We start from the raw sequence: 107,850 nt of genomic DNA on the forward strand, positions 1-107,850 counted from the left end.
CTGTAGAATGCCGCCACACAGACGCGGGATGGAGCAGTCTGGTAGCTCGTCGGGCTCATAACCCGAAGGTCGTCGGTTCAAATCCGGCTCCCGCAACCAAATATCAAGAAAGGCTGCTCGAAAGAGTGGCCTTTTTTGTGCCTGGCAGAAAAAGCTCTACATTACAAATATTTTGTAATTATTTTCCTTCGCGGGGATTGGTAACTTGGCTGGATACCCCCATCCTGTCGCGCATAGCTCAAGAGGTGATTGATGCGCGCCCACTCGTCTGACCCGCAAGACCCTGTTACTGCGACACAACCGATCAAAGCCGAACGATTGCGCTGGCTGGATCGGATCAGTCAATACCGTCAGCCTATTGGTCTCGCGGTCACGTTGCTACTGTTTGCGATTGCCTTGATTGCCTGTCGCCACTTGCTGAGCGAGCTCGATCTTTACGCCCTGCACGATTCAATTCTGGAAGTGCCACGACCGGCCCTGCTGGGCGCGATCGCCGCCACGGTAGCCGGCTTCATCATTCTTTTGGGCTACGAATGGTCCGCCAGCCGTTATGCCGGGGTGACACTGCCGCCACAAACCATGGTCCTGGGTGGGTTCACCGCGTTCGCCATCGGCAATGCCATTGGCCTGTCACTGCTGTCGGGCGGCTCTGTTCGCTACCGTCTGTACGCGCGTCATGGCCTGGGGGCCTCAGATGTCGCCCACATGACGCTGTTCGCCAGCCTGTCCCTGGGCTGCGCGTTGCCGCCGTTGGCAGCCCTGGCGACGCTCAGCAACCTGCCCGCCGCGTCCGCCGCGCTGCACCTGCCTGCGACTTTGCTGGGGGCCATTTCCGTGGCGGTGCTGCTGCTCACCAGCGTGTTGGCCATCGGCATTTACCGCAGACGCCTGCCGGAACAGCCTCATCGTGACAGCCTGCTGGTAAAAGCCGGGCGCCGCACACTGCGCCTGCCGGGCCGACGCCTGACCTTCCTGCAACTGGTGATCACCGCGCTGGATGTCGCCGCCGCCGCCACCGTGTTGTATCTGTTGCTGCCCGAAGCGCCGCCGTTTGGCGCCTTCCTGCTGGTGTACCTGCTGGCGTTGGCTGCCGGGGTGCTCAGCCATGTACCGGGCGGTGTCGGCGTGTTCGAAGCGATCCTGCTGGCCGCGTTCGCCGACAAACTCGGGGCCGCGCCACTGGCCGCCGCGCTGTTGCTGTATCGCTTGATCTATGTGCTGTTGCCGATGCTGGTGGCCTGCGTACTGTTGCTGATCAATGAAGCGCAACGGCTGTTCCAGACGCGCCAGAGCCTGCGGGCGGCATCGGGTTTCGCTGCGCCGATCCTGGCGGTGCTGGTGTTTCTTTCGGGCGTGGTGCTGCTGTTTTCCGGGGTGACACCGGAAATCGACACCCGCCTCGAGCACATCGGCTTCCTGATCCCTCATCGACTGGTCGACGCTTCGCACTTCGGCGCCAGCCTGGTGGGCGTGTTGTGCCTGTTGCTCGCCCAAGGCTTGCGCCGTCGCCTGTCAGCCGCCTGGATGCTGACCACGGTCTTGCTCCTGGTGGGCGCCCTGCTCTCGCTGCTCAAGGGCTTCGACTGGGAAGAAGCCACGTTACTGACCCTGACGGCCGCCCTGCTGGCGGTGTTCCGGCGTTCCTTTTATCGTCCCAGCCGCCTGACTGAACTGCCCTTTTCCCCACTGTTCCTGATCGCCAGTATCTGCGTGCTGGGCGCGTCGATCTGGCTGCTGCTGTTTGCTTACCAGGATGTGCCCTACAGCCATCAACTCTGGTGGCAGTTCACGCTTGATGCCGACGCCCCTCGCGGCCTGCGCTCCCTGCTGGGGGCCGCGGTGTTGCTGGTGGTGGTGTCCCTGACCTGGTTGCTGCGCACCGCACGACCGGTGATCCATTTGCCGACGACAGAAGAACTGGAGCGGGCCAAGACGATTCTCATGACGTCTTCGCAACCCGACGGTGGACTGGCCCTGACCGGCGACAAGACCTTGCTGTTTCACCCCAACGACGAAGCGTTCCTGATGTACGCCCGCCGTGGTCGCAGCCTGGTGGCGTTGTACGATCCGATCGGTCCTACCCAGCAACGGGCTGAAATGATCTGGCAGTTCCGCGACCTGTGTGACATCCACCACGCCCGCCCCGTGTTCTATCAGGTACGTGCCGAGAACCTGCCGTACTACATGGACATCGGCCTGACAGCCATCAAGCTGGGCGAGGAAGCACGGGTCGACCTCAAGCGTTTCGATCTCGAAGCCAAGGGCAAAGAGATGAAGGATTTGCGCTACACCTGGAACCGCGGCACCCGTGACGGCCTGTCGCTGGAGATCCACGAACCGGGCCAGGCGCCGATGGATGAGCTCAAGGTCATTTCCGATGCCTGGCTGACCGGCAAGAACGTGCGTGAGAAAGGTTTCTCCCTGGGTCGTTTCAGTGATGACTACCTCAAGCATTTCCGCATCGCCGTGATTCGTTTCGAGGGCCGGCCGGTGGCGTTCGCCAACCTGCTCGAAACCCACAGCCACGAACTGGCCAGCCTCGACCTGATGCGCGCCCACCCCGAGGCCCCGAAACTGACCATGGAATTCATGATGGTCGGTCTCATCCAGCATTATAAAAATCATGACTACGCCCGCTTCAGCCTCGGCATGGTCCCGCTGTCAGGCCTGCAACCGCGTCGCGGCGCACCATTGACCCAACGCCTGGGTTCGATGGTGTTCCGCCGTGGCGAGCAGCTCTATAACTTCCAGGGGCTGCGCCGCTTCAAAGACAAATTCCAGCCTGACTGGGAACCTCGCTACATGGCCGTGCCCGCCGGACTCGATCCGCTGGTGGCGCTGGCTGATACCGCCGCCCTGATTGCAGGCGGCCTGACTGGATTGGTGAAACGCTGATGATGCAACGCTCCTGGCGATACGTAGTGGCCGCCCTGCTGGTGCTGGCGGTGATTCTCGGTGGTGGTTACTGGTACTGGAACCGCCCGGCCCCGCAACCGACCCTGGAACACCTGGCGCCCACCGATGGCGTCGCGATGACTCGGGTCATCCCCGGCACCAAGCCGCGCGCCCAGGTGCTGGTGGCGGTCAATGAAGACCAGAAGCTCAGCGACACGCAGTTGACGACCCTCAGCCGCAGCGGCTCGGCGCAGATCGTTCAGGTGATCCTGCCCAAGGACTGCCTGTTGCAAGGTCGCGCCCTGCAGACGGGTCTGCGGCAGCTCCAAGGGCCAGCCACGCTGGTCAGCGGCATCGGCCCTGGCGCTGTGCTGGCCTGGCGCTGGCTGGCCGAGCAGAAGGATGACAAGGCCAAGGCCGTGTCGGTGGACCTGGCCCTGGAAAAACCCGGCTGCACACACTTGCTGCCCAAAAGCGCAGCCCACGGCCACTGGCTGGTGGCCTGGAACGATAACCCCGACGACACCAGCGCCGGCTTCGTACGCGATCAGTCGAATGCCGAGACCAGCATCAGCGACTACGACATCAATCTGCCACAAGTCCTGAACAACGAGCTGCGCAAGATCCTGGTCGGCACCGACAAGGCCAAGGGCGGCCTGAGCATCCCGGTGGTGGAAGTCCCAGCCAGCCAGACGCGGGATACCGTGACCCTGTTTCTCTCCGGAGACGGCGGCTGGCGTGACCTGGACCGCGACGTGGCCGATGAAATGGCCAAGATTGGCTACCCAGTGGTCGGCATCGACACCCTGCGCTACTACTGGCAGCACAAGAGCCCGGAACAAAGCGCGGCGGATCTGACCGAACTGATGCAGCACTACCGTCAGGTCTGGGGTACCAAGCGCTTCATCCTGACCGGCTACTCCTTCGGTGCCGACGTGTTGCCAGCCATCTACAATCGCCTGCCAGCCACCGAACAACAGCGGGTCGATGCGATCATCCTGCTGGCTTTCGCCCGCACCGGCAGCTTCGAGATCGAAGTCGAAGGCTGGCTCGGCAACGCCGGCACCGAAGCCGCCACCGGCCCGGAAATGGCCAAGCTGCCAGCCGAGAAAGTGGTGTGCATCTACGGCGGTGAAGAAGCCGACGAAAGCGGCTGCACCGACAAGACTGCCGTGGGTGAAGCCATCAAGCTGCCCGGCGGCCATCACTTCGACGAAAACTACCCGGCCCTGGCCAAGCGCTTGATCGATGAGATCAACGAGCGGCAGAACAAGGTCGCCGAACAGTAAGTCGACACACGCCTGACAAAAAGCCCCGGCAGCCTCAAGGTTGCCGGGGCTTTTTTGTGCTCGACTGCCCCATCTCTATGGGAGCTATTACCGTTCATTCAAGAAAAATGATGGACCCGTGGCGAGGGAGCTTGCTCCCGCTCGACTGCGAAGCAGTCGCAAACCGGCGGGTGCGGTGTGCCTGACTCCCCGCATTTGGCAGGTTTTGGCGCCGCTTCGCGGCCCAGCGGGAGCAAGCTTCCTCGCCACGGGCTTGTCGATTGCCTTAAGTGGACAGCATTACCTTGGCATCAGCTTTTGTGTCGCCTACAAAAAAGCCCCCGCCGCCGCAAGGCAACGAGGGCTTTTGTTTTCCTGATGCTACATCTCCACCTGCGTCCCCAGTTCAATCACCCGGTTCAACGGCAGATTGAAGAAGCGCAGATTGCCGTTGGCGTTCTTCAACATGAAGGCGAACAACGCCTCGCGCCAGCGGGCCATGCCTTCGAGTTTCGACGCGATGACCGTTTCGCGGCTGAGGAAGTAAGTGGTACGCATCGGGCTGAAGTCCAGGTCATCCAGATGGCAGAGCTTGAGCGCCAGCGGGACGTCCGGCTCGTCGGTAAAACCAAAGTGCAGGATCACCCGGAAGAACCCTTCGCCATAGGCATCGACCTCGAAACGCCGCTGCGGCGGCACCCGGGGAATGTCTTCGTACACCACTGTCAGCAGCACCACCTGCTCATGCAGCACCTGGTTGTGCAATAGATTGTGCAATAGGGCGTGAGGCACAGCGTCCGAACGCGCGGTCAGGAACACGGCGGTGCCCTGGACACGGTGCGGCGGCTGCACGCGGATGCTGCTGATGAAGATCGGCAGCGGCAGCGCCCCTTCATCCAGGCGCTCCACCAGCAATTGCTTGCCGCGCTTCCAGGTGGTCATCAGCACGAACAAGGCAATACCGGCGATCACCGGGAATGCGCCGCCCTGGATGATCTTCGGCACGTTGGCGGCGAAGTACAGGCCGTCCACCAAGAGAAAACCGATCAACACCGGCACCGCCAGCAACGGCGGCCATTTCCATAACAACAGCATGACCGCCGACACCAGGATCGTGGTCATCAGCATGGTACCGGTCACCGCCACGCCATAGGCCGAAGCCAACGCGCCGGAAGATTCGAACCCCAGCACCAGCAGTACCACGCCGACCATCAGCGACCAGTTCACCGCACCGATGTAGATCTGGCCCTGCTCGGCGCTGGAGGTGTGCTGGATGTACATGCGCGGGATGTAACCGAGCTGGATCGCCTGGCGCGTCAGGGAGAACGCACCGGAAATCACCGCTTGCGAGGCAATCACCGTGGCCAGGGTCGACAGGCCCACCAGCGGGAGCAGCGCCCAGCTCGGCGCCAGCAGATAAAACGGGTTGCGCGCCGCCTCCGGGTCGCCCAGCAACAACGCGCCCTGGCCGAAATAGTTGAGCACCAGCGCCGGCAACACCAGGATGAACCAGGCGCGAGCGATCGGCTTGCGGCCAAAGTGGCCCATGTCGGCGTACAACGCTTCGGCACCGGTCAGCGCCAGCACCACGGCGCCGAGGATCGCCACGCCCATGCCCGAATGGACGACGAAGAAACGCACGGCCCAGACAGGGTTCAACGCCTGCAACACTTCCGGGTGTTGGCTGATGCCGTAGACACCGAGGACGCCGAGCACCAGGAACCAGGTGACCATGATCGGGCCGAACAGGATGCCGATCCGTGCAGTACCGTGGCGCTGGATGATAAAGAGCCCTACCAGCACGACCAAGGACAGTGGCACGACCCAATGATCGATGCCCTCGAACGCCAGGCCAACACCTTCGATCGCCGAAAGCACGGAAATCGCTGGCGTGATCATGCTGTCGCCGTAGAACAACGCCGCCCCGATCAAGCCGCAGACCACCAGCAATTTGCGCAACCTCGCCCGTCCCGCCGCTGCCCGCCGCGCCAGGGCGGTAAGCGCCATGATCCCGCCTTCGCCCTGGTTGTCGGCGCGCAGCACGAACATCATGTACTTGATCGACACGACCCAGATCAGCGACCAGAAAATCAGCGAGAGAATCCCCAGTACACCATCATGATTGACAGGTACGCCGTAGGCACCGGAAAACACTTCCTTGAGGGTGTACAACGGGCTCGTGCCGATGTCGCCATAAACCACTCCGACCGCCGCGACCAGCATGCTCAGCGGTTTCGCTGCCGAATGCTCGGCACTTGCCGCCTGACTACTTGCGTGACCCATCCAACACTCCTGATTCCAGACCTGGCTTCTTGAACGAAGCACTATGCTTTGTTGAGGCAGCATGCGTTGTTTTACGTATTGTTACAGACGTTTTGTTGACTGTAGCAATCGTCAGAACGCAAAGGCGCGAAGCATAGCGCAGCACTCGTCGCATTTCCCGGTATAAAGCTGGTCAAGCAGCCCGGCCACAGATAGAATTGCGCACTTTTTGATCAGAGGCGCGCCAGGCGCCCTGTCTCGGCAAGAGACGATCCCCCTACACCGAGGTTAGACATGTCCACCACTACCGCGCCCGCCAATCCGAAGGTTGGCTTCGTATCCCTGGGTTGCCCGAAGGCTCTGGTCGACTCCGAGCGCATCCTGACCCAGTTGCGCATGGAAGGCTATGACGTTGTATCCACCTATCAGGACGCCGACGTGGTGGTGGTCAACACCTGCGGCTTCATCGACTCGGCCAAGGCCGAGTCCCTGGAAGTGATCGGCGAAGCCATCAAGGAAAACGGCAAGGTTATCGTCACCGGCTGCATGGGCGTGGAAGAAGGCAACATCCGCAACGTGCACCCGAGCGTGTTGTCCGTGACCGGTCCGCAGCAGTACGAGCAGGTGGTCAACGCCGTGCACGACGTCGTGCCGCCACGCCAGGACCATAACCCGCTGATCGACCTGGTGCCGCCGCAAGGCATCAAGCTGACCCCGCGCCACTACGCCTACCTGAAGATTTCCGAAGGCTGCAACCACAGCTGCAGCTTCTGCATCATCCCGTCGATGCGCGGCAAGCTGGTGAGCCGCCCGGTGGGCGATGTGCTTGACGAGGCCCAGCGCCTGGTCAAGGCCGGCGTCAAGGAACTGCTGGTGATCTCCCAGGACACCAGCGCCTACGGCGTCGACGTGAAATACCGCACCGGCTTCTGGAACGGCGCGCCGGTAAAAACCCGCATGACCGAACTGTGCGAAGCCCTCAGCACCCTCGGCGTCTGGGTTCGCCTGCATTACGTCTATCCATACCCGCACGTCGACGAACTGATCCCGCTGATGGCCGCCGGCAAGATCCTGCCGTACCTGGACATCCCGTTCCAGCACGCCAGCCCGAAAGTCCTCAAGGCCATGAAGCGCCCGGCGTTCGAAGACAAGACCCTGGCCCGCATCAAGAACTGGCGCGAAATCTGCCCGGACCTGATCATCCGCTCGACCTTCATCGTCGGCTTCCCCGGTGAAACCGAAGAAGACTTCCAGTACCTGCTGGATTGGCTGACCGAAGCCCAGCTCGACCGCGTCGGCTGCTTCCAATATTCCCCTGTCGAAGGCGCACCGGCCAACGACCTGGACCTGGACGTGGTGCCGGACGACGTCAAGCAGGACCGTTGGGAACGCTTCATGGCGCACCAACAGGCCATCAGCTCGGCGCGCCTGCAAATGCGCATCGGCCGTGAAATCGAAGTGCTGGTAGATGAAGTGGACGAACAAGGCGCCGTGGGCCGCTGCTTCTTCGACGCCCCGGAAATCGACGGCAACGTCTTCATCGACAATGGCAGCAACCTCAAGCCGGGCGACAAAGTCTGGTGCAAGGTGACTGATGCCGACGAGTACGATTTGTGGGCTGAGCAGATCGGTTGATCCAGGCTTCTTGGGCTCAAGCCGAGCCGGCTTTTGTGGCGAGGGAGCTTGCTCCCGCTCGATTGCGCAGCAATCGCAAAAAACCGGGGGCCGCTGCGCTGCCCAGCGGGAGCAAGCTCCCTCGCCACAGGTTCTGTGCCTCCAGCCATTGCTCGGCCACCTCGAAAAAACTGAAAAGCCCTGCCCTTGCGACAAGATGCGGGGCTTTTTTACGGCTATCGTATGGAGAAACACCGAACATCCAGCACAAGGAACAGGCGGGCATGCGTCAGCATTCGGTCATCCACACACCGAAACCGAGCGACTACCAGGAACTGACCCAGGTGTGGGAGGCATCGGTACGAGCCACCCACGACTTCCTGCCGGACAGCTACATCGAGCTGCTGAAAAACCTGGTGCTCACCCGTTACCTGGATGCGGTGATGCTCATTTGCACCCGGGACTCGCGCCAGCGGATCACCGGTTTCGCCGGCGTCGCGGCCGGCAAGATCGAGATGCTCTTCATCGACCCGCAACACCGTGGCCAGGGCCTGGGCAAGCAACTGCTGCACTACGCCATGGAACAGCTGAACGCCGATCAACTGGACGTCAACGAGCAGAACCCGCAAGCCCTGGGCTTTTACCTCAAGCAAGGCTTCGAAGTGGTCGGGCGCTCGGCGAAAGATGGCATGAACCAACCCTACCCGCTGTTGCACATGCGCTACAAGCAGCCCGACCTGAAGGCTGGACGCGGCTAAAAACGGCATGAGGCAAATGGACCCGCGATTAACCGGCGCCAGGCAGGTACAATGCCCACCCTCTTTTTGTTACGGCCCCCGTCATGACTGACCCGATTCGTCTCTCCAAACGCCTCATAGAACTCGTCGGCTGTTCCCGTCGGGAGGCTGAGTTGTTCATCGAGGGCGGCTGGGTCACCGTGGATGGCGAAGTGATCGATGAACCGCAGTTCAAGGTCACCAACCAGAAGGTCGAACTCGACCCCGAGGCCAAGGCCACCGCGCCGGAGCCGGTGACGCTCCTGCTGAACGTCCCGGCGGGCATGGATGTAGACACCGCGATGGCCTCCCTTGGACCGCAGACCCTGAGCGAAGAACATCGCTTCGGCAAACGCCCACTCAAGGGCCATTTCCTGCGCCTGAGCGCCAGCGCCGACCTGCAAGCCAACGCCAGCGGGCTGCTGGTGTTCACCCAGGATTGGAAGATCTTGCGCAAGCTCACCGCCGACGCCGCCAAGATCGAGCAGGAATACGTGGTGGAAGTCGAAGGCGAGATGGTCGCCCATGGCCTCAATCGCCTGAACCATGGCTTGACCTACAAGGGCAAGGAGCTGCCGGCGGTCAAGGCCAGTTGGCAGAACGAGAACCGCCTGCGCTTTGCCATGAAAAACCCGCAGCCCGGCGTGATCGCCCTGTTTTGCCAGGCGGTCGGGCTCAAGGTCGTCGCCATTCGCCGCATTCGCATCGGCGGCGTGTCCATCGGCAAGGTGCCGCTGGGCCAGTGGCGCTACCTGTCTGCCAAAGAGAAATTCTAATTTTCCGGCGCCGCACCGAACCGGGGCGCCCACTGCCGATCGATCAGGACTGCACACATGATTCACAACGACGTACTGCGCAGCGTGCGCTACATGCTCGACATCAGCGACAAGAAAGTCATCGAGATCATCAAGCTGGGCGGCCTGGAAGTCTCCCTGGCCGACCTGGCGGGCTACCTCAAGAAAGACGAGGAAGAAGGCTTCGTGTTCTGCCCTGACGAGGTCATGGCGCATTTTCTCGATGGCCTGGTGATCTTCAAGCGTGGCAAGGACGATAGCCGCCCGCCGCAGCCGATCGAAGTGCCGGTGACCAACAACATCATTCTCAAGAAACTGCGAGTGGCGTTCGAGCTGAAGGAGGACGACATGCACGCCATCCTCAAGGCCGCCGAGTTCCCGGTGTCCAAGCCGGAACTGAGCGCGCTGTTCCGCAAGTTCGGCCACACCAACTATCGCCCGTGTGGCGACCAGTTGCTGCGCAATTTCCTCAAGGGCCTGACGCTGCGCGTGCGCGGCTGACGTTGAAGGACAGCTGAATCCTGGGGGCTTTTGTGGCGAGGGAGCTTGCTCCCGCTGGACGCGCAGCGGCCCCTCGCGGTGCGTCAGACAGCACCAGGGGGCCGCTTCGCAGCCCAGCGGGAGCAAGCTCCCTCGCCACAGAGGACCGTGTCGATTTCAGCTCTCGCGTTATCATGCCCTCTCCATCTCGCCTCGATTTCAACCCATGACCTACAGCGTCTCCCCCATCGGCTTCGTCCGCTCCTGTTTCAAGGAGAAGTTCGCCATTCCCCGCCAACCGCAACTGGCCCCCGCCGCGCGCGGAGTGCTGGAGCTGGTGGCGCCGTTCGATCAGGGCGAGGCGGTGCAGGGGTTGGAGCAGGTCAGCCATGTCTGGCTGTTGTTCCTGTTCCACCAGGCCCTGGAAGACAAGCCGCGGTTGAAAGTAAGGCCGCCGCGCCTGGGTGGTAACAAGTCCATGGGCGTGTTCGCCACCCGCGCCACCCACCGTCCCAATGGCATCGGCCAATCGGTGGTGAAGCTGGAGCGGGTCGAAGCCGGGCGCCTGTGGATCTCGGGCATCGACTTGCTGGACGGCACGCCGGTGCTGGACATCAAGCCCTACGTGCCTTACGCCGATATCATAGGCGCGGCGTCCAACAACATCGCCAGTGCAGCACCTGAGCTCATCCCCGTGCAATGGGCGGACACAGCCCTGCTACAAGCCCAGGATCACGCCACGCGCCTGGCAGAGCCCTTGGTGGCGCTGATCGAACAATGTCTGGCCCAAGACCCACGCCCGGCATACCAGGTTCCTACAGCGGAACGGGAATATGGTGCGCAGTTCTGGGATGTGGACGTTCGCTGGCATTACCCGCAGCCAGGGTTGATCCGGGTGTTGGAAGTGATTCCAGCTAAGCAGTGATCGCCAGGAACGAAAAAGCCCGCGCGGCCTTATTCAGGCGGCGCGGGCTTTTTTTGTGGACAACTGTTGGACCGGGTCGCGGTCATCAGCCACTCCACAGACTGCAGCTTACTTCTCTACAAACGCCCGCTCGATCAGGTAATCACCCGGCTCGCGCATACGCGGCGAAACGGTCAGGCCGAAGCTGTTGAGCACTTCGCTGGTCTCGTCGAGCATGCTCGGGCTGCCGCACAACATGGCGCGGTCGTCCTGCGGGTTGATCGGTGGCAGGCCGATGTCGCGGAACAGCTTGCCGCTGCGCATCAGGTCGGTCAGGCGGCCTTCGTTCTCGAACGGCTCGCGCGTCACGGTCGGGTAGTAGATCAGCTTTTCACGCAGCGCTTCGCCGAAGAACTCGTTCTGCGGCAAGTGTTCGGTGATGAACTCGCGGTAAGCGACTTCATTGACGTAACGCACGCCGTGGCACAGGATCACTTTTTCGAAACGCTCATAGGTTTCCGGATCCTGGATGACGCTCATGAACGGCGCCAGCCCAGTACCGGTGCTGAGCAGGTACAAATGCTTGCCAGGCTTGAGATCGTCCAGCACGAGGGTGCCGGTGGGTTTCTTGCTGATGATGATCTCGTCGCCTTCCTTCAGGTGCTGCAACTGGGAGGTCAGCGGACCATCAGGCACCTTGATGCTGAAGAATTCGAGATGCTCTTCCCAGTTCGGGCTGGCAATCGAGTAAGCGCGCATAAGCGGGCGGCCATTGGGCTGTTGCAGGCCGATCATCACGAACTGACCGTTCTCGAAGCGCAGGCCCGGATCGCGGGTGCACTTGAAGCTGAACAGAGTGTCGTTCCAGTGATGAACACTGAGGACACGCTCGTGGTTCATGTTGCTCATGTACGGGGACTCCTGGGAATAATGCCTGCGCCGATAATCTGCGCAATTGCATCGCATTCTAATGGCGGCGACAATATCTGTTAAATGGATTATTAAGATAAGGGTTATCGGTTATATCGATATGCGATTTACTCTCCGTCAACTTCAAGTCTTCGTCGCCGTGGCCCAGCAGGAAAGCGTGTCTCGCGCTGCGGGCCAACTCAATCTGTCGCAGTCGGCGGCCAGCACCTCCATCACCGAACTGGAGCGGCAATCGAGCTGCCAATTGTTCGACCGTGCCGGCAAGCGCCTGAGCCTCAATGCCCTGGGCAAACAACTGCTGCCCCAGGCAGTGGCGCTGCTGGACCAGGCCAAGGAAATCGAAGACCTGCTCAACGGCAAGTCCGGTTTCGGCTCACTGGCGGTCGGCGCAACGCTGACCATCGGCAATTACCTGGCGACCTTGTTGATCGGCGGTTTCATGCAGCGCCATCCAGAAAGCCAGGTGAAGCTGCACGTGCAGAACACTGCCAATATCGTGCACCAGGTTGCTCACTATGAAATTGATCTGGGTCTAATCGAAGGTGACTGCAGCCATCCGGACATTGAGGTGCAGAGCTGGGTCGAGGACGAACTGGTGGTGTTCTGCGCCCCTCAACACCCGCTGGCCAAGCGCGGCCAGGCGACGATGGAGGAACTGACCCATGAGGCGTGGATTCTACGGGAACAGGGTTCCGGCACACGCCTGACCTTCGACCAGGCCATGCGTCATCACCGTAGCGCGCTGAATATCCGCCTGGAGCTGGAACACACCGAAGCCATCAAGCGCGCCGTGGAATCCGGCCTGGGCATTGGCTGCATCTCACGCCTGGCCCTGCGCGACGCCTTCCGCCGGGGCAGCCTTGTCGCAGTGGAAACCCCGGACATGGACCTGGCGCGGCAGTTTTATTTCATCTGGCATAAACAGAAGTACCAGACCTCGGCCATGCGCGAATTCCTCGAGCTGTGCCGGGCCTTCACCGCCGGGGCCCAGCGCAGCGACGAAATCGTGCTGCCGACCATTGCCTGAACCGTTACAACAGCACCACGCCCCACACCAACGCGATCATCGTCAGGGCGACTAACTGGGCCGCGCTGCCCATGTCCTTGGCATTTTTTGACAATGGGTGCAGTTCCAGGGAGATGCGGTCGATGGCCGCCTCCACCGCCGAGTTGAGCAATTCCACGATCAATGCCAACAGGCACACGGCAATCAGCAGCGCCTGCTCGACACGACTGACGTTCAGGAAGAATGACAACGGAATCAACACGACATTGAGCAACACCAACTGGCGGAAAGCCGCTTCGCCGACAAAAGCTGCACGCAGCCCGTCCAAGGAATAGCCGGAGGCGTTGAGGATGCGTTTCAGGCCGGTCTGGCCTTTAAAAGGTGACATAGAGTGGGCAACTGATCGAAAAGGAGTGGAGAAGCTAATTCAAACCCGGTCAAAAAAGCGTGAACCGGAACACTAGGCCGGCGGTGAAATTGACTCAAGTTGTTGCAGCAGCAAGGCCGCCTGGGTCCGGGTGCGCACGTTCAGTTTACGAAAGATCGCCGTGACGTGAGCCTTGATGGTGGCCTCCGAAACGTTCAGTTCGTAGGCAATCTGTTTGTTCAGTAAGCCTTCGCAGACCATGGTCAACACCCGGAACTGCTGCGGCGTGAGACTGGCCAGCCCCTCGCTGGCGGCCTTGGCTTCCTCGGACACGCTCACCGCCTCGAACGCCTGGGGCGGCCAACAGACATCGCCGTCCAGGACCGCCTTCACGGCCTTCTGAATCATCTCAAGGGAACTGGACTTGGGTATGAATCCGCTGGCGCCGAACTCCCGGGCCTTGACCATCACCGAGGCTTCTTCCTGGGCCGAGACCATGACCACGGGGATCTGCGGGTATTGGCCCCGCAACAGCACCAGCCCTGAAAAACCATAGGCACCGGGCATGTTCAGGTCTAGCAGCACCAGGTCCCAATCGGCCTTCGCCGTCAACTGGACCTCCAGTTCCGCGATACTGGCCACCTCCGTCAACCGGACAGCCGGGCCGAGGCCCAGGGTCACAGCCTGATGCAACGCGCTGCGAAAGAGCGGATGGTCATCGGCAATCAGGATTTCGTATGTGGCCATTTTTCAAATGATCCTGTTTTAATGGCAGGCCCGATGCATTCGCGCCTCGCCAAGACAACTCAAGACACCGCCATGCAGCGGCATCCACAGGGGCACATTCAACGCCAAACACGGCGTTTCAAACATTGGCGGCGCCCCGGTCGGCGCCAAGCATGCCCAGCGAAGCCGGGGTGGTCAAGCAGCACAGCCATCACAGTGTCGAGTATGCGCCACTATTGGTCCAATACTGCTTGCGGCGTACGGATAAAGGGTTGCAACTCGGCGTGGGCCGGGGTCGAGACGTTCACCTCCTGCTGGCCCTTGGCGCCCAGGTAATGCTGGCTGAACACATCGAAATAGGCGTCCAGGGCCGAAGCAGCATCGCTGTCCCCCGCCAGTTCCAGACACAATGCCGCCACTTCGGCGGTGCACAGGTGCTCGCTGCGGGTCGAACGGCGCAGGCGGTAACGCGACAGTCTGTCAGGCAGCAGGCTCAGGATCGGCAGTCGGTCGAAATACGGGCTTTTACGAAAAATCTTCCGCGCCTCGGTCCAGGTCGCATCCAGCAGAATGAACAGCGGGCGCTTGGAATGATCAAGATCAACCGCATGGGTCACCCGTGATGGCTCGACGTATTCGCCCGGAAACACCAGGTACGGTTGCCATTGCGGATCGTTCAGCAGCGCCAGCAGTTGCTCGTCGACGTCGGTGCGCGACCAGATGAACGCGTGATTGTCGCGCACGACGTCGGCAATCAGCCAACCAGTGTTGCTCGGTTTGAACACTTCCTTGTTGGTCATGATCAGGCAGACCCCGGAGCGGGTCTCGACACTCGGACGCCAAGCGCACAGGCAATGGCTCTCGATCACTCGGCAGGCGCTGCAACGGGGCGCGCGCCAGCCACGGGCCTGGATCGGCCTGATCCCTTCATCGATGCGTTGGTCGCGCAGGCGGGCTACGGCGTTAGGGGCGTGATTCATCATGGGCAACGCCGGCAGAAAGGAGAACTCGACACGAACAACACTCGGCAGGGCAATAAAGGCCGGCAGTCTACCAGAGCGCACGAGCCTGTACCGTCCACCCTGGCTCCCCTATAATTCCCGGCCACTGAACGCACAGTCATGTGATCGGTCGAACCACCAGTCACTGAACCAGGAGAGTTTCATGCTGCGCCTTATCGTCCCTACCGTTGCCGTTCTGCTGGCGACGTCCTTCAGCGCTCAGGCTGCTTCGCTGAAAGAACTCGAACTGAACAAGATGCTGCAGAACGTCGCCAAGGAAAGTAGCGTCGGTACGCCGCGGGCGATCAACGAAGACATTCTCGACCAGGGTTATACCGTCGAAGGCACCGAGCTGATCAACCATCTCAGTGTGCAAAGCAGCCACGCCCAGAAAATGCGCGCAGACCCCAAGGCTGTGTATTTCCAGTTGGGCTCTACGGTGTGCACCAATCCAGGTTTCCGCAAGTTGATGGCCAAGGGCGCAACCATGCGCTACGAGTTCACCGAGGTTAAGACCAACCGCCCGGTCGCGACCGAGCGCTTCCAGGAATCGGATTGCCCGAAACCGGCCAAGACGAAGAAGTAGTCAACCTGAACTTGCGCGCCGCTGCTCATCGTCGGCGCGCAACTCCGCCACCAGCGCCTGCAAGTAACGCGAGCGCCATGCTCGCCCTCCCAGCCGACGACAGCATTCGTCCTCAAGACTCACCCGATTGGCCTGTGCCGACTCCAACAACATCAAGTACAACTGCCTGTCGAGCTCCAGAGTGACCCTGGTCATTTCTCCCGCCTCCCTGCCCCGATTCGCTTCAATCCATCACGTGGCACCCAACCCTGGGCGTCAAATTGCATTGGCACGCTTGTTATCAGTAAATCAGAGCGACACGCACCCGGCCGGCGATCTGACGAGCGGTGCAATCGTTCACGGCATGTATCAGCGGTTGCCAACGGTCACTTTTGCGCGCCATGATCAGGGCAGCAAAGATCGGCATGACGGTCTAGATTCAAAGTATCCATAGTATTTTCATCGGGCAGAAAGAGGCTGCCTGGCCAACACCTTGGTGTGTGATTGTTTTTTATCAAAGGGAAAAGCAGAACCCGCTGGATGGCTTGGTCGCCTTGCTGCAGACCGCGTCAAGCCAGGTCACCCTCCAGGCCGATGCTTGGGCTGACAACGACACATGGAGTGTCGTGGCCTCGATGAATCTCTCGTCCGGGCCGGGGTCCTGTTAAGAAGGAGAAGCTGAATGCCTTACAAACCGAATGACCTGCTCAGTCGTCATTTTGAGAACCATGGCCACGACCTCACCCGCAAGGTCGAAGAGCAACTCAACCTGGTCTCCCCCAACAGCCCCAACCTCCCCATTTACCGAGACATGATCCTGACCGTGCTGCGCATGGCCCAGGAAGATCACAACCGCTGGAATGCCAAGATCACACTACAAGCCCTGAGGGAACTGGAACACGCCTTCCGTACCCTCGAGCAGTTCAAGGGCCGACGCAAGGTCACGGTCTTCGGCTCGGCCCGAACACCCATCGAACATCCGCTGTATGGCCTGGCCCGAGAGCTGGGGGCGGCGCTGGCCCGCTCGGACATGATGGTCATCACCGGCGCCGGCGGTGGCATCATGGCCGCCGCCCATGAAGGCGCAGGGCGCGACCACAGCCTGGGATTCAACATCACCCTGCCTTTCGAGCAACACGCAAACCCGACCGTCGAGGGCACGCCGAACCTGCTGCCGTTCCACTTCTTCTTCACCCGTAAACTGTTTTTCGTCAAAGAGGCCGACGCACTGGTGCTCTGCCCCGGCGGTTTCGGCACGCTTGATGAAGCGCTGGAAGTCCTGACTGCTGGTACAGACAGGCAAGAGCCCTTTGGTACCGGTGGTCCTGCTGGATGTGCCAGGGGGCAAGTTCTGGCAAGGAGCCCTGAACTTTATCCGCGAGCAATTGGAGGAAAACCGCTACATCCTGCCCACCGACATGAAGCTGATGCGCCTGGTGTACAACGCCGAAGAGGCCGTGGAAGAAATCAACCAGTTCTACCGCAACTTTCACTCCAGTCGCTGGCTCAAGCATCAGTTCGTGATCCGCATGAATCACAAGCTAAACGAACAGGCGTTGCAGCAGATGCAGGGAGAATTCGCCGATTTGTGCCTAAACGACTGTTTTCATCAACATGACTACAGCGGTGAAGAGCACGACGAAGCCCAGTTCAGTCATCTGACCCGACTGGCGTTTGCCTTCAACGCCCGGGATCACGGTCGCTTGAGGGAACTGGTGGATTACATCAACCTGCCGCAAAACTGGGCCCAGCCCGCCTCAAAACCCCACCCCCTCACATGGGAGCCGATCAAGGTAACCTGAGCCCATAAAAAAACGGCCTGCTATCGAAATAGCAGGCCGTTTTTGTTTAGTCATCCATACCGCGACCGCTGAACAAGCGGTTGATCATTTCCATGGAGTAACCTCGATACGCCAGGAAACGCCCTTGTTTGGCTCGTTCCCGCGCATCGATGGGTAAATGTCCTGAGAACTTGCGGCGCCAGGTGTCCGTCAGTTGCTCCTGCCAATCGATACCGCTTTCGCGCAAGGCAAGTTCGATATCCGGGCGTTGCAAACCACGCTGGCCCAGTTCCTCACGAATTCGCAAAGGACCATAACCGGAGCGAGCGCGATAAGAGACAAAGCTTTCCAGGTAACGGGACTCCGACAGCAAGCCCTCTTCGGTCAAACGGTCGAGGGCTGTGTCGATCAACTCATCGGGAGCGCCGCGCTGACGCAGCTTACGCGTCAGCTCGACTCGACCATGCTCGCGCCTGGCGAGCAGGTCCATCGCGGTTCGTCGCACCGCGACGAGGGTATCGAGGACGACGGTCATCGATTCGATCAGATGTCAGCGTCAGCCAGGTCGTCAGCGGTCTCGCGATTAGCCACGGACTTGACGTCTGCCACCGGGCTCAACAGCTTGTCACGCAATTGCTTCTCGAGAGCAGCGGCGACTTCCGGGTTATCCGCCAGGAACTTGGCCGAGTTGGCCTTGCCCTGACCGATCTTGGTGCCGTTGTAGGCATACCAGGCGCCCGACTTCTCGACGAAACCGTGCAGCACACCCAGGTCGATCATCTCGCCATTGAGGTAGATGCCCTTGCCGTAAAGAATCTGGAACTCGGCCTGACGGAACGGCGAAGCCACCTTGTTCTTCACGACCTTGACGCGGGTTTCGCTGCCGACCACCTCGTCACCTTCCTTCACCGCGCCAGTACGGCGGATATCGAGGCGAACCGAGGCGTAGAACTTCAGCGCGTTACCACCGGTGGTGGTTTCCGGACTGCCGAACATCACGCCGATCTTCATACGGATCTGGTTGATGAAGATCACCAGGCAGTTGGCGTTCTTGATGTTACCGGTGATCTTGCGCAGGGCCTGGGACATCAGGCGAGCCTGGAGGCCCACGTGCATGTCGCCCATTTCACCTTCGATTTCAGCTTTGGGTACCAGTGCCGCCACGGAGTCGACGATGATCACGTCAACCGCGTTGGAACGTACCAGCATGTCGGTGATTTCCAGGGCCTGTTCGCCGGTATCCGGCTGGGAAACCAGCAGGTCGTCGACGTTGACACCCAGTTTGCCGGCGTATTCCGGGTCCAGGGCGTGTTCGGCGTCGACGAAGGCGCAGGTTGCACCGGCTTTTTGGGCCTGGGCGATCACCGACAGCGTCAGGGTGGTTTTACCGGACGACTCAGGACCGTAGATTTCAACGATTCGGCCTTTTGGCAGGCCGCCGATGCCAAGCGCGATGTCCAGGCCCAGGGAGCCGGTGGAGATGGAAGGAATAGCCTGACGGTCCTGATCGCCCATACGCATTACGGCACCCTTGCCGAATTGACGTTCGATCTGACCCAAGGCCGCAGCCAAGGCTTTCTTCTTGTTGTCGTCCATTAAAGTCCTCACGTAATCAATAAGGCCTGACGGCCAACACCTGTATAAGTAGCCAGTATTATTCCACAGCGATTGAGGATCGCCTACCCCTGATTTGAGATTTCTACAGCGGCATGTTGCAGCAGCCCCTCTAGCGCGGCCTTCACCGTTTGTCGGCGGACCTCGTCGCGGTTGCCCGGAAAGAATCGCTGCTCGCTGATCACCGCTTCGCCAACGCCCCAGGCCAGCCACACCGTGCCCACCGGCTTGTTCGGCGAACCACCATCCGGCCCTGCTACACCGCTGACCGCCACGGCAAAACGCGCCAGGCTTTTATGCTGGGCGCCTCGCACCATGGCCTCGACCACCTCGCGGCTGACCGCCCCTACCGTGCCGAACAACTCGGCCGGTACGTCCAACTGCTGGGTCTTCTGGCGATTGGAATAGGTGACGTAACCCGCCTCGAACCAGGCCGAACTCCCGGGAATCCGGGTAATCGCCTCGGCAATCCCGCCGCCCGTGCAGGACTCAGCCGTGGTGACGTGGGCATTGAGCAACTGCAGGCGCCTGCCCAGCTCAGCGGCCAGTTCGGTGATGTCGTCCATGGTGCTCTCCTGATTCCACACAATTGAGGCCTACCGTACACGAGCAATGGAAGCTTGCAAGGCTTGGCGGATTACCGATCCAGCGCTCTGATATAGGCCTGACAGGCCTGCAAGGCAATCAATCCGCGATCACCGGCGTCGGTGATGGCGATAATTCGTTGAGCATGCGCCGGGTCAAGTCGGGCGCGTGGGGCGCCATGATCCAGGCCGCCGGCGCCGGTGGCGGCAGGCACTGCACAACCGGCGGCAACATCGTTGGCGTCGAGGAGGACTGACAGCCGGACATCGGCAGTAGCAAGGCGATCGCGCAGGCGATCCTGGTCACGTTGGGCATCGCTCAAGGCTCGGTAATGGGTTTGTTCGCTGGCGGACAGCTGCTGCTCAAGGGCCAGACGTTTGTCTTGCTCGGTCTTTTGCTGCGTCGCGGCCGCTTGGGTTATCTGATTCAACGTCTCGCTCTGGGCTTGGGCCAACTGCGCCAACTGCTGGCCATAACGCCAATCCTGGATTCGCCACGCCAGCATCGCCGGGCCACCCGCCAACAATGCCAGTAAAACGATGATACCCAGGGTACGAGTAGAGAAAGGCATCAGGCCAAAGGCTGGCATAACACCGCCCTCGCCCGCGCCCAGAGTTGCAGGCGATCCTCCAAGCCGTTCAAACCGCCATTGATGCGTCGGGTGATGCTGTTGAACTGATCACGATCGGCCAGCTCGTTCAAGCCGCTCTGCTCCCAGAACCAAGCGGAGGATTCGGATGCCCATTGCGGCTGCTCAAGAAGCTCAGGCAGCGCCAGCAGCCGTTCATCACCGAACAAGCCAAGACTACAGCGACGATAATTGTCATGGCCGGTAATCTGGATCAGTCCTCGGCCGCGATACTTCTGGCCGTCGCCGTCAGCCTGGGGCGAGTTGCCCAGGCGAACGGCCAACGCGCCGGTGTCGTATTTGCTTAGATAGGCTTCGCTGCCCAGCTCGCGCACATACCGTAGCTGCCCCGACTCGTGGCCGATTTGCGCCAGGAACGCAGCGATGCGTTTAGGCGTGACGATACGGTGGCGGGACATGGCGATGTTAAGGGCTGAAACAAAAACGCCCGCTTGGGAGCGGGCGTTGGGCATGATGCTGATAAGTTGTGCTTGGGTGACGTCCATAGACCGTCCCTCGAAAAAACATTACTGAAGTTGCGTTGCCAGCCAGGGCGGCGCGACGATGCCCGGCCGCGGGGAACCACTCATCCTACGGCCACGCTCCCAGGGCTTGTCGAGAGAAAAGTGCAGTCACCAGCCCCACAGGAATGGCGTCAGGCCTTGGCATCCAGGCAAGTCGCATTGATCAAGCAGCGATAGCTTTTTTCCCGGTCGCCACTGGCGGTGACCTTGTCGATCGACCAGCGACCGCGCATGAAATCCGGCCAGGTGGCGTCCAGCAGTACGATGCCCTCGGCGGACAGCCCCGGGTTGCCAGGGCACTCGATCGCCACCTTGAGGGCTTCGCGCATCATCCTGCGCACCTCGCCTTCACCGGCAGCGCGGGCGTCATCTGCGCTCTGGAAGCGCTGGCGCAGGGTCTTGAACGGCGCGAGGCCGCTCTCCTCGACCTGCAACTTGCCGGCCGTCGCGTCCCACCAACGGGTCTTGCAGCCTTGGTATTTCGCCCGGGCGGTTTCATCCAGCTTGGCGGAAATAAAAGCCTGGTCGCCAGGACGATTGTTGGTCGTCACCGACAGTATTATCTCGGGCAGGACCTTGCCCGACAGCGACTTCGCCTGGCCGCGCCGAGCCAGCACATACAGCTCGTTGATCGGCTTGGCGACGGCGTCATAACGATGGGCCAGGCGCGTCAGGAACCCCATGTCGGTTTCGTTGGACTGGTCGATGTGCTCGATCTTGATCAGCGCCAGGTCTGGCGCCACCCGGGGAGAAAAACCGTGCCTGGACGTCAGTTGACGAAACAGCGCCCCCAGGGTCGTCGGTCCATGGCTGACGGATCGGCGCTGCTTGAACCCGGTCTGGTCCGCCGCACTGAACGGCGCGGCCATGGCCACCAAGGTCAGGCGCAACGGGAACAGCGTCGGCGTGCGCCGGGTAATGACGAACTCGCCCTTGTCCACCAGCCCCGACTCCAGGTAGCCGACCCGCAAACCGATTTTCCCACCCAGGCTGGGCAACCCTTCCAGCCCGTCCAGGCTGATGGTGAGGGTCAATTGATCCGACTCGATTCCTGCCGCGTCGACGTGTGTCCAACTGAGCAATCGTGCGTTGAGCAGCGCGGCGTTCGCGCCGTACACTTCCACCGCAGGCGTGAAACCCAATGACATGTAGCCTCCTTAATCCCAGGCCGAAACCGGTGGGGTTGCCACGGGCTTGAGGTCCACTTCCGGCAAGACCACCCATACGCCCGCCGGCAATACAGGCCCCCATTCAGCCAACCCCGGATTGAGCCGCCAGAGCGCCTCTTCGACGATGTCGTCACAGCGCTCAAGCTCGCGGTACAGCAACAGATTCACCGAATCACCGGCGATACTTCGAACCCTACGCATTGGCGAACTCCGTCAATTCAACCACCCAACCGACCACCATCGCCGTGCCGTCATCAATGATCTCGGTCTGGGTTTCCGTCACCTTGTTGATCTGCCACAGGCCCCAATTGCGACCGATGCCATCGACCAACGGCACGGGGACTCGCTGCGCCTGCAAGGCGCGCAACTCATCGAGGCGATCCATGGCGGTGGCGTACATCGACTTGCCGGTGATCGTCAGCCCTTGCAGGCCTTGGCCGACCTGGCTGGACTTGGGTTTGCTGGTGAGGATGTCGATGCTCTTCCAGCCACCGTCCGAGGTGCGTACCAGGCTGTGGTACGCAAAGTTTCTCGACAAACCGAAAATGAAACTGCCGAGTGCCATTTGCTGACGCATCACGTACCTCCGTCGGTCAGGGCCGCGTCACTGCGCATGGCGAGTGAGTTGGGCATGGTCATCAAGCCGAATTGGCCCGAGAGCTGCTGCACGACCAGGTTGGCCAACTGACTCGCGCTGGCCTGGTCCTGGCCGTTGATGTAGATGTTTGCGGTCATGGTGTTTTGTTGCGTGGTTGTCTGGGTGCTAGCCAGGTCTTTGCTGACCTGGTCTGGAGCGGCGAGTCTGTCGGCGGGGGCGACGAGCTTCTCCCCCAAGGACGCGCCCGCATCGCTCCCCAACCAGCCGCCCAGCAGTCCGCCAACCAGACCACCAATGGCAGTGCCGATCACCGGAACGACGCTCCCCAAAGCGGCACCGGCCGCAGACCCCGCAGCAGCGCCTGCCCAGCCGCCACCTGCCGCTCCCAGGCCTGCACTCATCATTCGTTTGTCGCCGGTCAGTACACCCTCGGCCACATCAGCGACGGCACCGACTACTTTTAATGGGCCGGGCGCCCTGCGGGTCATCGAGCGTAATGAGGCCGTTGGCCCGGGTGAAAAACGCCCTGCGCCTCCCAGTGAGCCTCGTGTACTGACGCGTATTTTCGTCCTGCTCGTGGATTCGGGACGCTGGTTGGCATTGCGTGTATCCAGCTTGTCCCCACGAGGATTTCTGAAATCTTCGGAGATCACTTCCCCCAATCGGCCGGGAAGGTGCGGAGCGACCTTGCCCAACACCCGCTTGGCCACCTGATTGGACATCTCATCCCCTACAGCCTTGAGCAGCGCGCCCACCAGCGGTTTGATCGCCGCGCCAATCAACACAATGGCCGCAGCGGCTTTAGGTGAGGACTCCGCCAACTCACTCATGCCATCGGCCAGCGACCCCAACCACTGGAACGAGGTATCCGTCGAGGGCATCAGGGCATTGCCCGTGGCCAGCGACAAACGCTCGCTGCGGGCGTTGAGGACGTTCAGTTGGCCCTGCCGGGTGTTCGACAGCGCCAACGCGTCCTGCCGCACCGAACCGTTGTTGTCCAATTGTGAAGTGGCATATTGGCCTGGGTCTTTGACCTGCCAGAACGCGGCGTTCACATCGTCGAGTTTCTGCGACATGCGCAACACCGCGGCATCCCCAGAGCCAAACAACGAAGAGGCCAGGGACGAGCGTTTTTCGGCCGGCTGCGCGTTCAAGGCCGCCAGCACCGACATCACTGTCCCCGGCGCGGCGTCCTTGTCACGCAAGCCGCTCGCCACCTCTTTGGGATCAAGTCCCAGTTGCTTCCAAGCCGCTTGCTCGGTCGCGGAGGCCTGATCGCCCTTGCCTAGAGCAGTCGTGAAGTGATCGAGCGCCACACCCGCTTCAGCTTGTTGCGCGCCGGTATTGAGAAGTGCCGCCGTCAGCGCCGCAGCTTGGGCAGGCTGCAGGCCCGCCGAGGTCGCGGCCGCACCGTCACGCTGCAACACTGTGCCGATCTCATTCGCTTTCGCACCACCGGGAATCTTGCTCAGATGGTTGGTAGCGTCCGCCAGATCAAACGCTTTCTCTGCGCTGAGCTTCATGGAAGTGCGCCAGCCGAGCAGCATCTCGGCGGCTTCCATGGCTGGCATTTTGAACGTCGATGCTGTGACACCCGCATCACTGGCGAAGCGCAACAGCGCCAATTGCCGGTCCGAGGCATTGGGCAGATCGCTGCCGACTCCTGCCCTGGCCGCCAGGCTTTGCATCCTCACCACCTCAACCGCCGTGGTCCCGCCGGCCGCCACCAACGGCGCACTGGCGATACGCTGGGTTGGCTCCGCCATTTCTGCAATCTGGCGAGGCGTGAAGTGGCCGGCCTGCTTCAGATCGGCCATGGCCGCATCCATCGCTATCGCCGGTTTGAGCAGCGCCGGTGGTTCGATACCGCCACCCGACTTACCCTTTGGCTCATTGGCCGACTCACCCTTGGTGCCGGCCCCCATCGTTTGGGAAAACAATCGTTGCGCCGATAGCTTCACGGTCAACGACTCGATCGCCGTGGTCAGCAACCCGAGCTTGAGCCCAAGTTTCTCCAGCGCCAGGTCGAGGCCCGACAGCTGATCCCTGGCGAACGTGCCTTGTGCTGACACACCGTTCGTAGGGCTGGTATTACCGAACGCCAACCCACTCTCATTGAAGGCTGCGTATTTGAGCGAATATCTATCGTCCGCCATCCCGCTCTACTCCTGTTTCACGCCAAGGCGAGTGATCGCAATGTCGTAGCGGCGCAAGGCCTTGCCGGCGTCCCACTCCAGGATTTCCGCCTCACTTACCGAGTAAATGAGCGGCACCACATCGAGGATCACTTCGATGTCGCGCTCCGAAAGAAGTCCGCCGGTTTGTTTAAAAAATCGTCGATGCGCACCTGCAGTTGCGTCCAGTCGGGCACGGTCAGCCGGTCCAGGTCGGGAATCATCAGGCCGGTGCAGTGGGCGGTGATGAACTCGGCGCGCTCCTTGGCCGTCTTCAGTTTTTTCATCGCCTTGGTCGCACGCAGCACCGGCATTTCCAGGGTCAGCGACGTCAGGCTGCGACCCGCGACGTCGAGCGGTTGCAGCAGTTGCACCTGGTCGGGATCGCCCTGTGGCTCATCCAGAAAGTGCGACGCCGGGCGCGTCGACATGTCGTGCACGTACTGGGCAATGCTCACGTAGTCCGGGCGCTTGAGCTGGTCGAGTTCCTTGACCGACAACCCGGTGGCCAGTTTGGCCAGTTCGAAGAACTGATCGTCTTCATCATCGCCGACGCGGGCCAGGGCGTCTTTTTGCGCGGCGTAGTACAGCGGTTTGAGGGGGAGCTGCTCGATCCGCGCATCGTCGTCACCGATGATCGGCGACAGCAAGACGTGAACGGGAGGTGTCCAGGGCATGGAATCAGTTCCTTGGTAAATCAGAGGACAACCTGTGGGAGCGAGCTCGCTCGCGATGACGTCGGATCAGTCAGCATCGATGTTGGCTGACACACCGCTATCGCGAGCAAGCTCGCTCTCACAAGGATTGGGTTCAACTGACGGGCATTCGTTTACGGCAACAACACCGCACGGCGAGCATCGCCGAGGATGTCGACGCCGTTGAGCACGAACTTCTGGGTGCGCACGTCAATGTCGATCACCGGGACGCCGTTTTCCAGGCGGTTGTAGGTGCGGCAGGACAGCTCCAGGTTGGTCTTGGGTTTCTCGCCCATTTTCAGCAGGGTTTCCTCGAGGGACTTCAACTTGCCACCCACCGTGTGGTAGGTAAACCAGGTGTTGCCGTCCTGATCCTGGCCGGCTTCACGCACGTTCAGCAGAATGTCGTCGCCCACGCTCACGCCCAGCGCCAGCATGACTTCCGGACCAAGGCCTTGCAGCGTCAGCTTGGCTGTCAGCACTTTGCCGCTCTTGGCCATTTCCTCGCCAATGAAACGGCCGCCACGCATCTCTTCCATGTCGAATTCGATCTTCGGCGGGGTGAACTCTTCCACGGTCGCCGACAACGGCAAGCCTTGCAGGGTGGCCGCGATGGCCTGTCTTACGCGGTTGGTAAACATTAGAGAACGTCCTCCAGGAACTGCTCGATGATTTCATCGCGGGCATTGAGTTGATAAATCATGTGTTCGTTCGGCGCGTAGCGGCCGTAGTCGATGACCACGTACCAAGTGCCGTTCTTGTACTTCTCGACGCTGTTCAATTCAGGGTGCAGGTACACGCTGCCGCCGGGAATGGTTTCGTCGGCAACCAGGGTTTGCAGCCAGTCGTTGATGCGCTTCACTTCCTGGTCCATGAACGACTTGGTCAGATTCTTCGCCATGGCCTTCTGCCCGGCCTTGACCAGCTTGCGGCTGATGGCGTCTTCCAGGCCGACGTAGCTGATGAACTTGCCGGTGATGGAGCGGTTGCCCAGCAAGGAGAAGCCGCCAAGGATGGTCCGGGCGTAGTAACTGACGCCGTAGCGGTTGAGCAGATCGCCTTCGGTGGAGGTGTCGAGGATGTTGTATTCCACGGTGCGGGAAACGTCTTCGGCGTAGGTGACCTGGTTGCCCGGGCTCTCCCATTGCTTGACCTTGGCGAGGGCGGCGATGGCCAGGCTCGACGGCGCCAGGAAGACGTTTTTCTTCGCGGCCTTGGAGTACACCGCCGGCATGTTGTGCACCACCAGGCAACGGTCGAAACCGAGGTCCGCGCCGCCCAGCTCCTGGCTGTAAGTCACCTGGTCGGCGACCGAGGCATCCTTGCCATCGAGCACCACACGGGCCTTGATGCGCTTGCCGAACGAGGCGAACTCACTGGCGACGGCCTTGGTGCCGGTAAAGCCTGGCGCGCCGATGATGGTCAGGTCTTCAGCGACCCCACTCAACGCCGCCAAGCCCAACTTGCGACCGGTCTGCGCTTCGATGCCGCCGATCACATTGTTCTGCGTGTCGGCCAGCGTGGCGCCCTCTTCGACGATCACCACGTACACCGGCACCTTGACCACCTTGAGGATCTGGTAGACGGCGTGGAACAACGTCCCCGCTTCGGCACCGGTCGGGTCCAGCTGGGCCTGGGTGGTGAAGCTGTTGATGCGGAACGGGGTGTTTTTCGGAATCAGCGGGTTGGCATTCGGCGCGGTGCCGACCAGCCCGATGACGTTGTCACCCAGGCCACCCATGGCCTCGGGAGATTCAGTGGCATTGACGGTAATGCCGTTGTGCTCGAAGTTCAAAACCTCAGCCATGGTTATTCAGCCTTTTTGGTGGCGGCCTTTTTGGCCGGGGTGGATACAGAGGCCGATTCGCCGGCCTCGGTTTTTTTCAGCTCCAGGCGACCGGCGCTGCGCAAGGCATTGGCCTCGACGTCGAGCAGGTCGAGTTCCTGGCCGGTGGTCGACCAGTGACCACCGCCGGTGGGGAATGGGAGGAGCACGGTGTAGGTTTGGCGTGGTGCCATTTTTGGTTCTCCAGATATGGAAAAGCCCCTTGGGAAGGGGCTTTTATGAGTTTTTTGTGATGTGCTGCGGAAAGAAAAACGCCCCGCTGGTGCGGGGAATGCGCTTCACTTAAGGCTTGTCGAGTCATTGTGGCGAGGAGATTTACCCCCCTTGGGCTGCGCAGCGGCCACTTTTGTGAGCGCACTCAAGCGGGATCAAGCTCCCTCGCGACGGATTGGTGAATGGCATTGCCGGTGCGGGTCGCTTATTGGGATTGCTCGGCGATCCAGCGTGGTGCAATCGGCCGCAACTCCGCGTTTGGAAAAGTACTTGTTTGCGGCCAATCCCGAAGCCTCTGACGGTAGCCAAGCAATTCAGAATATTGAGCAGCCGTAAGCGTAGTGCCTTGCCCAATGTCTTGTTCATCGCGGTGTCGTGTCGCAAGCCATTCAGTGCTTTGCAATTCAATGTTGCGCCATACCCGCTCAGTATCGTCCTGCTCGGAAGGGGAAACTGCCAATGGTTGAGAAAACTCGCTATCCATTAATATCCAGTCTGGCCGCACATCCTTGGAGCAAGCCCTCCACATTAGATCCGGGTGGAAGCGTTCCGTTGGATCAACGTCGGTAATTTCAACTACCGTCCCGTTTTCGATTCTTGCCCACATGCTAATCACCACTGAATAATTACGTTGCCAGCAGCCCCTGCGCCACCGTTGTAACCGAAGTACGCGCCCGAGCCACCACCTCCTGGGCCTACGCCGGTGTTACCTGGATACAACCCTTGGGTGCATCGAGCTCCCGGCCCACCACCTGAGCCGCCAACAGGCCCGTAGCTGACATGCCCAACTCCAAGAGAAGTATTGAAGTCCCCTCCTGTACCGAGACCACCACTACCAGGCCCATTTGCATGGCCGGACGGCGCGCTGCCCATGCCCCCGAATCCTCCGGTTGCGGATAGATAGCTACCAAAGGACGATGTCGCACCGGTATCGCCCGATGCTCCTTCCAAGGTAGCGCCAGCACCTCCAGCGCCTATAGTCACCGTAACGCTGGTTACGCTCGAGAGATCAACAAGCTTTTGCGCCCAACCACCGCCACCACCGCCACCTGATCCTGCCCCGGAGACGCCTGCACGACCGCCGCCGCCCCCACCGCCAATGACCGTAACCCAGACCTTCTTAACCCCGGCGGGTACCGTCCAGGTAAACACCCCGGCCGACTTGTAAGTCTGAGTCGCCTTGAAAGGACCATGTCGACTGGTTGTGACCTCTTCCCAGTCTGTCCACGTTCCATTTTCTTGGCAGACCCGGATCGCCATCCCTACCGCATCGCCCGACATGCCGGACATCAAGGTTTGGGTCAGCCGACTGCCCACACCGGCAAGCCCCACCGTCAAGTTGTACCGGCGGGTGGCGGACCAACCGGGTGGGATGTTGACCAAGCCAGACTCAGGGACCAGATAGATGCCCGATACGGTGTAGTTGTTCAGATTGGTTTCGGTACCGACGATGGACTTACCAATGCCGAATGAACCGGGGGCGAGCATTGCGCCCGCAGTCAAATCAAGCGGGTTAGCCTGTTTGGGCGTGTTGAGTTCGTCCCACAACTGCGCCCACGCAGTCCATACGCCGTTGCTCAAGCGAGAGCGTTTAAACGTCAGAGCAACACCGGCATTGACCGACTCCCAAATCTGTAGCGCCGAGAGCGTGTTATCTCGCTCCATGTGAAAAAACACACCCCTCGGGATATCAGCCCCGGTTGTAGGATTCTTCGGTCGCATTCCAGATGAACCGTCGCTGAAGGTGTAAACCCCCGTTTCGTTAATCAGGTCGATGTTGCCGTTCCACACATACCCATAACTGGCTATGCCGTAGCGGGCCAGAACGTTTCGAACAAATGCAGTCGTCGCAATGGATGTATCGTTATCCGTAGCGACCGGCGTCGGGGCCGTAGGGTTTCCCTGAAAGGCCGGGGAGCTGAGCGGCGCAAACCCTTGAGTGATGTTCTGAAACACCAACCCCGTAGCGCCCAACACAATCGCCCCATCGGTTACCAACTGCCAGATCGTGTTGGTAAGCGTCGCGCCCTCCTCCACCGAGACAATCAACCCCGAAGTCACTTCGGCGCTCGCATCGGCATCCTTTGCCCGAACCCAAGCGTCGTTCGCGGCCACGTAAATGCCGTTGTCTTTCGCCAAAGTCTGAGACTTGACCAACACCCGATTCCCGGCGACCACCGCAACACCATCGATCGCCTGCGCGCCACTCAAGACAATATTGCCCGTCGTCGCTACCCGCACCGACTGTTTCCGGTCGAGCTTGGCAAGTTCATCAGCGACATAACTCGCCACCCAAGCCCGCGTCGCCTTGACCACCGTATCGTCGATCAGCAACGTCACCAACTCAGCATTGCTGGTCTCGAAAATCGACCGAATGTAGAACTCTTTGCCCGAGCCGGACGTCGCCAACACCGGTTTAAACGACTCCGGATATTTGACAATCGCATACAGGATCCCGGTATCGGTCCAGATCCCGGCCTCTCGCACATACCAGCCGCCCACTTCCGGCGGGATGGTCACTTCGGCCAGCAACCAACTCGGGTTTTTCTCATCCTGGAACAGCGCATTGAGCGGCCCGCGCCACACTTCGCGTTTGAGCGCCGTGGCGGTGGCGGCCGGGTTGTAAACCTCGCCGCCGCCATCACCGACGGAAATCTGCGACAGCTTGATGGGTGTGCCCGCCGCCTTGCAGGCGGTTTCGTAGGCGATCCCCGCATCGGTGAGCAGGGTGTAGTAGTCGGCCATTTAGGACCCCTGTGGATAAATAGTGGAGGTTTCGACGGTGTAGAGTCCGGCGGCCATGAAGGCCTGGCCCGAGGCTTCCAGTCCTTCGATGACGATCGGATAAACCGTGGTCAGTTCGCCGCACAGCGTCGCGGCGCCGATGACGTGACGGCCGAATGCACTCAAGCCGACAGACACCTTCAAGGTGTCGCGTTCGCTTTTGGCATCCGCCAGGCGACGGTCGAGACGGGCGTCGATTTCTTCGCTGTAGGGCTGCTCGGTAAATGCCCTGACGGAAAAACTGTAGGGCGGGCCAGCGGGTGTTTGCTCATACCAGGCGCGCACTTCAGGCATCAGCTGCAAACCCTTGGCAGCATTTTCCAGCGCTTTTCGCGTCCCGGCCTGCCGGGCGGTTGGCCAGGCGAGTTCAACGGTCAGGCGCTTTTCAGCTTCGGGCGCCGTGGAGCTCCACTCGTTGACCCCACGATCCGCCGCGAGATACGGCAGGAACGCCAAGGGCGTGGTGGCCGGGTTCATCAGCTCGGGAAACGGCGGATCGATGCGTTCGAGCAGCCGAGCGAACCCCAGATCCAGTGCCCTTTCCAACGGTGAACTGTTGGCCGGCAGCAGACTCGGGCGAGGTGTGTCGTCACTCATAACGTGTCCACCTCAACCTCGACGCCCGTGCAGTACGGGGCTTGGAAAGCCGTGGTCACAATCGGCACCAGCGGTTCGAGAATCTCAAGCTGGACCGCGCCAGCGCTGTGCAGCGTGTAGTCGATCCAGCTCGGGTCCACCCGCCCTTCCAAGCGATGGCAGGCCTGGGCATACGCCTGCAACTGCTGCTCGGCGGCAACCTGGGTCAAGCCTGAATCCGGGCCGGCATTGATCTTCGCCACGACGCGGATTTTGTAAGGTTTGATTTGTGCGGCCTGCACGATGACCAGGTCGGTTTCCGGTCGCACATCAGGCCGGGCGAAGTGCTGGCGAACACCGTTGAGCAGCGCTTCGGACGGTGTGCCGTCGCCCTCGCGGGAAAGCACTGTGACCGTGACCTCCCCCGGCGCCGTCCGGCGTCCGTTGCCGTCCTTGACCTGCGCGGCGAGACCGTCCGGATCGAATGTGTAGGTCACGTTCACGACACCGCCAGCGGCACTGTCCACCTTCACCACAGGCCTTTCGCCCAAGGTGAAGATCTCTCGCCGGTACTGCATGCGCGAGCCCGCCGCCGGAGCATGGGGCGCCAGGTAGTAGCGCAAGCGGGCATCATCGTCACTCTCGTAGACCGGAGCGATGGGCGGGAAAGCCGCCGGGTCGCCCGGGTCGAGCAACTGACGCTCAAGGCCCATGTCCGCGAGACGAGCGTCGAGGTTGGTCCCGGTGGCCCACCACGCCAACATCTGCTTGATGCGGGCGTTGTATTTGCGTTCGTGGGTTTGCAGCCGTACGCAGAAGGCTTCAAGCGCCAGGGTCAGCAGTTCACTTTCGTTTTCAAGACTGTCCACCAGCTTCGCCGCACTTGCTGGCGAGCGCGCGCCGACGTACTCGACCACGAAGGTCTTGAACTCTGCGAGCAAGTCCTCGAACGCTTCGACAGTGACGATGGCCGGTTCGGCCAGTTGGTTCTGGCCGGGTATCAGCATGCTCATGTCACCACCTCGAACGTCTGTTTGCGGTTTTTCCAGGTGCCGGCGAAACGCAACAGCAAGCCGGCGCCGTGTCGACTGGCGACAATGACCTGCGGCTCGAAATCACCGATGCCGTTTTGTGGGTTGTAGAACGCTTGGGCCGCGTGGTTCTGGGCGAGGATCAGCAAGTCGTCACCAAGGTTCTGCCCCAGCAACTGCGTGAGTGCGCAGCCATACAACGGGCGCTTCTGGCGAGTGCCCAACGGCGTCGTCAACGCCCGGGTGGCGCGCTGTACGAACTGCAGCCAGTCGTCGACCGTGGCGCCGGTATTTCGATCGATTCCAATCATGAGGAAATCTCTTATGCGGTACTGATGACGCGTCCCTGGTGATCCACCACCGGGCCGCTCAGGTGCACGCCGGAGGCGTCGAGCCGAATGCCGACGGCGCCCAGCTGCCATTCGATGGCGTCGGCGGTCATCGCCAACCGCGACGGGCCGATGCTCAGTTGGAGCGCTTCACGGGAACCGCTGAACGTCGCCGGGCCGTTCTGCCAGTGCAGGACATGGCTGGCATGGTCGTAGCCGTTTTCCGTACCGTCCTGATAGAGGCGCCGCGTCAGCGAGGCCCGGGTCGAGACGGGCGGAAACTGACCGCCGTTGAGGCCGAACAACGCCACTGCCTGCCCGCCGCTCTCGCCGCCGCCATGGTTGAGCAACAGGCACTGCTCGCCCACGGACGGAATCCGCGACTCGCTCTGGGCGCCGGCGCTCGGGTTGAAAAAGCGGATCGCCGGGGTCAGCAGGCCACCATGGCTGACCTTGCAGGTGTTGCTGGCCGCATCGACTTCCTGGCAAACGCCAATGCGGCAGAAACTCTCCGCACGCCGATGCAAATCTTCCAGCTCGGTTTCCATCTGAGCCAGACGCTCGACGATCGGCCCCAGGTGCATCCGTAACAGCCCATCGAACATGGCTCAGCCCTCGAGTGCGGTGTATTGATCCGGGTCGTCGATGTTCGACACTTCCCAGGTACGGGCAAATTTCGGGATGCCCAACGGGTCCTCCAGCAGCGTCGGGCCGAGGTACAGGGTTTGGTTGAAGGAAAGAGTCCAGGCGCTGTACGCCCGTGCTTCGTGGATGAACGTGGATGCGATGCCATCGATTTCCGTGGGCAGGTCGCATTGATCACCCGACAGGCCCCAGCGGTTATCCATGACCAGGTGTTTCAATTCACCGGCCAGATCACAGGCCTCCCATCCTGGAACGGCCATGACCACTTGCAAGGACACCGTCAGGACATGGGCGATACGCCCGTCATTGGCGCGGTTACCGGGCGCATCGCGCTCAAGCGCAATCAGCACCCAGGGTTGGTCGTCGGCGCCATCGAACGCCTGGGGGCTGCCGACTTTCAAGGCGGGATAAATGGCGCGCAGCGTCTGGGCAATGGCCGAGAACAACTGCGACGGTTTTTCGATAAGGGCAGGCATTGATCGCCTCCTTGTGTATGGATCAGCGCTGTCGATTCACTGCTGGTCGGGCGGTAGGTCCCGCGGAGGGACTTCGCAAACGCCGAGCCGCTTGGCGACCCAGCGCTCGTAAAGACCGATCGCCACATCGGCACCGGCCATGGCGGTCAGGCAACCCAGTGCGCAAGCACTCCAGATCGACATGCCCAGGGCATACAACAGCATGGTTGCCGACACGCCGCAGACCACGCAGGCACCGGAGCGCAGCACCACGCGGCGCAGCAACGGCCAACCACGGGCGCCCTCCTTGTCAGCGCGCCACATCTCGCCGGACACCCCGCCCACCAGGGCGAGCACGATGACCAGCCAGATCGGCATGTCCAGCAACGCTTGTTGCTCGTTTGTCATGTCTCGTTTCCTGGGGGTGATTAAGATTGGGCGGGGAAGTTGTTTGAAGTTGAAAGAGATGTGGGTCGATGAAACCCATTAAGTCGCTAGAAACGGCGTTCAAACGTTTGTCAGGCAATTGGGGGCTGACATCACTTTGGCGCAGCGCAGGTCGCGCCTTTGTAAGTCATGGTGTAGGTGTAGTGCCTGTCCCAAGACAGCGGTAGCGCACTGGGTGCGGCCCATTCCGCGTAGTTACCCGACATCGAACCAGCGACAGCTAACTTACCCATGGCAATGGTCGCGAGATTGTTGGCACTCCCTGCACCCGGCATGGGCACACTCCCGTTCCATTGGAGATCGTCCCCGTTCTGGAACCATGCGCCCTTCCAGCCGGCCTGGGAACTCGAGTACCAGGTGTTGTCTTCTTTGAAACAGATAGTTTGGTTGGCATAAAAACCGCCGCCCGGAACGTGGTAATAAGCGAATTGCCAGGAACCGACAGGTGAGGTTTCGGCAAACGCGTGGAGGGCCTGGGTCGCCAGGACGGCTGCGATCAATACGCTGAGCAATTTTTTCATTAATTGATTTCCTTTGGATAAATTAAGCTTGACGGGATCGTGCGTAAGGCCGGCGACGTTTACAGTCGCTCGACAATGACGTTGTCAATAAAGGCGAAGTGAGCATTCGGATCCTGCTCATTCCAGAAGCTCAACGTAGTTTGATCGCTCACGGCGGTGAAATCGTAGGTTCTGGTTTCCCATACGGTCGCATCACTAGTGGCGACAGGGGTGTCGAAACGGGTGGTCTGGCCTGCCACCTTGACGTTGATGATGCCGGTCCCCGTGCGGTTCACGTACCTGGAACTGCCGGCACTGAACGTCAGGCGATAACGTGCGCCTACTACCGTGTTGATGTTCTGCTGGATGCCACCACCGTTTTGATAGGTGTAGTTGGCGAGGTCGACGCTCATTACACCTTCGGCGGCGACCGAACTGCCAATGGCAGCTCTGACATTGATGTACTCCACGCCTGACAGAAACGTGGTCCAACCGGTCACGAAGTCGGCTTGGGCCGGGGTATTCAGTACGCAGTCATTGCCACAACCGGGGGTTTCAAAGCTGCCGTTCACAACCAGGTTGGCTGCGAAGGCAGCACCGCTGGCCGCCAACAGCGCCATGGACAGAACGAACGAGCCGATAAGACGTTTGATTTTTTTCATGCGTTCACCTTAAGAGTCGATGTTTTTGCGCGGAGCATTCCGCATCCATGTCGCTCAAAGGCGATAACTCGAGGCTCAGGGCCTTCACATGATTCAACGCCCCACACCGGGAACATTTGATCTGGAGTTCGATGTTCTCGCCCACGCGGGCCAGAAGTCGTTTGCAGTGACCGCATCTGAAATCCTTCAGCATCGGAAGCCCTCCATTGGCGGCGGTGATGTGGTTGAACGCACCTCACGGTGCAGGCATTCCAAAAAGCCCGGTTGCCCAGGCTTTTCAGTAATGCGCTTGATCTTTCGGCGCGACTGGCGCGGTACGGATCCATTCAAATTGTTCCTCCGGCCGCGGTCCCTGCCCGCCGGATAACTGCTTCTGGTGCTTTACGCTGCACACCCGGGTCAGTTGCCAACCCTCTGAACCGTTAAGGCCGGTTCATCGCTGCCTGTTGGTGGAACTAAAGAGCTGTGTTGCCAGCCGCTTTGTCGAGCGGCTTGGACACAGAATATGCATAGATGCATATACAGTCAATGCGTAAATGCATTTATTTATGCAGATCGAATGCGCAAATGCATGGAGCCCTTGCAAATACGGGGTTGCGGGTTTTCGAGAGGCGAAAAAAAACCCGCACGGCGGCGGGTTTTATCTGACAGCGGAGGGGTTAACGGGCGTACATGCCCCACCAGAAGACGTGACCGAGGATGACGATTTGCTCGTCCTGCATTTCCTGGAAGGTGTAGTCCTCGTCCGGATGCTCATCGCGGTTGAAGCTGCGCAGGCGGATGCCGGTGGGCAGGCGATAAAGCTGCTTCACCCGCAGTTGGCCGTTGTGATTGATGGCGTAGAGGTCACCGTCGACGATGTCGCCAATCCCGCATTTGCCTGCGTTCACCCCGACCGTGGCACCGTCGCGCAGCACCGGCAACATACTATTGCCGCGCACCGTCACGCACTTGGCCTGGTCGAACTGCACGCCGTTATGGCGCAGGCTGCGCTTGCCAAAGCGCAGGCTGGAGCGCTCGCTTTCCTCGATGACGAATCTTCCTGATCCAGCAGCCAATTCAACCTCGCGCAGAAAAGGGACCGACACTTCGTCTTCTTCGACGGGTGTTTCGTCGTCCCACAGGCTTATGTCCTTGAGTTCGGAATGCGGCTCATCGCGGCGGCTATTGCCAGCGGGCGCAACATCCGCGCGCCCGCGCAACTGGTCGGTGCTCACGGCGAAGTACTCGGCGATCTTCGAGATGTGTTTATCCGAAGGATCGACAATCTTGCCGCTGAGGATCCGCGAGAGGGTGGACTGAGGCACGCCGGTACGCCGGTGAAGCTCCGTGGGGGAGATCCCGTGCTGATCGAGCAATGCTCTTAATACGGTAGAAACGTTGCGTTTTTGCATAACGCGCATAGTGCTTGTTCTTTTCGCAGAAGACAAATGCTGTTTTGCATAAACATGCATATCGATGAAGAAACCATTCACTCAAGGTCGGCCCGATCCACCGTGGCGAGGGAGCTTGCTCCCGCTGGGCTGCGCAGCAGCCCCAAAAAACCTCCAATCACTGAGCATTCGGCGAATTGAGCTCAGTCCTTTTGGGCGCGCTACGCACGCCAGCGGGAGCAAGCTCCCTCGCCACGGGTTCAGTCCAATCCTTATATTGGGGAATTTCCCCTACAACTTCTTGGGAAATCCCTCAATCCGCGTCCTTCAAATATGCGACACCAGGCTACATCGCCTTGCGCCTATGCCTACCACTGCGCCAGAATCCGCCGGCTTGTCCACCTTGGATCCCATCGGTACTTTGGTTCTCGTCACTGCCCATCAGTGATCGGGTTTAGTCGCTCGGTATTCCAAGGTGTTCATTGCTCCATTCAGTCAGGTATTCCTTATTCCTGCACTTGATGGTAGCTGTGCGCAGGGCGCCCTCGGGCGCGCCGGTTCCTTGGATCCCCGGTCGACTAACCTGCGTACAGCCGCCGCCCTCGTTTAGTCGCGAGTGAGCGCTTCGCGCTGGAGCGCCAATGAACCGCCATCGGGAGCGCACTATGATTTCGATCAAGCAAGGCTTGTCCAAAGGAGCCAAACGCCCCTTTGCTGATTTCATTCGTAACGCAAAATCGAAGGAAAAGAAACGTGTTTACCGCAAGGTATTGGCCGAGGCTACCAAGCAGCAGAATCTGGTGATGATGCAAGCCGAGGTAAAACGAGCCTGATCTCCAGATTCAAGAGAGCTCGATCAAGTGTCGTAATGCCGTCCAACATTTTCATCGACTGTGGTGCCGCCTTCACGAGTTCAAGCCCGCTCCCACAGGGGGAAACGCGGTCCCGCCAAGAATCAGGTCGGCTATCAGGCCGCCTCGCGGTGGACGTTGATCTCCGCGCCCCATTAACCACGCTGGATTTTCGAAAGTGAGCCCGCCGTCGGGGCGGAACCCTAAGCAGCCGTTACCGCAGCAACGGATATGCACACAATCCCAAACGCTGGGTAGCACCAGACCGCCCATGTTAACCTTGCGCCCATCGCGGAAAAGCCGGGCCAATGCCCCTCCTTTTGCCCCACACCTTTCAACGAGCTTGCCTGACACCCATGAATACCGCCGTGAACGACCTCTCCAGCCACACGCCGATGATGCAACAATACTGGCGCCTGAAGAACCAACACCCCGATCAGCTGATGTTCTACCGCATGGGCGACTTCTACGAGATCTTCTACGAGGATGCGAAGAAAGCCGCCAAGTTGCTAGACATCACCCTGACGGCACGTGGGCAATCGGCAGGCATGGCGATTCCGATGTGTGGGATTCCTTACCACGCGGCGGAAGGTTACCTGGCGAAGCTGGTCAAGCTCGGCGAATCCGTGGTGATTTGCGAGCAAGTCGGCGACCCTGCCACCAGCAAGGGCCCCGTGGAACGCCAAGTCGTGCGGATCATCACCCCGGGTACAGTCAGTGACGAGGCCTTGCTGGACGAACGCCGGGACAACCTGATCGCCGCAGTGCTTGGGGATGAACGCCTGTTCGGCCTGGCGGTGCTGGACATCACCAGTGGCAATTTCTCGGTACTGGAAATCAAGGGCTGGGAAAACCTGCTGGCCGAACTGGAGCGGGTCAACCCGGTGGAACTGCTGATCCCGGACGACTGGCCCAAAGACCTGCCGGCAGAAAAACGCCGTGGCGTGCGGCGTCGGGCGCCGTGGGATTTCGAGCGTGATTCGGCGCTGAAAAGTCTCTGCCAACAGTTTTCCACCCAGGACCTCAAGGGCTTCGGCTGCGAAAACCTGACCCTGGCCATCGGCGCGGCCGGTTGCCTGCTGGCCTACGCCAAGGAAACCCAGCGCACCGCCCTGCCCCATTTGCGCAGCCTGCGTCATGAGCGCCTGGATGACACCGTGGTGCTGGACGGCGCGAGCCGACGCAACCTGGAGCTGGACACCAACCTGGCCGGCGGGCGCGACAACACCTTGCAATCGGTGGTCGATCGCTGCCAGACCGCCATGGGCAGCCGCCTGCTGACTCGCTGGTTGAATCGGCCGCTGCGGGACCTGACCGTGCTGTTGGCGCGCCAGTCCTCCATTACCTGCCTGCTGGATCGCTATCGCTTCGAGCAGTTGCAACCGCAACTCAAGGAAATCGGTGACATCGAGCGAATCCTCGCCCGAATCGGCCTGCGCAACGCCCGTCCCCGTGACCTGGCGCGCTTGCGCGATGCCCTCGGTGCGTTGCCTGAACTGCAGGTGGCGATGACCGACCTCGAAGCGCCGCACCTGCAACAACTGGCACGCACCACCAGCACCTACCCGGAACTGGCCGCGCTGCTGGAAAAAGCCATCATCGATAACCCACCGGCGGTGATCCGTGACGGTGGTGTGTTGAAAACCGGCTACGACGCCGAACTCGACGAGCTGCAAGCGCTGAGCGAGAACGCCGGCCAGTTCCTGATCGACCTCGAGGCCCGGGAAAAAGCCCGCACCGGCCTGGCCAACCTCAAGGTCGGCTACAACCGCATCCACGGTTATTTCATCGAGTTGCCGAGCAAGCAGGCCGAACAGGCCCCGGCCGATTATGTTCGCCGCCAGACCCTCAAGGGCGCCGAGCGGTTCATTACCCCGGAACTCAAGGCGTTCGAAGACAAGGCGCTGTCCGCCAAGAGCCGCGCCCTGGCCCGGGAAAAGATGCTCTATGAAGCATTGCTCGAGGACCTGATCAGCCAACTGCCGCCGTTGCAGGACACCGCCGGCGCCTTGGCGGAACTGGACGTGCTGAGCAACCTGGCCGAGCGCGCGCTGAACCTGGACCTCAACTGCCCACGCTTCGTCAGCGAGCCGTGCATGCGCATCAGCCAAGGTCGCCACCCAGTGGTCGAGCAAGTACTGACCACGCCGTTCGTGGCCAACGACCTGAGCCTGGACGACAACACCCGCATGCTGGTGATCACCGGTCCGAACATGGGTGGTAAATCCACCTACATGCGCCAAACCGCGTTGATCGTGCTGCTGGCCCACATCGGCAGTTTCGTCCCGGCGGCCAGTTGCGAATTATCCCTGGTGGACCGGATCTTCACCCGGATCGGTTCCAGTGACGATCTGGCCGGTGGACGCTCGACGTTCATGGTGGAAATGAGCGAAACCGCAAACATCCTGCACAACGCCACCGAACGCAGCCTGGTGCTGATGGACGAAGTCGGACGCGGCACCAGCACCTTCGACGGCTTGTCCCTGGCCTGGGCCGCGGCCGAGCGCCTCGCGCACCTGCGGGCCTACACGCTGTTCGCCACCCATTACTTCGAACTCACCGTGTTGCCGGAAAGCCAGCCGCTGGTGGCCAACGTTCACCTCAATGCCACCGAGCACAACGAGCGTATCGTCTTCCTGCACCACGTGCTGCCCGGCCCGGCCAGCCAGAGCTACGGCTTGGCGGTGGCGCAACTGGCCGGCGTGCCAAGTGAAGTCATTACCCGTGCCCGCGAGCATCTGAGCCGCCTGGAAACCACCAGCCTGCCCCACGAAGCGCCGCGCCCGACCAAAGGCAAACCGGCCGCACCGCAGCAAAGCGACCTGTTCGCCAGCCTGCCGCATCCGGTACTCGATGAACTGGCCAAGCTCGACCTGGACGACCTGACACCTCGTCGGGCACTGGATTTACTCTATACATTGAAGACACGGATCTAACATACAGGCTTTCAAGCTGTTAGAATCGCGCGCGGTTTGGGATGCTGCGGGCTATTAGCCTGGTTCGCAGACTATCGCTCCCAAACCTGGCGACCCTACCGTGAAGGGGCTTCGCTGCCGCCGCCTGAGGAGAGAATTAGAAATGACCTTCGTCGTCACCGACAACTGCATCAAGTGCAAGTACACCGATTGTGTAGAAGTCTGTCCGGTGGACTGCTTCTACGAAGGCCCGAACTTCCTGGTCATTCACCCGGATGAGTGCATCGACTGCGCCCTGTGTGAGCCGGAATGCCCTGCCGTGGCCATCTTCTCCGAAGATGAAGTGCCCGCTGGCATGGAGAATTTCATCGAGCTGAACGCCGAACTGGCGGAAATCTGGCCGAACATCACCGAGAAGAAAGATCCTCTGCCGGACGCCGCTGAGTGGGATGGCAAGGACGATAAGCTCAAGGAGCTCGAACGCTGATCATCCCTGCGTTCGTCGAAAAGGCCCCTTGCGGGCCTTTTTGCTTTTCCGGATTCAAGAAATCGCAGGCAAAAAAAGGGGCGGTTTGACCCGCCCACATTTTTTCCCTAATCCCTTTAATCCTTTTCATCATCCTGATGAATCGCGTCCTGCGATGTCCTTCCTTCCCATCATCCTTGACGGGTGTGTCTGTCCGTCGACACAGGACTGATATTAGTATTTTCCCAGGCGAGTGCAACGCGGCTGATACAGGTGGCTTGCTTTGTAACGTTTCGTTCACCAACAACTTTTCCTTATAAATCATATAAATAAGAAAATATCACGGCGTTTATAGCGGTCTGTCCCGCCAATGAGAAACCGATCACTTACGCAACACTAGGCAAAGGCTTACACGCTGAATCTATAAATAGAGAAGGCGTAGAAACGCACTCTGGTGGCGAGGGGATTTAGCGAAACGTCGCACCGCCCCGTGGGACTGCGTAGAGTCTCAAATTATTGAATTGAACGCCGCGGTTTCTGTTTCAGGGCCGCTTCGCGCCCCAACGGGGATAAATCCCCTCGCCACAAGAGTGCATCGCATAGCGTAGTGCTCAATACATCTGCCCAAACACGGAAAAGCCCCGAACCAGTCGGGGCTTTTCTTGCTGCGCTGCACTCGGGTTATTGGAACAGCGACTCACTCGACAGGCCATTCTTCTCCAGGATCTCCCGGAGGCGCTTGAGGCCCTCCACCTGGATCTGCCTGACCCGCTCACGGGTCAAACCAATCTCCAGGCCTACATCTTCAAGCGTGCTGCTTTCGTGACCGCGCAAGCCGAAGCGGCGAATCACCACCTCCCGTTGCTTGTCCGTAAGTTCCGAAAGCCACTGGTCAATGCTCTGGGACAAGTCATCGTCCTGGAGCAACTCGCACGGATCGGTCGGACGATCGTCGGTCAGGGTATCCAGCAGGGTCTTATCCGAGTCCGGCCCCAGCGAGACATCTACCGAAGAGACACGCTCGTTGAGCCCAAGCATGCGCTTGACCTCACCTACCGGTTTTTCCAGCAAGTTGGCGATTTCTTCGGGTGAAGGCTCATGGTCGAGTTTCTGGGTCAACTCGCGGGCGGCCCGCAGATAGACGTTCAGTTCCTTGACCACATGAATCGGCAACCGGATCGTCCGGGTCTGGTTCATGATCGCCCGTTCGATGGTCTGGCGGATCCACCAGGTGGCGTAGGTCGAGAAGCGGAAGCCGCGCTCGGGGTCGAATTTCTCGACGGCGCGAATCAGGCCCAGGTTGCCCTCTTCGATCAGGTCCAGCAGCGAAAGCCCACGATTGACGTAGCGTCGGGCGATTTTCACCACCAGGCGCAGGTTGCTTTCAATCATGCGTTTTCGACCGGCCGGGTCGCCACTTTGCGACAGCCGCGCAAAATGAACTTCTTCCTCGGGGGAGAGCAGTGGCGAAAAACCGATTTCGTTGAGGTACAGCTGAGTGGCGTCCAGCGCCCGGGTGTAATCGATGTACTTATGTTGTTTAAGCGAAGCGGAGTGTTTGGATTTGGCACGAACGGAAGGTGGAGTCGCCCCTTCATCATTCGACATCGAATCCATAGCGATGCCGGTCTCCATAAGGAGAACCTCATCGTCGATGTCAAACTCCGGCACTTCTTTACTGAGAGCCATTGTTATAGTCCTTTGGTGAGTTCGACCTCAAGCCCAAGCGACGCCTTTATCCTTGGCAACGCTGGAGCCTGTTCCCTCTACGTGACGGAACAGGCTGACAATCAAATCAACGCCGAGGCAGGAATTGCAGCGGATCGACTGGTTTACCTTGCCGGCGAATCTCAAAATGCAGTTTCACCCGGTCTGTTCCCGTTGATCCCATTTCGGCAATTGTCTGTCCGACTTTGACCTGCTGCCCCTCCCGAACCAACAGCCTGCGGTTGTGACCGTAGGCACTGACGTAGGTATCGCTGTGTTTGATGATCACGAGTTCGCCGTAGCCCCTTAAACCACTCCCGGCGTACACAACCGTGCCATCAGACGCGGCTAAAACAGGCTGTCCCAAATCCCCGGCGATATCAATTCCTTTATTCAAACTACCGTTTGAAGAGAATTTTCCAATGAGAACGCCATTAGAAGGCCATCCCCAGCCGGTCGGGGCGGGGCCTGCGGGAGGCATCGGAGCAGGGGCCGGTTTGCTCGCGACGGACGGTACTGCCGCCGTCCCAGCCCCCGTCGGCCGGCGAATGACCGTGGTCTTACTCGACGAAGAAGGCGTCGAACCCGACTGCGTAACCACCGCGGTAGGCGTTGAACCGCTACGGCCATCGAAGCGAATCGTCTGACCGGGGTGAATCGTATAAGGCGCAGGAATGTTGTTGCGCGCCGCGAGGGCTTTGTAGTCCCAGCCGTAGCGGAAAGCGATGGAAAACAGCGTATCGCCGCGACGGACTACATATTGACCGGTCGTTACTGTAGGACGTTGCGGTGTTGCACTGTTGCGATCGACAACCCGGACATTGCTCGACGGCGTACTGGAACATCCGACCAGCAAAGTGCTCAAGACGAGGCCAGTCACCAGGCGCTGAAAGCTCGTGATACCCATACGCTGCGCAATGACTGTGAGACTCACCCGCCGCTCCCTTTGTGGTGGCAGAAAAATTGGAAACTGCCTGTCCAGGCAGAACTCATACAAATATAGCTGGCAACGACTACGCCTCTATTAATGAAGCGCAACGTGTGGCCGCACACGTTTGCTCGACGCCGTTGGACTCTGTTCAGCAAATCGGTGCCGCTGTAAGACACAGGCCAGGCCACGGAATTCAGCGTGTGTTTATAAATGCTCAGGCCAACGGCCCATTGAGTAACGGCACGAACCGCACCGCCCCCAGGACGTGTCGTGAAAAACCATGTTCTTCACGTACGATCAGCATCAACTGCTGGACTTCACCTGCGCCCACCGGAATGACCAGTCGCCCGCCGGGAGCAAGCTGATCCAGCAGGGCCTGGGGTACATCGGTGGCCACCGCGGTCACGATGATGCCGTTGTACGGCGCCAGGGCCGGCCACCCCTCCCAGCCATCTCCCCAGCGAAACACCACGTTGCGCAGGTTCAACTCCACCAGGCGTTCCTTGGCGCGATCCTGCAGTACCTTGATCCGCTCTACGGAAAACACCCGCTCGACCAGTTGCGACAACACCGCCGTCTGGTAACCCGAGCCGGTACCGATCTCCATCACCTTGTCCAGCGGCCCGGCCTCGAGCAGCAACTCGCTCATGCGGGCCACCATGTATGGCTGGGAAATGGTCTGGTTATGGCCGATCGGCAACGCCGTGTCTTCATAGGCGCGATGGGCCAGGGCTTCATCGACGAATAGATGGCGCGGCGTACGGCGAATCACCTCCAACACCTGGGCGTTGGAGAGACCTTCTTCGTAGAGACGCTGGATCAGTCGTTCACGGGTGCGCTGGGAGGTCATGCCGATTCCGCGGCGCAGCATATCGTCTTGCTCACGAGCCATCAGCGCAGCCCCTCCAGCCAGCCATCGAGATTTCGAAAGGCGTCGTTGAAGGTACGGTCCAACTGCAACGGCGTGATCGAGATATAACCTTGCATCACCGCATGGAAATCAGTGCCCGGCCCGCCGTCTTCGGCATCACCGGCGGCGGCGATCCAGTAACCGGCCTTGCCGCGCGGGTCGACGACATGCATAGGTTTGGCGGCCCGGGCACGGTGGCCCAGGCGAGTGAGCTGGATGCCACGGATATGATCGAGCGGCAGGTTGGGGATATTCACGTTCAGCACCGTGCGTGGCGGCAGCTCCAACTCGCCGTGGGCTTCGACCAGTTTACGAGCGAAATAGGCAGCGGTCGGCAAGTTATCGACCTGCCGCGAAACAAACGAAAAGGCAAACGATGGCTTGTCCAGGAAACGACCTTCCAGGGCGGCGGCAACCGTGCCGGAATAAAGCACGTCGTCCCCCAGGTTGGCGCCCAGGTTGATACCTGACACCACCATGTCCGGCTCACGCTCCAGCAAGCCGTTGAGGCCCAGGTGCACGCAATCGGTCGGAGTACCGTTGAGGCTGATGAAACCGTTATCCAGATAGCAGGGGTGCAACGGACGGTCGAGCGTCAGCGAGCTGCTGGCGCCGCTTTTGTCCTGGTCCGGGGCGATGACCACGCACTCGGCAAAATCCGCCAGCGCAGCATAAAGCGCGGCAAGACCGGGTGCTGTCACCCCGTCGTCGTTAGAAATCAGAATACGCATGGGCTGTCCGTCTGCCCCACCGGCACCAAATCGACGAGTTCGCGCACCAAGACAGTGGCGAAACATCCGGCCGGCAGGACGAATTCCAGTTGCAGAATGTCAGGCTGGGGATAATGCCACGACAGGCCGCCAATGGGCAGTCGCAGGATGCGACGTTCGTGACTCATTCCCGCGTTTATCAACCAGTCCCGCAGGTCGGCTTCGCCCGCGGCGATGGCTTGTTCCAACTCGAACGTCGCGCCAGCGGCAGGCGAAGGTCCCTCGCCCCACTGCGGCCCGGTCGGGTGCAAGTCGAGAATGGCCAGGCGCGGGTCGCTGCACTCAGCCTCGCCGGCGGGGAAAAAACTGCGGCTGTCGGTGAAGGCGAGCAAATCGCCCACCTGCGCTTGCTGCCAGGTACCGTCGGCGACCCGCGCCGCCAACACCCGGTTGAACAGAAAGCTGCGGGCGGTGGACAACAACCGCGAGCGTACATTGCGCTGTTCCGGCAACGCCTTGCGCGCCGCCCAGGCCCGGGCATCGACGACATTGCCGCCGTCATGGCCGAAGCGCTGGGCGCCAAAATAGTTGGGGATGCCCTGGCGGACGATCTGTTGCAGCCGCGTATCGATCGCCGTCGTGTCGCCGTTGAATTGAGTCAGGCGCAAGGTAAAGCCATTGGCCGAGTGCGCGCCGCGTTGCAGCTTGCGCCTGTGGCGTGCGGTCTTGAGGATTTTCAGCGTGTCGTTCTCTGCCGCCGACAGGTCCGGATCGGCCTTGCCCGGCAATTGGATGCTGAACCACTGGCGGGTCAGGGCCTGGCGGTCCTTGAGCCCGGCGTAGCTGACAGTGCGCAACGGCACGCCGGCAGCCTTGGCGATTCGCCGGGCGGCTTCTTCGGTGTTCAAACCACGTTTTTCAACCCAGATCCACAAGTGCTCGCCATCACCGGTCAACGGGATGTCGAGCACTTCATCGACCTGGAAATCTTCAGCGGTGGCCTTGAGTACCGCACTGCCCAGCGGTTCGCCGTAGGCACGCGGGCCCAACAGTTCCAGTTCAGTCATGGGCGCAGCAACAAGGCGACGGAGTGGACGGCAATGCCTTCTTCGCGACCGACGAAACCAAGCTTCTCGGTGGTGGTGGCTTTCACGTTCACTTGGTCCAACTCAACTTGAAGATCCTCGGCAATCAGCTGGCGCATCGCTTCGATGTGCGGCGCCATCTTGGGGGCCTGGGCAACGATGGTGTTATCGACATTGCCGACTTTCCAGCCCTTGGCGTGGATCAGCGAAACCACATGACGCAGCAGCACGCGGCTGTCGGCGCCCTTGAATTGCGGGTCGGTGTCGGGGAAGTGCTGGCCGATGTCACCCAGGGCCGCGGCGCCGAGCAGTGCATCGCTCAAGGCATGCAGCAGGACATCACCGTCAGAATGCGCGAGCAGCCCGAAGCCGTGTGCGATCCGCACGCCGCCCAGAGTAATGAAGTCGCCTTCAGCGAAACGGTGAACATCGTAGCCGTGGCCAATACGCATAAAAAAACGCCCCGATTTTTGTCAGGGCGTGATTCTACCTGCATTAGAGGTTTAGAGCGCGCGCATGATGCTGCAAGTGGTCGTCGATGAAGCTGGCGATGAAGAAGTAGCTGTGGTCGTAGCCCGGTTGCAGGCGCAATTCCAACGGATGATCGGCCGCCTTGGCCGCCTGTTGCAGGGCTTCGGGCTTGAGCTGGTTGGCCAGGAAATCATCACGATCGCCCTGGTCCACCAGCAATGGCAGCTTCTCCTGCGCCTCGGCAATCAACGCACAGGCATCCCATTCACGCCATTTCGAGCGGTCTTCCCCCAGGTAACGAGAGAAAGCCTTCTGGCCCCATGGGCAATCCATCGGATTGTTGATCGGCGAAAAGGCCGACACCGAACGGTAACGCCCCGGGTTGCGCAAGGCGCAGACCAGCGCGCCATGGCCGCCCATGGAATGACCACTGATGCCACGTTTGTCCGAGGCCGGGAAATGCGCTTCGACGAGTGTCGGCAACTCCTGCACCACGTAGTCATGCATCCGATAGTGCCGCGCCCACGGATCCTGCGTGGCGTTCAGATAAAAACCCGCCCCCAGGCCGAAGTCCCAGGCGCCGTCCGGATCGCCCGGCACGTCGGCGCCACGGGGGCTGGTGTCCGGCGCAACGATGATCAGGCCCAACTCGGCGGCCATGCGCTGGGCACCGGCCTTTTGCATGAAGTTCTCGTCGGTGCAGGTCAACCCGGACAACCAGTACAGAACAGGCAACTTGCCGCCCTGCTCCGCTTGCGGCGGCAGGTACACGGCAAACACCATGTCACAACCGAGCACGTCGGAACGGTGCCGGTAACGTTTGTGCCAGCCGTCGAAGCTTTTCTGGCAAGAAATGTTTTCCAGGCTCATGACCGACCTCAGAAATGAATAACGGTGCGGATGCTCTTGCCTTCATGCATCAGGTCGAATGCCTTGTTGATATCTTCCAGGCCCATGGTGTGGGTAATGAAAGTATCCAGCGGGATTTCGCCCTTCTCGGCCATGTCCACGTAGCTTGGCAATTCGCTGCGACCGCGCACGCCACCAAAGGCCGAACCGCGCCAGACGCGCCCGGTCACCAACTGGAAGGGACGGGTGGCGATTTCCTGGCCGGCGCCGGCCACGCCGATGATCACCGACTCGCCCCACCCTTTGTGGCAGCACTCCAGCGCGGCACGCATCAACTGGACATTGCCGATGCACTCGAAGGAAAAGTCCACGCCGCCGTCGGTCATATCCACGATGACCTCCTGGATCGGACGATCGAAGTCTTTCGGGTTGACGCAATCGGTAGCGCCCAGTTGCTTGGCGATTTCGAACTTGGCCGGGTTGATGTCAATGGCAATGATGCGCGAGGCCTTGGCCTTCACGGCACCAATCACGGCCGAAAGGCCGATGCCGCCCAGGCCGAAGATCGCCACGGTATCACCTGGCTTGACCTTGGCAGTGTTGAGGACCGCGCCGATGCCAGTGGTGACACCACAACCCAGCAGGCAGACTTTTTCCAGCGGCGCTTCTTTTGGAATCTTCGCGACGGAGATTTCCGGCAGCACGGTGTACTCGGAGAACGTCGAGGTGCCCATGTAGTGGAAAATCGTCTCGCCCTTGTAGGAAAAGCGCGAAGTGCCGTCCGGCATCAGGCCTTTGCCCTGGGTGGCGCGAATCGCTTGGCAGAGGTTGGTCTTGCCCGACTTACAGAATTTGCACTGGCCGCACTCCGGGGTGTACAGCGGGATCACATGGTCCCCCACCGCGACCGAGGTCACGCCTTCGCCGACGGCTTCGACAATAGCGCCGCCTTCGTGGCCGAGGATCGACGGGAAGATCCCTTCCGGGTCGGCGCCCGACAAGGTGTAGGCATCGGTGTGGCAGACACCGGAAGCCACCACGCGCAACAGCACTTCGCCCGCCTTGGGCATGGCGACGTCGACTTCAACGATTTCCAGGGGTTTCTTGGCCTCGAAGGCAACGGCAGCGCGCGACTTGATCATCCGGTCTCTCCAGCAAATAAAAACAAGACCGGGAGTGTAATCCTCCGCCGGACGATGAATAATCCAACCAAAAGCAAAACATTATTGCCGTACAGGGATAATCCTTCATGTCCGAAAACCGCTGGGAGGGGATCGACGAATTTGTGGCCGTGGCCGAATGCAGTCAATTCACCGCCGCCGCCGAACGCCTCGGGGTGTCGTCTTCCCATATCAGTCGACAAATCGTACGGCTCGAAGAACGTCTACAAACACGTTTGCTGTACCGCAGTACCCGCCGGGTGACACTGACCGAAGCGGGACAAACCTTTTTGCAGCATTGCCAGCGCCTGCAGGACGGACGCGAGGAAGCACTGCGGGCCGTCGGCGACCTGGCCAGCGAACCCAAGGGCATGCTGCGCATGACCTGCGCCGTGGCCTACGGCGAGCGATTTATCGTGCCGCTGGTGACGCGCTTCATGGGGCTCTACCCGCAGTTGCGGGTCGACATCGAGCTGAGCAATCGCCCATTGGACCTGGTACATGAGAGCCTGGACCTGGCGATTCGCCTGGGTCGCTTGCAGGACTCCCGCCTGGTCGCTACGCGCCTGGCACCGCGACGCATGTACCTGTGCGCTTCCCCCTCATACCTGGAACGCTACGGGCGACCCCACAGTCTGTCGGAACTGAGCCGCCACAACTGCCTGATCGGCAGCTCCGACATCTGGCAACTGGAGCAGAATGGGCGGGAATTTTCCCAGCGGGTACAGGGAAACTGGCGCTGCAACAGCGGGCAAGCGGTGCTCGATGCGGCGTTGCAAGGTGTGGGGTTGTGCCAACTGCCGGATTATTACGTGCTGGAGCATTTGCACAGCGGTGCATTGATCTCGCTGTTGGAAGCCCATCAGCCGCCGAATACGGCAGTGTGGGCGTTGTATCCACAGCAGCGGCATCTGTCGCCGAAGGTGCGCAAGTTGGTGGAATATTTGAAGGAAGGGTTGGCTGGGCGGCCGGAGTATCGGGGGTGACCGGGGGTCTTTGTTGCCTGGGCTGACGATCTAACGAGGGAACAGATCCCGTTTAATGCCGATTCGCCCAGCGCTGGCGCAACCACTCCAAATCTTCCGGCCGGGTGACCTTGATATTATCGGCCCGCCCTTCGATCAGCCGTGGCGCCTGCCCCGCCCACTCCATGGCGGACGCTTCATCGGTAATCACCGCATCCGCCACCAGGCTGTCAGCCAGGGCCCGATGCAAGGCGCCGAGGCGGAACATCTGTGGCGTGTAGGCTTGCCAGATCACGCTGCGATCAACGGTCTCCAGCACGCGGCCGTGTTTGTCGACGCGCTTGAGGGTGTCGCGCGCCGGAACGGCCAGTAGGCCGCCGACCGGGTCGTTCGCCAACTCGCTGAGCAGTGTGTCCAGGTCGGCCCGGGCCAGGTTGGGCCGGGCAGCGTCGTGCACCAGCACCCAGTCGTGATCGTCGGCGCCCTGCTCGTGCAGGTGCAGCAAGGCATTGAGCACTGAATCCGAACGTTGCTCGCCACCGTCGACACGCTGGATGCGTGTGTCGTTGGCACAGGCCAGGGTCGGCCAGTAGGGATCATCGTGTGCAAGGCTGACCACCACACCCTTGACGGTGGGATGGTCGAGAAAACAGCCGAGGCTGTGTTCAAGAATTGTGCGTCCGCCCAATTGCAGGTATTGCTTGGGACGGTCCGCAGCCATACGAGCGCCAACGCCCGCGGCAGGAATTACGGCCCAGAAGGCCGGCAAACGAATACTCATTGGGCCAACTGGTAGAGGGTTTCGCCCTCCTTGACCATGCCCAGTTCATGTCGAGCCCGCTCTTCAACGGTCTCCATGCCTTTTTTCAGCTCTGTCACTTCGGCGTCCATCACCCGATTACGCTCCAGCAGCGCCTCGTTTTCGGCGTGTTGGTCGGCAATTTGCTGAGTCAGGTCGGCCACTTGCGCCAAGCTGCCATTGCCCACCCACAGGCGGTACTGCAGGCCGGCCAGCAACAGGAGCAAGACAAGAAACAACCAATTGGGACTGCGCATCGAATATCAGGTATCCAGTGAAAAAAGACCGCCATGCCAAACTTTGAAGCGTCTGATAGCACGAAGCCTGGAAGAACCAGGCTTGTGCTTGATAAGGCATCAGATTAGAGACAAAACCGCCGCCATGGCGACTTTTGCGACCTAAACCGCTGTCTTTTTACCATTTACCGCTTAACCGCGAAACTCGGCGCGACCGTTGTACTTGGCCTTGCCATTCAATTGCTCTTCGATACGCAGCAGTTGGTTGTACTTGGAAACGCGGTCGGAACGGCACAGCGAACCGGTCTTGATCTGGCCTGCCGCAGTGCCCACGGCCAGGTCGGCAATGGTCGAGTCTTCGGTTTCACCGGAACGGTGGGAGATCACGGCGGTGTAGCCGGCAGCCTTGGCCATCTGGATGGCTTCCAGGGTTTCGGTCAGGGTGCCGATCTGGTTGAACTTGATCAGGATCGAGTTGGCGATCTTCTTGTCGATGCCTTCTTTCAGGATCTTGGTGTTGGTCACGAACAGGTCGTCACCCACCAGCTGGGTTTTCTCGCCGATCTTGTCGGTGAGGATTTTCCAGCCAGCCCAGTCGGACTCGTCCAGGCCGTCCTCGATGGAGATGATCGGATAACGCTCGGTCAGGCCCTTGAGGTAGTCGGCGAAACCTTCGGCAGTGAACACCTGGCCTTCGCCGGACAGGTTGTACTTGCCGTCTTCGAAGAACTCGCTGGCGGCGCAGTCCAAGGCCAGGGTCACGTCGGTGCCCAGCTTGTAGCCAGCGTTGGCCACGGCTTCGGAGATCACTTTCAGCGCGTCTTCGTTGGACGCCAGGTTCGGTGCGAAACCGCCTTCGTCGCCAACCGCGGTGCTCAGGCCACGGGCTTTGAGCACAGCCTTGAGGTGATGGAAAATCTCGGTGCCCATGCGCAGGCCTTCGGAGAAGGTCTTGGCGCCAACCGGCTGCACCATGAATTCCTGGATGTCGACGTTGTTATCGGCGTGCTCGCCGCCGTTGATGATGTTCATCATCGGCACCGGCATCGAGTAGACACCCGGGGTACCGTTGAGGTTGGCGATGTGGGCGTACAGCGGCAGGTCCTGGTCCTGGGCAGCGGCCTTGGCAGCGGCCAGGGACACGGCGAGGATCGCGTTGGCGCCCAGGGTGGCTTTGTTTTCGGTACCGTCGAGCTTGATCATCGCGTGATCGAGGGCTTTCTGGTCGGCAGGATCCTTGCCCAGCAACAGGTCACGGATCGGACCGTTGATGTTGGCGACAGCTTTGAGCACGCCCTTGCCCAGGTAACGGCTCTTGTCGCCATCACGCAGCTCCAGCGCTTCGCGCGAGCCAGTGGAAGCACCGGACGGCGCGCAGGCGCTGCCGATGATACCGTTGTCGAGAAGCACGTCCGCTTCAACAGTGGGGTTGCCACGGGAGTCGAGAACTTCACGACCTTTGATGTCGACGATTTTTGCCATTGTTGTAAACACTCCAAAGTTGACTAGAACGTTGCAGGAAGCTTGCTCCCACTCGGCTGCGACACGACTTGAACTCAACGGGAGCGCTTCGCACTCCAGCGGGAGCAAGCTCCCTCGCCACAGGGTACAAGGCGTGCCCTCAAGAACGGTGCGGCCCGCAGGCCAGAGCGATTATCGGGCGGTACTTTACCGGAGAAAACCGCGTTACGCGGTTTCTATCGTCGGAAAACTCTTGACCAACTCGTCCAACGCCTTGAGCTGAGACAGGAAGGGTTCCAGCTTGTTCAAACGCAAGGCACAAGGACCATCGCACTTGGCGTTGTCTGGATCGGGGTGGGCTTCGAGGAACAGACCGGCCAGGGACTGGCTCATGCCCGCCTTGGCCAGATCAGTGACCTGGGCGCGCCGACCGCCAGCGGAGTCGGAACGACCGCCAGGCATCTGCAAGGCATGCGTCACGTCGAAGAGCACCGGGTACTCAAACTGCTTCATGATGCCGAAGCCGAGCATGTCCACCACCAGGTTGTTGTAGCCGAAGCTCGAACCACGCTCGCAGAGGATCAACTGGTCATTGCCGGCCTCTTCGCACTTGCTCAGGATGTGTTTCATTTCCTGGGGCGCGAGGAACTGGGCTTTCTTGATATTGATCACCGCGCCGGTCTTGGCCATCGCGACCACCAGGTCGGTCTGGCGCGACAGGAAGGCCGGCAACTGGATGACGTCGCAGACCTCGGCGGCGACGGCGGCCTGGACCGGCTCGTGGACGTCGGTGATGATCGGCACGCCAAAGGCTTGCTTGATGTCCTGGAAGATCCGCATGCCTTCTTCCAGGCCTGGGCCACGGTAGGACGTCACGGACGAACGGTTGGCCTTGTCGAAACTGGCCTTGAAGACATAAGGAATCCCCAGTTTCTGGGTGACCTTCACGTACTCTTCGCAGACCTGCATCGCCATGTCGCGGCTTTCCAGCACGTTCATGCCGCCAAACAGCACCATGGGCTTGTCGTTGGCAACCTCGATGTCGCCGACGCGGATTATCTTCTGAGCCATCGTCTTATGCCTTTTTCTGGTGTTGAGCCAAAGCGGCTTTCACGAAACCGCTGAACAACGGATGACCGTCCCGTGGTGTCGAGGTGAACTCGGGGTGGAACTGGCAGGCGACGAACCATGGGTGATCCGGAGCCTCGACCACTTCGACCAGCGCGCCGTCACCGGAACGACCGGAGATTTTCAGGCCGGCTTCGATCAACTGTGGCAACAGGTTGTTGTTCACTTCGTAGCGATGACGGTGACGCTCGACGATCACATCCTTGGCGTAGCAATCGTGCACCTTGGAGCCGGCTTCCAGCAGGCATTCCTGGGCACCGAGACGCATGGTGCCGCCCAGGTCCGAACTTTCGGTACGCACTTCCACGGCACCGGTAGCATCTTCCCACTCGGTGATCAGGCCCACGACCGGATGGCCGCTGGCACGATCGAACTCGGTGGAGTTGGCATCTTTCCAGCCCAACACGTTACGGGCGAACTCGATGACCGCCACTTGCATGCCCAGGCAGATACCCAGGTAGGGCACCTTGTTTTCGCGAGCGTATTGCACGGCAGTGATCTTGCCTTCCACGCCCCGCAGGCCGAAGCCGCCCGGCACGAGGATCGCATCGGCGCCTTCGAGCAGGCCGGTGCCCTGGTTCTCGATGTCTTCGGAATCGATGTAGCGCAGGTTGACCTTGGTACGGTTGCTGATGCCGGCGTGACTCATCGCCTCGATCAGCGACTTGTAGGCGTCCAGCAGTTCCATGTACTTGCCGACCATGGCGATGGTGACTTCGTGCTCCGGGTTGAGCTTGGCATCGACCACGGCTTCCCACTCGGACAGATCGGCACTGGCGCATTGCAGGCCGAAGCGCTCGACGACGAAGTCGTCCAGGCCCTGGGAGTGCAGGATGCCCGGAATCTTGTAGATGGTGTCGGCGTCTTCCAGACCGATGACCGCACGCTCTTCAACGTTGGTGAACTGGGCGATCTTGCGACGCGAAGAGATGTCGATCGGGTGATCGGAGCGGCAGATCAGCACGTCCGGCTGCAGGCCGATGGAACGCAGTTCCTTGACCGAGTGCTGGGTCGGCTTGGTCTTGGTTTCGCCAGCGGTGGCGATGTACGGGACCAGGGTCAGGTGCATCAGCATCGCGCGCTTGGCGCCGATTTCAAAACGCAACTGGCGGATGGCTTCGAGGAACGGCTGGGACTCGATGTCGCCCACGGTACCACCGATCTCGACCATCGCCACGTCGGCATCGCCGGCACCCTTGATGATGCGGCGCTTGATTTCGTCGGTGATGTGCGGGATGACCTGGATGGTCGCGCCCAGGTAGTCACCACGACGCTCCTTGCGCAGCACGTGCTCGTAGACACGGCCGGTGGTGAAGTTGTTGTTCTGGGTCATGGTGGTGCGGATGAACCGCTCGTAGTGGCCCAGGTCCAGGTCGGTCTCGGCGCCGTCGTGGGTGACGAACACTTCACCGTGCTGGAACGGGCTCATGGTGCCCGGGTCGACGTTGATGTACGGGTCCAGCTTGAGCATGGTGACCTTAAGTCCCCGCGCCTCCAGGATGGCCGCCAATGAAGCCGAGGCAATGCCTTTCCCCAATGAAGAAACAACACCGCCCGTGACGAATATGTAGCGCGTCATGAAAAACCCTAGAAGTCTGCGTTAAAGCGGTCCGAGCCGCCGGGGAAAGCGAAGGAAGGCCGAAGCCCCCGATCACCTGCATTAATCACAGTGCACCTTTCAAAAAAACCGCCGCGTTGGGACAGACCGGAAGTGAAATCACCGGTACGTTGCTCGCTACACATTTTTTGGAATCGCCCAGCAAAGACTGCTTGGTAATCGGCAACTCCTGCAATTCAGGCGAATCCACAGAAGTTGTATCAAGAAGGGAGCGTAGTCTACCGGAAAGCCCCTTTCAGCTCAAACCCAGATCTTGGCTTCCTGGCGTCCAGATCAATTGCCAACTGCCATCAGCCTGTGCATCGAGCCCGGTCAGGTTGGCCACCGCCAGCAATTGCTCGCCCTGATAGAGCAGCGGCAATCGGCCGCGAACGAACACCGGCACGGCCTTTTCATTGAGCAAACGCTTGAGGTCACGATGACCACGACCCGCTAACACCATCACCTCGCCGCCTTGACGATAGCGCACGCTAAGCGGTCCCGCAGGCGGCGTGCCGTCGAGCACTACCCGACCATTGCCCGGCAAGCGCAGCGCAACCGCCGGATCGGCCCAGTCGACGGTGCCTGGCAGCGAACATAGCCAGTGGTCGGATAACCACCAGACCCGCCCGGCGGCGCGATGCAGCTCGCCACCGGCCAGGCGCCAGATCGGCCGGGCATCGTCGGCAGCATCGCGCAACGAGTCCCAGCCCGACCAGTGATCGGTGTCGGGCAGCAGGGTCATCGGTGCCAGCCAGTGGCTCAAGGCGTTGCGCTGACGGGCCGGCGACAACGCCCGCAAAGGCGCCAGCGCCAGGGATTGCAGCCCGAGCCAGTCGAACGCGCCCGGGGTCGCGGCCTGGGCCAGGTCGATTTGCGCCAGATCGTCCAGCAACCCCTGGGCTTCGCCCATGTGCGCAGCGCTACGAGCCAGGGTCGTCGAAGCTTGGGGCCATTGCTTGGCCAACACTGGAAAAACTCGCTGGCGCAGGTAATTGCGCGCGTACCGATGGTCGTCGTTGGATGGGTCTTCGATCCAGCTCAAGCCATGCTGCCTCGCATAGGCTTCCAGCTCCGCCCGGGGCACATCGAGCAAGGGCCGCAGCAAATGCCCTTGACCCAAAGGACGCTGCGCCGGCATCGCCGCCAGGCCCTTCACCCCCGCTCCCCTGAGCAGGCGAAACAGCAGGGTTTCGGCCTGGTCATCGCGATGCTGGGCGGTAAGCAGCACTTCGTTGCTGTGGATCGCCGCGACAAAGGCCGCGTAACGCGCTTCCCGCGCGGCGCGCTCGACACTGGGGCCTGGACGCACTTGCACAGCCACCACATCCAGCGGCACGCCCAGGGCCGCACAGACCGAACGGCAATGCTCCGGCCACGCCTCGGCCACCGCCTGGAGGCCGTGATGCACATGGATAGCGCTCAGCGGGGGCAAGGGTTGGCGTTGAGAAAGGGTTACAAGCAGGTGCAGCAGGACGGTGGAGTCGAGGCCGCCGGAGAAGGCGATGCGCCAGGTGGCGGCGTTGCGCCAGGAGGATAGCTGTGTGAGGAGCCGGGTTGGCAGGTCCGTGCTGTGGTTCATAAGGGTTTGCCTTGGCACAAACAAATGTGGGAGCGGGCTTGCTCGCGAAAGCGGTGTACCAGTCAACGCATCTGTTGAATGTTAAACCGCTTTCGCGAGCAAGCCCGCTCCCACATGGGTGTTGCAGTCAGATCAGAGGCCGTAGCTCATCAACCGCTCGTAGCGACGAGCCAGCAGCGCTTCGTTGTCGAACTTCTTGAGCATCGACAGTTGCGAGCTCAGCTCGGCGCGGATCAGTGCCGCCGCTGCAGCCGGATCGCGGTGAGCGCCGCCGACTGGCTCGCTGATCACTTTATCGACGATACCCAGGCCTTTGAGACGCTCGGCGGTAATGCCCATGGCCTCGGCGGCATCCGGCGCCTTCTCGGCGGTTTTCCACAGGATCGAGGCGCAACCTTCCGGCGAGATCACCGCATAAGTGGAATATTGCAGCATGTTCAACTGGTCGCAGACGCCGATGGCCAACGCACCGCCGGAACCGCCTTCGCCAATCACGGTGGCGATGATCGGGGTTTTCAGGCGCGCCATGACGCGCAGGTTCCAGGCAATTGCTTCGCTCTGGTTGCGCTCTTCGGCGTCGATGCCCGGGTAGGCACCCGGTGTGTCGATGAAGGTCAGGATCGGCATCTTGAAGCGCTCGGCCATTTCCATCAGGCGGCAAGCCTTGCGGTAGCCTTCCGGACGCGGCATGCCAAAGTTGCGACGTACTTTCTCGCGCACTTCGCGGCCTTTCTGATGGCCGATCACCATCACTGGCTGGTCTTCCAGACGGGCGACACCGCCGACGATCGCGGCGTCGTCGGAGAAGTGACGGTCGCCATGCAGCTCATCGAACTCGGTGAAGATGTGCTCGATGTAGTCCAGGGTATAGGGACGACGCGGGTGACGCGCCAGGCGAGCGATCTGCCAGCTGGTCAGCTTGCCGAAGATGTCTTCGGTCAGCGTGCGGCTTTTGTCCTGCAGACGAGAGATTTCATCGCCGATATTCAGCGAATTGTCATTACCGACCAAGCGCAACTCTTCGATCTTGGCTTGCAGGTCGGCGATCGGCTGTTCGAAATCTAGAAAATTCGGGTTCATAGGCGTCCGTCTTGGGTCGACGTCCAAGAGAGCTTGGGCCGGCCGGTTGTCTATTCGCGCCTACCTTAAGGGAGAGGCGCGTTCAGGTCGAGATTAAAAATTCGGGTCGAGATCAGGGGTATTCCGGTTTCAAGAATGGCCCCTGGCCGTCAACGGTATTGGAGGAAGACGTTGTCTTTGCCGAACTGGTCACGCAAGGCTTGAATCAACGCATCCGCCGGATCGATCCGCCAGCCTTCGCCGAACTGCAACACAGCCTTGGCATCGGGGCGTACGTACTCCATGGTGATCGGACAAGCACCGCGATGGCGCTTGAACAATTCGCCCAACCAGCGTAGCTGATCGCCCTTGAGATCCTGGGTCTGCAACTTCAGGCGCAGGCTTTCAGCCAGGTTGGTACGGGCATCTTCCATGCTCATCACCCGCTTGACCCGCAGCCGCAGGCCACCGGAAAAGTCATCGTTGCTGACCTCGCCTTCCACCACCACCATCGCGTCGGTCTGCAACAGCGACTGCGCCGAATGGAACGCATCGGCGAAAAGTGACGCCTCGATGCGCCCGGAGCGGTCGTCGAGGGTGATGAAACCCATCTTGTCGCCCTTTTTGTTCTTCATCACCCGCAGGGCGATGATCATGCCGGCGACGGTTTGCGTATCGCGCGCCGGCTTGAGGTCGATGATGCGCTGACGGGCGAAGCGGCGGATCTCGCCTTCGTATTCGTCGATCGGGTGCCCGGTGAGGTACAGGCCCAGGGTGTCTTTCTCACCCTTGAGGCGTTCCTTGAGGGTCAGCTCCTTGGCCTTGCGATGATTGCCGTAGACATCGGCGTCTTCTTCGACGAACAGCCCGCCAAACAGGTCGGCATGGCCGCTGTCATGGGTGCGGGCAGTCTGTTCGGCGGCCTTGATCGCCTCCTCCATTGCCGCCAGCAACACCGCGCGGTTGCGGTCGATGTTGGCCTGGTAGGCCTTGGGCTCATCCTGGAAATAAGGCCCCAGGCGGTCCAGGGCGCCACTGCGGATCAAGCCGTCGAGGGTGCGCTTGTTGATGCGCTTGAGGTCAACCCGAGCGCAGAAATCGAACAGATCCTTGAACGGCCCGTCCTGGCGCGCTTCGGTGATGGCTTCCACCGGCCCCTCGCCCACGCCCTTGATCGCGCCCAGGCCGTAAATGATGCGGCCTTCGTCGTTCACCGTGAACTTGAACTCCGAAGCGTTCACGTCCGGTGCGTCGAGGCGCAGTTTCATGGTCCGCACTTCTTCGATCAAGGTCACGACCTTGTCGGTGTTGTGCATATCCGCCGACAGCACCGCGGCCATGAATGGCGCCGGGTAGTGCGCCTTCAGCCACGCGGTCTGGTACGACACCAGGCCATAGGCGGCGGAGTGGGATTTGTTGAAGCCGTAGCCGGCGAACTTTTCCACCAGGTCGAAAATGTTACCGGCCAGGTCAGGGTCGATGCCGTTGGTGGCGCACCCCTCAATGAAACCGCCGCGTTGCTTGGCCATTTCCTCGGGCTTTTTCTTACCCATCGCCCGACGCAGCATGTCCGCGCCGCCAAGGGTATAACCGGCCATGACCTGGGCAATCTGCATCACCTGTTCCTGGTACAGGATGATGCCGTAGGTCGGCGCCAGCACCGGTTTCAAGCCTTCGTACTGATAGTCCGAGTGTGGGTACGCCAGCTCGGCGCGACCGTGCTTACGGTTGATGAAGTCATCCACCATGCCCGATTGCAGCGGGCCCGGACGGAACAGGGCCACCAGTGCGATCAGGTCTTCCAGGCAGTCGGGCTTGAGCTTTTTGATCAGCTCCTTCATGCCCCGGGATTCAAGTTGGAACACCGCTGTGGTTTCGGCTTTTTGCAGCAGGTTGTAGGTCGGCTTGTCATCGAGCGGGATGAAGGCAATGTCCAGCGGTTCTTCGCCGACCTTGGCCCGGTCACGGTTGATGGTTTTCAGCGCCCAGTCGATGATGGTCAGGGTGCGCAGGCCGAGGAAGTCGAACTTCACCAGGCCAGCCGCCTCGACGTCGTCCTTGTCGAACTGGGTCACCAGGCCGTCGCCTTCTTCATCGCAATAAATCGGCGAGAAGTCGGTCAGTTTGGTCGGCGCGATGACCACGCCACCGGCGTGCTTGCCAACGTTACGCACCACGCCTTCGAGCTTGCGGGCCATCTCCCAGATTTCCGCGGCTTCTTCATCGACCTTGATGAAGTCCCGCAGGATTTCTTCCTGCTCGTAGGCTTTTTCCAGCGTCATGCCGACTTCGAACGGAATCATCTTCGACAGACGGTCCGCCAGGCCGTAGGACTTGCCCTGCACCCGCGCCACGTCGCGCACCACCGCCTTGGCGGCCATGGAACCGAAAGTGATGATCTGGCTCACCGCGTTGCGACCGTACTTCTCGGCCACGTAGTCGATCACCCGGTCGCGACCGTCCATGCAGAAGTCGACGTCGAAGTCGGGCATGGAGACCCGTTCCGGGTTGAGGAAACGTTCGAACAGCAGGTCATACTCCAGCGGATCGAGGTCGGTGATCTTCTGCACATAGGCCACCAGCGACCCGGCACCCGATCCACGGCCAGGCCCCACCGGCACGCCGTTGTTCTTGGCCCACTGGATAAAGTCCATCACGATCAGGAAGTAACCGGGAAAGCCCATCTGGATGATGATATCCAGCTCGAAATTCAACCGATCGACATAGACCTGGCGCTTGGCTTCGTAATCTTCGGTGGTGTCCTTGGGCAGCAGGACGCTGAGGCGCTCCTCAAGACCATCGAAGGACACCTTGCGGAAATACTCGTCGATGGTCATGCCATCGGGGATCGGGAAGTTGGGCAGGAAGTGCTTGCCCAGCTTCACTTCGATGTTGCAGCGCTTGGCGATCTCGACGGTGTTTTCCAGCGCCTCCGGCAGGTCGCTGAACAACTCGGCCATTTCCTCGGCGCTTTTGAGGTATTGCTGGTCGCTGTAGTTCTTCGGACGGCGCGGATCATCAAGGGCGCGGCCCTCACCAATGCAGACACGGGTTTCGTGGGCCTCGAAATCTTCCTGCTTGATGAAGCGCACGTCGTTGGTCGCCACCAGTGGCGCGCCTATCTTGTCGGCCAGGGCCACGGCGGCGTGCAGGTGTTCTTCGTCGTTGGGGCGATTGGTGCGCTGCACTTCGATGTAGAAGCGATCGGGAAACACCGCCATCCAGTCGCGCGCCAGGACTTCAGCCTCTTCGGCGTTGCCACTGAGCAGGGCCAGGCCGATTTCACCCTCCTTGGCCGCCGACAGCATGATCAGCCCTTCGCTGGCTTCAGCCACCCACTCGCGCTCGATGATGATCGAGCCATTGCGCTGGCCGTCGATAAAGCCGCGAGAAATCAGCTCGGTCAGGTTGCGGTAACCCACGGCATTCATCACCAGCAGGCTGATGCGACTCAACGGCGCGTCCGGGTCCTTGTTCGACAGCCACAGGTCGGCACCGCAGATCGGCTTGATCCCAGCGCCCATGGCGGCCTTGTAGAACTTGACCAGCGAACACATGTTGTTCTGGTCGGTGACCGCCACGGCAGGCATGTTCATGCCCACCAGGGTCTTGACCAATGGCTTGATCCGCACCAGGCCGTCGACCAGGGAGTATTCAGTGTGCAGGCGTAGATGAACGAATGAAGCCGGCATAGTGATCCTGCGTTAAGTCATGAAAACAACAAGGCCCGGATTGTACCGGGCCTTGGGTAAAACATCAGCCTGCAACCCATACCGCTCATTGAAGTGATTGAATCCGTGGCGAGGGAGCTTGCTCCCGCTGGGCTGCGCAGCAGCCCCCTTCTTATGGGCGCTTCGCACCCAAGCGGGAGCAAGCTCCCTCGCCACAATGATCAGGCGAATCTCTCGATTTCGATCATCCCTTCACGGGCTTCATAAGCCAGCCGCACCGGGGCGAACGAACGCCGATGGATGGGCGTCGGCCCAAGGCGCGCCAGGGCTTCCAGATGAACGGGGGTCGGGTAACCCTTGTGACCGCCGATGCCATAGCCCGGGTAAATCAATTCGAAAGCGGCCATTTCCCGGTCGCGACTGACCTTCGCCAGGATCGAGGCCGCCGCGATGGCCGGCACCTTGGCGTCGCCCTGGATCACCGCTTCGGCGCGCATCGACAGTTTCGGGCAGCGATTACCATCGATCATCGCCAGTTTCGGCGTGATGTGCAGGCCCTGCACGGCACGCTGCATGGCAAGCATGGTGGCGTGCAGGATATTGAGTTCATCGATTTCTTCCACTTCGGCCCGGGCGATGCACCAGCTCAGGGCTTTCTCGCAGATCTCGTCATAGAGCTTTTCGCGACGGGCTTCAGTGAGTTTCTTCGAATCGTTGAGGCCCAGGATCGGCCGCTTCGGGTCGAGAATCACCGCCGCCGTCACCACCGCGCCGCACAACGGGCCACGCCCCACTTCATCGACACCAGCCACAAGTTCTTCCACTTCGGCGACCAGGTTGAAGTCCAGGCCCATCTGTAGCTTTGAGTTGCTCATGGTTTTGCGCCAATCAGGGTCAGTACCGCGTCAGCCGCCTGGTTGGAAGCATCACGACGCAAGGTACGGTGGATTTCGTCAAAGCCTCGGGTCTGCTCCTCGCCGCCGTCGATCAAGGGCGACAGCGTGGTGGCCAGCGCCTCGGCGGTCGCCTCGTCCTGCAACAGCTCCGGCACCAACAAGCGCTGGGCCAACAGGTTCGGCAAGGACACGTAAGGGCTCTTGACCATGCGCTTGAGAATCCAGAACGTCAGCGGCGCCAGGCGATAGGCGACCACCATCGGGCGTTTATACAGCAGCGCTTCAAGGGTAGCAGTGCCGGAGGCAATCAACACGGCATCGCAGGCCGCCAACGCTTCGTGGGAACGACCGTCGAGCAGCGTCACCGGCAAATCGCGACCAACCAGCAACGCCTCCAACTGCGCGCGACGCTGCGCGCTGGCACACGGCAGGACAAAACGTACACCGGGACGCAGCGCCCGAAGGCGCTCGGCGGCGTCGAAAAACAGCCCACCCAGGCGACTCACTTCGCCGCCCCGGCTGCCGGGCATCAAGGCCACCAGGGGGCCCTCGGGCAGGCCCAACGCCTGGCGGGCCGCATCGCGGTCGGCTTGCAGGGGAATGGTATCGGCCAGGGTGTGCCCGACAAATCGAACCGGCACGCCCTTCTCTTCATAGAACCGGGCTTCGAACGGCAGCAGCGTCAGCATCAGGTCGCAACCTTCGCGAATCTTCAGCACCCGCTTCTGCCGCCAGGCCCAGACCGATGGACTGACGTAATGCACGGTCTTGATACCGGCCTGACGTAGCTTGAGTTCGATATTGAGGGTGAAATCCGGCGCATCGATGCCGATGAACACATCCGGTTTTTCATCGATCAGGGTCTGGATCAGCTTCTTGCGCCGGGCCAGCAGCTCACGCAGGCGACCGAGTACTTCCACCAGGCCCATCACCGACAGGCGTTCCATCGGGAAATAGGACGTCAGCCCCTCGGCCTCCATCAACGGCCCACCAACACCAATGAATTCGACAGCGGGGTGCTGCGTCTTGAGCGCGCGCATCAGACCGGCGCCCAGAATGTCACCGGAAGCCTCTCCCGCCACCAGTGCAATACGCAAATTAGCCATGGTCAGCGAGTGATGCCGCGGGTCGAAGACTGTATGGAATCGCGGAAGATCGCCACTTCCGGGTGTTGCGCTGAAGCCTCGGCCAGTTCGGCGAGTGCCTGTTCGACCGTCAGGCCCTGGCGATACACGACCTTGTAGGCGCGACGCAGTGCCGTGATCGCATCTTCGCTGAAACCACGCCGACGCATGCCTTCGAAGTTCATGCTGCGGGCTTCGGCCGGGTTGCCGAACACCGTGACATAGGCCGGGACGTCCTTGCCGATGGCAGTGCCCATGCCAGAGAAACTGTGGGCGCCGATATGGCAATACTGGTGCACCAGGGTGAACCCGGACAGGATCGCCCAATCGTCCACGTGCACATGGCCGGCCAGGGCGGTGTTGTTGACCAGGATGCAATGGTTGCCAATCACGCTGTCATGGCCGATGTGCGCATAGGCCATGATCAGGTTATGGTCGCCCAGGGTCGTTTCGGAACGATCCTGAACGGTGCCACGGTGAATCGTCACACCTTCGCGGATCACGTTGTGATCGCCGATGACCAGACGGGTTTCTTCACCTTTGTACTTGAGATCGGGCGTGTCCTCGCCTACCGAAGAAAACTGGTAGATGCGATTGTGCCGACCAATCCGGGTCGGTCCCTTGAGAATTACGTGGGGACCGATCACCGTACCCTCGCCAATTTCCACACCTGCGCCGACAATCGACCACGGGCCGACCTCGACATCGGCGGCCAAAACGGCCGTCGGATCGATGATTGCGCGAGGGTCAATCAAACTCATAGCTTGCGTTCCGCACAGATGATTTCAGCGGAGCAGACTGGCTTGCCGTCGACCGAAGCCTGGCATTCGAATTTCCAGATCTGGCGCTTGCAACTGATGAACTTGGCTTCGAGGATCAACTGATCGCCCGGGGTGACCGGCTGGCGGAAGCGCAGCTTGTCGGAGCCGACGAAGTAATAGAGCGTGCCGTCGGCAGGCTTTACGTCGAGCATTTTGAAACCAAGGATCCCGGCAGCCTGGGCCATCGCCTCGATGATCAATACGCCCGGCATGATTGGATGCGCGGGGAAGTGACCATTGAAGAACGGCTCGTTGATGCTGACATTCTTATAGGCGCGAATGCGCTTGCCTTCAACGTCCAGGTCCACCACCCGATCCACCAGCAGGAACGGGTAACGGTGAGGCAGGTATTCGCGAATCTCGTTGATGTCCATCATTTCGGGGGGAAGCCTATGTAAAGATTGGGAGCGCACGAGTGACGCGCACTCCGCTAGCAAATCAAGATGCCCTAACGGCTGTGCACACTTGATATGGAAATGGTATCAGCCATCTGATGAAGCATTACCGCCAGGGGTCACGTCCCCTACACGCTTTTCCACCTGCTTGAGGCGCCGCGCGATGTCGTCGAGCTGGCGGATACGCGCCGCGCTCTTGCGCCATTCGGCTGCCGGCTGCATGGCCGTACCGGAAGAATAGGCACCCGGTTCGGTAATCGAGTGGGTCACCATGGTCATCCCGGTCAGGAACACGTTGTCACAGATATCGATATGGCCCACCAGCCCCACGCCACCGGCGAGCATGCAATGCTTGCCGATCTTGGTGCTGCCGGAGATGCCCACGCAGGCGGCCATGGCGGTGTGATCACCGACCTGGACGTTGTGGGCGATCTGGATCTGGTTGTCGAGCTTGACGCCATTGCCGATGACCGTGTCGGCCAGGGCGCCGCGGTCGATCGCGGTGTTGACGCCGATCTCCACGTCATCGCCAATGGTGACGCCACCGATCTGGGCGATCTTCTGCCAGATGCCTTTCTCGTTGGCGAAACCGAAGCCTTCGCCGCCCAACACCGCGCCGGATTGAATCACCACGCGCTTGCCGATGCGGACATCGTGGTACAGGGTGACCCGTGGGGCCAGCCAGCCACCTTCACCGATCTCGCTGCGTGCGCCAATGACACAATGGGCACCCAGCGTGACACCCGCACCAATGCGGGCCGCGCTTTCGATGACCACGAACGGACCGACGCTGGCCGTGGGATCGACCACGGCATCCGCCGCGATCACCGCGCTGGGATGAATACCAGCAGCCGACTTGGGCTTGGGATCGAACAGATGGGAAATTCGCGCATACGCCAGGTACGGATCGGGCACGATCAGGGCATCGCCGGCAAACCCTTCGGCATCAGCGGCCTTGAGCAACAGCGCGGCGGCCCGGCTATCGGCCAGATACTTGCGATACTGAGGATTTGCCAGAAAGCTCAACTGAGCTGGGCCAGCCTCTTGCAAAGTGGCTAGCCCAGTAATTGCCTTCTCCGGGTCGCCACGCAGGGTGGCGCCGAGGAACTCGGCCAACTGGCCGAGCTTGATAGTCGCTGTCATGGATTACTTCAGCTGATTCATGCGCTCGATTACCTGGCGCGTGATGTCGTATTGAGGCTTGACATCGATCACTGCGCCACGCTCGAACACCAGGTCAAAACCACCTTTCTTGATGACTTCTTCCACGGCGCTGTCGAGTTTCGGCTTGAGTTGCTTGAGCATTTCGCGGTCGGCAACAGCTTTCGCTTCGTTCAGCTCCTTGGACTGGAACTGGAAGTCACGGGCCTTTTGCTTGAATTCAAGCTCCAGACGCTCACGCTCGCCCTGGGCCATCTTGTCGCCACCGGCTACCAGACGATCCTGAATGCCCTTGGCGCTGCTTTCCAGGCCCTTGAGCTTGGTCAGTTGCGGACCGAATTTCTTCTCCGCATCCACGGCGTATTTCTTCGCTGCGTCGGATTCCAGCAGGGCCATCTGATAATTCAGCACGGCAATCTTCATGTCGGCAAAAGCCGGACCGGCGACCAGCACGGTGGCCAGGAGAACCAATTGAGTCAACTTACGCACGATGTACTCCTACAAAATCCATTGTCGTTATCTTGGGTCAGGCGCTTAGAACGTCTGGCCGAGGGAGAATTGGAACACTTGGGTTTCAGCGTCATCCGGTTTCTTGATCGGCATCGCCAATGCGAAGCTCAAGGGGCCCAGCGCGGTGACCCAGGTCACGCCCACGCCGACGGAACTGGCCAGGTTGCTCAGGCTGATGTCGTTGCACTCCGTATTGGAGTTGCCCCCGTTAGAAGTAGTGGTGTCTTCGCATGTGGAGTCGAATACGTTACCGACGTCCCAGAATACCGAAGTGCGCAGCGAGCGCTGATCCTTGACGAACGGCATTGGGAAAAGCAACTCCACGCCACCCTGGAGGAGGACGTTACCGCCGAATGGCAGCGGATCCTGGTCCGGATCACGGATTGTACCAGTGTTACCCGTGACACTCGCTCCCCGGCTCGGCGTACTGCGCGGCCCGAGCGTACTGTCCTTGAAGCCACGCACCGAGTTGAAACCACCGGCGTAGTAGTTCTCGTAGAACGGCAGGCCATCGGTCGAACCGTAGCCGTCGCCATAACCCAGTTCGGTGTGCAGGCGCATGGTGTAGTTGTCGGTCAACGGCTGGAACAGTTGGCCACGATAGTCGAGCTTGAAGAATGACAGGTCACTACCCGGCACAGTCGTTTCCAGGACCAGGCTCTGGGAATGACCACGGGTCGCCAGCACGCCCTTGTTCAGGGTCGACTCGGACCAACCGGCAGACGCCTTGAAGTTCAGGTACTTGTCGCCTTCTTTCTCGACGAAATCGAAGATCTCGTCAACGGTATAGCGGCCAGTGCTGATCTCGTCCTGCTGGGCGGTGAGACCGAATGTAAGCCGCGAAGTCTCGCTGATTGGATAACCCACGTTGACGCCGGCACCCAAGCTGTCTACTGCATAGCTGGAGACATCGGAATCGAGCTCGTCATAGTCGGTGGTACGGTAGAAGGCGTTATAGCCCAGGCTCACGCCGTCAGCGGTCCAGTAGGGGTCCACGTAACCGAAGTTGTAGCGGGTCTGGTACTCACTGCGAGTCAAACCGATGCTGACCTTGTTACCGGTACCCAGGAAGTTGTTCTGGGTGATCGAGCCACCGAGGATCAGACCGGCACTCTGGGCAAAACCGACGCTGGCAGTGATCGAGCCGGAAGCCTGCTCTTCGACGCTGTAGTTCACATCCACCTGGTCATCGACACCGGGCACTGCCGGGGTCTCGACGTTGACTTCCTTGAAGAAACCCAGGCGCTCCAGGCGGGTCTTGGACTGGTCGATCAGGTAGGTCGAGGCCCAACCGCCTTCCATCTGACGCATTTCACGGCGCAGCACTTCGTCCTCGGACTTGGTGTTGCCACGGAAGTTGATACGGTTGACGTAGGCACGCTTGCCCGGGTCCACGGCGAAGGTGATGTCGACGGTGTGGTCTTCATCATGCGGCTGTGGCACGCCGTTGACGTTGGCGAAGGTGTAACCCTCGTTACCCAGGCGGCGGGTGATCAGCTCGGAGGTGGTGGTCATCAGCTTGCGCGAGAACACCTGGCCCTTCTGCACCAACAGCAGCGACTTGACCTGGTCTTCAGGCACTTTCAGGTCGCCGCTGAGCTTGACGTCACGAACGGTGTATTTCTCGCCTTCGTTGACGTTGACGGTAATGTAGACGTGCTTCTTGTCCGGGGTGGTGGACACCTGGGTCGAGGCGATGTCCATGTTGATGTAGCCGCGGTCCAGGTAGTAGGAACGCAGGCGCTCCAGGTCACCGGAGAGTTTTTCACGGGCGTACTTGTCGTCGTTCTTGAAGAACGACAGCCAGTTGGTGGTCTTGAGTTCGAACAGGTCGATCAGGTCTTCGTCAGGGAAAACCGTGTTGCCCACCACGTTGATGTGCTGGATGGCTGCCACGGTGCCTTCGTTGATATTGACCTTCAGGCCGACGCGGTTGCGCGGTTGCGGCACCACTTCGGTGTCGACGGTGGCCGAGTAGCGACCCTGGGCAACGTACTGGCGTTGCAGTTCGTTGCGTACACCTTCGAGGGTGGCACGCTGGAAGATCTCGCCTTCGGCCAGGCCGGATTGCTTGAGGCCTTTCATCAGGTCTTCAGTGGAGATCGCCTTGTTGCCTTCGATCTCGATACTGGCGACCGACGGGCGCTCGACAACGGTGATGACCAGGACATTGCCGTCACGGCCCAGTTGGATATCTTGAAAGAAGCCGGTCTTGAACAGCGCACGCGTGGATTCCACCAGGCGCCGATCATCCGCCTGCTCGCCGACGTTCAACGGCAAGGCACCAAAGACGCTACCCGCGGAGACCCGCTGGAGGCCATTGACGCGAATATCAGAGATAGTGAAGGACTCGGCGTGAACTTCGGCGATCATCAATACGGTGAGAACCGCAGTTAGCAGCAGACGTTTCATGAAGTCCTTTCTTATTCCAACTGGCAATAAACAAACTGCCGCAAAATGCGGCAGATTCGCAATTCAGCGAAGCGTTACAGACGACCCAGATCGTTGACGAGGGCAAGCAACATGACCCCGACCACCAAGCTGATACCGATCTGTATCCCCCAACCTTGCACCCGATCCGACAAGGGACGACCACGCGCCCACTCGATCAGATAAAACAGCAGATGCCCCCCATCCAGTACCGGGATGGGCAGCAAATTCAGAACCCCCAGGCTAATGCTCAGATAAGCAAGGAAATTCAGGAAATCAGCGACGCCCGACTGGGCAGAAGCGCCCGCCACTTTAGCAATGGTTATCGGTCCACTCAAGTTTTTTACCGAGAGCTCGCCGAACAACATTTTCTTGAGCGAGTCCAGCGTCAGGACGCTCATGGTCCAGGTACGACGCGCACCCTCGCCAATCGCCGCCACCGGGCCGAAACTGACCTCGCGAATCATTTCCGGTGGCCAGTCGACCGCCTTGACGCCCGCCCCCAGGTAACCGCTCGGTGCCTTGCTCTCGCCACGGGCGGCCAGGGTCACCGGGACATCGATTGGAGCACCGTCGCGCTCGATGCGCAGCACAATTTTGGTATCAGGACGTACACGAACCGAATCGACCACCTGCTGCCAATCGCTGACCGGCTGGCCGTCGAGGGCCAGCAACCGATCGCCGGTCTTCAGGCCTGCAGCCTGGGCCGGGCCTTTCGGATCGAGTTCGGCGAGTATCGGTGGCATCGCCGGACGCCATGGCCGGATCCCCAGGGACCGGATCGGATCGGGCTCGTCGGCGCCCTTGAGCCAGTTGTCCAAGGTCAGTTCGCGAGGCGAATCCACCGTGGAGCCCTGCTCACGCACCATCAATTGCAACGAACCGCTCTCACCCAGGCGACGCACCAGTTGCAGATTGACCGCCGCCCAGCCCGAGGTCGGCTCGCCGTCGATAGCGACGATTTCCTGCCCGACGCCCAACCCGGCACGGGCGGCAACGCTACCCGACTCCACCGCACCGATGACCGGACGCACCTGCTCGCTGCCCAGCATGGCCAGGCCCCAGAAAAACACCATGGCCAGCAGAAAGTTGGCGATCGGCCCCGCGGCGACGATGGCAATACGCTGACGGACGGTCTTGCGATTGAAGGATTGATCGAGCTGGTCTGCCGGGACTTCACCTTCTCGCTCATCGAGCATCTTGACGTAGCCGCCCAGCGGGATGGCCGCCACGACGAACTCGGTGCCTTTCTTGTCGTGCCAGCGCAGCAAGGGCATGCCAAAGCCCACGGAAAAACGCAGGACCTTGACGCCACAGCGCCGCGCGACCCAGAAATGACCGAATTCGTGAAATGTGACCAACACCCCCAAGGCAACCAGGGTGCCGACAATCATATAGAGCGCGCTCATCTGTTTTCTCCGCAATCCTGTCCAGGGCAACCCTGGCTAACGTATCGCAGCTTCAACGCCCGTGGCGCTGCAGCCATTGGCCCGCCAATTCACGAGCCCTGGCATCCGCCGTAAATACCGTGTCGAGGTCATCGACCGAAACCACGGCCTCGAGATTCAAGACTTCCTCGATGATACTCGCGATCTCGAGGTAACGGACACGTCCATCGAGAAACGCTGCAACCGCCACTTCATTGGCGGCATTAAGCATGGCCGGCGCACTGTCGCCCGCCTCGGCCGCCTGTCGCGCCAGGCGCAGGCAGGGGAAACGCTGCTCATCGGGCGCCTGGAAATCCAGGCGAGCGATGGCGAACAGGTCCAGCGGCGCAACACCCGAATCGATGCGCTCCGGCCAGGCCAGGGCATTGGCGATCGGGGTGCGCATGTCCGGATTGCCCAACTGGGCCAGCACCGAACCGTCGACATAGTCCACCAGGGAATGAATCACGCTCTGGGGATGAATCACCACCTCGACCTGGGACGGCTTGGCATCGAACAGCCAGCAGGCCTCGATCAGCTCCAACCCCTTGTTCATCATGCTGGCCGAATCCACGGAAATCTTGCGCCCCATGGACCAGTTCGGGTGGGCACAGGCCTGCTCGGGTGAAACATGCACCAATTCTTCCAGCGGCGTCTGCCGGAACGGACCACCGGAGGCTGTCAGCAAAATCCGCCGGACACCCACCGCGCCGAGGCCACGGGAAAAATCCTGCGGCATGCATTGAAAAATCGCATTGTGCTCGCTGTCGATAGGCAGCAACACCGAACCGCTTTTGCGCACAGCCTGCATGAACAGCGCGCCGGACATCACCAGCGCTTCTTTATTGGCCAGCAGGATCTTCTTGCCTGCTTCCACCGCCGCCAGCGTCGGACGCAAGCCCGCCGCACCGACGATTGCCGCCATCACGGCGTCGACTTCCGGGTCGGAAGCCACTTGGCAGAGCCCTTCCTCCCCCACCAGCACGCGAGTTTGCAGGCCGGCTGCGCGCAGATCGTCCTGCAGCGCCCGCGCCACAGCGGCCTCAGGCACCACGGCAAACCGCGGCGTGTGGCGTATGCACAAGGCCAGCAACTCACTCATGCGCGTGAAACCACTGAGGGCGAACACCTGGTAACGCTGCGGGTGCCGGCCGATGACGTCAAGCGTACTCAGGCCGATCGAACCGGTCGCACCAAGGACAGTGATCTGCTGGGGGCGACTCACGACGCCGCCATCCACAACAGCACGGCAAAGATCGGAATCGCGGCGGTAAGACTGTCGATGCGATCCAGCACGCCACCGTGACCGGGCAGCAGGTTACTGCTGTCCTTGATTCCCGACTGACGCTTGAACATGCTTTCGGTCAGGTCGCCAACCACTGACACAAATACGATCAACGCGGCCCCCATAAGGCCCATCAGCAGCTGCGCGACCGTCCAGTCCCGCACGAAGCCGACCACAGTGGTGATCACCAGGCTCAAGGCCAGGCCACCATAGACCCCTTCCCAGCTCTTGCCAGGACTGACCTTCGGCGCCAGCTTGCGCTTGCCGAAGGCCTTGCCGGAAAAATAGGCGCCGACGTCGGCACCCCAGACCAACACCATCACGGCCATGATCTGCCAGTTGCCCAGCGGGTCTTGCTTGATCCAGATCAGCCCTTGCCAGGCCGGCAGCAGGATCAACAGGCCGATCACCAGTTTGGTCGCCGCATTGGCCCAATGATGGGTAGTCTGCGGGTAGGTCAGGACCAGGAAGGTCGCTGTCGCCCACCACAGCACCGCGGCACCCAACACCCAAGGCGCGAGCCCGGGCATCACGTACATGATGAACAGCATGGCCGCCACGGCCGCTGCGTAGGCCACGCGCGCCGACTGCGCAGGAAAACCCGCCAGCCGCGCCCATTCCCACGCCCCCAGGGTCACGACCAGTCCGATGAACAGCGCAAAACTGGCGCCTTCGAGCAGGAAGAAACCGCCCAGGGCGATGGGCAACAGGATCAAGGCAGTGATGATTCGTTGTTTGAGCATTAAACCCGGGCTCCAGCTTCGATCTGCTCGCTCGTTTTACCGAAGCGACGCTGACGGGAAGCGAAATCGGCCAGTGCGGTGCGCATGGCATCGTGTTTGAAGTCCGGCCAGAACAGGTCGGAGAAGTACAACTCGGCATACGCCAACTGCCAGAGCAGGAAGTTGCTGATGCGATGCTCGCCACCGGTACGGATGCACAGGTCCGGCAACGGCAGGTCGCCGGTCGCCAGGCAGGCCTGCAGCAGTTCCGGCGTGATGTCTTCCGGGCGCAGGTGCCCGGCCTGGACTTCCCGCGCCAGCCGCTGGGCAGCCTGGGCAATGTCCCACTGTCCACCATAGTTGGCGGCGATCTGCAGGACAAACCGATCGGCGCCCGCAGTCGCTGCCTCGGCTTCGCGCATCGCAGCCTGCAATTCAGGATGGAAGCGCGAGCGATCACCGATGATCCGCAGGCTGATCTTGTTATCGTTGAGGCGCTTGGCCTCACGACGCAAGGCCTTGAGGAACAGGTCCATCAAGGCACTGACTTCATCGGCCGGACGCTGCCAGTTCTCACTGGAGAAGGCGAACAGGGTCAGCACCTCGACCCCTGCCTCGGCGCACACCTCGATGACCGCACGCACCGCATCGACACCCGCCTTGTGCCCGGCGACGCCAGGCATAAAGCGTTTCTTGGCCCAGCGGTTATTGCCGTCCATGATGATCGCCACGTGGCGCGGCACCGCGAACGGCACGGCCTGCTTGGTCTTTTCCATGAAAACGAGACCCTTATACGGCCATCAGGTCTTTTTCTTTCTGCGCCAAATCCGCGTCGATCTTAGCCACGTACTTCTTGGTCAGGTCGTCGATCTCGCCAGTGGCACGACGCTCTTCGTCTTCGCTGATTTCCTTTTCCTTGACCAGGTCCTTGAGCTGGCTGTTGGCATCACGACGGATGTTGCGTACGGCAACACGGGCGTCTTCAGCCACGTCACGAGCCTGTTTGGTGAAGCCCTTGCGGGTCTCTTCGGTCAGGGCCGGCATGGAGATCAGCAGCAGCTCACCCAGGTTGGTCGGGTTCAGGTTCAGACCGGCACTGCCGATGGCCTTGTCGACCGCGGCCAGCATATTGCGCTCAAAGGCCACGACCTGCAGGGTACGCGCGTCCTTGACGGTGATGTTGGCCACTTGCTTGATCGGGGTATCGGAGCCGTAGTACGGCACCATCACGCCCTCAAGGATGCTCGGGTGCGCCTGGCCGGTGCGGATGCGACCGAAGTTGTGCGCCAGGGACTCCAGGGATTTCTGCATGCGCTGTTCAGCGTCTTTCTTGATTTCGTTGATCATTGTTGAACTTCCTCGATCAGTGTTCCTTCGGCGCCGCCATGGACGATATTCAGCAGGGCACCGGGCTTGTTCATGTTAAAGACACGCAGCGGCATCTTGTGGTCGCGGCAGAGACAGATAGCCGTCAGATCCATTACCCCCAGCTTGCGATCCAGCACTTCATCGTAGGTCAGATGATCGAACTTCTCGGCATGCGGGTCCTTGAACGGGTCAGCGGTATAGACGCCATCGACCTTGGTTGCCTTGAGCACGACATCGGCATCGATCTCGATCGCTCGCAGGCAGGCGGCCGAATCCGTGGTGAAGAACGGATTACCGGTACCGGCGGCAAAAATCACCACTTCCTTGGAGTTGAGGTGGCGCATGGCTTTGCGGCGGTCGTAGTGATCGGTTACGCCAACCATGGAAATGGCCGACATCACGATGGCCGAGATATTGGCACGCTCCAGCGCGTCACGCATAGCCAGGGCGTTCATCACAGTAGCCAGCATGCCCATGTGGTCGCCCGTGACCCGGTCCATGCCGGCCGCGCTCAGCGCCGCGCCGCGAAACAGGTTGCCGCCGCCGATGACCAGACCGACCTGAACGCCGATCCCGACCAGCTGGCCGACTTCCAGGGCCATGCGATCCAGCACTTTCGGATCGATCCCGAACTCTTCCGAGCCCATCAGGGCCTCGCCGCTAAGCTTGAGTAGAATGCGTTTATAGCGAGCCTGATAACCACTGCCCTGCTGAGCCATTGCGAATCTCTCCTGCGGCGTATTTTCGAAAATTCTTTGCAGGCTGTTTGCAGCCTGCGTCTACTCTAGTCTGACGCTGACACAGCGCCATCGGAACACGGCTTTGTAAGCCAGTTCCGACAGGAAACCAATAAAAATCGGCATCCCCATCCAAAAAGAGGCTGCGCGCGTTAAGCGGGCAGCCTCTTCAGGGCGACAGTTGTAAAAACCGTCTTATTGCTTGCTGGCAGCAGCTACTTGGGCAGCAACTTCTTCAGCGAAGTTGTCGACCGGCTTCTCGATGCCGTCGCCCACTTTGAAGTAGGTGAACGAAACGATTTCAGCACCGGCTTTCTTCGCCAGGTCGCCAACCTTGACTTCCGGGTTCTTGACGAAAGCCTGCTCAACCAGGCTGGCTTCGGCCAGGAACTTGGAGATACGGCCGCTGACCATTTTTTCTGCGATTTCAGCAGGCTTGCCTTTCAGCTTTTCTTCGTTCAGCTGCAGGAAAACGCCCTTCTCGCGCTCGATCGCTTCAGCCGAAACGTCCGAAGGCAGCAGGAACTCAGGGTTGGTTGCAGCAACGTGCATGGCGATGTCTTTCGCCAGCTCGGTATCGCCGCCCTTCAGGACAACCGCAACACCGATCTTGTTGCCGTGCAGGTAGGTACCGACCACGTCACCTTCAACACGAACCAGACGGCGGATGTTGACGTTTTCGCCGGTCTTGCCAACCAGGACCAGGCGCGCTTCTTCCTGAGCTTCGATCAGCGGAGCTGCGTCGGTCAGTTTGTCAGCGAAGGCTTTTTCGACGCTGGCAGCGACGAATGCCTTGAAGTCATCCTGCAGGGCCAGGAAGTCGGTCTGGGAGTTAACTTCCAGCAGAACGGCAGCCTTGCCGTCGTCCTTGATGGCGATGGCGCCTTCAGCGGCAACGTTGCCCGCTTTCTTGGCAGCCTTGATGGCGCCCGAAGCACGCATGTCATCAATGGCTTTTTCGATGTCGCCGCCAGCCTTGGTCAAGGCTTTCTTGCAGTCCATCATGCCTTCGCCGGTACGCTCGCGCAGTTCTTTGACCAACGCTGCAGTAATCTCTGCCATTTCAAAATCCTCTTGGATAGGTTTTCAACCATTCCACCCGATCGAACGGGCGATCAATTCTTCCTGGAAAACCACTGCTTATAGGCCGCGGCAGGTTACAAACAAGTCCCTGCGCTGGCGGCAAATGGTTTTCGAGGTGGCAAAAAGGGGGCCAAGCCCCCTTTTTGCTTACTGAGTCAACGCCAGGGCGTCAATTACTCAGCGGCTGCTGCCGGAGCTTCTTCAGCGAAGACTTCGGTGCCGCCATTCACGTTGTTGCGACCACGGATAACAGCGTCAGCCATCGAACCCATGTACAGTTGGATGGCGCGGATGGCGTCATCGTTGCCTGGGATGATGTAGTCAACGCCTTCCGGGCTGCTGTTGGTATCGACAACACCGATGACCGGGATACCCAGCTTGTTGGCTTCGGTGATCGCGATGCGCTCGTGGTCAACGTCGATCACGAACAGCGCGTCAGGCAGACCGCCCATGTCCTTGATACCGCCCAGGGAGCGGTCCAGCTTCTCAAGATCGCGAGTGCGCATCAGCGCTTCTTTCTTGGTCAGCTTGGCGAAAGTACCGTCTTCGGACTGGACTTCAAGGTCACGCAGACGCTTGATGGAAGCGCGAATGGTCTTGAAGTTGGTCAGCATGCCGCCCAACCAGCGGTGATCGACGTACGGCGAACCGCAACGTGCTGCTTCTTCAGCAACGATCTTGCCAGCGGAACGCTTGGTGCCGACGAACAGAATCTTGTTTTTGCCCTGGGCCAGGCGCTCTACGAAGGTCAGTGCTTCGTTGAACATCGGCAGGGTTTTTTCAAGGTTGATGATGTGGATCTTGTTACGCGCGCCGAAAATGTACTTGCCCATTTTCGGGTTCCAGTAACGGGTCTGGTGACCGAAGTGCACACCGGCCTTCAGCATATCGCGCATGTTGACTTGGGACATGATAGTTCCTTGATAAGTCGGGTTTGGCCTCCACGTATCCCAATGACCAACCAGCGGCTATATAAGCCAAAGGCACCCAGGTCATCGTGTCGACACGTGTGTGGATTTAAGCTTACGGGGTCATCCCCGGAAAGCGGCGCATTTTATACCACAGCAAGGGCGAAAACGGAACACGGAATCTGAAAACCTCTTGTGGCGAGGGGATTTATCCCCGCTGGGACGCGTAGCGGCCCCATACCAGGCGATTCAATCGACCTGATACACCATGCTGCCTGATTTGGGGCTGCTGCGCAGCCCAACGGGGATAAATCCCCTCACCACAGAGTTCCAGCCTGGAGAGCTCATTGTACTGATCGTCTGTTAGAATCGCGTTTTCAGGGCCGCCCGGATCCCCATCCGCCGCCCATTTCGTTTTGAACAGCGCCGTCGGGCGCAGAGAGAGCCTGTATGACCGTTACCCTCAAGACTCCCGAGGACATCGCCAAAATGCGTGTCGCCGGCAAACTCGCCGCCGATGTGCTGGAGATGATCGCCGACTACGTCAAGCCTGGCGTGACCACCGAAGAGCTGGACCGCATCTGCCATGACTACATCGTCAACGAGCAGAAAGCCATCCCGGCCCCGCTCAACTACAAAGGCTTCCCGAAGTCGATCTGCACCTCGATCAACCACGTGGTCTGCCACGGCATCCCCAACGAAAAACCGTTGAAGGATGGCGACACCCTGAACATCGACGTCACCGTCATCAAGGACGGCTTTCACGGCGACACCAGCCGCATGTTCCATGTCGGCAACGTGCCGGAGTGGGCCGAGCGCCTGTCCAAGGTCACCCAGGAATGCATGTACATGGCCATCGAACTGGTGAAGCCGGGCTGCCGCCTGGGGGACATCGGCGAAGTGATCCAGAAGCACGCGCAGAAAAACGGCTTCTCGGTGGTACGCGAATTCTGCGGCCATGGCATCGGCAAGGTGTTCCACGAAGAACCGCAGATCCTGCACTACGGCCGTGCCGGCACCGGCATGGAACTGCAGGCGGGCATGACCTTCACCATCGAGCCGATGATCAACCAGGGACGCGCCGATACCAAGGTGCTGGGCGACGGCTGGACTGCCATCACCAAGGATCGCAAGCTGTCGGCCCAGTGGGAACACACCTTGCTGGTCACCGAGACCGGATACGAGATCTTTACCCTGCGCAGCGATGACACCATCCCTCGCGTTTCCGCCTGATCCGAACCCAGCCTATAGATAGAAAGGAAAGTCATTCAATGCCGCAGGTGGATCCCGAACTCTTCGACCGCGGCCAGTTCCAGGCTGAACTGGCCCTGAAGGCAAGCCCCATCGCGGCGTTCAAGAAGGCGATCCGCCAGGCCCACGAAGTGCTCGACCAGCGCTTTCGCAACGGCCGGGACATTCGGCGGCTGATCGAGGACCGTGCCTGGTTCGTCGATAACATCCTGCAAAAAGCCTGGGAACAGTTCAACTGGAGCGAGGATGCCGACATCGCCCTGGTGGCGGTCGGCGGCTACGGGCGCGGCGAACTGCACCCCTACTCCGACATCGATCTGCTGATCCTGCTCGACAGCGCCGATCATGAAGTTTTCCGTGACTCCATCGAGCGGTTCCTGACGCTGCTGTGGGACATCGGCCTGGAAGTCGGCCAGAGCGTGCGCTCGGTGCAGGAATGCGCCGACGAGGCCCGCGCCGACCTGACGGTGATCACCAACCTGATGGAAAGTCGCACCATCGCCGGCCCCGAGCACCTGCGCCAGCGCATGCTCGATGTCACCAGCACGGCGCACATGTGGCCCAGCAAGGACTTTTTCCTGGCCAAGCGCGCCGAGCAGAAGGCCCGCCACCACAAGTACAACGACACCGAATACAACCTGGAGCCCAACGTCAAGGGCTCGCCCGGCGGGCTGCGGGACATCCAGACGATCCTATGGGTCGCCCGGCGCCAGTACGGCACGCTGAACCTGCGCGCCCTGGCCGGTGAAGGTTTCCTGGTGGAAAGCGAAAACGCCTTGCTGGCCTCGTCCCAGGAATTCCTGTGGAAGGTCCGCTACGCCCTGCACATGCTGGCCGGGCGCGCCGAAGATCGCCTGCTGTTCGACCATCAGCGCTCCATCGCCAGCCTGTTGGGTTTCGAAGGGCAGGATGCCAAGCAATCCATCGAAAACTTCATGCAGCAGTACTACCGCGTGGTGATGAGCATCGCCCAACTCAGCGAACTGATCATCCAGCACTTCGAGGAAGTCATCCTCGCCCCCGAAGACGAAGAACCGCCGCAGCCGATCAATTCACGTTTCCAACTGCACGACGGCTACATCGAGGCGCGCAACGCCAATGTATTCCGTCGCACGCCGTTCGCCATGCTGGAAATCTTCGTGCTCATGGCCCAGCAACCGGAAATCAAGGGTGTACGCGCCGACACCATTCGCTTGCTGCGGGAAAACCGTCACCTGATCGATGAAGATTTCCGTCACGACATCCGCAACACCAGCCTGTTCATCGAGTTGTTCAAGTGCAAGATCGGCGTGCATCGCAACCTGCGGCGCATGAACCGCTACGGGATTCTCGGGCGTTATCTGCCGGAGTTCGGTTTCATCGTTGGGCAAATGCAGCACGACCTGTTCCACATCTATACGGTCGATGCCCACACCCTGAACCTGATCAAGCACCTGCGTAAGCTCCAGTACACCCAGGTGTCGGAGAAATTCCCGCTGGCCAGCAAGCTCATGGCCAAGTTGCCCAAGCCCGAACTGATCTACATGGCAGGGCTGTATCACGATATCGGCAAGGGTCGTCAAGGCGATCACTCCGAGATTGGCGCGGTGGATGCCGAGGCTTTCTGCCAGCGCCATCAACTGCCGCTGTGGGACAGCCGACTGATCGTCTGGCTGGTGCAGAACCACCTGATGATGTCCACCACCGCCCAGCGCAAGGATTTGTCCGACCCGCAGGTGATCCACGACTTCGCCCAGATCGTCGGCGATGAAACGCGCCTGGACTATCTCTACGTGCTGACTGTGGCCGACATCAACGCCACCAACCCAAGCCTGTGGAACTCCTGGCGCGCCAGCCTGTTGCGCCAGCTCTACACCGAGACCAAGCGCGCCTTGCGCCGCGGCCTGGAAAACCCCGTGGATCGCGAAGAGCAGATCCGTCGCACCCAAAGCGCAGCCCTGGACATCCTGGTGCGCGGTGGCACCGACCCGGACGACGTCGAGCAGCTCTGGTCGCAATTGGGCGATGACTACTTCCTGCGCCATACCGCCGGCGACGTGGCCTGGCACAGCGATGCGATCCTGCAGCAACCGGCCGATGGCGGGCCGCTGGTGCTGATCAAGGAAACCACCCAGCGCGAGTTCGAGGGCGGCACGCAGATCTTCATCTACGCCCCGGACCAGCACGACTTCTTCGCCGTGACCGTGGCAGCGATGGACCAGCTCAACCTCAACATCCATGACGCCCGGGTCATTACCTCGAGCAGCCAGTTCACCCTCGACACCTACATCGTGCTCGACACCGACGGCGACTCGATTGGCGACAACCCGGCGCGGGTCAAGCAGATTCGCGACGGCCTGACCGAAGCCCTGCGCAACCCGGCGGACTATCCGACCATCATCCAGCGCCGGGTGCCGCGCCAGCTCAAGCATTTTGCGTTTGCCCCACAGGTGACGATCCACAACGACGCCCAGCGCCAGGTCACCGTCCTGGAACTCAGCGCCCCGGACCGCCCGGGCCTGCTGGCGCGAATCGGCCATATTTTCCTGGAGTTCGACCTGTCGCTGCAAAACGCCAAGATCGCCACCCTCGGCGAACGAGTGGAAGACGTCTTCTTCATCACCGACGCACATAACCAGCCGCTGTCCGATCCGCAGCTGTGCAGCCGCTTGCAGGAAGCGATCGTGCAGCATTTGAGCGTCAACCAGGAACCCGATGCTCACATGACACGTATCAGCATCTGAACGAACAAATTCCCCCTGTGGGAGCGGGCTTGCTCGCTCCCACATTGAACGAGGCCCTTGATGAACAACGCTTTGAACCAGTTGCAGCCCTACCCGTTCGAAAAGCTCCGCGCCTTGCTTGGCAGCGTCACGCCCAACCCGGACAAGCGCCCGATCGCCCTGTCCATCGGCGAACCCAAGCATCGCTCGCCCAGCTTCGTGGCTGAAGCCCTGGCCAGCAATCTGGAAAAAATGGCCGTGTACCCGACCACCCTCGGCATCCCGGAATTGCGTGAGGCCATCACTGGTTGGTGCGAGCGTCGCTTCAACGTGCCGAACGGCTGGCTGGACCCGGCGCGCCACGTGCTGCCGGTCAATGGCACCCGTGAAGCCTTGTTCGCCTTCACCCAGACCGTGGTCAACCGTGGCGACGATGCCCTGGTGGTCAGCCCGAACCCGTTCTACCAGATCTACGAAGGCGCGGCGTTCCTGGCCGGGGCCAAGCCGCACTACCTGCCGTGCCTGGACGAAAACGGCTTCAATCCGGATTTCGATGCCGTCTCACCCGACATCTGGAAGCGCTGCCAGATCCTGTTCCTGTGCTCCCCTGGCAACCCGACCGGCGCGCTGATCCCGGTGGACGTGCTGAAAAAACTCATCGCCCTGGCTGACGAACATGACTTTGTCATCGCGGCGGACGAGTGCTACAGCGAACTGTACTTCGACGAACAGACCCCGCCGCCGGGGCTGCTCAGCGCCTGCGTCGAACTCGGTCGCAAGGATTTCAAGCGCTGCGTGGTGTTCCACAGCCTGTCCAAACGCTCCAACCTGCCAGGCTTGCGCTCCGGTTTCGTCGCTGGCGACGCGGACATCCTCAAGGGTTTCCTGCTGTACCGCACATACCACGGCTGCGCCATGCCGGTTCAGACCCAACTGGCGAGCATCGCGGCGTGGAACGATGAAGTCCATGTACGGGCCAACCGTGCGCTGTACCGGGAAAAATTCGACGCCGTGCTGGAAATCCTCAGCCCGGTGCTGGACGTGCAACGTCCCGATGGCAGTTTCTACCTGTGGCCAAACGTGGCCGGCGATGATGCAGCGTTCTGCCGCGACCTGTTCGAACAGGAACACGTGACCGTGGTGCCGGGTTCCTACCTGTCCCGCGAAGTGGATGGCGTCAACCCGGGTGCCGGGCGCGTGCGCATGGCCCTGGTCGCGCCGCTAGCTGAATGCGTGGAAGCGGCGGAGCGGATTCGCGCGTTTATCCAGCGTCGGGGTTGATGGCTGTATCGGACTGAAGTGGACCGCTGTTGTGGCGAGGGAGCTTGCTCCCGCTGGGCTGCGCAGCGGCCCCAACAGCAACATCCGTACCGACCACCACCTCCCCCTGTACAAATCCTCAGTGATGCCTGGGTTGCGCAATGCACCTATTTCGGTACACTTCATTCATGGTTGATATTGCCCCAATACTGAACGTACGTTTTTTCCGCACAGACGCTGGGAATGAACCCGTTCGCGAATGGTTGACTGACCTGCCTCGCGAGCACAGACGGATGATCGGGACCGACATCAAGACTGTTCAGATTGGTTGGCCAATAGGTATGCCGGTGGTTCGCAAACTGGACACCGGGCTGTGGGAGGTCAGGATTGACCTTGGAGATACCATTGCCCGTGTTCTCTTCACCGTGGTGGGCTCCGATATGGTTCTACTCCACGGTTTCATCAAGAAAAGTCAAAAAACGCCAGCCACCGACATGGCAACCGCCAAGCAGCGCAAAGCAAGATTATGAGGTACCGCAAATGAACAAGCATATTGGATCGGATTTTGACGATTTCCTCGCCGAGCAAGGCATCGCCGAAGAAGTTTCCGCCGCTGCGCTCAAACGCGTTATTGCCTGGCAGATTGCCGAAGCCATGAAGCTTCAGAAAGTGACCAAAAAGGCCTTGGCACAACGGATGCACACCAGTCGCACCGCTGTTGATCGTGCGCTGGATCAGAACGATGCAGGAATGACGCTGGCAACGCTTGCCAGCGCGGCGCGTGCGCTGGGTCAGAGGGTGGAAGTACGGTTGGTGCCTGAGCAGGAAGAGGCTCACGCATAAATGCTGTTGTGGCGAGGGGATTTATCCCCGCTGGGCTGCGAAGCGGCCCCAAAGCAGTCCACTCAATTTACCTGACACACAGGGTTGTCAGGTTTTGGGGGCGCTTCGCGCCCCAGCGGGAGCAAGCTCCCTCGCCACAGGGGCTTGGTGTCGATTGGCATATTTGTGAACGACACAAATCCCCTGTGGGAGCGAGCTTGCTCGCGATGAGGCCGGCGCTTATTGCATCAAGTCCGCAGCTCTACCCGATCCAAAGCCTTGTTCGCCAACAACGTCCCCAACTCGATCATCTGCGCCACTCCCAATGCTACATGCCGCCGCGAGCCGTCCAGGTCAAACGCCAGGTCGCTGAGCATCGCATTGGCCGAAGCCAGGGTTTCGCTGAGGTTGGCCAATAAGGCTTCGGTATCGACACTGTCCACCACCGTGAACATCTGCGCCGAGGGCTTGGGGGCTGACTCGCTATCGTCAGGCTTGAGGTAATGATCCAGCGCACGATCAGCGGCTTCTTGCAGCTTTTCGGGGGCGTAGTCGCCGTAGGGGAACGTGGAGGCTGGCTTTGGAGGATTCGGTGTCTCTTTGATCATGTCATTGCTCCTAGGGGAATTAGAAGCCGCCACCGAGTCTTCTCACGGACTGGAGGGTGGCAGCCGTACGCGGGGTGAGAATCCGAGTCCCTAGAAGCCCGGCCATGCCGAAGCATGCCCGCGCACGGCCGCCATAACACAATGCCCAGACGAAAAGCGCCTGCACTTTATATGGTCGGCGCCTGCGCGCCTACTAGGGGAAATCGGATTCTCACGTCCGATCGCTGATTTGGCAGCGACACCCAAAGGCTAGAGCCCTCGCTTCCGACGGACAACCTTAAAAACTTGTCGGAAACTTCGGTGCGTCTGACAGACCACCATCCCTGTGGCGAGGGAGCTTGCTCCCGCTGGGCTGCGCAGCGGCCCCAAAGCGGTCAACTCAATTTACCTGACATACCGGGCTGTCAGTTTTTGGGTGCGCTTCGCGCCCCAGCGGGAGCAAGCTCCCTCGCCACAATTAGCTTTGCGCAATGGCCTCTATTTCCCCAACCCCAAATTCGCCTCCGCCAGATCCAACTCCCCCAGCACCTCACGCAGCACATCATCGCCAATTTGGTGATGACGACTCAGACGATATAACTCCAGCCGCTGCGCCCGAAAAGCCTTCAGGCGCAGCCGGCGCTCCAGCAGGTCCATCTCGAGTGCCAGCGCCTGGGCTTCGGCGGAGTCGTTGAACACGTCCAACTGATGACGATACTCGGACATCAACCGCGCCTTGACCTCGGCCGCCAGCGCCGCCTGGGCGGCATCCGGCGTACTGGCAGGCTCGGTCGGTTCCTCCACTTCCAGCGCATGGATCGCCGCTTCAGCGGTCTTGCGCCAAGCATCGCGGACCTCGGTGCGACGTTTGTCATCGGGGCTCCTCTCGATGCCCCGTAGCAACAATGGCAAGGCGATGCACGCCGCGATCAACGACAACAGAATCACGCCGGCAGCAATGAAGATCAGCAAGTCCCGCTCGGGAAATGCCTCGCCGGCGCCCAACAGCAACGGCACCGACAGTACGCCCGCCAGCGTCACCGCACCGCGCACCCCGCCGAAGGTCAACAGCCAGCAGGAACGTGCGTTCGGCACCAGGATCAGCTCACCCTTGCCACGCCAACGGCGCAACAGCCCCGACAGACGCCAGATGCTTTGCACCCAGACAAACCGCAGTACCAACAACACCAGGAAAATCGCCACCACATCCACGCAGCGGTAGAACAGCGTTGGCCACAGCGTCGTCTCGTGGCTGGTCACCGCCTTGATGATGTCCGGCAGTTGCAAGCCCAGCAGCAGGAAGATCAAGCCATTGAAGGCAAACTCCAACAGCGACCAGACACTGCGATTGAGCAGCCGCGTGCCGGTCTGGCGCGGCAGCAGGTCGAGCCAGCTCTGCATCATCCCCGCCGCCACCGCCGAGAGAATCCCCGAGGCGCCCAAGCGCTCAGCCAGCACATAGGCCGCGAACGGCAGCAGCAACATGAACACCACATGGGTAGCCGGGTCGTCCCAGCCCCGGGCAATCATCCAGGCCCGCAGCCGCCCCAACAACCAGCTCAAGGCCACGCCGACCAACAGGCCGCCAACCGCCACCAGCACGAATGTCAGGCTCGCGCCCGCCAGGGAAAATACCCCGGTGATAGCCGCCGCCAAGGCGAACTTGAAGGTCACCAGGCCCGACGCATCGTTCATCAGCGCCTCGCCCTGGAGCATGTGCATCAGCGGCCCGGGCAAACGGTCCCGGGCAATCGCCGAGACCGCCACGGCGTCGGTCGGTGACAGGACAGCCGCCAGGGCGAAGGCCACCGGCAGCGGGATACTCGGCAGCAGCCAATGAATGAAATAGCCGGCGCCCACCACCGTGAACAACACCAGGCCCACCGCCAACGTCAGGATCGGCCCTCGCAGGCGCCACAACTCACGCTTGGGCATGCGCCAGCCATCGGAGAACAGCAACGGTGGCAGGAAGAGAAACAGGAACAGTTCGGGATCGAGGGCCACGTGCAAGCCCAGGGACGGCCAGGCCAGCAGCGCACCCGCGCCGATCTGCACCAGGGGCAACGGTAATGGGACCAACCGTCCGAGCAGGCGCGAAACGCCCACCAGCATCAACAGGATCAGGACGGTATAGGCGCTTTGCATAACGGACTTCCAATGACAGCCATATACATCTGCGGCAACCGCTGGCCGGTGAAGTGCCATATTAACTGCCAAGGTGAACCGTTGCCGTTGCACATTGGTCGCACCTCAGCGGCATCAATGCGCAGTCGTCCCTTGGCCGCTCCTGACCTCCACGCGGCAGGAGCGACCGCGGATTATCGGAAGCTAAACAGCTCGCTCAGCGGCACTGAGCGTTGAGCGGGCCGAGACAAAATCGACGTCGTCACCCTCATTGTCGCTATCTTCCCCGATCTGTTCGGCCGTCGACATTTCGACCAAGGGCAACATTCCCTGCAGCTCATCTGGATGAGCGGGACCGGCGGATAGCCTGTCCAATGCGGCAGAGGCCTTGTCCGCCAACGGCTGGGTCATCACTCCCGTTGTCACCCAGGCGGCGAGCACCGGGGCCATCGTGGCCGTAACCGTCGCCTTACCAGCCGCCGCAACACCCGCAGGCGAAATCCCGGCGCTCCTGGCTGCGTTGACAGCGGCGGTCTGCGCCATACCGATCGCAGTAATACCACCGGCCAACGCTCCGAGACCACTGACCAAACCTGTCGGCGTAACCAAGGCTTGCAACGATTTGCTGCCATCACGCATCGCGTCCAGCGGCAGGCTGCCGACTCGCTTCGCAATGCCCATCGCAGCACTCCCTACGCCATAATTCTTGAGGTCTTTGTAACGCTGATGCCAGTCTTGACGCCCCAACAGGTATTCCGGGCCAATCCGGTGTTTCGATTTATCGATGGAATGTTGCAGGTCATAGGCAGCCATGCCTGAAAGCGGAGAACCGACGGCAGCTATCACAGAGTCCACCTTGCTGCCCGTTTGCGCATCAACGGTCTTCGTCACGACGGGTTGGATGACCGTGCGCAACACGTTTCGCGCGGAGAAGGTCTGGAAAGTCAGGCTGCCTTCAATAGCCTGAGTCGTCAGGCTCGGCTTCACCGCCTGGGCGGCTTCCTGCATGACCGGCTCCAGATCGGCATTTTCGGCCACCAGCCACTGGGTGTCGCTGGTGGCGCGCTTGATCAGGCCATTGCCGACCGTGTCGGCGGCGCTGCTGACCAGGCCGGCAATCGCCGACAGCGCCAACGGCGCGGTAATCGAGCCATTGCCGGTCACCGCCGGGGCGAAGTCCAGCGCGATGGACGCCGCGCCGAAGGGAACCGAACGAAGGAATCCAACGGTGTCATGGGCCGCGCGATCCAGCCGCGAGCCTTTGGTCAGCACGGCATCGACGCTTTCCGCGGTTTCCCCGTCATTGGCCAAGGTACGTGAACGATCGTCGATCAGTGCTTCGAAGGCCTCGCGATTGGCACCGTTTATATGCGGCTCGAATACCCGGGTGAGCTGGGCCTTGATTGCACCAGTCCGATTTGCCAGGTCCTGTGCAGCCGTGACAGGGCCGATCGGGATGGATGCAGCGGTCCCGGTAGTCGATGTCGTTGAATGGGACGGGAGCGTCTCTTCAGTCTGAAGCGTCAGTGGATGGGGCGGTGTCAGGGAGATGGAATCCATGGGCGGGTCTCATGTGCGAAAAAAAGTGCCGGGTTTACCTGTGCTGTGTGGTCACCTCTTTCCTATCGGTTCCGCCTCGTCCGATCCGTCGCGACAGTCAAGGCACTGAAAGGAACGACGTGGCATAATCGTCCGCTGATTTTCAGGACGATACCGGGAACGTTTTGGGGGAGCATTCATGCCCAAGGAAAACAAGCACTTACAGCTTTTCGGCATCAAAGCCTGCGATACGATGAAAAAAGCGCGTACCTGGCTCGATGAGCACGCTGTACGCTACGACTTTCACGATTACAAGACCGCCGGCATCGACCGTGAGCACCTGACCCAATGGTGCAACGAGCATGGCTGGCAAGTGGTGTTGAACCGTGCCGGTACGACCTTTCGCAAACTCGACGACGAACGCAAAGCCGATCTCGACCAGACGAAAGCCATCGAACTGATGCTCGCCCAACCCTCGATGATCAAGCGCCCGGTGCTCGATCTCGGTGACCGAACCCTGATTGGCTTCAAGCCAGATATCTATGCGGCAGAAATCAAGTAAACCTGCCCAGTCCATTTTGTAGAGGTAATTTCATGTCCACTACCCTGTTCAGCCTGGCCTTCGGTGTCGGCACTCAAAACCGTCAAGGCGCCTGGCTGGAAGTGTTCTACGCACAGCCATTGCTCAACCCGTCGGCTGACATCATCAAGGCCATCGCGCCGATCCTCGGCTACAGCGAAGGCAACCAGGCCATCACCTTCACCACCACCCAGGCCTCGCAACTGGCTGAAGCCCTCAAGGGCGTCGATGCCGCACAGGCTGCCCTGCTGACCCGCCTGGCTGAAAGCCACAAGCCGCTGGTCGCCACCCTGCTGGCCGAAGATGCCCAACTGAGCTCCACGCCTGAGGCCTACCTCAAGCTGCACCTGCTGTCCCATCGCCTGGTCAAGCCCCACGGCCTGAACCTGGCTGGCATCTTCCCGCTGCTGCCGAACGTGGCCTGGACCAGCCAAGGCGCGATCGACCTGGCCGAACTGGCCGAGCACCAGCTCGAAGCCCGCCTGCGTGGCGAACTGCTGGAAGTGTTCTCGGTGGACAAGTTCCCGAAAATGACCGACTACGTGGTCCCGGCCGGCGTGCGTATCGCCGATGCCGCGCGGATCCGCCTGGGCGCCTACGTGGGCGAAGGCACCACCGTGATGCACGAAGGTTTCGTTAACTTCAACGCCGGCACCGAAGGCCCGGGCATGATCGAAGGCCGCGTATCGGCGGGTGTGTTCGTCGGCAAGGGCTCGGACCTGGGCGGCGGTTGCTCCACCATGGGCACCCTGTCGGGCGGCGGCAACATCGTGATCAAGGTCGGCGAAGGCTGCCTGATCGGCGCCAACGCCGGCATCGGTATCCCGCTGGGCGACCGCAACACCGTGGAGTCGGGCCTGTATGTGACCGCCGGCACCAAAGTGAAGCTGCTGGACGAAAACAACCAACTGGTCAAAGTGGTCAAGGCCCGCGACTTGGCTGGCCAGCCCGACCTGTTGTTCCGCCGCAATTCCGAGACCGGCGCGGTGGAATGCAAGACGCACAAGTCGGCCATCGAGCTGAACGAAGCACTGCACGCTCACAACTAAGCGTCACACCACCACCTGTGGGAGCGAGCCTTTGTGGGAGCTGAGCTTGCTCGCGATGAACGATGACGCGGTCTTGCAGTTGAACCGTGTCGCTGCCATCGCGAGCAAGCTTGGCTCCCACAAAAAAAGCCCGCTCCCACAGGGTCCGGCGTCATTCCAGCAGGGCCCGAAAGTATGTTGATTCCCTCCCCCTGGCGCACCGACTTCCCGGCCATCGCCGCCCTGCAACGGCAAGGCCAGACCTACCTGGACAGCGCCGCCACCACGCAAAAACCTCAAGCACTGCTGGACGCCCTGACGCATTACTACGCCAACGGCGCGGCCAACGTGCACCGTGCGCAACATTTGCCGGGGGCCCATGCCACCCAGGCGTTCGAGGACAGCCGCCTCAAGGCTTCGCAATGGCTCAATGCCGGAAACTGCGGGCAAGTCGTCTTCACCCACGGGGCGACGTCTGCGCTGAATCTGCTGGCCTATGGCCTGGAACATTTGTTCAACCCGGGCGACGAGATCGTCATCAGCGCCCTGGAACACCACGCCAACCTGCTGCCGTGGCAGCAATTGGCCGAACGTCGTTCGTTGACCCTGGTGGTGTTGCCACTGGACGCCGACGGGGTGATCGACCCTGGCGCCGCCGCCGAACTGATCGGCCCGCGTACGCGCTTGCTGGCGGTGAGCCAGTTATCCAATGTGCTGGGGGCCTGGCAACCGGTGCCGGCGCTGCTGGCGCTGGCCAAGGCCCAAGGCGCGTTGACGGTGATCGACGGCGCCCAAGGCGTGGTCCATGGTCGCCATGACGTGGAGGCACTGGGCTGCGACTTTTATGTGTTTTCCAGCCACAAACTTTACGGCCCCGACGGGCTGGGCGTGCTGTTTGGCCGCACCGAAGCCCTTGGCAACCTGCGTCATTGGCAATTCGGCGGCGAAATGGTGCAACAGGCCGATTACCACAGCGCCACCTTCCGCCCGGCGCCGCTGGGCTTCGAAGCCGGCACGCCGCCAATTGCCAGCGTGATCGGGCTGGGGGCAACCCTGGATTACCTGTCCGACCTCGATCCGCAGGCGGTCATCGACCACGAGGCGGCGCTGCACGACTACCTGCTCCATGGCCTGCGGGCCCGCAACGGCGTGCGCCTGGTGGGCAACCCGCGCCTGGCCTTGGTCAGCTTCGTGGTCGAAGGCATCCACAACGCCGACTTGGCCCACCTGCTGACCGAGCAAGGCATCGCCGTGCGCGCCGGGCATCACTGCGCCATGCCGCTGTTCAAGCACCTGAAGCTGTCCGGGGCGATCCGCGTGTCGCTGGCGCTGTACAACGACTCCGCCGACATCGAACGCTTCTTCGACGCCCTCGACCAGGCCTTGGAGATGTTGCGATGAACCTGCCCGCCGAGGCTGCCACAGCGCTGCAGATTTTCCAGGACGCGTCAGGTTGGGAACAACGGGCCCGGCTGCTGATGCAATGGGGCGAGCGTTTGCCGCCCCTGAGCGACGAGGACAAGTGCGAAGCCAACCTTGTTCACGGCTGTGAAAGCCAGGTGTGGTTGGTGGGTCGCTTGCACGACGGGCACTGGCAGTTTTGCGCCAGCAGCGATGCGCGGTTGATCCGTGGGCTGGTGGCGTTGCTGCTGGCGCGGGTCAACGGGTTGTCCGCCGAGGCGTTGCAGCAGGTGGATCTGCCAGATTGGTTCAACCGGCTGGGATTGTCGCGGCAGCTGTCGCCGTCCCGTAGCAATGGCTTGAATGCGGTGTTGAAGCGGATGTTTGAGTTGACCCGCCAATGATTGTGGCGAGGGAGCTTGCTCCCGCTCGGCTGCGAAGCAGCCGCCTTGGATTCAGCATGATTGACGCCGCCAATGGGGGGCCGCTTCGCGGCCCAGCGGGAGCAAGCTCCCTCGCCACAAAAGCGCTCACTGCCCAGGCTTGACCCTGTCAGCCGGTCGCCGCACTCCGGCCACAATCTTATCCACAGCCTTGGTCGCCGCGACCATGCCAAACGTCGCCGTGACCATCATCACCGCGCCAAACCCACCGGCGCAGTCGAGCTTGACGCCGTCGCCGACAAAACTTTTCTGCAGGCAAATGCTGCCGTCCGGTTTCGGGTAGCGCAGTTGTTCGGTGGAGAACACGCAAGGCACGCTGTAGTGGCGGGTCACGGTGCGGGAAAAGCCGTAGTCGCGGCGCAAGGTGGAACGTACCTTGGAGGCCAGTGGATCGTTGAACGTGCGGTTCAAGTCGCAGACCTGGATCAGCGTCGGGTCGATCTGCCCGCCCGCGCCACCGGTGGTGATGATCTGGATCTTGCGGCGCTTGCACCAGGCGATCAGCGCAGCCTTGGCGTTGACGCTGTCGATGCAGTCGATCACGCAGTCAATGTTCGGTGTGATGTATTCGGCCATGGTGTCGCGGGTGACAAAGTCGGCCACCGCATGCACCGTGCAATCGGGGTTGATCCCGCGCAGCCGCTCGGCCATGACCTCGACCTTGGGCTTGCCGACGGTGCTGTCCAGTGCGTGCAACTGACGGTTGGCGTTGCTGACGCAAACATCGTCCAGGTCGAATAGCGAGATCTCGCCCACGCCGCAACGGGCGATGGCTTCCGCCGCCCAGGAGCCGACACCGCCCACCCCGACAATTGCCACATGGGCCGCCCGCAGGCGCGCCAGGCCTTCGATGCCATATAAACGGGCGATGCCGGCAAACCGTGGATCTTCTGTACTCATGACCATTACCCCAAAAACCGGCGCGCATTATAGGGCTTTGCTGGAGCAAATTAAGCAAAACCTCTGTGGGAGCGAGCTTGCTCGCGATGGCGGTGTACCAGTCGACATCGATGCTGGCTGATCTGACGCCATCGCGAGCAAGCTCGCTCCCACAGGTTTTGTGTTCCACCTGTCCCGCACCAGGGGCCCATGGTGGTCGTTTTGCTATAAGATAACTGCCATTTTGCGCGAGCCTGCCCACGCCTGTACAAGCCTTGCGTCCATTCTATATTTCCGGAGCTTCCATGACGGCCCACGCCGACCTCTCGCCGACCCTGCAACTCGCCTGCGATCTGATCCGCCGTCCGTCCGTGACGCCGGTGGATGCCGATTGCCAGAAACTGATGATGCAGCGCCTGGGCAACGCAGGCTTTACGCTCGAACCGATGCGCATCGAGGATGTGGATAACTTCTGGGCCAGCCACGGCAAGCATGACGGCCCGGTGCTGTGCTTCGCCGGGCACACCGACGTGGTGCCGACCGGTCCGGTGCAGGCCTGGCAGCTCGACCCGTTCGATGCGGTCATCGACGAGCATGGCATGCTCTGCGGTCGTGGCGCGGCGGACATGAAAGGCAGCCTGGCGGCGATGGTCGTGGCAGCCGAACGGTTCGTCGCCGACTACCCGGACCACAAGGGCTCGCTGACCTTCCTGATCACCAGCGATGAAGAAGGCCCGGCCCACCACGGCACCAAGGCCGTGATCGAGCGCCTCAAGGCCCGTCAGGAACGACTGGACTGGTGCATCGTCGGCGAACCGTCGAGCACCACGCTGGTGGGCGACGTGGTCAAGAATGGCCGGCGCGGTTCCCTCGGCGCGAAGTTGACCGTGCGCGGCAAACAAGGCCACGTGGCTTATCCACACCTGGCGAAAAACCCGATCCACCTGGCCGCTCCAGCGTTGGCAGAATTGGCCGCCGAGCATTGGGACCACGGCAACGACTTCTTCCCGCCCACCAGTTTCCAGATCTCCAACCTCAACGCCGGCACCGGCGCGACCAACGTGATCCCCGGTGACCTGGTGGCGGTGTTCAACTTCCGTTTCTCCACCGAGTCCACCGTCGAAGGCCTGCAACAGCGCGTCGCCGACATCCTCGACAAGCACCAGTTGGACTGGCACATCGACTGGGCGCTGTCTGGCCTGCCGTTCCTCACCGAACCCGGTGCGCTGCTCGACGCCGTATCGTCGAGCATCAAGGACGTTACCGGCCGGGAGACCCAGGCGTCCACCAGCGGCGGCACGTCCGACGGTCGCTTCATCGCCACCATGGGTACGCAAGTGGTGGAACTGGGGCCGGTCAACGCGACCATCCACCAGGTCAACGAACGCGTACTGGCCGCCGATCTCGACGTACTGACCGAGATCTACTACAAGACGCTGATCAAGTTGCTCGCCTGATGCTCGCCTGCCCTATTTGCAGTGAACCGCTGAACGCGCTGGACAACGGCGTGGTGTGCCCGGCCGGCCACCGCTTCGACCGCGCGCGGCAGGGTTACCTGAACCTGCTGCCGGTGCAGCACAAGAACAGCCGCGACCCCGGCGACAACCAGGCGATGGTCGAAGCCCGGCGCAACTTCCTCAACGCCGGGCATTACGCCCCGGTCGCCCGGCGCCTGGCGGAACTGGCCGCTGAACGCGCACCTGGACGCTGGCTGGATATTGGTTGTGGCGAGGGCTACTACACCGCGCAGATCGCTGAAGCGTTGCCCTACGCCGATGGCTATGCCCTGGACATTTCCCGAGAAGCGGTCAAGCGCGCCTGCAAACGCAATCCGCATCTGACCTGGTTGATCGCCAGCATGGCCCGGGTGCCGCTGGCGGACGGCTGCTGCCAGTTCCTGGCCAGCGTGTTCAGTCCGCTGGACTGGCAGGAGGCCAAGCGCTTGCTCAGCCCCGGCGGCGGCCTGATGAAAGTCGGCCCCACCGCCGGCCACCTGATGGAATTGCGCGAGCGCCTGTACGACGAAGTGCGCGAGTACACCGACGACAAGCACCTGGCCCTGGTGCCGCCAGGCATGGTCCTGGATCACAGCGAAACCCTCGAATTCAAGCTGACGCTCGCCAGTGGCCAGGACCGCGCCAACCTGCTGGCCATGACGCCCCACGGCTGGCGCGCCAGTGCCGAACGCCGTGCCAGCGTGATCGAGCAGGCCGAGCCGTTCCAGGTCACGGTGTCGATGCGCTACGATTATTTCGTTCTTCAATAACCTTTTGATTCCGGGCCCGGGCAACCGCTCGGGCCCCGTTAAATCCGCGAATGGATTTTTCAAGACCGCAGCGAGGATATCCATGCGCCAACCCGATATCGAGATTTACCTCAAAGACGCCGACGTCGACCACAAGGCCATCGCCGCCTGGCTCGGCCAGGCCCTGGGCCCGTGCAGCGACTGGGTCCAGAAAGGCCAGACCTACAAGTGCAAGGCCGGCAACATCCCGGTGACCTGGCTGCCCAAGGCCGTGGGCAAATGGAACAGCCTGTACCTGGAAAGTGACCAGACCCCGTGGGAAGACGACATCGCCTGCGCCCGCGCCGCCTTCGCCGCACTGAACGTCGAAGTGCGCTGCGCGCCTGGGTCATGGGTCGAGGAAGAAGGCGAGGAATCGGCGGATCGCTGGATTCGCATCAGTGCCGACGGGGAAGAAGAGATTACCTGGAAGACGGCGTGACGCTGACTTCCAGCCCACCGAAGAGCCAATGTGGGAGCGAGCTTGCTCACGATAGCGGCAGATCAGCCAGACTAGAAGTGACTGACACACCGCTATCGCGAGCAAGCTCGCTCCCGCAATGGGTTTTGTGTAGCCAGTGAATGCGGTTTACAACCCCACCACATCCTCAGCCTGCAGGCCTTTCTGGCCTTCCACGACGGCGTATTCGACCTGCTGGCCTTCGGTCAGGGAACGGTGGCCTTCACCGCGGATGGCGCGGTAATGCACGAACACATCCGCCCCACCTTCGCGTTGGATGAAGCCGTAACCCTTGGCGTCGTTGAACCACTTCACACTGCCGGTTTCCCGTGCTGCCATGATGCTCACTCCCATTTTTATCTTATAAGTCGGCTTTTCGATGGAAAGCCGTACGAACTTTCACCACCGTCAGGCCGTCCATGGGGAGGCCGGGTAGCAACCTGGCGAGTATATGACACCCGGAAAAACTCTCAACTGACTTTACTTCGGCGCTTTTTTGCCGATTTTCGATGAATCCGGCACACTAGCGAGCCCGAGCAGCCGCTCGGTTTTATTCACTCATGCAGAAGCCGTATGACCCGCTCCCCGTTCCGCCGTCTTGTGTTTGGCACCCTGCGCCGACTGTTGTACCTCTGGGTTCGCTCAGAGACGATCAACCAGTCGTCCTTCACCCTCAACCTCGACCGCAGTCGCCCGGTGTTCTACGTCCTGCAAGATCCTTCGCTCACTGACCTGGCGGTGCTCGACACCGAATGCACCAAGGCCGGCCTGCCCCGTCCGGTGCTGCCGGTCTCGGTGGGTAACCTGCTGGAGCCGGCGGCGTTTTTCTACCTGACGCCGGCGCCGGACTGGATCGGGCGCCAGGACAAGCGCGGTGCGCCGCCCACCCTGACGCGGCTGGTCAACGCCCTGACCCACAATGCCGCCGAAGACGCGCAGATCATCCCGGTCAGCGTGTTCTGGGGCCAGTCGCCCGACAGCGAGTCCAGCCCCTGGAAGCTGTTGTTCGCCGACAGTTGGGCCGTCACCGGGCGCCTGCGTCGCCTGTTGAGCATCATGATCCTGGGGCGCAAGACCCGCGTGCAGTTCTCCGCGCCGATCCATCTGCGCGAGCTGATCGAGCATGACAAGGGCCACGAACGCACCGTGCGCATGGCCCAACGGATCCTGCGGGTGCACTTTCGCAACCTGAAGGCCGCGGTCATCGGCCCCGACATTTCCCATCGGCGCAACCTGGTCAAGGGCCTGCTGAACCAGCCGCTGGTCAAGCAGGCGATTATCGACGAGGCCGAGCGGGAAAAGATCACCCCGGAAAAAGCCAAGGCCCAGGCCCTGCGCTATGGCAACGAAATCGCCTCGGACTACACCTACACCGCGATCCGCTTTCTGGAAGTGGTGCTCAGCTGGTTCTGGAACAAGATCTACGACGGCATCAAGGTCAACCACATCGAAGGTGTGCAAAACGTTGCCCAGGGCCACGAAGTCATCTACGTGCCGTGCCACCGCAGCCACATCGACTACTTGCTGCTGTCGTACCTGTTGTTTCGCAACGGCCTGACGCCGCCGCACATCGCCGCCGGCATCAACCTCAACATGCCGGTGATCGGTGGCCTGCTGCGCCGTGGCGGGGCGTTCTTCATGCGTCGCACCTTCAAGGGCAACCCGCTCTACACCGCCGTGTTCAACGAATACCTGCACACGCTGTTCACCAAAGGTTTCCCGGTGGAGTACTTCGTCGAGGGTGGGCGTTCGCGCACCGGGCGCATGCTGCAACCCAAGACCGGCATGCTCGCCATCACCCTGCGCAGTTTCCTGCGTTCATCGCGCATGCCCATCGTGTTCGTGCCGGTCTACATCGGTTATGAGCGCGTACTGGAAGGCCGCACCTACCTGGGCGAACTACGTGGGGCCAGCAAGAAAAAAGAATCGATCTTCGACATCTTCAAGGTCATCGGCGCCCTCAAGCAACGCTTCGGCCAGGTGGCGGTGAACTTCGGTGAACCGATCAAGCTGGCGGAATTCCTCGACGGCGAACAACCGGGTTGGCGCCAACAGGAGCTGGGCCCGCAGTTCAAGCCGGCCTGGCTCAACGCGACCACCCACCGCCTCGGCGAGCGCGTGGCCCGGCACCTGAACGAAGCCGCTGCGATCAACCCGGTCAACCTGGTCGCCCTGGCGCTGCTGTCCACCAGCCGCCTGGCCCTGGACGACCGCGCCATGGCCCGGGTGCTGGACCTGTACCTGGCGTTGCTGCGCAAGGTCCCGTACTCGCCCCACACCACCCTGCCCGAAGGCGATGGCCGGGTGCTGATCGAACATGTAAAAGGCATGGACCTGCTGTCGGAACAGAGCGATGCCCTGGGCAAGATTCTGTACCTGGATGAGCAGAACGCGGTACTGATGACCTACTACCGCAACAACGTCCTGCACATCTTCGCCCTGCCGGCGTTGCTGGCGAGCTTCTTCCAGAGCAGCTCGCGCATGAGTCGCGAGCAGATCCTGCGCTACACCCATGCGTTGTACCCGTACCTGCAATCGGAATTGTTCATTCGCTGGTCGCTGGAAGAACTGGACGGCGTGGTCGACCAGTGGCTTGAAGCATTCGTCGAACAAGGGCTGCTGCGTTTCGAAAAAGACCTGTACCTGCGTCCGGCGCCAAGTTCGCGGCATTTCGTGCTGCTGACCCTGCTGTCAAAAAGCATCGCCCAGACCTTGCAGCGCTTCTACATGACCGTCTCGCTGCTGCTCAACAGCGGCCAGAACACCATCAGCGCCGAAGAACTGGAAGACCTCTGCACCGTCATGGCCCAGCGCCTGTCGATCCTGCATGGCCTGAATGCGCCGGAGTTCTTCGACAAGAGCCTGTTCCGCCACTTCATCCAGACGATGCTCGACCTCGATGTACTGCGCCGCGACGAAGCCGGCAAACTCAGCTACCACGAGCTGCTGGGCGAACTGGCCGAAGGCGCAGCCAAGCGGGTGCTGCCAGCGGAAATTCGCCTGTCGATCCGTCAGGTGGCGCTGCATCGCAGTGACGATGCAGCGGACGTCGCCATCAGCCCCGACAGTTGAAGGTTGCCGATCACTCACCGAGAAACATGGAAGGTTCCGGTGAGTTGATGGGGCAGTCAACGAGTTTACTCCGACACCGCGCAGCGGCTAAGGTGACGTCAGACGAAGAAAAGGCCTACAGAGAACTTTGGAGCAGGCCTCTAGGATGGGTTCACGTCAATGTCGACGTACTGAAAAGGAATTCAGCATGAACATCATCACGTTAACCCTGCAACTGCCCGAAGGCTTTCAACTCCCGGAAGACGCTCGCACCGAAGTCAGTGTGCGAAATGCAGCCGGTGCACAGATCAGCGCCAGCGGCGGCCAGGGCTCCAATGTGGCGCCTAAGGAGCCAGCGGCCCAGCAGCCTTGGCAATATCGCTTTCTTGTCGAGCCCAAGATGACACCCGTAGGGGAGAAACTCTCGGTCAAGGCACAAGCGTACCGAGGCGACACCGCTCTTTTTCTTGAAACCGAACAGGCCTTCACCTGGGATGGCGGCAATCAACACGTTGACATCCCGCTGAGCCTGGCGCCAGCATCGCTGGCTGAAACTGTTCAAGCACCCGCGTTCGGTTCCTGAACCGCGACGTTACGAATGGATGCTTGGACGCAAATCCGCTAAATGCTCATTGACGCCCGTGTGGCTGGCGTCAATGAGCCAGGTGCATCCAATGAAAAAACTTGCTCTGCTTGCATCCATGGCATTACTGGCCGCTTGCCAATCGGCAACGCCCCCCTCCACGACCGTTGCGGCCCTCGATGGCGAAGTGTTCTATCTGCAACGCATTGCCCTGCCACCCAACGCTACCTTGAGCGTGAGCCTGCAGGACGTTTCCCTCGCCGACGCCCCTGCGGTGGTCCTCGATGAGCAGAGCGGCCCGATCAAAGGCCAGGTCCCGCTGCCGTTCCACCTCAGTTATGATCCAACCCAGGTCAAGCCCGGCCACCGTTATGCCGTGAGCGCCCGCATCGAAGTGGACGGCCAGTTGATGTTCATCACCACCGAACAACACACCGTGCAACTCGATGGCAAGGATCCGCAGCCGTTGAAGATTCGCGTCAACGCCGCACGCTGAGTCCTTTTCAAATTCTCTTCAAGGAAGCCCTCATGCTCCGTCCTACTCTCCGTTTCACCGGCCTGTGCGCGGGCCTGCTGATCTGCGCCAATGCCATGGCCCTGTCCTTGGGCGACCTGTCGCAAAAAGACGCCACGGGCGGTCTCAAGGACGCCTTGACCCAAGGCGCGCAGGTGGCGGTCAAGCAACTGGGCACACCCGGCGGCTTCAGCAACAACCCGGATGTGAAAATCGAACTGCCAGGCAAGCTGGGCAAAGTCGCCAGCAAGATGAAGGCCTTCGGCATGGGTGAACAGGTCGATCAACTGGAAACCAGCATGAACCAGGCCGCTGAGGCTGCCGTGGTCCAGGCTCAGCCGATCCTGGTCAATGCCGTGAAGAACATGAGCGTGGACGATGCCAAGGGCATTCTCAGCGGCGGCCAAGACTCTGCCACGCAATACCTGAACAAGAGCAGCCGCGAGCAGATCCGCGCCAAGTTCCTGCCCATCGTCAAGCAAGCCACCGACAAGGTCGGCCTGGCGCAGAAATACAATGCCTTCGCCGGCCAGGCCGCGACCTTCGGTGTGCTCGACACCAAGAGCGCCAACATCGAGAACTACGTGACCGAGCAGGCGCTGGACGGCTTGTTCGAGATGATCGGCAAGCAGGAAGCCACCATTCGCCAGAACCCGGCGGCGGCGGCGACCAGCTTGGCGAAGAAGGTTTTCGGCACCCTCTGAGCCCCAACCCGAACCAACTGAAGGAGCTTGCTCGCGATGAACACACTGCCTAGCTGACAAACCACGATCCCGTGGCGAGGGAGCTTGCTCCCGCTCGGTTGCGCAGCAGCCGCAAAAGCTTGGGGCCGCTACGCAGCCCAGCGGGAGCAAGCTCCCTCGCCACAGGTTCGGTGTGCAGCTGTTGATCAGGTTTTCTTGACCCTGAACCAAGCCGCATACAACGCGGGCAAAAACAGCAACGTCAACGCCGTCGCCACGATCAACCCGCCCATGATCGCCACGGCCATCGGGCCGAAGAACAGGCTGCGCGACAGCGGGATCATCGCCAGCACCGCCGCCAGTGCCGTGAGCACAATCGGGCGGAAGCGGCGCACTGTCGCTTCGATGATCGCCTGCCAGGGCGACAGCCCCGCCTTGATGTCCTGTTCGATCTGGTCCACCAGGATCACCGAGTTGCGCATGATCATCCCCGACAGCGCGATCGTACCGAGCATGGCGACAAAACCAAACGGCTGGCGAAACATCAACAGGAACAGCGTGACACCGATCAACCCCAGTGGCGCGGTCAGAAACACCATGGCCGTGCGCGAAAAACTGCGCAGTTGCAGCATCAGCAGGGTCAACACCACCACGATGAACAACGGCACCCCGGCGTTCACCGATTTCTGGCCGCGGGCCGAATCCTCTACCGTACCGCCCACCTCCAGCAGGTAACCGTCCGGCAGTTGCGCACGAATCGGCTCCAGGGTCGGGAAGATCTGCTGCACCAGCGTCGCCGGTTGTTCCTTGCCGTAGATATCGGCCCGTACGGTCACGCTCGGCAAGCGGTTGCGGTGCCAGATCACACCTTCTTCGAAACCGTATTCCAAGGTCGCGATCTGCGACAGGGCAACGCTCTTGCCGTTGTCGGTCGGCACCGCCAGGCTCGGCAGCAACGACAGCTCGGTGCGCTCATGCACCGTGCCACGCAGCAGGATCTCGATCAGTTCGTTATCTTCCCGGTACTGGCTGACGCTGGAGCCGGTAAGGGAGCTGCGCAGGAAGCTTGCCAGGGTGGCCGTGCTCACGCCGAGGGCTCGGGCACGGTCCTGATCGACGTTCAGGTACACCACCTTGCTCGGTTCTTCCCAGTCCAGGTGCACATTGGTCACGTAAGGGTTTTCGCGAACTTTTTCCGCCACTTTGCGCGCCAGGGCGCGAACCTTTTCGATGTGTTCGCCCGTGACGCGGAACTGCACCGGGTAGCCGACCGGCGGGCCGTTTTCCAGGCGAGTGACCCGCGAGCGCAGGGTCGGGAACTGTTCGTTCAGGGTCGCGATCAACCAACTGCGCAAAGGCTCGCGGTCTTCGATGGTCTTGGCCAGCACCACGAACTGGGCAAAGCTGGACGCCGGCAGTTGTTGATCCAGCGGCAGGTAGAAGCGCGGTGAACCGGTGCCGACGTAGGCCACGTAATTGTCGATGCCCGCGTGGTCCTTGAGCAGCGCTTCAAGGCGCTTGACCTGCTCGGCGGTATTGCTCAGGGAGGCGCCTTCCTGCAGCTTCAGGTCGACCATCAGCTCCAGCCGCCCCGATGCCGGGAAGAACTGCTGCGGCACGAAACGGAACAACACCACCGAGCCGACGAACAACAGCACGGTCAGGATGATGACGGTTTTGCGGCGACGTACGCACCACTCCACCATCCGCCGGACACGCTGATAGAACGGCGTGCCGTACGGGTCGGTCTGGCCGTCAGCCGTGCCATGTTTGGCCGCGTGAATTTTCGCCAGGTCCGGCAGGAGCTTTTCCCCCAGGTACGGCACAAACACCACGGCAGCCACCCAGGATGCCAGCAATGCCAGGGTCACGACCTGGAAAATCGAACGGGTGTATTCGCCGGTGCCCGATTGCGCGGTGGCGATTGGCAGGAAGCCGGCCGCGGTGATCAACGTACCGGTGAGCATCGGGAATGCCGTGCTGGTCCAGGCAAAACTGGCGGCCTTGATCCGGTCGAAGCCCTGCTCCATCTTGATCGCCATCATCTCCACCGCGATGATCGCGTCGTCCACCAGCAGCCCCAGCGCCAATACCAGCGCGCCGAGGGAAATCTTGTGCAGGCCGATGCCCAGGTAGTACATCGCGGCAAACGTCATTGCCAGCACCAGCGGGATCGCCAGGGCCACCACCATCCCGGTGCGCAGCCCAAGGGAGAAGAAGCTCACCAGCAACACAATCGTCAGCGCTTCCACCAACACCTGGACGAACTCACCGACCCCGGTCTTCACCGCCGCCGGCTGGTCCGACACCTTGCGCAATTGCATGCCGGCCGGGAGCGTGTTCTGGATCCTGGCAAAATCGACCTCGAGGGCCTTGCCCAGCACCAGGATGTCGCCACCGTCCTTCATGGCCACGGCCAGGCCGATGGCATCTTCACCCATGAAACGCATGCGTGGCGCCGGTGGGTCATTGAACCCCCGGCGCACATCCGCCAGATCACTGATACGGAACGTACGATCGGCGACCCGGATCGGAAAGTTGCGGATCTCTTCCACGGTCTGGAAATTCCCGGAAACCCGTAGCTGCAGTCGCTCGCTGCCGGTCTCGAAGAAGCCAGCGGTCGACACGGCGTTCTGCTCTTCCAAGGCCTGCTGGACAGCCGCCAAGGGCAGGCCGAGGGTCGCCAGCTTCACGTTCGACAACTCGATCCAGATCTTCTCGTCCTGCAAACCGAGCAGTTCGACCTTGCCCACGTCCTTGACCCGTTGCAGCTGGATCTGGATGCGGTCGGCGTAGTCCTTGAGCACGGCGTAGTCGAAGCCGTCACCGGTCAGCGCATAGATGTTGCCGAAGGTGGTGCCGAATTCATCGTTGAAAAATGGCCCTTGGATACCCGGCGGCAAGGTGTGGCGGATGTCACTGATTTTCTTGCGGATCTGGTACCACAGCTCGGGGATCTGTACCGAATGCAGGGAGTCACGGGCCATGAAGGTCACCTGGGACTCGCCCGGACGGGAGAACGAGACGATCCTTTCGTAATCGCCGGTTTCCATCAGTTTCTTTTCGATGCGCTCAGTGACCTGTCGCGAGACTTCCTCGGCCGTGGCGCCCGGCCAGTTGGTGCGGATGACCATGGCCTTGAAGGTGAACGGCGGGTCTTCGCTCTGGCCGAGCTTGGTGTAGGAAAGCGCACCAACGATGGCCAGCAACAGCATCAGGAACAGTACGATCTGGCGGTTGCGCAGCGCCCATTCGGAAAGATTGAAACCCATCGGGGATTACTCCTTGGCCGTCAGATTGACCACGCGGTTGGAGCGATCCACCGGCCGCACCTGCTGGCCGTCGAGGAGCACATGCACGCCGGCCGCCACCACCCAGTCATCGGGGCTGAGGCCTTCCAGCACCGGAACAGTCTTTTCGCCGAAGGCGCCGACCCGCACCGGGACTTTCTTCAGGGTATTGTTGGCGTTAACGACCCAGACATAGGTCGCGCCATTTTCAGCCGTCAAAGCCGACAAGGGCACCGACAGCGGCACCTTGTCGGCAGTCTGGATAAACACCCGCGCACTCTGGCCCAGCTCGGCCGGAACACTGCCGGCGGTGAAGGCCACACGGGCGGCGAAGGTGCGAGACTTGGGATCGGCGGCCGGCGACAGCTCGCGAATGCGTCCGCTGAAGCGCTGGTCGGGCTGGCTCCACAGTTCGACCGAAACCGGCTGGCCGATCTTGAACCGGCCAAAACTCTGTTCCGGCAGGTCGATCAGCACTTCCCGCTCGCCATCGGTGGCAAGGGTGAACACCGTTTGACCCGCCGATACCACCTGCCCGACCTCCACCGAACGCCGGGCGACCACGCCATCCTGGGGGGCACGCAATACCGAATAACTGGCCTGGTTATTGGCGACATCGAACTCGGCCTTGATCTGCTTGAGCCGCGCAGCGCCGGAGCGATAGAGGTTCTCCGCGTTGTCGTACTGGGAGCGGCTGACCATTTGCCGCTCCATCAAGGTTTTGTAGCGGTCACGCTCGGCGCGTACCAGGTTCAGGTTGGCCTCGGCGGCGGCGACCTGGGCACGGGCGGCTTCCAGTTGCAGGCGCACATCTTCGGGGTCGAGCTCGGCCAATGGTTGATTGGCCTTGACCCGCTGACCCTCTTCGACCAGGCGTCGACTCACTTTGCCACCAATGCGAAAAGCCAGGTCGGGCTCGAAACGGGCGCGCACTTCGCCGGGGTAACTGTCCATCGCCTGGGCCGAAGGCTGTGGTTTCACCACCATGGCGGGGCGCACGGCGACCGGGACCGGCTCGTCATGACCGCACGCAGACAATAAAAAAGCCAGGGTGACTGGCACGGCGAGGGGCAAGGCATAGCGGAACATGGCGAGTGACCTTTCGCTAATGGTGCTTGGAATAATTATACTGGCGAGTATGTTATTAATAGCAAACTCACCAGTCCAGTATTAAAGCGAAGAATGTCGAACAATCCTCCAATCCCCTCCGGTCCCGGCCGTCCCAAGGACCTGGCCAAGCGCCAGGCCATTCTCGACGCGGCGAAGCGCTTGTTCGTGAGCATGGGTTACGCCAGTACCAGCATGGACGCCGTCGCTACCGAGGCCGGGGTCTCGAAGCTGACGGTCTACAGTCACTTCAACGACAAGGAGACGCTGTTTTCCGCTGCCGTGATAGCCAAATGTGAAGAGCAGGTGCCGCCGCTGTTTTTCGAATGGCCGGACGGCGTTCCGATCGAACACGTGCTGCTGAACATCGCCCGTGGCTTCCACCAGCTCGTCAGCAGCGAGGAATCGTTGAACCTGCATCGGCTGATCATGGCCCTGGGCAGCCAAGACCCGAAGCTCTCGACGATCTTCTACGAAGCAGGCCCACAGCGGATGCTCTCAGGCATGGAGCGGCTGCTGATCAAGGTCAACCAGAGCGGCGCCCTGAGCATCGACAAACCGCGCAATGCCGCCGAGCATTTCTTCTGCCTGATCAAGGGCGCGGCGAACTTCCGTCTGTTATACGGCTGCGGGCCTCAGTTGGAAGGCGAAGCCGCCGAGGCCCATGTACAGGAAGTGGTGGGGTTGTTTGTGCGGGCTTATCGGCCTTAGCTCGCCCCGGTAGCCTTTCGCTGACTGGAAGGGCCACATCGCGAGCAAGCTCGCTCCCACAGGGTTTATGAACGCCACAGATCCAATGTGGGAGCTTGCTCGCGATACAGGCGACACGGTCTCAGGGCTTGAGCGCTTTCTTGGGGTAGATGTCGTAGCGACTGGATTTGCCATCGAGCCCATGACTTGGCTTCGGCCCTTCGATACATGGGGCCTTGCGTGGACGCTTGACCACCACCCGGTGAGTCGCCAGGGCCAGGGCCGCGGCCAGCAGCGCCGGGGCGTCCGGGTCATCGCCCACCAGGGGGCGGAACAAGCGCATTTCCTTCTTCACCAGGGCGGTTTTCTCCCGATGGGGAAACATCGGGTCCAGGTAGATGACCTGGGGCGGCTCGCCCTCCCAGTTGCGCATCACCTCGATGGAATTGCCCTTGAGCAAGCGCATGCGCGCCACGATGGGCGCCACGTCGAAATCCTCCGCCCCACGGACCAGGCCATCCTCCAACAGCGCTCCAATCAGCGGTTGACGCTCGATCAGGCTCATCTCGCAGCCCAGGCTGGCCAGCACAAACGCATCCTTGCCCAACCCGGCGGTGGCATCCAGCACTCGTGGCCGCACACCTTGGGCAATGCCGACCGCCTTGGCGATCATCTGGCCACTGCCGCCGCCGTACAACCGACGGTGGGCCGCACCGCCCTCAACGAAGTCCACCCGCACCGGCCCTGGCGCGTCCGGGCCCAGTTGCTGCAACTGCAACCCCTGCTCGCCGACCTGCAAGGCAAACTCGCCATCGTCCACCTGCAAAGGCAGGCCAAGCCGCTCGGCCCAGTGCTCGGCCTGCGGTTGAAAGGCCGGGGCCAGGGCCTCGACATGGATGCGGCAGGCCGCGGGTTGCTCACTCATGGAAACATGCTCAAAAAATTAAGGATCGGCAAAAACGGCCGATAACAACGGTGAACGGCATTTTGCCAGAGCTGAGCGTCGACCGAGAAAAATGTCAGACATTCAATCCACATCGATAGGCGTTATCTCCCCTTACGGTGATTACAGCCTGCGTAACACCCAAGCGCTGAGCGGCGTCAGTCACCTGTGGCAGGATTTTTTCGCCCGGGCCCTGGCCGATCAACTGGGTGATAACGCACCGGCACCTGGCAGCTACGAGCCAGTGCCTCTCGATGAAGCGGTTGAACCGACCCTCGGCGCCGAACTGCTGGAACACATCATCAGCCAGCGCACCTGCGAAGTGACCGAAACCCCGGTCAAGCCACCTGAGCCGCTGTTTCTGCCCATCGCCGAATTCGAACTGGACCTGCTGGACAAACCGTTCCCACCTTTCCCAGCGGAAGAAATCGCCGCCCAGCAAAAACAACAGACCTTCGAAAGCAACTGGGTTCGCCCACTCGTTCTCACCGCCGGCCAACCGCTGCCTGAACCTGGCCCGGCGCCGCAGCCGCGTCCATTGCACCTGCCAATCGCCGAGTTCGAACTCGACTTGCTGGACAAGCCGTTTCCGCCTTTCCCGGAAGAGGAATTGGTGGCACAACAGAAACAACTGGACTTCGACACCCGCTGGGCACGTCCGATCGTGCTGCAGAACCTGCGTATCGCCGCCTGATCCACTCAGGACACTAGCGACAGATCCACCAAGGCCCGACATCCAGATGAAAATGGTTGCGGTGCGCCGCGTTGTAATCCGGACTCAAGACCACACTGAACATATCGCAGGCACCCTCGCGAACCTGGCGCAGGAACCGCGCGTCGGCGTTGTCCTTCGGCCAGTCCCTGAGCACGCTGATCGTGCGGCCATCGGCCAGGCGAAACCCGGCGATGTCCAGCGCACTGGCAGTGGCGTGCTGGCTGCGCGCCCCGCTTTCCCGACCGTACATGTTGCGGCAGGCAAAACTGCCGAGATGATCAACCCGTGCCACTCTCTGGCCATAGGTCGCGACTGCCGCCGGCTGCAACGCATGGCGCTCGAATAGCGCGAACGCCACCGCCAACGGGCAACTGGCAAGGAAACTGCTGCTCAGTGCCACCTCACCGCCCTGTACCCTCAGCACGTTGGTCAGCGGGCAATCTGTATGGGCACCGCTGTCAGCCTGGCGAGCGGTGCGCAGCCCCGAGGTGGCGAGGGCCTGGTCGCAGAGCTGCGGGTCGTTGCGCAGGGCCATGAGTTTGAAACGGGTCAGCAGGTTCGGCGCAAGGTTGACGTCCAGCGGCGCCCAGGGATTCCATTGGGGCGGCAGCGACACCCAGCCGCGCCATACCCCCAGCACTGCGACGCCAACGAGCAGTGCCACGACAGCAAGAACTTTCAAAAACCGCACGACGTTGCCTCGGGCCTCAACCCTTGAATAATTGGTTGGCCTGCTTGAATGGCATCGAGCGGCGCGTGAAAGTGAATGTGCCCTGCTGCTGGATTTCTTCGGCGGCGCGGAAGAACTCGCCATAGGCAGCCAGAGCCAGGGCCGATCCGACGCTGATGCGCTTGACCCCCAGTTCACTCAATTGTGTCACCGTCAGGTCCAGCGCCCCGGACATCAGCACGTTCACCGGTTTCGGCGCCACGGCCCGCACCACTGCAAGCACTTGCTCGGCACTGCTCAGCCCCGGGGCGTACAACACGTCGGCCCCCGCGTCTGCGAAGGCCTTCAAGCGGCGAATGGTGTCGTCCAGGTCCGGATTGCCGTGCAGGAAGTTCTCCGCCCGGGCGGTCAGCAGGAAGGGGTACGGCAAGCTGCGCACTGCGTCGGCGGCGGCCTTGACCCGTGCCACCGCATGCTCGAAGCAATAGATCGGGCTGTCTTCGCGCCCCGTGGCATCCTCGATCGAACCACCCACCGCACCGGCCTCTGCCGCACGGAGCAGGTTACGCGCGCAATCGTCGGGGGCATCGGCAAAACCATTTTCCAGGTCCACGGCTACGGGCAGGTCGGTGGCCGCCACAATCGCCCGCACATTGGCCAGCGTGTCCTCCAGGCCCAGCGCGCCATCGGGCCGGCCCAAGGAAAAAGCATGGCCGGCACTGGTGGTCGCCAGGGCTTCAAAGCCGAGGCTGGCCAACATCTTGGCCGAACCGACATCCCACGGGTTGGGAATGACAAAAGCCCCTTCACGTTCGTGCAAGGCCTTGAACGCCTGGGCTCGACGAGTTTGCGCATCCATGTAGTTCGCTCCTGGGCAGAGAGTGTTGGCCTCAGAGCAAACCCAGTTGCTCGGCGGCGGGCTCTCTATATAGCTCAGGCAGGGCCGGCAAGCCAGGCAAACGACTCATCAGGCGAGTGTGGAAGCGTTGCGCGAGTTTCGCCGCCAGCAGGTTGTCGGCGGTGTGCAGGAAGATATAAGGCGTGCGCCCTTCTTCGATCCATCCGGCGATTTTCTCTACCCACGGCGTCAGGAACGGTTCATTGGCTTCCAGCACCGGATGGCCGATGAAGCGCACCTGCGGGCATTGGGTGAAGGCCGTCGGTCGCGGTGGCACCCGCGGTTTTTTCGATTGGGCATGGAGCACGCCAGGGTCGGAGGAGGTGCAACTGAACAGCGCCCGGGGATCGAGGCAGATACGTTCGATACCGCGATCGAGCAACAAGCGGTTGAGTCGCCGTTCGGCATCGCCCTTGGCAAAGAACTCATCGTGGCGCACTTCCACGGCCAACGGCCGCTCGAAAGCGTCGATGAAACCCGCCAGCTCGGGCAATCGATTGGGGGTAAAGGCCTTGGATAATTGCAGCCAGAACGGCGAAACCCGCTCACCCAGGGGGCTGAGCAATTGCACGAAGGTTTCGGTGGCTGTCAGCCGCTCACGCAAGTCGCCGTTGTGGCTGATGTCACCGGGCAGTTTGGCGGTGAAGCGAAAATGTCCGGGCATGGTTTCGGCCCAACGCTGGACGATGGCCGCAGAGGGGCTGGCGTAGAAAGTCGTATTGCCTTCCACGGCATTGAATACTTGGGAATAGAGATTCAGGAAGTCGGAGGTTTTGGCGTCCTGGGGATAAAGATAATCGCGCCAGGCGTTTTCGCTCCAGGACGGGCAGCCCAGGTAGTAAGGCAAGACCATCAGATGTAGAGATCGAGACCCAGCACTTCCATATCCCAATCGACGAAACCGGCGGTACTCAGGTAGCTCGCCAGGGCCGTGGCGACACTGCGGCTCATCGCACGGTGGTAAAGCATGTCCTGCTGGCGGGCGGGAAGATTGCTCAGGCGTTGCGCGGAGGCTTTGGCGGCGCGGGCAGCCAGTTGCTCTTCAGACGGAAACTCCAGTTCGCCATCGATATCTTCATCGAAGGACTCTTGCTCAGCGATTTTGCCTGCACGAGGCTTGCGCTTGATGGGATAGGACTGGGATGAAAAGCCGTCTATACGCATAACAGAATGCTCGGTATCAATGATGGCAATTTAGCGGCACTTTCGCAGCCGCGCAAATGCGCAAGTGATAACTAGAACACATAAAGTCCAAAAGGTTTAAAAACGGGCTGAAAAAGTGACGACTGGCAATATTAGGTGTGACTTTTGGCAGGGGAAATGACTTGCGCAAGAGCACCGCTTTGGGGAAGAGCAATGCCTTTGTGGCGAGGGAGCTTGCTCCCGCTCGGCTGCGCAGCAGACGCCACTGTCGCCGGGCTGGAACATCTTCAGTGGTTTGGGAAAAACGGGGGCGGCTGCGCCACCCAGCGGGAGCAAGCTCCCTCGCCACAAGCGCTCAATGGTCTTCCAGAGTGGGTCGTCGCCTGCCTTGTGCAGGCATCCAATGCATGGGCGTTCGCCAATGTCATGGGCTAGCGAGCTTCTGTGGCGAGGGAGCTTGCTCCCGCTCGGCTGCGCAGCAGACGCCACTGTCGCCGGGCTGGAACATCTTCAGTGGTTGGGAAAAACGGGGGCGGCTACGCCACCCAGCGGGAGCAAGCTCCCTC

Annotated in this window: 105 protein-coding genes, 1 tRNA gene and 1 pseudogene; 33 read left to right on the plus strand and 74 right to left on the minus strand. The window is 60.9% G+C overall.

The features are described 5' to 3' along the window. Window positions 1-22 precede the first annotated feature (22 nt). From BM300_RS20780 to BM300_RS20790, 3 genes are all read left to right on the plus strand, one after another. Window positions 23-99, plus strand: a tRNA-Met gene (locus BM300_RS20780). A gap of 153 nt (window positions 100-252) precedes the next feature. Continuing rightward, the gene (gene mprF / locus BM300_RS20785; RefSeq protein ID WP_092463869.1) at window positions 253-2,895 is read left to right on the plus strand and encodes a bifunctional lysylphosphatidylglycerol flippase/synthetase MprF; all 2,643 of its coding nucleotides are present in this window, start codon (window positions 253-255) and stop codon (window positions 2,893-2,895) included. Next, window positions 2,895-4,184, plus strand: a complete 1,290-nt coding sequence (locus BM300_RS20790; protein ID WP_092346732.1) for a virulence factor family protein — start codon at window positions 2,895-2,897, stop codon at window positions 4,182-4,184. Before mprF ends, BM300_RS20790 begins: the two co-directional genes overlap by 1 nt. Window positions 4,185-4,544: 360 nt before the next feature. Here BM300_RS20790 and BM300_RS20795 read toward each other — a convergent pair whose 3' ends face one another. Then, window positions 4,545-6,386, minus strand: coding sequence for a potassium transporter Kup (locus BM300_RS20795; RefSeq protein WP_371914668.1), 1,842 nt, complete (start codon window positions 6,384-6,386; stop codon window positions 4,545-4,547). Between the two features lie 333 nt (window positions 6,387-6,719). Between BM300_RS20795 and rimO the strand changes: the two genes are divergently transcribed. The 5 genes from rimO (at window position 6,720) to tsaA (ending at window position 11,014) form a co-directional block, all read left to right on the plus strand. Then, a complete protein-coding gene (gene rimO / locus BM300_RS20800; protein WP_003198379.1) occupies window positions 6,720-8,060 on the plus strand; it encodes a 30S ribosomal protein S12 methylthiotransferase RimO in 1,341 nt (446 codons plus the stop codon). A 263-nt stretch (window positions 8,061-8,323) separates the two neighbouring features. Beyond that, complete coding sequence (locus BM300_RS20810; protein ID WP_063322705.1) at window positions 8,324-8,797, plus strand: GNAT family N-acetyltransferase; 474 nt, start codon at window positions 8,324-8,326, stop codon at window positions 8,795-8,797. A gap of 83 nt (window positions 8,798-8,880) precedes the next feature. After that, the gene (locus tag BM300_RS20815) at window positions 8,881-9,591 is read left to right on the plus strand and encodes an rRNA pseudouridine synthase (protein ID WP_092346729.1); all 711 of its coding nucleotides are present in this window, start codon (window positions 8,881-8,883) and stop codon (window positions 9,589-9,591) included. Between the two features lie 57 nt (window positions 9,592-9,648). Further along, window positions 9,649-10,110, plus strand: coding sequence for a YehS family protein (locus BM300_RS20820; protein WP_092223214.1), 462 nt, complete (start codon window positions 9,649-9,651; stop codon window positions 10,108-10,110). Between the two features lie 205 nt (window positions 10,111-10,315). Continuing rightward, entirely contained in the window at window positions 10,316-11,014 is a 699-nt protein-coding gene (tsaA, locus tag BM300_RS20825; RefSeq protein WP_092144137.1) for a tRNA (N6-threonylcarbamoyladenosine(37)-N6)-methyltransferase TrmO, read from the plus strand. A gap of 108 nt (window positions 11,015-11,122) precedes the next feature. Here the strand turns inward: tsaA and fpr are convergent, their stop codons facing one another. Beyond that, window positions 11,123-11,902, minus strand: a complete 780-nt coding sequence (gene fpr / locus BM300_RS20830; RefSeq protein ID WP_003198368.1) for a ferredoxin-NADP reductase — start codon at window positions 11,900-11,902, stop codon at window positions 11,123-11,125. A 121-nt stretch (window positions 11,903-12,023) separates the two neighbouring features. Between fpr and BM300_RS20835 the strand changes: the two genes are divergently transcribed. Beyond that, complete coding sequence (locus BM300_RS20835; protein ID WP_063322709.1) at window positions 12,024-12,950, plus strand: LysR family transcriptional regulator; 927 nt, start codon at window positions 12,024-12,026, stop codon at window positions 12,948-12,950. Window positions 12,951-12,954: 4 nt separating this feature from the next. On the opposite strand, the gene BM300_RS20840 is transcribed toward BM300_RS20835, so the two are convergent. From BM300_RS20840 to BM300_RS20850, 3 genes are all read right to left on the minus strand, one after another. Next, entirely contained in the window at window positions 12,955-13,317 is a 363-nt protein-coding gene (locus BM300_RS20840; protein ID WP_063322710.1) for a diacylglycerol kinase, read from the minus strand. 72 nt (window positions 13,318-13,389) lie between these two features. After that, window positions 13,390-14,043, minus strand: a complete 654-nt coding sequence (gene erdR, locus BM300_RS20845) for a response regulator transcription factor ErdR (protein WP_092223216.1) — start codon at window positions 14,041-14,043, stop codon at window positions 13,390-13,392. A gap of 212 nt (window positions 14,044-14,255) precedes the next feature. Beyond that, window positions 14,256-15,002, minus strand: a complete 747-nt coding sequence (locus BM300_RS20850; RefSeq protein WP_092144306.1) for a tRNA-uridine aminocarboxypropyltransferase — start codon at window positions 15,000-15,002, stop codon at window positions 14,256-14,258. Window positions 15,003-15,186: 184 nt separating this feature from the next. Between BM300_RS20850 and BM300_RS20855 the strand changes: the two genes are divergently transcribed. Continuing rightward, on the plus strand, window positions 15,187-15,609 hold the full coding sequence (locus tag BM300_RS20855) for a quorum-sensing-regulated virulence factor family protein (RefSeq protein WP_003198359.1): 423 nt from the start codon (window positions 15,187-15,189) through the stop codon (window positions 15,607-15,609). On the opposite strand, the gene BM300_RS20860 is transcribed toward BM300_RS20855, so the two are convergent. Beyond that, window positions 15,610-15,804 carry a hypothetical protein gene (locus BM300_RS20860; RefSeq protein ID WP_063322711.1) on the minus strand — a complete coding sequence of 65 codons (195 nt, stop codon included), beginning with the start codon at window positions 15,802-15,804 and terminating at the stop codon, window positions 15,610-15,612. Window positions 15,805-16,270: 466 nt separating this feature from the next. On the opposite strand from BM300_RS20860, the pseudogene BM300_RS20865 reads away from it, so the two are divergent. Then, window positions 16,271-17,390, plus strand: a pseudogene (locus BM300_RS20865) (TIGR00730 family Rossman fold protein). Between the two features lie 46 nt (window positions 17,391-17,436). Here the strand turns inward: BM300_RS20865 and recX are convergent. The 25 genes from recX to BM300_RS20990 all read right to left on the minus strand — a co-directional run bounded on the left by recX (window position 17,437) and on the right by BM300_RS20990 (window position 36,238). Next, entirely contained in the window at window positions 17,437-17,904 is a 468-nt protein-coding gene (recX, locus tag BM300_RS20870; RefSeq protein WP_003198353.1) for a recombination regulator RecX, read from the minus strand. An 8-nt stretch (window positions 17,905-17,912) separates the two neighbouring features. Then, a complete protein-coding gene (recA, locus tag BM300_RS20875; protein ID WP_003198351.1) occupies window positions 17,913-18,965 on the minus strand; it encodes a recombinase RecA in 1,053 nt (350 codons plus the stop codon). 83 nt (window positions 18,966-19,048) lie between these two features. Next, window positions 19,049-19,549 carry a CinA family protein gene (locus BM300_RS20880; RefSeq protein ID WP_092144135.1) on the minus strand — a complete coding sequence of 167 codons (501 nt, stop codon included), beginning with the start codon at window positions 19,547-19,549 and terminating at the stop codon, window positions 19,049-19,051. A gap of 71 nt (window positions 19,550-19,620) precedes the next feature. Beyond that, on the minus strand, window positions 19,621-20,157 hold the full coding sequence (locus tag BM300_RS20885; RefSeq protein WP_092144133.1) for a lysis system i-spanin subunit Rz: 537 nt from the start codon (window positions 20,155-20,157) through the stop codon (window positions 19,621-19,623). Then, a complete protein-coding gene (locus tag BM300_RS20890) occupies window positions 20,139-20,702 on the minus strand; it encodes a glycoside hydrolase family 19 protein (RefSeq protein ID WP_092223218.1) in 564 nt (187 codons plus the stop codon). Before BM300_RS20890 ends, BM300_RS20885 begins: the two co-directional genes overlap by 19 nt. A 149-nt stretch (window positions 20,703-20,851) precedes the next feature. After that, complete coding sequence (locus BM300_RS20895) at window positions 20,852-21,868, minus strand: contractile injection system protein, VgrG/Pvc8 family (protein WP_092223220.1); 1,017 nt, start codon at window positions 21,866-21,868, stop codon at window positions 20,852-20,854. Between the two features lie 9 nt (window positions 21,869-21,877). Beyond that, window positions 21,878-22,090 carry a tail protein X gene (locus BM300_RS20900; RefSeq protein ID WP_063322730.1) on the minus strand — a complete coding sequence of 71 codons (213 nt, stop codon included), beginning with the start codon at window positions 22,088-22,090 and terminating at the stop codon, window positions 21,878-21,880. Then, entirely contained in the window at window positions 22,083-22,466 is a 384-nt protein-coding gene (locus BM300_RS20905; protein WP_038857206.1) for a phage tail protein, read from the minus strand. The genes BM300_RS20900 and BM300_RS20905 overlap by 8 nt, the downstream gene beginning before the upstream one ends. Then, a complete protein-coding gene (locus BM300_RS20910) occupies window positions 22,466-24,643 on the minus strand; it encodes a phage tail tape measure protein (protein ID WP_092346726.1) in 2,178 nt (725 codons plus the stop codon). The genes BM300_RS20905 and BM300_RS20910 overlap by 1 nt, the downstream gene beginning before the upstream one ends. 128 nt (window positions 24,644-24,771) lie before the next feature. Further along, on the minus strand, window positions 24,772-25,338 hold the full coding sequence (locus BM300_RS20915; RefSeq protein WP_092346723.1) for a phage tail assembly protein: 567 nt from the start codon (window positions 25,336-25,338) through the stop codon (window positions 24,772-24,774). Window positions 25,339-25,490: 152 nt separating this feature from the next. Then, the gene (locus BM300_RS20920) at window positions 25,491-25,997 is read right to left on the minus strand and encodes a phage major tail tube protein (RefSeq protein ID WP_092223226.1); all 507 of its coding nucleotides are present in this window, start codon (window positions 25,995-25,997) and stop codon (window positions 25,491-25,493) included. Continuing rightward, window positions 25,997-27,163 carry a phage tail sheath protein gene (locus tag BM300_RS20925; protein ID WP_063322735.1) on the minus strand — a complete coding sequence of 389 codons (1,167 nt, stop codon included), beginning with the start codon at window positions 27,161-27,163 and terminating at the stop codon, window positions 25,997-25,999. The genes BM300_RS20920 and BM300_RS20925 overlap by 1 nt, the downstream gene beginning before the upstream one ends. 2 nt (window positions 27,164-27,165) lie before the next feature. After that, a complete protein-coding gene (locus BM300_RS20930; protein WP_092346720.1) occupies window positions 27,166-27,375 on the minus strand; it encodes a hypothetical protein in 210 nt (69 codons plus the stop codon). Window positions 27,376-27,620: 245 nt separating this feature from the next. Then, entirely contained in the window at window positions 27,621-28,022 is a 402-nt protein-coding gene (locus BM300_RS20935; protein WP_092346717.1) for a phage tail assembly chaperone, read from the minus strand. Between the two features lie 5 nt (window positions 28,023-28,027). Further along, window positions 28,028-30,160, minus strand: a complete 2,133-nt coding sequence (locus BM300_RS31460) for a phage tail protein (protein WP_256571955.1) — start codon at window positions 30,158-30,160, stop codon at window positions 28,028-28,030. Continuing rightward, entirely contained in the window at window positions 30,161-30,796 is a 636-nt protein-coding gene (locus BM300_RS20945) for a phage tail protein I (protein WP_092346714.1), read from the minus strand. Further along, window positions 30,793-31,788 carry a baseplate J/gp47 family protein gene (locus tag BM300_RS20950; RefSeq protein WP_092346711.1) on the minus strand — a complete coding sequence of 332 codons (996 nt, stop codon included), beginning with the start codon at window positions 31,786-31,788 and terminating at the stop codon, window positions 30,793-30,795. The genes BM300_RS20945 and BM300_RS20950 overlap by 4 nt, the downstream gene beginning before the upstream one ends. Beyond that, window positions 31,785-32,117: a phage baseplate protein gene (locus tag BM300_RS20955; protein ID WP_092346708.1), complete on the minus strand. Its 333-nt coding sequence runs from the start codon at window positions 32,115-32,117 to the stop codon at window positions 31,785-31,787. The genes BM300_RS20950 and BM300_RS20955 overlap by 4 nt, the downstream gene beginning before the upstream one ends. 11 nt (window positions 32,118-32,128) lie before the next feature. Next, complete coding sequence (locus BM300_RS20960) at window positions 32,129-32,740, minus strand: phage baseplate assembly protein V (protein ID WP_092144107.1); 612 nt, start codon at window positions 32,738-32,740, stop codon at window positions 32,129-32,131. 3 nt (window positions 32,741-32,743) lie between these two features. Next, window positions 32,744-33,256: a hypothetical protein gene (locus BM300_RS20965; protein WP_092144105.1), complete on the minus strand. Its 513-nt coding sequence runs from the start codon at window positions 33,254-33,256 to the stop codon at window positions 32,744-32,746. Window positions 33,257-33,292: 36 nt separating this feature from the next. Further along, the gene (locus BM300_RS20970; RefSeq protein ID WP_092144103.1) at window positions 33,293-33,643 is read right to left on the minus strand and encodes a phage holin family protein; all 351 of its coding nucleotides are present in this window, start codon (window positions 33,641-33,643) and stop codon (window positions 33,293-33,295) included. Window positions 33,644-33,774: 131 nt separating this feature from the next. After that, window positions 33,775-34,203: a hypothetical protein gene (locus BM300_RS20975; RefSeq protein ID WP_092144101.1), complete on the minus strand. Its 429-nt coding sequence runs from the start codon at window positions 34,201-34,203 to the stop codon at window positions 33,775-33,777. A 59-nt stretch (window positions 34,204-34,262) separates the two neighbouring features. Next, window positions 34,263-34,844: a DUF642 domain-containing protein gene (locus BM300_RS20980; protein ID WP_092144098.1), complete on the minus strand. Its 582-nt coding sequence runs from the start codon at window positions 34,842-34,844 to the stop codon at window positions 34,263-34,265. A gap of 4 nt (window positions 34,845-34,848) precedes the next feature. Beyond that, complete coding sequence (locus BM300_RS20985; protein WP_092144095.1) at window positions 34,849-35,037, minus strand: Com family DNA-binding transcriptional regulator; 189 nt, start codon at window positions 35,035-35,037, stop codon at window positions 34,849-34,851. A gap of 466 nt (window positions 35,038-35,503) precedes the next feature. After that, entirely contained in the window at window positions 35,504-36,238 is a 735-nt protein-coding gene (locus BM300_RS20990; protein WP_092223366.1) for a LexA family transcriptional regulator, read from the minus strand. Between the two features lie 644 nt (window positions 36,239-36,882). Here BM300_RS20990 and BM300_RS31085 point away from each other — a divergent pair. The 3 genes from BM300_RS31085 (at window position 36,883) to fdxA (ending at window position 40,470) form a co-directional block, all read left to right on the plus strand. Next, window positions 36,883-37,050: a hypothetical protein gene (locus BM300_RS31085; protein WP_170862083.1), complete on the plus strand. Its 168-nt coding sequence runs from the start codon at window positions 36,883-36,885 to the stop codon at window positions 37,048-37,050. A gap of 386 nt (window positions 37,051-37,436) precedes the next feature. After that, window positions 37,437-40,004: a DNA mismatch repair protein MutS gene (gene mutS / locus BM300_RS21000; RefSeq protein WP_167331288.1), complete on the plus strand. Its 2,568-nt coding sequence runs from the start codon at window positions 37,437-37,439 to the stop codon at window positions 40,002-40,004. Between the two features lie 142 nt (window positions 40,005-40,146). Next, window positions 40,147-40,470, plus strand: coding sequence for a ferredoxin FdxA (gene fdxA, locus BM300_RS21005; RefSeq protein WP_092223237.1), 324 nt, complete (start codon window positions 40,147-40,149; stop codon window positions 40,468-40,470). Window positions 40,471-41,130: 660 nt separating this feature from the next. Here the strand turns inward: fdxA and rpoS are convergent. The 8 genes from rpoS to BM300_RS21045 form a co-directional block, all read right to left on the minus strand. Next, window positions 41,131-42,138 carry an RNA polymerase sigma factor RpoS gene (rpoS, locus tag BM300_RS21010; protein ID WP_003198289.1) on the minus strand — a complete coding sequence of 336 codons (1,008 nt, stop codon included), beginning with the start codon at window positions 42,136-42,138 and terminating at the stop codon, window positions 41,131-41,133. Window positions 42,139-42,244: 106 nt separating this feature from the next. Beyond that, entirely contained in the window at window positions 42,245-43,090 is an 846-nt protein-coding gene (locus tag BM300_RS21015; protein WP_092346705.1) for a peptidoglycan DD-metalloendopeptidase family protein, read from the minus strand. A gap of 211 nt (window positions 43,091-43,301) precedes the next feature. Then, window positions 43,302-43,937 carry a protein-L-isoaspartate(D-aspartate) O-methyltransferase gene (locus tag BM300_RS21020; protein WP_170862085.1) on the minus strand — a complete coding sequence of 212 codons (636 nt, stop codon included), beginning with the start codon at window positions 43,935-43,937 and terminating at the stop codon, window positions 43,302-43,304. A gap of 41 nt (window positions 43,938-43,978) precedes the next feature. Next, entirely contained in the window at window positions 43,979-44,728 is a 750-nt protein-coding gene (surE, locus tag BM300_RS21025) for a 5'/3'-nucleotidase SurE (protein WP_092346702.1), read from the minus strand. Then, the gene (gene truD / locus BM300_RS21030) at window positions 44,716-45,774 is read right to left on the minus strand and encodes a tRNA pseudouridine(13) synthase TruD (protein ID WP_092223241.1); all 1,059 of its coding nucleotides are present in this window, start codon (window positions 45,772-45,774) and stop codon (window positions 44,716-44,718) included. The genes surE and truD overlap by 13 nt, the downstream gene beginning before the upstream one ends. Beyond that, entirely contained in the window at window positions 45,771-46,244 is a 474-nt protein-coding gene (gene ispF, locus BM300_RS21035) for a 2-C-methyl-D-erythritol 2,4-cyclodiphosphate synthase (protein WP_072343388.1), read from the minus strand. The genes truD and ispF overlap by 4 nt, the downstream gene beginning before the upstream one ends. A gap of 43 nt (window positions 46,245-46,287) precedes the next feature. After that, complete coding sequence (gene fghA, locus BM300_RS21040) at window positions 46,288-47,133, minus strand: S-formylglutathione hydrolase (RefSeq protein ID WP_092346699.1); 846 nt, start codon at window positions 47,131-47,133, stop codon at window positions 46,288-46,290. 8 nt (window positions 47,134-47,141) lie between these two features. Next, window positions 47,142-48,254, minus strand: a complete 1,113-nt coding sequence (locus tag BM300_RS21045) for an S-(hydroxymethyl)glutathione dehydrogenase/class III alcohol dehydrogenase (protein WP_063322750.1) — start codon at window positions 48,252-48,254, stop codon at window positions 47,142-47,144. A 107-nt stretch (window positions 48,255-48,361) separates the two neighbouring features. Here BM300_RS21045 and BM300_RS21050 point away from each other — a divergent pair, with 107 nt between their 5' ends. Then, window positions 48,362-49,258 carry a LysR family transcriptional regulator gene (locus tag BM300_RS21050; protein ID WP_072343395.1) on the plus strand — a complete coding sequence of 299 codons (897 nt, stop codon included), beginning with the start codon at window positions 48,362-48,364 and terminating at the stop codon, window positions 49,256-49,258. Window positions 49,259-49,310: 52 nt separating this feature from the next. On the opposite strand, the gene ispD is transcribed toward BM300_RS21050, so the two are convergent. From ispD to rpsB, 23 genes are all read right to left on the minus strand, one after another. After that, complete coding sequence (gene ispD / locus BM300_RS21055) at window positions 49,311-50,018, minus strand: 2-C-methyl-D-erythritol 4-phosphate cytidylyltransferase (RefSeq protein ID WP_092144074.1); 708 nt, start codon at window positions 50,016-50,018, stop codon at window positions 49,311-49,313. Then, window positions 50,015-50,293, minus strand: a complete 279-nt coding sequence (gene ftsB / locus BM300_RS21060; protein ID WP_003184873.1) for a cell division protein FtsB — start codon at window positions 50,291-50,293, stop codon at window positions 50,015-50,017. Before ftsB ends, ispD begins: the two co-directional genes overlap by 4 nt. A 171-nt stretch (window positions 50,294-50,464) precedes the next feature. Then, window positions 50,465-51,754 (minus strand): phosphopyruvate hydratase, encoded by a 1,290-nt coding sequence (gene eno, locus BM300_RS21065; protein WP_030139475.1) that lies wholly within the window; start codon window positions 51,752-51,754, stop codon window positions 50,465-50,467. A 204-nt stretch (window positions 51,755-51,958) separates the two neighbouring features. Next, window positions 51,959-52,804, minus strand: coding sequence for a 3-deoxy-8-phosphooctulonate synthase (gene kdsA, locus BM300_RS21070; protein ID WP_063322754.1), 846 nt, complete (start codon window positions 52,802-52,804; stop codon window positions 51,959-51,961). Between the two features lie 4 nt (window positions 52,805-52,808). Beyond that, the gene (locus BM300_RS21075; protein WP_003198266.1) at window positions 52,809-54,440 is read right to left on the minus strand and encodes a CTP synthase; all 1,632 of its coding nucleotides are present in this window, start codon (window positions 54,438-54,440) and stop codon (window positions 52,809-52,811) included. 274 nt (window positions 54,441-54,714) lie between these two features. After that, the gene (gene tilS, locus BM300_RS21080) at window positions 54,715-56,040 is read right to left on the minus strand and encodes a tRNA lysidine(34) synthetase TilS (protein WP_092463875.1); all 1,326 of its coding nucleotides are present in this window, start codon (window positions 56,038-56,040) and stop codon (window positions 54,715-54,717) included. A gap of 132 nt (window positions 56,041-56,172) precedes the next feature. After that, complete coding sequence (locus BM300_RS21085) at window positions 56,173-57,120, minus strand: acetyl-CoA carboxylase carboxyltransferase subunit alpha (RefSeq protein WP_063322756.1); 948 nt, start codon at window positions 57,118-57,120, stop codon at window positions 56,173-56,175. A 149-nt stretch (window positions 57,121-57,269) separates the two neighbouring features. Next, window positions 57,270-60,791, minus strand: a complete 3,522-nt coding sequence (gene dnaE, locus BM300_RS21090; protein WP_063322757.1) for a DNA polymerase III subunit alpha — start codon at window positions 60,789-60,791, stop codon at window positions 57,270-57,272. 200 nt (window positions 60,792-60,991) lie between these two features. Beyond that, the gene (rnhB, locus tag BM300_RS21095; RefSeq protein ID WP_092463878.1) at window positions 60,992-61,645 is read right to left on the minus strand and encodes a ribonuclease HII; all 654 of its coding nucleotides are present in this window, start codon (window positions 61,643-61,645) and stop codon (window positions 60,992-60,994) included. Further along, window positions 61,642-62,772, minus strand: a complete 1,131-nt coding sequence (lpxB, locus tag BM300_RS21100; protein ID WP_063322759.1) for a lipid-A-disaccharide synthase — start codon at window positions 62,770-62,772, stop codon at window positions 61,642-61,644. The genes rnhB and lpxB overlap by 4 nt, the downstream gene beginning before the upstream one ends. Before the next feature lie 2 nt (window positions 62,773-62,774). Next, a complete protein-coding gene (gene lpxA / locus BM300_RS21105) occupies window positions 62,775-63,551 on the minus strand; it encodes an acyl-ACP--UDP-N-acetylglucosamine O-acyltransferase (RefSeq protein WP_092463881.1) in 777 nt (258 codons plus the stop codon). After that, the gene (fabZ, locus tag BM300_RS21110) at window positions 63,548-63,988 is read right to left on the minus strand and encodes a 3-hydroxyacyl-ACP dehydratase FabZ (protein ID WP_003184897.1); all 441 of its coding nucleotides are present in this window, start codon (window positions 63,986-63,988) and stop codon (window positions 63,548-63,550) included. Before fabZ ends, lpxA begins: the two co-directional genes overlap by 4 nt. 105 nt (window positions 63,989-64,093) lie before the next feature. Further along, window positions 64,094-65,149, minus strand: a complete 1,056-nt coding sequence (gene lpxD / locus BM300_RS21115) for a UDP-3-O-(3-hydroxymyristoyl)glucosamine N-acyltransferase (RefSeq protein ID WP_060738995.1) — start codon at window positions 65,147-65,149, stop codon at window positions 64,094-64,096. 3 nt (window positions 65,150-65,152) lie between these two features. Next, window positions 65,153-65,656 (minus strand): OmpH/Skp family outer membrane protein, encoded by a 504-nt coding sequence (locus tag BM300_RS21120; protein ID WP_003184901.1) that lies wholly within the window; start codon window positions 65,654-65,656, stop codon window positions 65,153-65,155. A 45-nt stretch (window positions 65,657-65,701) separates the two neighbouring features. Then, window positions 65,702-68,089, minus strand: coding sequence for an outer membrane protein assembly factor BamA (gene bamA, locus BM300_RS21125; protein WP_092463884.1), 2,388 nt, complete (start codon window positions 68,087-68,089; stop codon window positions 65,702-65,704). Between the two features lie 74 nt (window positions 68,090-68,163). Continuing rightward, a complete protein-coding gene (gene rseP / locus BM300_RS21130; protein ID WP_092144065.1) occupies window positions 68,164-69,516 on the minus strand; it encodes an RIP metalloprotease RseP in 1,353 nt (450 codons plus the stop codon). 52 nt (window positions 69,517-69,568) lie between these two features. After that, the gene (gene ispC, locus BM300_RS21135) at window positions 69,569-70,759 is read right to left on the minus strand and encodes a 1-deoxy-D-xylulose-5-phosphate reductoisomerase (protein WP_063322762.1); all 1,191 of its coding nucleotides are present in this window, start codon (window positions 70,757-70,759) and stop codon (window positions 69,569-69,571) included. Beyond that, window positions 70,756-71,562 carry a phosphatidate cytidylyltransferase gene (locus BM300_RS21140; RefSeq protein ID WP_063322763.1) on the minus strand — a complete coding sequence of 269 codons (807 nt, stop codon included), beginning with the start codon at window positions 71,560-71,562 and terminating at the stop codon, window positions 70,756-70,758. Before BM300_RS21140 ends, ispC begins: the two co-directional genes overlap by 4 nt. Further along, complete coding sequence (gene uppS, locus BM300_RS21145) at window positions 71,562-72,317, minus strand: polyprenyl diphosphate synthase (protein WP_092463887.1); 756 nt, start codon at window positions 72,315-72,317, stop codon at window positions 71,562-71,564. Before uppS ends, BM300_RS21140 begins: the two co-directional genes overlap by 1 nt. A 13-nt stretch (window positions 72,318-72,330) precedes the next feature. Further along, window positions 72,331-72,888 (minus strand): ribosome recycling factor, encoded by a 558-nt coding sequence (gene frr / locus BM300_RS21150; protein WP_063322765.1) that lies wholly within the window; start codon window positions 72,886-72,888, stop codon window positions 72,331-72,333. Further along, on the minus strand, window positions 72,885-73,628 hold the full coding sequence (gene pyrH / locus BM300_RS21155) for a UMP kinase (protein ID WP_003198235.1): 744 nt from the start codon (window positions 73,626-73,628) through the stop codon (window positions 72,885-72,887). Before pyrH ends, frr begins: the two co-directional genes overlap by 4 nt. A 213-nt stretch (window positions 73,629-73,841) precedes the next feature. Then, on the minus strand, window positions 73,842-74,708 hold the full coding sequence (gene tsf / locus BM300_RS21160; protein ID WP_092144062.1) for a translation elongation factor Ts: 867 nt from the start codon (window positions 74,706-74,708) through the stop codon (window positions 73,842-73,844). Window positions 74,709-74,902: 194 nt separating this feature from the next. Further along, window positions 74,903-75,640, minus strand: coding sequence for a 30S ribosomal protein S2 (rpsB, locus tag BM300_RS21165; RefSeq protein ID WP_003198231.1), 738 nt, complete (start codon window positions 75,638-75,640; stop codon window positions 74,903-74,905). A gap of 447 nt (window positions 75,641-76,087) precedes the next feature. Between rpsB and map the strand changes: the two genes are divergently transcribed. The 5 genes from map (at window position 76,088) to BM300_RS21190 (ending at window position 81,693) form a co-directional block, all read left to right on the plus strand. Next, window positions 76,088-76,870: a type I methionyl aminopeptidase gene (gene map, locus BM300_RS21170; RefSeq protein WP_057448350.1), complete on the plus strand. Its 783-nt coding sequence runs from the start codon at window positions 76,088-76,090 to the stop codon at window positions 76,868-76,870. Between the two features lie 38 nt (window positions 76,871-76,908). Beyond that, complete coding sequence (locus BM300_RS21175; protein WP_063322767.1) at window positions 76,909-79,611, plus strand: [protein-PII] uridylyltransferase; 2,703 nt, start codon at window positions 76,909-76,911, stop codon at window positions 79,609-79,611. 60 nt (window positions 79,612-79,671) lie between these two features. Next, a complete protein-coding gene (dapC, locus tag BM300_RS21180; RefSeq protein WP_063322768.1) occupies window positions 79,672-80,871 on the plus strand; it encodes a succinyldiaminopimelate transaminase in 1,200 nt (399 codons plus the stop codon). A gap of 167 nt (window positions 80,872-81,038) precedes the next feature. Continuing rightward, on the plus strand, window positions 81,039-81,380 hold the full coding sequence (locus tag BM300_RS21185) for a type II toxin-antitoxin system RelE/ParE family toxin (RefSeq protein WP_170862084.1): 342 nt from the start codon (window positions 81,039-81,041) through the stop codon (window positions 81,378-81,380). A gap of 10 nt (window positions 81,381-81,390) precedes the next feature. Continuing rightward, a complete protein-coding gene (locus BM300_RS21190; RefSeq protein WP_057448352.1) occupies window positions 81,391-81,693 on the plus strand; it encodes an XRE family transcriptional regulator in 303 nt (100 codons plus the stop codon). Between the two features lie 227 nt (window positions 81,694-81,920). On the opposite strand, the gene BM300_RS21195 is transcribed toward BM300_RS21190, so the two are convergent. From BM300_RS21195 to BM300_RS21205, 3 genes are all read right to left on the minus strand, one after another. Then, window positions 81,921-82,280, minus strand: a complete 360-nt coding sequence (locus BM300_RS21195) for a DUF6124 family protein (RefSeq protein ID WP_092144053.1) — start codon at window positions 82,278-82,280, stop codon at window positions 81,921-81,923. A gap of 477 nt (window positions 82,281-82,757) precedes the next feature. After that, window positions 82,758-84,404, minus strand: a complete 1,647-nt coding sequence (locus BM300_RS21200; RefSeq protein ID WP_092463891.1) for a Na+/H+ antiporter — start codon at window positions 84,402-84,404, stop codon at window positions 82,758-82,760. A 183-nt stretch (window positions 84,405-84,587) separates the two neighbouring features. Further along, window positions 84,588-85,943 carry a type III effector protein RopAA gene (locus tag BM300_RS21205; RefSeq protein ID WP_092223255.1) on the minus strand — a complete coding sequence of 452 codons (1,356 nt, stop codon included), beginning with the start codon at window positions 85,941-85,943 and terminating at the stop codon, window positions 84,588-84,590. Window positions 85,944-86,121: 178 nt separating this feature from the next. Between BM300_RS21205 and BM300_RS21210 the strand changes: the two genes are divergently transcribed. The 4 genes from BM300_RS21210 to BM300_RS21225 all read left to right on the plus strand — a co-directional run bounded on the left by BM300_RS21210 (window position 86,122) and on the right by BM300_RS21225 (window position 89,335). Next, window positions 86,122-86,484, plus strand: a complete 363-nt coding sequence (locus BM300_RS21210) for an ArsC family reductase (protein WP_063322771.1) — start codon at window positions 86,122-86,124, stop codon at window positions 86,482-86,484. 32 nt (window positions 86,485-86,516) lie between these two features. Then, entirely contained in the window at window positions 86,517-87,551 is a 1,035-nt protein-coding gene (dapD, locus tag BM300_RS21215) for a 2,3,4,5-tetrahydropyridine-2,6-dicarboxylate N-succinyltransferase (protein WP_063322772.1), read from the plus strand. Between the two features lie 174 nt (window positions 87,552-87,725). Then, a complete protein-coding gene (locus tag BM300_RS21220) occupies window positions 87,726-88,931 on the plus strand; it encodes an aminotransferase class V-fold PLP-dependent enzyme (RefSeq protein WP_092144044.1) in 1,206 nt (401 codons plus the stop codon). After that, window positions 88,928-89,335 carry a SufE family protein gene (locus BM300_RS21225; protein ID WP_092463896.1) on the plus strand — a complete coding sequence of 136 codons (408 nt, stop codon included), beginning with the start codon at window positions 88,928-88,930 and terminating at the stop codon, window positions 89,333-89,335. Before BM300_RS21220 ends, BM300_RS21225 begins: the two co-directional genes overlap by 4 nt. A 126-nt stretch (window positions 89,336-89,461) precedes the next feature. Here the strand turns inward: BM300_RS21225 and tcdA are convergent, their stop codons facing one another. Further along, window positions 89,462-90,280, minus strand: a complete 819-nt coding sequence (tcdA, locus tag BM300_RS21230; RefSeq protein WP_063322775.1) for a tRNA cyclic N6-threonylcarbamoyladenosine(37) synthase TcdA — start codon at window positions 90,278-90,280, stop codon at window positions 89,462-89,464. A gap of 278 nt (window positions 90,281-90,558) precedes the next feature. Here tcdA and dapE point away from each other — a divergent pair, with 278 nt between their 5' ends. The 3 genes from dapE to BM300_RS21245 all read left to right on the plus strand — a co-directional run bounded on the left by dapE (window position 90,559) and on the right by BM300_RS21245 (window position 92,979). Next, window positions 90,559-91,710 carry a succinyl-diaminopimelate desuccinylase gene (gene dapE, locus BM300_RS21235; RefSeq protein WP_092144038.1) on the plus strand — a complete coding sequence of 384 codons (1,152 nt, stop codon included), beginning with the start codon at window positions 90,559-90,561 and terminating at the stop codon, window positions 91,708-91,710. Next, window positions 91,710-92,519 carry a putative RNA methyltransferase gene (locus tag BM300_RS21240; protein ID WP_092463899.1) on the plus strand — a complete coding sequence of 270 codons (810 nt, stop codon included), beginning with the start codon at window positions 91,710-91,712 and terminating at the stop codon, window positions 92,517-92,519. The genes dapE and BM300_RS21240 overlap by 1 nt, the downstream gene beginning before the upstream one ends. 82 nt (window positions 92,520-92,601) lie before the next feature. Continuing rightward, window positions 92,602-92,979, plus strand: a complete 378-nt coding sequence (locus tag BM300_RS21245; protein WP_003198200.1) for a hypothetical protein — start codon at window positions 92,602-92,604, stop codon at window positions 92,977-92,979. Between the two features lie 147 nt (window positions 92,980-93,126). On the opposite strand, the gene BM300_RS21250 is transcribed toward BM300_RS21245, so the two are convergent. After that, window positions 93,127-93,336, minus strand: a complete 210-nt coding sequence (locus BM300_RS21250; protein ID WP_003198198.1) for a cold shock domain-containing protein — start codon at window positions 93,334-93,336, stop codon at window positions 93,127-93,129. 234 nt (window positions 93,337-93,570) lie between these two features. Between BM300_RS21250 and plsB the strand changes: the two genes are divergently transcribed. The 4 genes from plsB (at window position 93,571) to BM300_RS21270 (ending at window position 97,849) form a co-directional block, all read left to right on the plus strand. After that, complete coding sequence (gene plsB / locus BM300_RS21255) at window positions 93,571-96,069, plus strand: glycerol-3-phosphate 1-O-acyltransferase PlsB (RefSeq protein WP_063322779.1); 2,499 nt, start codon at window positions 93,571-93,573, stop codon at window positions 96,067-96,069. Window positions 96,070-96,256: 187 nt separating this feature from the next. Next, window positions 96,257-96,631, plus strand: a complete 375-nt coding sequence (locus BM300_RS21260; RefSeq protein ID WP_092144030.1) for a hypothetical protein — start codon at window positions 96,257-96,259, stop codon at window positions 96,629-96,631. A 91-nt stretch (window positions 96,632-96,722) separates the two neighbouring features. After that, window positions 96,723-97,127 carry a YbaY family lipoprotein gene (locus tag BM300_RS21265; RefSeq protein ID WP_063322781.1) on the plus strand — a complete coding sequence of 135 codons (405 nt, stop codon included), beginning with the start codon at window positions 96,723-96,725 and terminating at the stop codon, window positions 97,125-97,127. A gap of 32 nt (window positions 97,128-97,159) precedes the next feature. Further along, window positions 97,160-97,849 carry a DUF4197 domain-containing protein gene (locus tag BM300_RS21270; protein WP_092463902.1) on the plus strand — a complete coding sequence of 230 codons (690 nt, stop codon included), beginning with the start codon at window positions 97,160-97,162 and terminating at the stop codon, window positions 97,847-97,849. Between the two features lie 185 nt (window positions 97,850-98,034). Here the strand turns inward: BM300_RS21270 and BM300_RS21275 are convergent, their stop codons facing one another. Together BM300_RS21275 and BM300_RS21280 are read right to left on the minus strand one after the other, a co-directional pair. Beyond that, window positions 98,035-101,100 (minus strand): efflux RND transporter permease subunit, encoded by a 3,066-nt coding sequence (locus BM300_RS21275; protein WP_092463904.1) that lies wholly within the window; start codon window positions 101,098-101,100, stop codon window positions 98,035-98,037. A 6-nt stretch (window positions 101,101-101,106) separates the two neighbouring features. Next, window positions 101,107-102,207 (minus strand): efflux RND transporter periplasmic adaptor subunit, encoded by a 1,101-nt coding sequence (locus BM300_RS21280; protein ID WP_092463907.1) that lies wholly within the window; start codon window positions 102,205-102,207, stop codon window positions 101,107-101,109. Window positions 102,208-102,300: 93 nt separating this feature from the next. Here BM300_RS21280 and BM300_RS21285 point away from each other — a divergent pair, with 93 nt between their 5' ends. Continuing rightward, window positions 102,301-102,936 carry a TetR/AcrR family transcriptional regulator gene (locus tag BM300_RS21285; RefSeq protein WP_092349594.1) on the plus strand — a complete coding sequence of 212 codons (636 nt, stop codon included), beginning with the start codon at window positions 102,301-102,303 and terminating at the stop codon, window positions 102,934-102,936. Between the two features lie 121 nt (window positions 102,937-103,057). Here BM300_RS21285 and BM300_RS21290 read toward each other — a convergent pair whose 3' ends face one another. Then, window positions 103,058-103,840: a class I SAM-dependent methyltransferase gene (locus BM300_RS21290; RefSeq protein ID WP_092463910.1), complete on the minus strand. Its 783-nt coding sequence runs from the start codon at window positions 103,838-103,840 to the stop codon at window positions 103,058-103,060. Window positions 103,841-103,931: 91 nt separating this feature from the next. Here BM300_RS21290 and BM300_RS21295 point away from each other — a divergent pair, with 91 nt between their 5' ends. Then, window positions 103,932-104,552, plus strand: a complete 621-nt coding sequence (locus BM300_RS21295) for an energy transducer TonB (protein WP_092463913.1) — start codon at window positions 103,932-103,934, stop codon at window positions 104,550-104,552. Between the two features lie 13 nt (window positions 104,553-104,565). Here BM300_RS21295 and BM300_RS21300 read toward each other — a convergent pair whose 3' ends face one another. From BM300_RS21300 to BM300_RS21315, 4 genes are read right to left on the minus strand one after another with little or no spacing between them, the layout of a single operon-like run. Continuing rightward, window positions 104,566-105,264: an extensin-like domain-containing protein gene (locus tag BM300_RS21300; RefSeq protein WP_092463916.1), complete on the minus strand. Its 699-nt coding sequence runs from the start codon at window positions 105,262-105,264 to the stop codon at window positions 104,566-104,568. Window positions 105,265-105,280: 16 nt separating this feature from the next. Continuing rightward, a complete protein-coding gene (locus BM300_RS21305; RefSeq protein ID WP_092463919.1) occupies window positions 105,281-106,102 on the minus strand; it encodes an isocitrate lyase/PEP mutase family protein in 822 nt (273 codons plus the stop codon). A gap of 31 nt (window positions 106,103-106,133) precedes the next feature. Then, a complete protein-coding gene (locus tag BM300_RS21310) occupies window positions 106,134-106,994 on the minus strand; it encodes a DUF72 domain-containing protein (protein WP_092349600.1) in 861 nt (286 codons plus the stop codon). Then, a complete protein-coding gene (locus tag BM300_RS21315; RefSeq protein WP_063322791.1) occupies window positions 106,994-107,305 on the minus strand; it encodes a hypothetical protein in 312 nt (103 codons plus the stop codon). Before BM300_RS21315 ends, BM300_RS21310 begins: the two co-directional genes overlap by 1 nt. Window positions 107,306-107,850 lie beyond the last annotated feature (545 nt).

Source organism: Pseudomonas sp. NFACC46-3 (assembly GCF_900114515.1).
In the GTDB taxonomy this organism is placed as follows: domain Bacteria; phylum Pseudomonadota; class Gammaproteobacteria; order Pseudomonadales; family Pseudomonadaceae; genus Aquipseudomonas; species Aquipseudomonas fluorescens_Q.

What these genes read in the sequence shown, in the direction of transcription:
- bamA (WP_092463884.1), bottom strand. Translation starts at nt 68,089, where the DNA reads ATGAAACGTCTGCTGCTAACTGCGGTTCTCACCGTATTGATGATCGCC.
- BM300_RS20975 (WP_092144101.1), bottom strand. Translation starts at nt 34,203, where the DNA reads ATGAAAAAATTGCTCAGCGTATTGATCGCAGCCGTCCTGGCGACCCAG.
- BM300_RS21205 (WP_092223255.1), bottom strand. Translation starts at nt 85,943, where the DNA reads ATGGATTCCATCTCCCTGACACCGCCCCATCCACTGACGCTTCAGACT.
- BM300_RS20855 (WP_003198359.1), top strand. Translation starts at nt 15,187, where the DNA reads ATGCTGCGCCTTATCGTCCCTACCGTTGCCGTTCTGCTGGCGACGTCC.
- BM300_RS20815 (WP_092346729.1), top strand. Translation starts at nt 8,881, where the DNA reads ATGACTGACCCGATTCGTCTCTCCAAACGCCTCATAGAACTCGTCGGC.
- recX (WP_003198353.1), bottom strand. Translation starts at nt 17,904, where the DNA reads ATGACCGTCGTCCTCGATACCCTCGTCGCGGTGCGACGAACCGCGATG.
- lpxA (WP_092463881.1), bottom strand. Translation starts at nt 63,551, where the DNA reads ATGAGTTTGATTGACCCTCGCGCAATCATCGATCCGACGGCCGTTTTG.
- BM300_RS21315 (WP_063322791.1), bottom strand. Translation starts at nt 107,305, where the DNA reads ATGCGTATAGACGGCTTTTCATCCCAGTCCTATCCCATCAAGCGCAAG.
- rimO (WP_003198379.1), top strand. Translation starts at nt 6,720, where the DNA reads ATGTCCACCACTACCGCGCCCGCCAATCCGAAGGTTGGCTTCGTATCC.
- BM300_RS20915 (WP_092346723.1), bottom strand. Translation starts at nt 25,338, where the DNA reads ATGCCCTGGACACCTCCCGTTCACGTCTTGCTGTCGCCGATCATCGGT.
- BM300_RS20960 (WP_092144107.1), bottom strand. Translation starts at nt 32,740, where the DNA reads ATGTTCGATGGGCTGTTACGGATGCACCTGGGGCCGATCGTCGAGCGT.
- kdsA (WP_063322754.1), bottom strand. Translation starts at nt 52,804, where the DNA reads ATGGCTCAGAAGATAATCCGCGTCGGCGACATCGAGGTTGCCAACGAC.
- BM300_RS21240 (WP_092463899.1), top strand. Translation starts at nt 91,710, where the DNA reads ATGCTCGCCTGCCCTATTTGCAGTGAACCGCTGAACGCGCTGGACAAC.
- tsaA (WP_092144137.1), top strand. Translation starts at nt 10,316, where the DNA reads ATGACCTACAGCGTCTCCCCCATCGGCTTCGTCCGCTCCTGTTTCAAG.
- BM300_RS21285 (WP_092349594.1), top strand. Translation starts at nt 102,301, where the DNA reads ATGTCGAACAATCCTCCAATCCCCTCCGGTCCCGGCCGTCCCAAGGAC.
- BM300_RS20990 (WP_092223366.1), bottom strand. Translation starts at nt 36,238, where the DNA reads ATGCAAAAACGCAACGTTTCTACCGTATTAAGAGCATTGCTCGATCAG.
- lpxD (WP_060738995.1), bottom strand. Translation starts at nt 65,149, where the DNA reads ATGACAGCGACTATCAAGCTCGGCCAGTTGGCCGAGTTCCTCGGCGCC.
- rnhB (WP_092463878.1), bottom strand. Translation starts at nt 61,645, where the DNA reads ATGAGCAACTCAAAGCTACAGATGGGCCTGGACTTCAACCTGGTCGCC.
- fdxA (WP_092223237.1), top strand. Translation starts at nt 40,147, where the DNA reads ATGACCTTCGTCGTCACCGACAACTGCATCAAGTGCAAGTACACCGAT.
- BM300_RS20935 (WP_092346717.1), bottom strand. Translation starts at nt 28,022, where the DNA reads ATGTGGGCAAGAATCGAAAACGGGACGGTAGTTGAAATTACCGACGTT.
- BM300_RS20820 (WP_092223214.1), top strand. Translation starts at nt 9,649, where the DNA reads ATGATTCACAACGACGTACTGCGCAGCGTGCGCTACATGCTCGACATC.
- surE (WP_092346702.1), bottom strand. Translation starts at nt 44,728, where the DNA reads ATGCGTATTCTGATTTCTAACGACGACGGGGTGACAGCACCCGGTCTT.
- BM300_RS20945 (WP_092346714.1), bottom strand. Translation starts at nt 30,796, where the DNA reads ATGAGTGACGACACACCTCGCCCGAGTCTGCTGCCGGCCAACAGTTCA.
- BM300_RS21200 (WP_092463891.1), bottom strand. Translation starts at nt 84,404, where the DNA reads ATGCAAAGCGCCTATACCGTCCTGATCCTGTTGATGCTGGTGGGCGTT.
- BM300_RS21295 (WP_092463913.1), top strand. Translation starts at nt 103,932, where the DNA reads ATGTCAGACATTCAATCCACATCGATAGGCGTTATCTCCCCTTACGGT.
- BM300_RS21245 (WP_003198200.1), top strand. Translation starts at nt 92,602, where the DNA reads ATGCGCCAACCCGATATCGAGATTTACCTCAAAGACGCCGACGTCGAC.
- BM300_RS21175 (WP_063322767.1), top strand. Translation starts at nt 76,909, where the DNA reads ATGCCGCAGGTGGATCCCGAACTCTTCGACCGCGGCCAGTTCCAGGCT.
- frr (WP_063322765.1), bottom strand. Translation starts at nt 72,888, where the DNA reads ATGATCAACGAAATCAAGAAAGACGCTGAACAGCGCATGCAGAAATCC.
- BM300_RS20885 (WP_092144133.1), bottom strand. Translation starts at nt 20,157, where the DNA reads ATGCCAGCCTTTGGCCTGATGCCTTTCTCTACTCGTACCCTGGGTATC.
- BM300_RS20925 (WP_063322735.1), bottom strand. Translation starts at nt 27,163, where the DNA reads ATGGCTGAGGTTTTGAACTTCGAGCACAACGGCATTACCGTCAATGCC.
- dapC (WP_063322768.1), top strand. Translation starts at nt 79,672, where the DNA reads ATGAACAACGCTTTGAACCAGTTGCAGCCCTACCCGTTCGAAAAGCTC.
- BM300_RS21310 (WP_092349600.1), bottom strand. Translation starts at nt 106,994, where the DNA reads ATGGTCTTGCCTTACTACCTGGGCTGCCCGTCCTGGAGCGAAAACGCC.
- BM300_RS20955 (WP_092346708.1), bottom strand. Translation starts at nt 32,117, where the DNA reads ATGATTGGAATCGATCGAAATACCGGCGCCACGGTCGACGACTGGCTG.
- BM300_RS21250 (WP_003198198.1), bottom strand. Translation starts at nt 93,336, where the DNA reads ATGGCAGCACGGGAAACCGGCAGTGTGAAGTGGTTCAACGACGCCAAG.
- ispD (WP_092144074.1), bottom strand. Translation starts at nt 50,018, where the DNA reads ATGAGTATTCGTTTGCCGGCCTTCTGGGCCGTAATTCCTGCCGCGGGC.
- uppS (WP_092463887.1), bottom strand. Translation starts at nt 72,317, where the DNA reads ATGGAAAAGACCAAGCAGGCCGTGCCGTTCGCGGTGCCGCGCCACGTG.
- BM300_RS31085 (WP_170862083.1), top strand. Translation starts at nt 36,883, where the DNA reads ATGATTTCGATCAAGCAAGGCTTGTCCAAAGGAGCCAAACGCCCCTTT.
- BM300_RS21290 (WP_092463910.1), bottom strand. Translation starts at nt 103,840, where the DNA reads ATGAGTGAGCAACCCGCGGCCTGCCGCATCCATGTCGAGGCCCTGGCC.
- BM300_RS20930 (WP_092346720.1), bottom strand. Translation starts at nt 27,375, where the DNA reads ATGGCACCACGCCAAACCTACACCGTGCTCCTCCCATTCCCCACCGGC.
- BM300_RS20895 (WP_092223220.1), bottom strand. Translation starts at nt 21,868, where the DNA reads ATGTCATTGGGTTTCACGCCTGCGGTGGAAGTGTACGGCGCGAACGCC.
- BM300_RS21305 (WP_092463919.1), bottom strand. Translation starts at nt 106,102, where the DNA reads ATGGATGCGCAAACTCGTCGAGCCCAGGCGTTCAAGGCCTTGCACGAA.
- BM300_RS20850 (WP_092144306.1), bottom strand. Translation starts at nt 15,002, where the DNA reads ATGAATCACGCCCCTAACGCCGTAGCCCGCCTGCGCGACCAACGCATC.
- tcdA (WP_063322775.1), bottom strand. Translation starts at nt 90,280, where the DNA reads ATGGTCATGAGTACAGAAGATCCACGGTTTGCCGGCATCGCCCGTTTA.
- fpr (WP_003198368.1), bottom strand. Translation starts at nt 11,902, where the DNA reads ATGAGCAACATGAACCACGAGCGTGTCCTCAGTGTTCATCACTGGAAC.
- BM300_RS21185 (WP_170862084.1), top strand. Translation starts at nt 81,039, where the DNA reads ATGGTTGATATTGCCCCAATACTGAACGTACGTTTTTTCCGCACAGAC.
- BM300_RS21190 (WP_057448352.1), top strand. Translation starts at nt 81,391, where the DNA reads ATGAACAAGCATATTGGATCGGATTTTGACGATTTCCTCGCCGAGCAA.
- BM300_RS20980 (WP_092144098.1), bottom strand. Translation starts at nt 34,844, where the DNA reads ATGAAAAAAATCAAACGTCTTATCGGCTCGTTCGTTCTGTCCATGGCG.
- rpoS (WP_003198289.1), bottom strand. Translation starts at nt 42,138, where the DNA reads ATGGCTCTCAGTAAAGAAGTGCCGGAGTTTGACATCGACGATGAGGTT.
- BM300_RS20890 (WP_092223218.1), bottom strand. Translation starts at nt 20,702, where the DNA reads ATGGACGTCACCCAAGCACAACTTATCAGCATCATGCCCAACGCCCGC.
- BM300_RS20965 (WP_092144105.1), bottom strand. Translation starts at nt 33,256, where the DNA reads ATGCCTGCCCTTATCGAAAAACCGTCGCAGTTGTTCTCGGCCATTGCC.
- BM300_RS20840 (WP_063322710.1), bottom strand. Translation starts at nt 13,317, where the DNA reads ATGTCACCTTTTAAAGGCCAGACCGGCCTGAAACGCATCCTCAACGCC.
- BM300_RS21225 (WP_092463896.1), top strand. Translation starts at nt 88,928, where the DNA reads ATGAACCTGCCCGCCGAGGCTGCCACAGCGCTGCAGATTTTCCAGGAC.
- BM300_RS21210 (WP_063322771.1), top strand. Translation starts at nt 86,122, where the DNA reads ATGCCCAAGGAAAACAAGCACTTACAGCTTTTCGGCATCAAAGCCTGC.
- pyrH (WP_003198235.1), bottom strand. Translation starts at nt 73,628, where the DNA reads ATGGCTCAGCAGGGCAGTGGTTATCAGGCTCGCTATAAACGCATTCTA.
- rseP (WP_092144065.1), bottom strand. Translation starts at nt 69,516, where the DNA reads ATGAGCGCGCTCTATATGATTGTCGGCACCCTGGTTGCCTTGGGGGTG.
- BM300_RS21050 (WP_072343395.1), top strand. Translation starts at nt 48,362, where the DNA reads ATGTCCGAAAACCGCTGGGAGGGGATCGACGAATTTGTGGCCGTGGCC.
- fabZ (WP_003184897.1), bottom strand. Translation starts at nt 63,988, where the DNA reads ATGATGGACATCAACGAGATTCGCGAATACCTGCCTCACCGTTACCCG.
- eno (WP_030139475.1), bottom strand. Translation starts at nt 51,754, where the DNA reads ATGGCAAAAATCGTCGACATCAAAGGTCGTGAAGTTCTCGACTCCCGT.
- mprF (WP_092463869.1), top strand. Translation starts at nt 253, where the DNA reads ATGCGCGCCCACTCGTCTGACCCGCAAGACCCTGTTACTGCGACACAA.
- BM300_RS21220 (WP_092144044.1), top strand. Translation starts at nt 87,726, where the DNA reads ATGTTGATTCCCTCCCCCTGGCGCACCGACTTCCCGGCCATCGCCGCC.
- BM300_RS20970 (WP_092144103.1), bottom strand. Translation starts at nt 33,643, where the DNA reads ATGACAAACGAGCAACAAGCGTTGCTGGACATGCCGATCTGGCTGGTC.
- BM300_RS20790 (WP_092346732.1), top strand. Translation starts at nt 2,895, where the DNA reads ATGATGCAACGCTCCTGGCGATACGTAGTGGCCGCCCTGCTGGTGCTG.
- BM300_RS20910 (WP_092346726.1), bottom strand. Translation starts at nt 24,643, where the DNA reads ATGGCGGACGATAGATATTCGCTCAAATACGCAGCCTTCAATGAGAGT.
- BM300_RS20920 (WP_092223226.1), bottom strand. Translation starts at nt 25,997, where the DNA reads ATGTTTACCAACCGCGTAAGACAGGCCATCGCGGCCACCCTGCAAGGC.
- BM300_RS21280 (WP_092463907.1), bottom strand. Translation starts at nt 102,207, where the DNA reads ATGTTCCGCTATGCCTTGCCCCTCGCCGTGCCAGTCACCCTGGCTTTT.
- BM300_RS21085 (WP_063322756.1), bottom strand. Translation starts at nt 57,120, where the DNA reads ATGAACCCGAATTTTCTAGATTTCGAACAGCCGATCGCCGACCTGCAA.
- map (WP_057448350.1), top strand. Translation starts at nt 76,088, where the DNA reads ATGACCGTTACCCTCAAGACTCCCGAGGACATCGCCAAAATGCGTGTC.
- dapD (WP_063322772.1), top strand. Translation starts at nt 86,517, where the DNA reads ATGTCCACTACCCTGTTCAGCCTGGCCTTCGGTGTCGGCACTCAAAAC.
- tilS (WP_092463875.1), bottom strand. Translation starts at nt 56,040, where the DNA reads ATGAACCACAGCACGGACCTGCCAACCCGGCTCCTCACACAGCTATCC.
- BM300_RS20860 (WP_063322711.1), bottom strand. Translation starts at nt 15,804, where the DNA reads ATGACCAGGGTCACTCTGGAGCTCGACAGGCAGTTGTACTTGATGTTG.
- BM300_RS21265 (WP_063322781.1), top strand. Translation starts at nt 96,723, where the DNA reads ATGAAAAAACTTGCTCTGCTTGCATCCATGGCATTACTGGCCGCTTGC.
- dapE (WP_092144038.1), top strand. Translation starts at nt 90,559, where the DNA reads ATGACGGCCCACGCCGACCTCTCGCCGACCCTGCAACTCGCCTGCGAT.
- BM300_RS21260 (WP_092144030.1), top strand. Translation starts at nt 96,257, where the DNA reads ATGAACATCATCACGTTAACCCTGCAACTGCCCGAAGGCTTTCAACTC.
- plsB (WP_063322779.1), top strand. Translation starts at nt 93,571, where the DNA reads ATGACCCGCTCCCCGTTCCGCCGTCTTGTGTTTGGCACCCTGCGCCGA.
- ftsB (WP_003184873.1), bottom strand. Translation starts at nt 50,293, where the DNA reads ATGCGCAGTCCCAATTGGTTGTTTCTTGTCTTGCTCCTGTTGCTGGCC.
- BM300_RS20950 (WP_092346711.1), bottom strand. Translation starts at nt 31,788, where the DNA reads ATGAGCATGCTGATACCCGGCCAGAACCAACTGGCCGAACCGGCCATC.
- rpsB (WP_003198231.1), bottom strand. Translation starts at nt 75,640, where the DNA reads ATGTCCCAAGTCAACATGCGCGATATGCTGAAGGCCGGTGTGCACTTC.
- erdR (WP_092223216.1), bottom strand. Translation starts at nt 14,043, where the DNA reads ATGGCCACATACGAAATCCTGATTGCCGATGACCATCCGCTCTTTCGC.
- fghA (WP_092346699.1), bottom strand. Translation starts at nt 47,133, where the DNA reads ATGAGCCTGGAAAACATTTCTTGCCAGAAAAGCTTCGACGGCTGGCAC.
- BM300_RS31460 (WP_256571955.1), bottom strand. Translation starts at nt 30,160, where the DNA reads ATGGCCGACTACTACACCCTGCTCACCGATGCGGGGATCGCCTACGAA.
- BM300_RS20905 (WP_038857206.1), bottom strand. Translation starts at nt 22,466, where the DNA reads ATGCGTCAGCAAATGGCACTCGGCAGTTTCATTTTCGGTTTGTCGAGA.
- ispF (WP_072343388.1), bottom strand. Translation starts at nt 46,244, where the DNA reads ATGCGTATTGGCCACGGCTACGATGTTCACCGTTTCGCTGAAGGCGAC.
- BM300_RS20985 (WP_092144095.1), bottom strand. Translation starts at nt 35,037, where the DNA reads ATGCTGAAGGATTTCAGATGCGGTCACTGCAAACGACTTCTGGCCCGC.
- BM300_RS20900 (WP_063322730.1), bottom strand. Translation starts at nt 22,090, where the DNA reads ATGCGTAGGGTTCGAAGTATCGCCGGTGATTCGGTGAATCTGTTGCTG.
- BM300_RS21140 (WP_063322763.1), bottom strand. Translation starts at nt 71,562, where the DNA reads ATGCTCAAACAACGAATCATCACTGCCTTGATCCTGTTGCCCATCGCC.
- dnaE (WP_063322757.1), bottom strand. Translation starts at nt 60,791, where the DNA reads ATGCCGGCTTCATTCGTTCATCTACGCCTGCACACTGAATACTCCCTG.
- truD (WP_092223241.1), bottom strand. Translation starts at nt 45,774, where the DNA reads ATGACTGAACTGGAACTGTTGGGCCCGCGTGCCTACGGCGAACCGCTG.
- lpxB (WP_063322759.1), bottom strand. Translation starts at nt 62,772, where the DNA reads ATGGCTAATTTGCGTATTGCACTGGTGGCGGGAGAGGCTTCCGGTGAC.
- BM300_RS20835 (WP_063322709.1), top strand. Translation starts at nt 12,024, where the DNA reads ATGCGATTTACTCTCCGTCAACTTCAAGTCTTCGTCGCCGTGGCCCAG.
- BM300_RS21045 (WP_063322750.1), bottom strand. Translation starts at nt 48,254, where the DNA reads ATGATCAAGTCGCGCGCTGCCGTTGCCTTCGAGGCCAAGAAACCCCTG.
- BM300_RS20880 (WP_092144135.1), bottom strand. Translation starts at nt 19,549, where the DNA reads ATGGACGACATCACCGAACTGGCCGCTGAGCTGGGCAGGCGCCTGCAG.
- BM300_RS21020 (WP_170862085.1), bottom strand. Translation starts at nt 43,937, where the DNA reads ATGACCTCCCAGCGCACCCGTGAACGACTGATCCAGCGTCTCTACGAA.
- BM300_RS21275 (WP_092463904.1), bottom strand. Translation starts at nt 101,100, where the DNA reads ATGGGTTTCAATCTTTCCGAATGGGCGCTGCGCAACCGCCAGATCGTA.
- BM300_RS20795 (WP_371914668.1), bottom strand. Translation starts at nt 6,386, where the DNA reads ATGCTGGTCGCGGCGGTCGGAGTGGTTTATGGCGACATCGGCACGAGC.
- tsf (WP_092144062.1), bottom strand. Translation starts at nt 74,708, where the DNA reads ATGGCAGAGATTACTGCAGCGTTGGTCAAAGAACTGCGCGAGCGTACC.
- BM300_RS21270 (WP_092463902.1), top strand. Translation starts at nt 97,160, where the DNA reads ATGCTCCGTCCTACTCTCCGTTTCACCGGCCTGTGCGCGGGCCTGCTG.
- BM300_RS21195 (WP_092144053.1), bottom strand. Translation starts at nt 82,280, where the DNA reads ATGATCAAAGAGACACCGAATCCTCCAAAGCCAGCCTCCACGTTCCCC.
- BM300_RS20810 (WP_063322705.1), top strand. Translation starts at nt 8,324, where the DNA reads ATGCGTCAGCATTCGGTCATCCACACACCGAAACCGAGCGACTACCAG.
- BM300_RS21075 (WP_003198266.1), bottom strand. Translation starts at nt 54,440, where the DNA reads ATGACGCGCTACATATTCGTCACGGGCGGTGTTGTTTCTTCATTGGGG.
- recA (WP_003198351.1), bottom strand. Translation starts at nt 18,965, where the DNA reads ATGGACGACAACAAGAAGAAAGCCTTGGCTGCGGCCTTGGGTCAGATC.